Annotated in this window: 93 protein-coding genes and 1 riboswitch (1 of these 94 only partly in view); of the genes, 33 read left to right on the top strand and 60 right to left on the bottom strand. The window is 59.1% G+C overall.

From position 1 onward, the window contains the following. On the top strand, positions 1–425 hold the 3' portion of the coding sequence (locus HMPREF2820_RS05205) for a hypothetical protein (RefSeq protein WP_070429583.1). 151 nt of this gene lie to the left of the window's left edge; the window shows 425 of its 576 coding nt (coding positions 152–576); the start codon falls outside the window, past its left edge; its stop codon occupies positions 423–425. A gap of 35 nt (positions 426–460) precedes the next feature. On the opposite strand, the gene nadC is transcribed toward HMPREF2820_RS05205, so the two are convergent. The 6 genes from nadC to bioB all read right to left on the bottom strand — a co-directional run bounded on the left by nadC (position 461) and on the right by bioB (position 6,237). Beyond that, positions 461–1,342, bottom strand: a complete 882-nt coding sequence (gene nadC / locus HMPREF2820_RS05200) for a carboxylating nicotinate-nucleotide diphosphorylase (protein ID WP_049190033.1) — start codon at positions 1,340–1,342, stop codon at positions 461–463. Positions 1,343–1,348: 6 nt separating this feature from the next. Further along, the gene (nadB, locus tag HMPREF2820_RS05195) at positions 1,349–2,950 is read right to left on the bottom strand and encodes an L-aspartate oxidase (protein ID WP_083308433.1); all 1,602 of its coding nucleotides are present in this window, start codon (positions 2,948–2,950) and stop codon (positions 1,349–1,351) included. Next, positions 2,919–3,995 (bottom strand): quinolinate synthase NadA, encoded by a 1,077-nt coding sequence (gene nadA, locus HMPREF2820_RS05190; RefSeq protein WP_070603116.1) that lies wholly within the window; start codon positions 3,993–3,995, stop codon positions 2,919–2,921. Before nadA ends, nadB begins: the two co-directional genes overlap by 32 nt. Positions 3,996–4,286: 291 nt before the next feature. Further along, complete coding sequence (locus HMPREF2820_RS05185; protein ID WP_070603114.1) at positions 4,287–4,865, bottom strand: hypothetical protein; 579 nt, start codon at positions 4,863–4,865, stop codon at positions 4,287–4,289. A 75-nt stretch (positions 4,866–4,940) separates the two neighbouring features. After that, the gene (locus tag HMPREF2820_RS05180; RefSeq protein WP_048734678.1) at positions 4,941–5,243 is read right to left on the bottom strand and encodes a biotin synthase auxiliary protein BsaP; all 303 of its coding nucleotides are present in this window, start codon (positions 5,241–5,243) and stop codon (positions 4,941–4,943) included. After that, on the bottom strand, positions 5,230–6,237 hold the full coding sequence (gene bioB, locus HMPREF2820_RS05175) for a biotin synthase BioB (RefSeq protein WP_016422961.1): 1,008 nt from the start codon (positions 6,235–6,237) through the stop codon (positions 5,230–5,232). The genes HMPREF2820_RS05180 and bioB overlap by 14 nt, the downstream gene beginning before the upstream one ends. Positions 6,238–6,428: 191 nt before the next feature. Here bioB and HMPREF2820_RS05170 point away from each other — a divergent pair, with 191 nt between their 5' ends. Beyond that, positions 6,429–7,097 (top strand): TetR family transcriptional regulator, encoded by a 669-nt coding sequence (locus tag HMPREF2820_RS05170; protein WP_246822220.1) that lies wholly within the window; start codon positions 6,429–6,431, stop codon positions 7,095–7,097. 40 nt (positions 7,098–7,137) lie between these two features. Here the strand turns inward: HMPREF2820_RS05170 and HMPREF2820_RS05165 are convergent, their stop codons facing one another. From HMPREF2820_RS05165 to HMPREF2820_RS05145, 5 genes are all read right to left on the bottom strand, one after another. Then, positions 7,138–8,502, bottom strand: coding sequence for a Na+/H+ antiporter family protein (locus HMPREF2820_RS05165; RefSeq protein ID WP_016422963.1), 1,365 nt, complete (start codon positions 8,500–8,502; stop codon positions 7,138–7,140). Between the two features lie 89 nt (positions 8,503–8,591). Then, the gene (locus HMPREF2820_RS05160; RefSeq protein ID WP_016422964.1) at positions 8,592–8,951 is read right to left on the bottom strand and encodes a biotin/lipoyl-containing protein; all 360 of its coding nucleotides are present in this window, start codon (positions 8,949–8,951) and stop codon (positions 8,592–8,594) included. A gap of 71 nt (positions 8,952–9,022) precedes the next feature. Then, on the bottom strand, positions 9,023–9,328 hold the full coding sequence (locus HMPREF2820_RS05155; RefSeq protein WP_016422965.1) for a hypothetical protein: 306 nt from the start codon (positions 9,326–9,328) through the stop codon (positions 9,023–9,025). Continuing rightward, entirely contained in the window at positions 9,328–10,941 is a 1,614-nt protein-coding gene (locus HMPREF2820_RS05150) for an acyl-CoA carboxylase subunit beta (RefSeq protein WP_016422966.1), read from the bottom strand. Before HMPREF2820_RS05150 ends, HMPREF2820_RS05155 begins: the two co-directional genes overlap by 1 nt. 23 nt (positions 10,942–10,964) lie before the next feature. Beyond that, positions 10,965–12,461 carry a methylmalonyl-CoA carboxytransferase subunit 5S gene (locus HMPREF2820_RS05145; protein ID WP_049170291.1) on the bottom strand — a complete coding sequence of 499 codons (1,497 nt, stop codon included), beginning with the start codon at positions 12,459–12,461 and terminating at the stop codon, positions 10,965–10,967. A 274-nt stretch (positions 12,462–12,735) separates the two neighbouring features. Here HMPREF2820_RS05145 and glgX point away from each other — a divergent pair, with 274 nt between their 5' ends. Continuing rightward, positions 12,736–14,877, top strand: coding sequence for a glycogen debranching protein GlgX (glgX, locus tag HMPREF2820_RS05140; RefSeq protein WP_049193987.1), 2,142 nt, complete (start codon positions 12,736–12,738; stop codon positions 14,875–14,877). Positions 14,878–15,049: 172 nt separating this feature from the next. Here the strand turns inward: glgX and HMPREF2820_RS05135 are convergent, their stop codons facing one another. Continuing rightward, entirely contained in the window at positions 15,050–15,292 is a 243-nt protein-coding gene (locus tag HMPREF2820_RS05135; protein ID WP_005510305.1) for a HigA family addiction module antitoxin, read from the bottom strand. Between the two features lie 323 nt (positions 15,293–15,615). Here HMPREF2820_RS05135 and HMPREF2820_RS05130 point away from each other — a divergent pair, with 323 nt between their 5' ends. The 3 genes from HMPREF2820_RS05130 to HMPREF2820_RS05120 all read left to right on the top strand — a co-directional run bounded on the left by HMPREF2820_RS05130 (position 15,616) and on the right by HMPREF2820_RS05120 (position 20,991). Next, positions 15,616–17,259, top strand: a complete 1,644-nt coding sequence (locus tag HMPREF2820_RS05130) for an exonuclease domain-containing protein (protein ID WP_070603113.1) — start codon at positions 15,616–15,618, stop codon at positions 17,257–17,259. A gap of 113 nt (positions 17,260–17,372) precedes the next feature. Continuing rightward, positions 17,373–19,835 (top strand): malto-oligosyltrehalose synthase, encoded by a 2,463-nt coding sequence (gene treY / locus HMPREF2820_RS05125; RefSeq protein WP_070603110.1) that lies wholly within the window; start codon positions 17,373–17,375, stop codon positions 19,833–19,835. Beyond that, a complete protein-coding gene (locus tag HMPREF2820_RS05120) occupies positions 19,825–20,991 on the top strand; it encodes a GTP pyrophosphokinase (RefSeq protein WP_070603108.1) in 1,167 nt (388 codons plus the stop codon). The genes treY and HMPREF2820_RS05120 overlap by 11 nt, the downstream gene beginning before the upstream one ends. On the opposite strand, the gene HMPREF2820_RS10685 is transcribed toward HMPREF2820_RS05120, so the two are convergent. Both HMPREF2820_RS10685 and HMPREF2820_RS05115 read right to left on the bottom strand, forming a co-directional pair. Continuing rightward, positions 20,939–21,331, bottom strand: a complete 393-nt coding sequence (locus HMPREF2820_RS10685; RefSeq protein ID WP_080969602.1) for an RNA-binding S4 domain-containing protein — start codon at positions 21,329–21,331, stop codon at positions 20,939–20,941. The genes HMPREF2820_RS05120 and HMPREF2820_RS10685 overlap by 53 nt on opposite strands. Further along, complete coding sequence (locus HMPREF2820_RS05115) at positions 21,332–21,577, bottom strand: hypothetical protein (protein ID WP_005510313.1); 246 nt, start codon at positions 21,575–21,577, stop codon at positions 21,332–21,334. It lies immediately after the preceding gene. Between the two features lie 152 nt (positions 21,578–21,729). On the opposite strand from HMPREF2820_RS05115, the gene HMPREF2820_RS05110 reads away from it, so the two are divergent. After that, complete coding sequence (locus HMPREF2820_RS05110; RefSeq protein WP_070566030.1) at positions 21,730–22,476, top strand: helix-turn-helix domain-containing protein; 747 nt, start codon at positions 21,730–21,732, stop codon at positions 22,474–22,476. 6 nt (positions 22,477–22,482) lie between these two features. Here the strand turns inward: HMPREF2820_RS05110 and HMPREF2820_RS05105 are convergent, their stop codons facing one another. Further along, a complete protein-coding gene (locus tag HMPREF2820_RS05105; RefSeq protein ID WP_210398701.1) occupies positions 22,483–23,184 on the bottom strand; it encodes a YigZ family protein in 702 nt (233 codons plus the stop codon). Positions 23,185–23,313: 129 nt separating this feature from the next. On the opposite strand from HMPREF2820_RS05105, the gene treZ reads away from it, so the two are divergent. After that, on the top strand, positions 23,314–25,230 hold the full coding sequence (treZ, locus tag HMPREF2820_RS05100) for a malto-oligosyltrehalose trehalohydrolase (RefSeq protein ID WP_070603107.1): 1,917 nt from the start codon (positions 23,314–23,316) through the stop codon (positions 25,228–25,230). On the opposite strand, the gene HMPREF2820_RS05095 is transcribed toward treZ, so the two are convergent. From HMPREF2820_RS05095 to dnaE, 3 genes are all read right to left on the bottom strand, one after another. Beyond that, positions 25,227–28,907 carry a hypothetical protein gene (locus HMPREF2820_RS05095; RefSeq protein WP_070603105.1) on the bottom strand — a complete coding sequence of 1,227 codons (3,681 nt, stop codon included), beginning with the start codon at positions 28,905–28,907 and terminating at the stop codon, positions 25,227–25,229. The genes treZ and HMPREF2820_RS05095 overlap by 4 nt on opposite strands. Before the next feature lie 106 nt (positions 28,908–29,013). Beyond that, entirely contained in the window at positions 29,014–30,309 is a 1,296-nt protein-coding gene (gene ilvA, locus HMPREF2820_RS05090) for a threonine ammonia-lyase IlvA (protein ID WP_049190440.1), read from the bottom strand. 56 nt (positions 30,310–30,365) lie between these two features. Beyond that, positions 30,366–33,923, bottom strand: a complete 3,558-nt coding sequence (gene dnaE / locus HMPREF2820_RS05085) for a DNA polymerase III subunit alpha (protein WP_016422978.1) — start codon at positions 33,921–33,923, stop codon at positions 30,366–30,368. A 243-nt stretch (positions 33,924–34,166) separates the two neighbouring features. On the opposite strand from dnaE, the gene HMPREF2820_RS10905 reads away from it, so the two are divergent. From HMPREF2820_RS10905 to HMPREF2820_RS05075, 3 genes are all read left to right on the top strand, one after another. Continuing rightward, complete coding sequence (locus HMPREF2820_RS10905; protein ID WP_016422979.1) at positions 34,167–34,331, top strand: hypothetical protein; 165 nt, start codon at positions 34,167–34,169, stop codon at positions 34,329–34,331. 80 nt (positions 34,332–34,411) lie between these two features. Then, positions 34,412–35,701: an alanine racemase gene (locus HMPREF2820_RS05080; protein ID WP_070603104.1), complete on the top strand. Its 1,290-nt coding sequence runs from the start codon at positions 34,412–34,414 to the stop codon at positions 35,699–35,701. Then, entirely contained in the window at positions 35,698–37,125 is a 1,428-nt protein-coding gene (locus HMPREF2820_RS05075) for a D-arabinono-1,4-lactone oxidase (RefSeq protein ID WP_070603102.1), read from the top strand. The genes HMPREF2820_RS05080 and HMPREF2820_RS05075 overlap by 4 nt, the downstream gene beginning before the upstream one ends. Here HMPREF2820_RS05075 and rarD read toward each other — a convergent pair. The 4 genes from rarD to lspA all read right to left on the bottom strand — a co-directional run bounded on the left by rarD (position 37,122) and on the right by lspA (position 40,485). Next, complete coding sequence (rarD, locus tag HMPREF2820_RS05070; protein ID WP_070603100.1) at positions 37,122–38,090, bottom strand: EamA family transporter RarD; 969 nt, start codon at positions 38,088–38,090, stop codon at positions 37,122–37,124. The genes HMPREF2820_RS05075 and rarD overlap by 4 nt on opposite strands. Positions 38,091–38,213: 123 nt before the next feature. Continuing rightward, complete coding sequence (locus tag HMPREF2820_RS05065) at positions 38,214–38,939, bottom strand: hypothetical protein (RefSeq protein ID WP_049170281.1); 726 nt, start codon at positions 38,937–38,939, stop codon at positions 38,214–38,216. Beyond that, positions 38,936–39,847: an RluA family pseudouridine synthase gene (locus HMPREF2820_RS05060; protein WP_042389388.1), complete on the bottom strand. Its 912-nt coding sequence runs from the start codon at positions 39,845–39,847 to the stop codon at positions 38,936–38,938. The genes HMPREF2820_RS05065 and HMPREF2820_RS05060 overlap by 4 nt, the downstream gene beginning before the upstream one ends. A 68-nt stretch (positions 39,848–39,915) precedes the next feature. Further along, positions 39,916–40,485 carry a signal peptidase II gene (gene lspA, locus HMPREF2820_RS05055; protein ID WP_070603233.1) on the bottom strand — a complete coding sequence of 190 codons (570 nt, stop codon included), beginning with the start codon at positions 40,483–40,485 and terminating at the stop codon, positions 39,916–39,918. A 90-nt stretch (positions 40,486–40,575) separates the two neighbouring features. Here lspA and HMPREF2820_RS05050 point away from each other — a divergent pair, with 90 nt between their 5' ends. After that, positions 40,576–41,604, top strand: a complete 1,029-nt coding sequence (locus tag HMPREF2820_RS05050) for a hypothetical protein (RefSeq protein ID WP_246822218.1) — start codon at positions 40,576–40,578, stop codon at positions 41,602–41,604. 178 nt (positions 41,605–41,782) lie between these two features. On the opposite strand, the gene HMPREF2820_RS05045 is transcribed toward HMPREF2820_RS05050, so the two are convergent. After that, positions 41,783–42,517, bottom strand: coding sequence for a WKL family lipoprotein (locus HMPREF2820_RS05045; protein ID WP_224433258.1), 735 nt, complete (start codon positions 42,515–42,517; stop codon positions 41,783–41,785). A 133-nt stretch (positions 42,518–42,650) separates the two neighbouring features. Here HMPREF2820_RS05045 and HMPREF2820_RS05040 point away from each other — a divergent pair, with 133 nt between their 5' ends. Beyond that, positions 42,651–43,628, top strand: coding sequence for an asparaginase (locus HMPREF2820_RS05040; RefSeq protein ID WP_070603230.1), 978 nt, complete (start codon positions 42,651–42,653; stop codon positions 43,626–43,628). Between the two features lies 1 nt (position 43,629). On the opposite strand, the gene HMPREF2820_RS05035 is transcribed toward HMPREF2820_RS05040, so the two are convergent. From HMPREF2820_RS05035 to HMPREF2820_RS04930, 22 genes are all read right to left on the bottom strand, one after another. Continuing rightward, a complete protein-coding gene (locus HMPREF2820_RS05035; protein WP_083308429.1) occupies positions 43,630–44,292 on the bottom strand; it encodes a DapH/DapD/GlmU-related protein in 663 nt (220 codons plus the stop codon). A gap of 66 nt (positions 44,293–44,358) precedes the next feature. Beyond that, entirely contained in the window at positions 44,359–45,825 is a 1,467-nt protein-coding gene (locus tag HMPREF2820_RS05030) for a DNA polymerase IV (protein WP_070603096.1), read from the bottom strand. 15 nt (positions 45,826–45,840) lie between these two features. Then, positions 45,841–49,101, bottom strand: a complete 3,261-nt coding sequence (gene ileS / locus HMPREF2820_RS05025) for an isoleucine--tRNA ligase (protein WP_083308427.1) — start codon at positions 49,099–49,101, stop codon at positions 45,841–45,843. Between the two features lie 420 nt (positions 49,102–49,521). Beyond that, entirely contained in the window at positions 49,522–50,535 is a 1,014-nt protein-coding gene (locus HMPREF2820_RS05020) for a DivIVA domain-containing protein (protein ID WP_070603094.1), read from the bottom strand. Positions 50,536–50,933: 398 nt separating this feature from the next. Then, on the bottom strand, positions 50,934–51,233 hold the full coding sequence (locus HMPREF2820_RS05015) for a YggT family protein (RefSeq protein ID WP_048731166.1): 300 nt from the start codon (positions 51,231–51,233) through the stop codon (positions 50,934–50,936). A 63-nt stretch (positions 51,234–51,296) separates the two neighbouring features. Further along, positions 51,297–51,818, bottom strand: coding sequence for a cell division protein SepF (sepF, locus tag HMPREF2820_RS05010; protein WP_048731168.1), 522 nt, complete (start codon positions 51,816–51,818; stop codon positions 51,297–51,299). Between the two features lie 122 nt (positions 51,819–51,940). After that, positions 51,941–52,663 (bottom strand): peptidoglycan editing factor PgeF, encoded by a 723-nt coding sequence (gene pgeF / locus HMPREF2820_RS05005; RefSeq protein ID WP_070603092.1) that lies wholly within the window; start codon positions 52,661–52,663, stop codon positions 51,941–51,943. Positions 52,664–52,669: 6 nt separating this feature from the next. Further along, a complete protein-coding gene (gene ftsZ / locus HMPREF2820_RS05000; protein WP_070603089.1) occupies positions 52,670–53,977 on the bottom strand; it encodes a cell division protein FtsZ in 1,308 nt (435 codons plus the stop codon). 267 nt (positions 53,978–54,244) lie between these two features. Then, positions 54,245–55,021: a cell division protein FtsQ/DivIB gene (locus tag HMPREF2820_RS04995; RefSeq protein ID WP_070603087.1), complete on the bottom strand. Its 777-nt coding sequence runs from the start codon at positions 55,019–55,021 to the stop codon at positions 54,245–54,247. A 4-nt stretch (positions 55,022–55,025) separates the two neighbouring features. Continuing rightward, entirely contained in the window at positions 55,026–56,519 is a 1,494-nt protein-coding gene (murC, locus tag HMPREF2820_RS04990) for a UDP-N-acetylmuramate--L-alanine ligase (protein WP_070603085.1), read from the bottom strand. A 13-nt stretch (positions 56,520–56,532) separates the two neighbouring features. Further along, entirely contained in the window at positions 56,533–57,705 is a 1,173-nt protein-coding gene (gene murG / locus HMPREF2820_RS04985) for an undecaprenyldiphospho-muramoylpentapeptide beta-N-acetylglucosaminyltransferase (protein ID WP_070603082.1), read from the bottom strand. A 4-nt stretch (positions 57,706–57,709) separates the two neighbouring features. After that, positions 57,710–59,518 carry a putative lipid II flippase FtsW gene (ftsW, locus tag HMPREF2820_RS04980; protein WP_070603080.1) on the bottom strand — a complete coding sequence of 603 codons (1,809 nt, stop codon included), beginning with the start codon at positions 59,516–59,518 and terminating at the stop codon, positions 57,710–57,712. After that, positions 59,511–60,989 (bottom strand): UDP-N-acetylmuramoyl-L-alanine--D-glutamate ligase, encoded by a 1,479-nt coding sequence (gene murD, locus HMPREF2820_RS04975; protein WP_070603078.1) that lies wholly within the window; start codon positions 60,987–60,989, stop codon positions 59,511–59,513. The genes ftsW and murD overlap by 8 nt, the downstream gene beginning before the upstream one ends. After that, a complete protein-coding gene (gene mraY, locus HMPREF2820_RS04970) occupies positions 60,986–62,092 on the bottom strand; it encodes a phospho-N-acetylmuramoyl-pentapeptide-transferase (protein WP_016423002.1) in 1,107 nt (368 codons plus the stop codon). Before mraY ends, murD begins: the two co-directional genes overlap by 4 nt. Then, positions 62,093–63,619, bottom strand: coding sequence for a UDP-N-acetylmuramoyl-tripeptide--D-alanyl-D-alanine ligase (gene murF, locus HMPREF2820_RS04965; RefSeq protein ID WP_048731182.1), 1,527 nt, complete (start codon positions 63,617–63,619; stop codon positions 62,093–62,095). A 132-nt stretch (positions 63,620–63,751) separates the two neighbouring features. Continuing rightward, positions 63,752–65,326, bottom strand: coding sequence for a UDP-N-acetylmuramoyl-L-alanyl-D-glutamate--2,6-diaminopimelate ligase (locus tag HMPREF2820_RS04960; protein ID WP_070603076.1), 1,575 nt, complete (start codon positions 65,324–65,326; stop codon positions 63,752–63,754). A gap of 138 nt (positions 65,327–65,464) precedes the next feature. Beyond that, positions 65,465–67,546 carry a peptidoglycan D,D-transpeptidase FtsI family protein gene (locus HMPREF2820_RS04955; RefSeq protein ID WP_083308426.1) on the bottom strand — a complete coding sequence of 694 codons (2,082 nt, stop codon included), beginning with the start codon at positions 67,544–67,546 and terminating at the stop codon, positions 65,465–65,467. A gap of 170 nt (positions 67,547–67,716) precedes the next feature. After that, on the bottom strand, positions 67,717–68,532 hold the full coding sequence (locus HMPREF2820_RS10900; protein WP_070603073.1) for a cell division protein FtsL: 816 nt from the start codon (positions 68,530–68,532) through the stop codon (positions 67,717–67,719). Positions 68,533–68,596: 64 nt separating this feature from the next. After that, on the bottom strand, positions 68,597–69,637 hold the full coding sequence (rsmH, locus tag HMPREF2820_RS04945; protein ID WP_070603072.1) for a 16S rRNA (cytosine(1402)-N(4))-methyltransferase RsmH: 1,041 nt from the start codon (positions 69,635–69,637) through the stop codon (positions 68,597–68,599). A gap of 260 nt (positions 69,638–69,897) precedes the next feature. Beyond that, on the bottom strand, positions 69,898–70,329 hold the full coding sequence (gene mraZ / locus HMPREF2820_RS04940; RefSeq protein ID WP_005510286.1) for a division/cell wall cluster transcriptional repressor MraZ: 432 nt from the start codon (positions 70,327–70,329) through the stop codon (positions 69,898–69,900). A 709-nt stretch (positions 70,330–71,038) separates the two neighbouring features. Beyond that, positions 71,039–71,482 (bottom strand): DUF3040 domain-containing protein, encoded by a 444-nt coding sequence (locus HMPREF2820_RS04935; RefSeq protein WP_016423008.1) that lies wholly within the window; start codon positions 71,480–71,482, stop codon positions 71,039–71,041. 231 nt (positions 71,483–71,713) lie between these two features. Then, entirely contained in the window at positions 71,714–72,202 is a 489-nt protein-coding gene (locus tag HMPREF2820_RS04930; RefSeq protein ID WP_016423009.1) for an SAV_6107 family HEPN domain-containing protein, read from the bottom strand. Between the two features lie 206 nt (positions 72,203–72,408). On the opposite strand from HMPREF2820_RS04930, the gene HMPREF2820_RS04925 reads away from it, so the two are divergent. Further along, a complete protein-coding gene (locus HMPREF2820_RS04925; RefSeq protein WP_048731193.1) occupies positions 72,409–72,999 on the top strand; it encodes a GNAT family N-acetyltransferase in 591 nt (196 codons plus the stop codon). Then, the gene (locus tag HMPREF2820_RS04920) at positions 72,980–73,654 is read left to right on the top strand and encodes an LppM family (lipo)protein (protein WP_049190486.1); all 675 of its coding nucleotides are present in this window, start codon (positions 72,980–72,982) and stop codon (positions 73,652–73,654) included. Before HMPREF2820_RS04925 ends, HMPREF2820_RS04920 begins: the two co-directional genes overlap by 20 nt. Before the next feature lie 3 nt (positions 73,655–73,657). Here HMPREF2820_RS04920 and metF read toward each other — a convergent pair whose 3' ends face one another. Next, positions 73,658–74,644, bottom strand: coding sequence for a methylenetetrahydrofolate reductase [NAD(P)H] (metF, locus tag HMPREF2820_RS04915; RefSeq protein WP_070603067.1), 987 nt, complete (start codon positions 74,642–74,644; stop codon positions 73,658–73,660). Positions 74,645–74,710: 66 nt separating this feature from the next. On the opposite strand from metF, the gene HMPREF2820_RS04910 reads away from it, so the two are divergent. From HMPREF2820_RS04910 to HMPREF2820_RS04895, 4 genes are all read left to right on the top strand, one after another. Beyond that, the gene (locus tag HMPREF2820_RS04910) at positions 74,711–75,823 is read left to right on the top strand and encodes a polyprenyl synthetase family protein (RefSeq protein WP_070603065.1); all 1,113 of its coding nucleotides are present in this window, start codon (positions 74,711–74,713) and stop codon (positions 75,821–75,823) included. Between the two features lie 18 nt (positions 75,824–75,841). Continuing rightward, positions 75,842–77,542 carry a phytoene desaturase family protein gene (crtI, locus tag HMPREF2820_RS04905; protein WP_070603063.1) on the top strand — a complete coding sequence of 567 codons (1,701 nt, stop codon included), beginning with the start codon at positions 75,842–75,844 and terminating at the stop codon, positions 77,540–77,542. An 86-nt stretch (positions 77,543–77,628) separates the two neighbouring features. After that, complete coding sequence (locus tag HMPREF2820_RS04900) at positions 77,629–79,245, top strand: alpha-(1->6)-mannopyranosyltransferase A (protein WP_070603062.1); 1,617 nt, start codon at positions 77,629–77,631, stop codon at positions 79,243–79,245. Between the two features lie 6 nt (positions 79,246–79,251). After that, complete coding sequence (locus HMPREF2820_RS04895) at positions 79,252–80,232, top strand: phytoene/squalene synthase family protein (protein WP_070603224.1); 981 nt, start codon at positions 79,252–79,254, stop codon at positions 80,230–80,232. Between the two features lie 30 nt (positions 80,233–80,262). On the opposite strand, the gene HMPREF2820_RS04890 is transcribed toward HMPREF2820_RS04895, so the two are convergent. Next, positions 80,263–80,637: an Rv2175c family DNA-binding protein gene (locus tag HMPREF2820_RS04890; RefSeq protein WP_005510311.1), complete on the bottom strand. Its 375-nt coding sequence runs from the start codon at positions 80,635–80,637 to the stop codon at positions 80,263–80,265. 79 nt (positions 80,638–80,716) lie between these two features. On the opposite strand from HMPREF2820_RS04890, the gene HMPREF2820_RS04885 reads away from it, so the two are divergent. Beyond that, a complete protein-coding gene (locus tag HMPREF2820_RS04885; protein WP_070603060.1) occupies positions 80,717–83,089 on the top strand; it encodes a PASTA domain-containing protein in 2,373 nt (790 codons plus the stop codon). Between the two features lie 71 nt (positions 83,090–83,160). Here the strand turns inward: HMPREF2820_RS04885 and HMPREF2820_RS04880 are convergent, their stop codons facing one another. The 7 genes from HMPREF2820_RS04880 to HMPREF2820_RS04850 form a co-directional block, all read right to left on the bottom strand. After that, entirely contained in the window at positions 83,161–84,546 is a 1,386-nt protein-coding gene (locus HMPREF2820_RS04880) for a class II 3-deoxy-7-phosphoheptulonate synthase (RefSeq protein ID WP_049170253.1), read from the bottom strand. Between the two features lie 68 nt (positions 84,547–84,614). Further along, positions 84,615–85,106, bottom strand: coding sequence for a polyadenylate-specific 3'-exoribonuclease AS (locus HMPREF2820_RS04875; RefSeq protein WP_048731205.1), 492 nt, complete (start codon positions 85,104–85,106; stop codon positions 84,615–84,617). A 151-nt stretch (positions 85,107–85,257) separates the two neighbouring features. After that, positions 85,258–86,049, bottom strand: a complete 792-nt coding sequence (locus HMPREF2820_RS04870; protein WP_049170252.1) for a lysophospholipid acyltransferase family protein — start codon at positions 86,047–86,049, stop codon at positions 85,258–85,260. 101 nt (positions 86,050–86,150) lie between these two features. Further along, positions 86,151–87,164 carry an ROK family glucokinase gene (locus tag HMPREF2820_RS04865; RefSeq protein ID WP_016423020.1) on the bottom strand — a complete coding sequence of 338 codons (1,014 nt, stop codon included), beginning with the start codon at positions 87,162–87,164 and terminating at the stop codon, positions 86,151–86,153. 9 nt (positions 87,165–87,173) lie between these two features. Further along, positions 87,174–88,328, bottom strand: a complete 1,155-nt coding sequence (locus HMPREF2820_RS04860) for a glycosyltransferase family 4 protein (RefSeq protein WP_048731210.1) — start codon at positions 88,326–88,328, stop codon at positions 87,174–87,176. Between the two features lie 53 nt (positions 88,329–88,381). Then, the gene (locus HMPREF2820_RS04855; protein ID WP_369449713.1) at positions 88,382–89,452 is read right to left on the bottom strand and encodes an NlpC/P60 family protein; all 1,071 of its coding nucleotides are present in this window, start codon (positions 89,450–89,452) and stop codon (positions 88,382–88,384) included. 345 nt (positions 89,453–89,797) lie between these two features. Next, the gene (locus tag HMPREF2820_RS04850) at positions 89,798–90,376 is read right to left on the bottom strand and encodes a C40 family peptidase (protein ID WP_048731217.1); all 579 of its coding nucleotides are present in this window, start codon (positions 90,374–90,376) and stop codon (positions 89,798–89,800) included. Positions 90,377–90,390: 14 nt separating this feature from the next. Next, a riboswitch (cyclic di-AMP (ydaO/yuaA leader) is annotated at positions 90,391–90,533 on the bottom strand. Positions 90,534–90,946: 413 nt separating this feature from the next. Here HMPREF2820_RS04850 and HMPREF2820_RS04845 point away from each other — a divergent pair. Further along, positions 90,947–92,536, top strand: a complete 1,590-nt coding sequence (locus HMPREF2820_RS04845) for a DEDD exonuclease domain-containing protein (RefSeq protein WP_070603057.1) — start codon at positions 90,947–90,949, stop codon at positions 92,534–92,536. Here the strand turns inward: HMPREF2820_RS04845 and trpD are convergent. Beyond that, positions 92,533–93,600, bottom strand: coding sequence for an anthranilate phosphoribosyltransferase (gene trpD / locus HMPREF2820_RS04840; RefSeq protein ID WP_049192934.1), 1,068 nt, complete (start codon positions 93,598–93,600; stop codon positions 92,533–92,535). The genes HMPREF2820_RS04845 and trpD overlap by 4 nt on opposite strands. Positions 93,601–94,136: 536 nt before the next feature. Here trpD and HMPREF2820_RS04835 point away from each other — a divergent pair. From HMPREF2820_RS04835 to HMPREF2820_RS04815, 5 genes are all read left to right on the top strand, one after another. Next, positions 94,137–94,751: an aa3-type cytochrome oxidase subunit III gene (locus HMPREF2820_RS04835; RefSeq protein ID WP_088611596.1), complete on the top strand. Its 615-nt coding sequence runs from the start codon at positions 94,137–94,139 to the stop codon at positions 94,749–94,751. A 75-nt stretch (positions 94,752–94,826) separates the two neighbouring features. Next, the gene (locus HMPREF2820_RS04830; protein ID WP_016423027.1) at positions 94,827–95,717 is read left to right on the top strand and encodes a cytochrome bc1 complex diheme cytochrome c subunit; all 891 of its coding nucleotides are present in this window, start codon (positions 94,827–94,829) and stop codon (positions 95,715–95,717) included. Beyond that, positions 95,714–96,925, top strand: a complete 1,212-nt coding sequence (locus HMPREF2820_RS04825) for a cytochrome bc1 complex Rieske iron-sulfur subunit (protein WP_049170241.1) — start codon at positions 95,714–95,716, stop codon at positions 96,923–96,925. Before HMPREF2820_RS04830 ends, HMPREF2820_RS04825 begins: the two co-directional genes overlap by 4 nt. After that, entirely contained in the window at positions 96,922–98,550 is a 1,629-nt protein-coding gene (locus HMPREF2820_RS04820; RefSeq protein ID WP_070603055.1) for a cytochrome bc1 complex cytochrome b subunit, read from the top strand. Before HMPREF2820_RS04825 ends, HMPREF2820_RS04820 begins: the two co-directional genes overlap by 4 nt. 166 nt (positions 98,551–98,716) lie before the next feature. Continuing rightward, the gene (locus HMPREF2820_RS04815) at positions 98,717–100,444 is read left to right on the top strand and encodes an ABC-F family ATP-binding cassette domain-containing protein (protein ID WP_070603053.1); all 1,728 of its coding nucleotides are present in this window, start codon (positions 98,717–98,719) and stop codon (positions 100,442–100,444) included. Positions 100,445–100,607: 163 nt separating this feature from the next. Here HMPREF2820_RS04815 and HMPREF2820_RS04810 read toward each other — a convergent pair whose 3' ends face one another. Together HMPREF2820_RS04810 and HMPREF2820_RS04805 are read right to left on the bottom strand one after the other, a co-directional pair. Beyond that, positions 100,608–101,054, bottom strand: coding sequence for an aa3-type cytochrome oxidase subunit IV (locus HMPREF2820_RS04810; protein ID WP_049170236.1), 447 nt, complete (start codon positions 101,052–101,054; stop codon positions 100,608–100,610). Between the two features lie 35 nt (positions 101,055–101,089). Then, entirely contained in the window at positions 101,090–102,265 is a 1,176-nt protein-coding gene (locus tag HMPREF2820_RS04805) for an aa3-type cytochrome oxidase subunit II (protein WP_049170235.1), read from the bottom strand. 498 nt (positions 102,266–102,763) lie between these two features. On the opposite strand from HMPREF2820_RS04805, the gene asnB reads away from it, so the two are divergent. Continuing rightward, the gene (gene asnB / locus HMPREF2820_RS04800) at positions 102,764–104,689 is read left to right on the top strand and encodes an asparagine synthase (glutamine-hydrolyzing) (RefSeq protein ID WP_070603051.1); all 1,926 of its coding nucleotides are present in this window, start codon (positions 102,764–102,766) and stop codon (positions 104,687–104,689) included. A gap of 179 nt (positions 104,690–104,868) precedes the next feature. Here asnB and HMPREF2820_RS04795 read toward each other — a convergent pair whose 3' ends face one another. Further along, positions 104,869–105,210 carry a HesB/IscA family protein gene (locus tag HMPREF2820_RS04795; protein ID WP_005512007.1) on the bottom strand — a complete coding sequence of 114 codons (342 nt, stop codon included), beginning with the start codon at positions 105,208–105,210 and terminating at the stop codon, positions 104,869–104,871. Between the two features lie 309 nt (positions 105,211–105,519). Here HMPREF2820_RS04795 and HMPREF2820_RS04790 point away from each other — a divergent pair, with 309 nt between their 5' ends. From HMPREF2820_RS04790 to HMPREF2820_RS04775, 4 genes are all read left to right on the top strand, one after another. After that, positions 105,520–106,284 (top strand): DUF3043 domain-containing protein, encoded by a 765-nt coding sequence (locus HMPREF2820_RS04790; protein WP_016423034.1) that lies wholly within the window; start codon positions 105,520–105,522, stop codon positions 106,282–106,284. An 11-nt stretch (positions 106,285–106,295) separates the two neighbouring features. Continuing rightward, positions 106,296–106,889, top strand: coding sequence for a bifunctional adenosylcobinamide kinase/adenosylcobinamide-phosphate guanylyltransferase (locus HMPREF2820_RS04785; protein ID WP_070603049.1), 594 nt, complete (start codon positions 106,296–106,298; stop codon positions 106,887–106,889). A 102-nt stretch (positions 106,890–106,991) separates the two neighbouring features. After that, positions 106,992–108,029 carry a nicotinate-nucleotide--dimethylbenzimidazole phosphoribosyltransferase gene (gene cobT / locus HMPREF2820_RS04780; protein ID WP_049190512.1) on the top strand — a complete coding sequence of 346 codons (1,038 nt, stop codon included), beginning with the start codon at positions 106,992–106,994 and terminating at the stop codon, positions 108,027–108,029. Positions 108,030–108,034: 5 nt separating this feature from the next. Next, entirely contained in the window at positions 108,035–108,907 is an 873-nt protein-coding gene (locus tag HMPREF2820_RS04775; RefSeq protein WP_070603047.1) for an adenosylcobinamide-GDP ribazoletransferase, read from the top strand. 577 nt (positions 108,908–109,484) lie between these two features. Here the strand turns inward: HMPREF2820_RS04775 and HMPREF2820_RS04770 are convergent. Both HMPREF2820_RS04770 and HMPREF2820_RS04765 read right to left on the bottom strand, forming a co-directional pair. After that, the gene (locus HMPREF2820_RS04770) at positions 109,485–111,500 is read right to left on the bottom strand and encodes a vWA domain-containing protein (RefSeq protein ID WP_168164048.1); all 2,016 of its coding nucleotides are present in this window, start codon (positions 111,498–111,500) and stop codon (positions 109,485–109,487) included. A gap of 351 nt (positions 111,501–111,851) precedes the next feature. Continuing rightward, complete coding sequence (locus HMPREF2820_RS04765) at positions 111,852–112,967, bottom strand: branched-chain amino acid aminotransferase (protein WP_070603043.1); 1,116 nt, start codon at positions 112,965–112,967, stop codon at positions 111,852–111,854. A gap of 222 nt (positions 112,968–113,189) precedes the next feature. Between HMPREF2820_RS04765 and HMPREF2820_RS04760 the strand changes: the two genes are divergently transcribed. Together HMPREF2820_RS04760 and HMPREF2820_RS04755 are read left to right on the top strand one after the other, a co-directional pair. Continuing rightward, positions 113,190–114,728, top strand: a complete 1,539-nt coding sequence (locus HMPREF2820_RS04760; RefSeq protein ID WP_083308425.1) for a leucyl aminopeptidase — start codon at positions 113,190–113,192, stop codon at positions 114,726–114,728. A gap of 173 nt (positions 114,729–114,901) precedes the next feature. Next, on the top strand, positions 114,902–115,343 hold a 442-nt coding region (locus HMPREF2820_RS04755; RefSeq protein ID WP_305764332.1), incomplete at its 3' end, for a biotin/lipoyl-containing protein.

Raw genomic sequence — 115,343 nt, 5'->3', positions numbered from 1 at the left:
CCGACAGTCTGGGGCGCCCCATCCGTGGCTCTGCACCAAAGCTGATGGACAAGGCCGCGGACTGGTTGGATTTGCTGGATAACCTGGAGAAAGACGGCTTCGAGCCGACTGCGGACACCCCTCCGCGCCACCTGCGCTGGGCGATGTGGCACACCTTGAACGGCCAGGCAGAGATTCGTCGAGGACATCAGGGGCGCGCCATTGATCACCTGGAGTTGGCGGCGGGACTTTTCCAGTCCGACAAGCTCAATATCCAGGCCGTGCCTCTGCTTGCACAAATTGCACAGTGCCACCTGTATTTGGGTGATGTCGCTGCTGCGGAGAAGGCGCTTTACCGCGCACAGGAAACCTGTGATGAGCAATCGCGAGAGCGCTGGGGGTCGGCACTAAGCGAGATTGGCGCAGAAATCGCCCGTCGCCTGTAGGCGAAGCTGCGAAGCGATACCGGGGGCTGATTCAGCTACTGCTCGTCGAAGTCGAGTCCGACATCGAACACCTTGGCCGAGTGGGTTAGCGCGCCCACAGCCAGGTAATCGACACCACAGGACGCGTACTCACGAGCCACATCGATGGTCAGTCCACCAGAGGACTCAAGCTGCGTGGCCGGAGAAATCTGCGAGCGGCGCTGCACCGCAATCTGGGTCTCCCAGACCTCGAAGTTGTCCAGCATGACGATGTCCGGCTTCATCGGCAGGATTTCATCGAGCTGTGCGAGGGTATCGACTTCCACCTCACACGGCAGCTCCGGGTACTGATCCCGCACCCTCTTCAACGCACCGGACACGGAACCGACAGCCACCACGTGATTGTCCTTAATCAGTGCTTCATCGCCCAAAGCGTAGCGGTGGTTAATTCCGCCGCCGCAGGTCACAGCATACTTTTCCAGGTTGCGCAGCCCCGGCAGCGTCTTTCGGGAATCGCGCACCCGCGCACCGGTGCCGACAATCGCGTCAGCCCACTGGCGCGTCGCAGTAGCTACACCACTGGCGTGCGTGAGGATATTCAGCATTGTCCGCTCAGCAGTCAGCAACCCCCGAGTCGGTGCAGAAATCGTTGCCAGCACTGTGCCAGGACGCACCAGGGTGCCATCTTCAACGTGCTTTTCGACGGTGAACTCACCCGAGATGACCTCCTGCAGCGTCCACTCCACCGCATCAATAGCCGCGATAACGCCCTCTTGCCGGGCCACCAGGCGGGCGCGTGCCTGCGCAGATGCCGAGACTGTCGACAGCGAGGTCACATCCGGCCCGAAGCTCATGTCTTCCTGTAGTGCCGTCCGAATGAGGCCACGGGTGATGTTTTCGTTCAGCACCCCGCGCAGAGTGTCCTTCTCAAGAGTCATGGTTAGCTAATCCCCGTCCTTTTCAAACCAAGTGTGGCACCCCAAAGTATATGGTCGTACCAATGCCGCTTCGACGACTTTCCTTGCGGCTACGACCTGAACCGATTGCGGGAGCCGATCGATAACCGCCAACGCCTGCCGCAAACTCTGCTCATTGCGCCTTACACCAGCGCCTTCCTGCATCGCCGTCTGCAACCGGAAAAGCTGCCGTGGTTCCAGTTCTGGCCGTGGCTGCGGCAGGCTTTCAACGGCCGCTGCGAATTCCTCGTCCCCGACCGGCACAGCGTGTGTTTCAGCGACTTTTTCGGCCACCCGCTTGCCGACGACCAGTCCCTCCAGCAACGAATTGGAGGCCAACCTGTTGGCACCGTGGAGGCCTGTTGCGGAGCATTCGCCGGCCGCATAGAGGCCCGGCACACTAGTTGCACCGAATGGGTCGACGGCAATACCACCACAGGTGTAGTGGACCGCCGGGGCCACGGGAATGAGGTCCTTGGTCGGATCAATCTCCGCCGCGGTCAGACCCGCTGTGATCGTCGGAAAGCGGGCGGCGAAGTTGTCGATGTGACGTGCGTCGAGGAAGACGTGGTCCTCGCCGAGCTCGCGCATGCGAGTCGCGATGGCGCGCGAGACGATATCGCGCGGAGCCAGGTCCCCGCGAGGGTCAACGCCGGCGGTCACACTGTTGCCCCGGGAGTCGACGAGAATGGCTCCTTCACCACGGACCGCCTCGCTGATGAGATGGCGTCGGCCGGTGCCATCTGATGCCGAGCGCTCGTCATAGAGCACCGTCGGGTGGAACTGGATAAACTCCATGTCCCGAATCTCTGCGCCAGCATCGGAGGCCATGCCGATAGCCTCACCGCGGGCGCCCGAGGGAGCCGTGGTCGCGCGGTAAATATGGCCCACGCCGCCGGTAGCCAGCAGAGTGGCGCCTGCGCGAATAGTGCCACCGCCACGGGGATCCGCTACCAGCGCACCCAGCACACGGCCATCTTTGCCCACGATGAGCTGGCGCGCTGTCGCGTTTTGCAGCACTCGCACACCGGTGACCGAGGCCTCTAAGGCACGCTCGATTTCGGCACCGGTGGCATCACCACCGGCATGAATGATGCGTCGCGCATGGTGCCCGCCCTCTTTGGTACGGAAATAGACAGCCGCGTTGTCCGGCGCCGAGTCGAATGTGGCACCAAGCCCAATCAGCCACTCGGTCGCAGCGGCACCGGCACGGATGATGGAAGCCACGGCCTGCTCATCACAGTGGCCAGCGCCGGCATCGAGAGTGTCAGCGATGTGGGAATCGACGGTGTCGTCGAACCCATTGGCCACATGGCCGCTGGGGTCGTCGTCAAGCCCGACGACCGCGAGCCCGCCCTGAGCGAGATTCGTGGCAGCATCGGCGAAACGCAGCTGTTTGCGGGCACCGACGCGCCACTCGACGCTGTCGATAACCAACACGTCGAGGCCGAGCTCAAGGGCCCGACGCGCAGCACTGAGCCCTGCGACTCCCCCGCCGATGACGAGGAAGTCACACGTCAGTGTCCAACTGTCGAATGATGGGCGCAGACCAAACGTGTTACTCGCCCCCGCCTGGATTACCGATGGCAATCATGCGCTCGACCGAAGCGCGCCCCTTGTCGGCGACATCCGGCTCGACATCGACTTCGTCGGTGCCTTCGACGAGGCAGCGCAGCAGAGCCGCCGGAGTGATGAGCTTCATGTACGAGCAGGAAGCGCGGTCGTTGACCGGCTCAAAGTCGACATCCGGCGCGGCCTTGCGCAGCTGGTGGAGCATGCCCACCTCAGTGGCCACGAGCACCTTGCCGTTGGGCTTGTTCTCCTTCAGCTTCTGCGCCTCGGTCAGCATCTCGCCGGTGGAGAGCATCTGCACGCGCTCGGGCTCGATGGTGCCTTCACCTGCGAGGTAAATCGCAGAGTTCGCGCAACCGCACTCCGGGTGAATGAACAGCTGCGAATCGGCGTTCTCTTCCGCGCGGTGCGCGAGTTCCTCACCGTTGATGTTGGCGTGGACGTGGCACTCACCAGCCCATACCTTGATGTTGTCGCGGCCGGTCTCACGGCGGACGTGTGCGCCGAGGAACTGATCCGGGTTGAACAGGATCTCCTGGTCTTCCGGGATGGACTTGACCACGTCGACGGCGTTGGAGGAAGTACAGCAGATGTCGGTCAGAGCCTTTACGTCTGCCGTGGTGTTGACGTAGCTGACTACCAGTGCGCCGGGATTCTCTGCCTTCCACTCGGCCAGTTCATCTGCGGTGATGGAGTCCGCCAGGGAGCAGCCGGCGCGCTCGTCCGGAATAAGGACGGTCTTCTCTGGGCTCAGAATTTTGGCGGTTTCCGCCATGAAGTGGACACCACAGAAGACGATGACGTCGGCATCGGTTTCCGCAGCGATGCGGGAAAGTCCGAGGGAGTCGCCTGTGTAATCGGCAATATCCTGAATCTCCGGCAGCTGGTAGTTGTGCGCAAGAATTACGGCATTGCGTTCGCGGGCGAGGCGCTTAATCTCCTGGGCCCAGCACTCATCTGCAATTACGCCACCGTAGCGGCCATCTTTATCGACTACCGATTCGTACAGATCCGATTCAAGGCGCGGCAGGCTGGAAGCATTGGCCGCAAGGCTGGTATTCACGGAAAACTACGTCCTTACTTCAATGGGCTGTGGCTACGACCGGAGAAAACGCCGTCACCGTTACCGGCAACGGTCCCCGGAGGCATTCGCAGCGGACTCAAACGGGCAAGTGCAAGAGACCTAAGCTCGCCACACAATATCGAAAAAGCCCCTAATCGGGGCGAATACTGACATCGAGGACGAACCTATTTCCCAAAATTGTAAGGCTTGTATAAGCCTATTTCCCAATAACTACCCCTGTTCAGTAGGAATTAGTGCTTTACGACGGCTCCCGCGCAGAACCTCACCGTCTCACTTAGTGACCGAATCTGCGTCCACAGCATTGTCTGCAGCGCTCTCGTTGCCTTCCGTGAAGTCCGTTTGGAACAGCACCCGGGACCACAGTGCGAGCATGGCAACCAGTGGCGCGACCAGCAGTGCTACATAGGTTTTGAAGTCTGGAATCACCGAGAACTTATCGCCCGGCTGCATTCCCGCCAGATCCGGCTGGAGCAATGCCGCAACCGACTGACCGACGAGGTACGTCACTGCTGCGCTCATCAACGCGGAGAAACCTGCCCATCCAATTGCCGTGAGCATCTGCACAGGAGTCGTGATGGCACGGTTTCGGAAGGTAGTAATTCCCAGCACCAGGCCGCTGATGGCAGTGACAGCAACAAACCAGAGCAGCCCGATAAAACCAGCGTCAACGGTTTCCTGAATAATCGCCAGTTGGTTATCTGGGAGCATTTGCACCTGCTGCTTGGGGCGCAGGAATGCCCAGGCCACTCCGGCTATCGTTCCCGTTACAACGGAGAAGAGAACAATACCCGAGGCCATTGCCACGCTCTGCTTTTCAACGTGCGGGACTCGGGTATTTTTCATGGTCATAGTTGACTAACTTACCTCACGGCGCACATCCAGTACTAGCGTGCCCGAATGGCGCACTAGCACAATCAGCGCCTTTTATCGCTGCTCCAACATAACGGAGTCCACTTCGCCGTGGCGCGAGCACTTTGCAGTCCAGCCGTCCGGACGCACCTGCACCACCATCCGGCGCCCACAGAGCTGGCAGAATCGAGGCGCCTCCAGTCCAGCTTTTGCACCATAGGAGCGTTCGCGCACTTCACCAGCTTCGAGGTCGGCGCCGGTAAAAGGATCGAACTTGGGATCGTCTCCCAGCACCATGGCCTGGAGCAGCTCCGTGGAGTCGACTTTCTTACCCCGCGTCGCACGCGGGCTAGATGTCCGAGGCTTAGACAGTTGCATTGAGGGCCTTAATTGGAAGTCGTACCTTGCCAAGCATGTCCAGATCCTGCTCCGCCGGACGGCCCAGCGTGGTCAGGTAATTACCGACAATGACAGCGTTGATACCGCCGAGCAGCCCCTTTTCTGCGCCCAGGTCGCCCAGGGTGAGCTCACGACCACCAGCAAAACGCAGGATGGTCTTCGGCAGAGCCAGACGGAAGGCACCGATGGCACGCAGTGCGTCCTTGGCTGGCATCGGCTCGCGACCGGCGAAGGGAGTGCCCGGACGCGGGTCGAGGAAGTTCATCGGCACCTCGGTCGGGTTGAGCTCCGCCAGGTCCTGAGCGAACTCGGCACGCTGCTCAAGGGTCTCTCCCATACCCAGGATGCCGCCACAGCAGACCTCCATACCGGCTTCGCCGACCATGCGCAGGGTGTCATGGCGCTCTTCCCAAGTGTGGGTGGTCACGACCTGCGGGAAGTAGCTCTTAGCAGTCTCAAGGTTGTGGTTGTAGCGGTGAATACCAGCCTTGGCCAGGCGATCTACCTGCTCCTGCGTCAGAATGCCCATAGAGGCGGCCACATTAATGTCCACCTCTGCCTGAATGGCGGCGACGGCCTGTTCCATCTGGCTGAGCAGTCGCTCGTCCGGCCCCTTTACTGCAGCAACGATGCAGAACTCAGTCGCACCCGACTTTGCGGTCTGCTTGGCGGCGTCCACCAGTGCCGGGATATCCAGCCATGCCGAACGCACCGGAGACTCGAACAGACCCGACTGCGAACAGAAGTGGCAGTCCTCTGGGCAGCCGCCAGTCTTCAGCGAGATAATGCCTTCAACCTCGACCTCTTCGCCGCACCACTTCAAGCGCACCTCATGAGCCAGTGCCAGCAGATCCTCGATGCTGTCGTCATCGAGGTTCAGAACTGCCAGGGTCTCCTCATAGTTCAGCCCCTCACCGCGGCCGAGCACCTTTTCTCGGGCGAGTTCCAAAATGTCCTGCTGCTGTTGAGTCATGGGGGTGACGCTCCTTGAGGCTGGGGATAAAACTTGAACACCGTTTCAGAAGTTGTTCAGTTATCAAACTTAATACCGCAGCTACAGAATGTCGAACAGGGTTCAATTCCCGTCGTGTCGCGGATTTACGCTCCCCATTTCAGCCTTGAGACATCTTCCAGATGATTCTTCTTTCGTCTACGGTAGGCAGTGTGCAATTGACCAAGGACATCATTGTCGACGCAGCTCTCACCATTCTCAACGAGTACGGACTCGGCGATCTCACGATCCGCCGCCTGACTCGCCACTTGGGTACCGCCGCTGGCGCAATGTACTGGCACTACCCTTCCAAGCAGGCACTGCTGGGCGCCGTCGCTGACCGCATCTTGGCTCCCTGCACAGAGTTTTCCGCCACAGGCGATTGGCGTGCCGACATCGAAGCCGTCGCCGAGCTGCTCTACTCCTGCCTCACCGCTCATCGGGATGGCGCCGAGGTCGTCTCGGCCGCACTCGCTACGGGCACCGCCACGATTCGCCCCGAACAACTGCTTGCCGACGTCCTGGAGAATGCCCCCGAAACCTCCATTAGCACCCCATCAGCGGCTGATACCGCATCCGTCCTCGTGTACTTCATTCTCGGTGCGACAGTCGACCAGCAGACAGCCATCGCGCTTGACCTGAACGGCGCCAAGGGCGTTTCCAACAAGGGCGACACCAGTGGCGAGAACGCCGATGATAAGGATCTTGAGGTCGAGACTTCCTCTGAAGATGCTGCTGCACAGGCAAAAGAGCTCGGCCGCCAGCGCATTGCACTGGGAACCGAGCTCTTTATCGCCGGAATTGCGGAGGTTGCGGGGACTAAGGGAATCGCAGGTCATTAAGCCCCGCTGGAGCAATCACACTCACGGTCAAGCCGCGGCGCTAGAGCACCAGAGCTGCTACCCAACCAGCTGCCAGCAGCGGCAGGTTGAAGTGCAGGAAGGTCGGAATAACCGAATCGCGAATGTGGTCGTGCTGCCCGTCGGCATTGAGACCCATCGTCGGGCCGAGCGTCGAGTCCGATGCCGGCGAACCAGCATCGCCCAGAGCACCTGCAGTACCAATGATGGCGACGGTAGCCATCGGCGAGAAGCCCAGCGATACACACAACGGCACATAGATGATGGCGATAATCGGCAGCGTCGAGAAGGACGAACCAATACCCATCGTGACCACCAGACCAACGACCAGCATGGCGAATGCAGCGGCAGGCTTGTTGCCCGCAAACAGCTCTGCAGTAGCGGTCACCAGCGGCTCGATCTGGCCGGACTCCGACATCACCGAGGCGAAGCCCTGTGCGGAAATCATGATGAAACCAATCAGGGCCATCATCTTCATACCGGCGGTGAACACGTCGTCCGCCTCACGCCAGCGCACGGCACCGGTGAGCATGAAGATTGCCAGACCAGTGAGTGCACCAATCAGCAACGGATCGGCATCGGTCTCCATAGAATTCATCACAATCTGGACGACGAAAGTCACCACGATTGCAACGAGAGCAACGATAACTCGGTACTTCGACACCGGTTCGTCAGACTGGGTTTCTGCGTGTGAGGACTGGGCAATCGGCCGATCTTCGTAATGCCGTGGCTTCCGGTAGGAGAAAAATACGGCAATGGCCAGACCGGCCAGCATGCCGAGAGCCGGGATGCCCATCGTCATCATGATGTTGATATTGGAAACATCAAGGCCAGCATTCTCGATGTTCCCCAGCAGGATGTCGTTCAGGAAGATAGAACCGAATCCGACCGGAACCCACATGTAGGTGGTGACCAAACCGAAGGTCATCACACTGGTAATCATTCGACGGTCGATGTTGAGGCGGTTAAATACCGGCAACAGCGGCGGAATAATCAGCGGGATAAACGCAATGTGAACTGGGATGAGGTTCTGCGACATGATCGCCATGGCCAAAATGCCGGCGACCATGCCCCACTTGGTCCATGCCTCTGCCTTAGATTTAGCGCCTTCATCCTCCGTGCCGATCTTGGCAATCAGCCAATCGGCCAGCAGTTTGGGCAGCCCGGAGGATGCCACTGCCATGGCAAAGGCACCCAGCATGGCATAGCTCAGGGCAATCTTCGCACCACCAGAGAGGCCTTCCTGGAAGGCAACCATTGTGGCATCGAGCCCCATACCGGCGGAAAGACCACCGACTAAGGCGCCAATAAACAGCGCTAGCACAACGTGTACCCGGCAGACCGCCAGGATTAGCATCACCAAAACGGCGAGAAGAACGGCATTCATAAGGAAAATATTAAGGCAACCTTAAGTATTTCCAGCAACCGGGGCTAGAAAGATTTCACCCCAAAATCTTTACACCCCGGCTAATGCGGCTAATCAATCGAGACGAGTCCCTGGCCGCCCTGCACTGCGTCGCCGACTTCAACATGAATAGAGCCGACGGTGCCTGCAGCCGGGGCCGTAATCTCGGTTTCCATCTTCATTGCCTCGAGAATGAGCAGCACCTCCCCAGCCTCAATCTTCTGGCCTTCCTCGACCAAAATCTTGCTGACCGAACCTGCCAGTGGCGCCACCACCGAATTGGCGGAGACACCCGAGACACTAGCGGTGGCCGGCTCAACGGAAGCGCTCGACGATCCACCCAACACGATGGGCGAAAGACGCTTGGGCTCCTCAACTACTTCGACGTCGACATCGTAGGCAATGCCGCCGACAGTCACTTTCAATTTCATGGCTCAACAATCCTCACGTAGCAAAAGTCAATGAGTCAGACTCAATTAAGTCGGTTATCGAAAATTTCCAACTAACGCAGGTTGCGCTGCTGCTGGATCTGGCGTCCCTGCGCAGCCCACGTCTTATGGCGGTTGTATCGAATTGCCTTCACCTTGCCGCGATTGCCCAGGTACGCAGACACCGCTGCCGAAATGGCGATGACAGTATCCTCGGGGATATCTGCGTCCACGCGTTTGCGCAGTTCAGCCAACTCGCTTTCTGCCTGATTCAGGCGTGCCGTGGCCTTCTGCAAGCTTGTCGAGGTCGCATCCAACCGGTCGGTCAGTTCAGCGACGAGCGCTCGCAGCTCCTTAATCTCACCGATGCCGTCAGACATTACTGCGGCCCCAATCCGTGCTTCTTGGCCGGGCGAACCTCGCGCTTGTTACGCAGAACCGACAGTGCGTCAGCCACGCGCAGGCGGGTTTCGGCCGGGTCAATCACGTCGTCGACCAGTCCTCGCGAGGCGGCGACATACGGCGTCGAGAAGCGTGTCTTGTATTCGGCGATACGCTCGTCGCGCACGCGCGCCTGCTCTTCCTCGTCGCCCGCGGCGGCAATTTCCTTTCGGAAGACCACGTTGACCGCGCCCTCTGCGCCCATCACCGCAATTTCCGCGGTCGGCCATGCGAATACGTAATCCGCGCCGAGGTCCTTCGAGCACATCGCCAGGTACGCACCGCCGTAGGCCTTACGCATGACGACGGTCACCTTGGGCACAGACGCTGCGGAGTATGCGTAGAGCATCTTTGCGCCGTGGCGAATGATGCCGCCGTGCTCCTGAGTGACGCCCGGCATAAAGCCAGGAACGTCAACCAGGGTGACCAGCGGGATGTTAAAGGCATTGCAGAAGCGGATGAACTTTGCGCCCTTGTCCGAGGAATTGATGTCCAGCACACCGGACATCACGTTCGGTTGGTTGGCGACAAAGCCCACGGTACGGCCCAAAACTCGACCAAAGCCGACAACCAGGTTGGTGGCAAAACCCGCCTGGCACTCGAGAAAGTCGCCATTGTCGGCGATACGGATGATGACCTCGCGGACGTCGTAGCCCTTCTTGCCATCGACGGGAACGATGTCGCGGAGCTCTGGATCCGGCTCGGCGTCGAATACCGGATCCACGATTGGCGGCTCTTCCGTGTTGTTCTGTGGCAGGAAGCTTAAGAGCTTCTGCGCAATCAGGATGGCCTGCTCGTCATCGTCGGCAACGAAGTCAATATTGCCGGCCTTGGCCATGTGCGCATCAGCGCCACCGAGCTGCTCGGAGGTGACTTCCTCGCCGGTCACAGACTTAATAACGCCCGGGCCGGTGATGAACATCTGTGCCTTGCGAGTCTGAATGATGAAGTCGGTCAGCGCTGGCGAGTAGGCAGCGCCACCAGCACATGGGCCTGCAATGATGGAAATCTGCGGCACCAGACCGGATAGCCACACGTTGTTGTAGAAGACCTGGCCATAGCCCGACAGAGAGTCAATTCCCTCTTGAATGCGAGCGCCACCGGAGTCGTTGATGAAAACGAACGGAGTGCCGTTGTCGGCAGCAGCGCGCATGGTGGCCGCAACCTTGCGGGACTGCGTTTCACCAGCGGAGCCACCCATGACCGTGAAATCCTGGGAGGCCACGTGCACTGCCCGGCCGAGAACCGCGGCAGTGCCGGTGACCACGCCGTCGGCAGGCGCGTCGGCAGTATCCATGCCGAAGTCGGTGGTGCGGTGAGTCATAAACATGCCGGTTTCACGGAAAGTGCCCTCGTCGACGAAGTTGTCGATACGCTCGCGGGCAGTCATCTTCCCACGTTCGTGCTGCTTGGCCTGGCGGGCCTCACCGCCACCGGCCTCAACACGACGACGCTGAGCATCCAAATAATCCAGGCGCTCCGCCATCGAGGCATCGACGCCCGGCGCGACGGCACCCGCCGGATTCGGCTGGTTTGCTGAACTTTGCGACATTGCTATCTCTTCTCCCGATGTTCCTAGGCGGGTTCCACCTGGACGGTCTGTGAGCGACCGCCAACGGTGACCTTGTAGCGAATTGGCTCGCGAATGGCATTGGCAGCACCAGAGGCCTGCTCCGCCTCGCGCTTGAGCTGTTCGGCAGTCTTACCGACGTTCTTCGGCCCTTCGCCGCGCGTGGTGAAGAATCCCGGTGCGACGGATGGGAACAGTGCGTTGGTCAGGACGTCCTCGGCGGTGCCGTTGTAACCGTCGAGCTCCTTGGCCTGCTTGACCAGGTCGTCCCACTCTGGTTCGAGGAGATCAGCCGGGCGAACCGTGATTTCTTCCTTCTTGGTCTGTTCCGCTGCCTGCTTAATCAGCTCTGGGTTGCGCTCACCCGGGCACTGCCCGTAATAGCCGAGCATGAGGTCAGCGAACTCAGCCGTCATAACCTTGTAGCGTCCCATCAGCACGTTAAACACAGCTTGCGTGCCGACGATCTGCGAGCTCGGAGTCACCAACGGCGGGTAACCGGCGTCCTTTCGGACAATCGGTACCTCACGCATGACCTCTTCGACGCGGTCACCCGCCCCCTGGGCCTTGAGCTGGTTTTCCATGTTCGACAACATGCCACCAGGAATCTGCGACATGAAAATGTCGGTATTGACCAGGGTTTTCGACTCGAACTCTGCGTACTTCGGACGCACCTTGCGGAAGTGGTCACGAATGGTGATGAGGTTATCCATGTTCAGGTCGGTGGTGTAGTCGGTTCCCTCCAACATTTCCACCAGCGACTCGGTCGGGTTGTGCCCCGGGCCCAGCGACATCGACGAAATTGCCGTGTCCACGACATCCGCACCAGCTTCGATGGCCTTCATCAAAGTCACCATCGTGACACCGGTGGTCGAGTGACAGTGGACGTTAATCTGGGTGTCCTCGCCGTAGGTTTCCTTGATGCCGCGGATGATGTCGTAAGCCGGCTGGGGTTTCAGCAGCGCTGCCATGTCCTTCAACGCAATGGAGTCCGCCCCCATATCCAGTAGACGACCAGCGAGCTTCACGTACCCGTCGACGTCGTGAAGCGGAGACGTCGTATAGCAGATCGTGCCCTGCGCATGCTTGTCGACGTTCTTGACCGCGCGCATGGCGTGCTCGAGATTGCGTGGGTCGTTGAGCGCGTCGAAAACACGGAATACGTCCATACCGTTTTCAGCGGACTTCTCGACGAACTTGTCAACCACCATGTCCTCGTAGTGGCGGTAACCGAGAAGATTCTGGCCGCGCAGCAGCATCTGCAGGCGACTATTCGGCATCAGCTTGCGGAATGTCCGCAGGCGCTCCCAGGGATCTTCATTAAGGAAGCGGATGCAGGCGTCAAAGGTTGCGCCGCCCCAGCACTCCACACTCCAAAAACCGGCCTTGTCCATTTCTTCACAGACATCGACCATGTCTTCCATAGCCATTCGCGTTGCCATGAGGCTCTGATGAGCGTCTCGGAACGCTACTTCCGTTACACCAATGGTTCGTGGACTCATAATTCCAAAAGTAAAGGCCTTTGGGGATCTTCGCGCGTTGGTGACCGCGAATATTGGGGATTCGGCCCCCACCAAGGTGCGTTTAGAGTGTCAAATTGCCCACTTGCAGGGTTAAATACTTATTTTCGCGCGAAGTTTATGCTCTTAACCGTTCGACTCGAATTTTTCCTTGGGGGTCGTTTTTGCGAAGTGCGCTCGACAGATGGGACGGATGGCGCGCCCACACGGGACCGAAAACGGCTCATGTTTTTTACAAAACAGTTAAGGTAGTCACATGAACCAAGCAAATACAGTCGGCGATTATCAAGTATGGCCGGGTGAGCCTTACCCGCTCGGATCTACCTACGACGGCGCTGGCACCAACTTTGCACTCTTTTCCGACGTTGCGGAAAAGGTTGAGCTTTGTCTGATTAGCGCCGAAGGCGAAGAAACACGCATTGAGTTGGAAGAAGTCGATGCGCATATCTGGCACTGCTACATCCCGTCTATCATGCCGGGCCAGCGCTACGCCTACCGCGTACACGGCCCATTCGATCCGGCCAACGGTAAGCGTTGCGACCCCAACAAGCTGCTGGTCGACCCATACGCCAAGGCTTTCGACGGCGAATTCGACGGTCACCCATCACTGTTCAACTATGACATTCATGACCACTCGAAGCGCAACACCGAGGACAGCCTGGGACACACCATGACCTCCGTGGTCATCAACCCATTCTTCGACTGGGGCGCTGACCGCGCACCTCGCACGCCGTACAACGAGACCGTGATTTACGAGGCCCACGTCAAGGGCATGACCATGACTCACCCGGATATTCCGGAGGAGTTACGTGGTACCTATGCCGGCCTCGCGCATCCGGCGATTATTGACTACCTCAAGGACCTTGGTGTCACGGCTATCGAACTGATGCCGGTCCACCAGTTCCTCCAGGACGACCACCTGCGCGAAAAGGGGCTGCGCAACTACTGGGGCTACAACACCTTCGGTTTCCTAGCACCACATCAGGACTACTCGGCTTCCCAAAAGCCAGGCGGAGCAGTCAGCGAGTTCAAGGGCATGGTGCGCGCATTTCACGATGCCGGCATTGAGGTCATCCTCGACGTGGTCTACAACCACACCGCCGAGGGCAACCACATGGGCCCAACCATCTGCTTCCGAGGCATCGACAACGAGGCCTACTACCGCCTGGTCGAAGGCGATCGCCAGCACTACATGGACTACACCGGCACCGGTAACTCCCTGAATGTGCGCCACCCACACTCGCTGCAGCTGATTATGGATTCGCTGCGCTACTGGGTCTCCGAGATGCATGTCGACGGCTTCCGCTTCGATTTGGCATCCACCCTGGCTCGAGAATTCCACGATGTGGATCGCCTCTCCGCCTTCTTTGACTTGGTGCAGCAGGATCCGATTGTCAGCCAGGTCAAGCTCATCGCAGAACCGTGGGATGTCGGCGAAGGTGGCTACCAGGTCGGTAACTTCCCACCGCAGTGGACTGAATGGAACGGTAAGTACCGCGACACCATCCGCGACTTCTGGCGCGGTGAGCCATCCACGCTCGGCGAGTTCGCTTCACGTATCACCGGCTCCTCGGACCTGTATGCAAACAATGACCGCCGCCCAACTGCGTCGATTAACTTCGTGACCGCGCATGACGGTTTCACCCTCAACGACTTGGTCAGCTACAACGAGAAGCACAATATGGCCAACGGCGAGGACAACCGCGATGGCGAGTCCCACAACCGTTCGTGGAACTGCGGTGTGGAAGGCCCGACCGACGACGAGCGCATCATTTCGCTGCGCGCCCGCCAGCGTCGTAACTTCCTGACCACTCTCCTGCTGTCCCAGGGCACTCCGATGATTAGCCACGGTGACGAAATGGGACGTGGCCAGAAGGGCAACAACAACGTCTACTGCCAGGACAACCGTTTGGCCTGGGTCGACTGGAATCAGACGCGTACCAACTCTGAACTGGTCGAATACACCCAGTTCCTGACTGAGCTGCGTGCGGAACACCCAGTCTTCCGACGCCGCCGCTTCCTGCGCGGTGGCCCGCTCGGTGCGGAAACCGACGATCGTGACATTGCCTGGCTGACCTATGAGGGTCGCGTCATGACTACCGATGACTGGAACTTCGACTTCGGCAAGTCGTTAATGGTCTGGCTCAACGGCGATGCCATCACTGAGCCTGATCGCCGAGGTCACAGGATTGAAGATGACTCCTTCCTGCTGTGCTTCAATGCCCACCACGAGGACATCATGTTCCAAATTCCGGGCACCGAATACGCACACAGCTGGGAAGTCATCATCGACACCACAGAGATTACGGGTCGCCCGACCCGCGAACGCATCGTTGAGCCAGAAGGCGAGCTCCGCGTGCCAGCCCGTTCTACCATCGTGCTGATCGAGCGGCACTAGCCGCGTCCGCGTTGGGTGTAGGGGCCTGGGCCTGGGTTGGTTCCTACACAAAAATCCCCTGTCGGCGGAAGGCTTTTCTTCCACTGACAGGGGATTTTCGGCTCTGAGTTCAACTCAAAACAGGGTTTGGGTCAACACAGCACTGCGGGAGCCGAGCTGGCGTGAAGTCTTCTTACGCAGATGCGCGCATATTGAACTCCGCCTGAGAGTTCAACCAGTACTCCGGCTCGGTGTCAAAGTAGTCGGACAGTCGATTTGCGAGGTCAGTAGTGACCGCAGTGCGGCCGGTGCGAAAGCGCTCCAGAGTTGAGCTTGGCACGCCGATGGCAAGAGCCAGTCGGTAGATAGAGAGGTGTCGCGGCTCGAGGAAATTATCGTTCAAGATAGAACCAGGGTGCACAGGATGCGTGCTCAAAATGTTTACTCCTTATTTCATCGCTTCACTGGCATACGTTGTTTCCGCTTTGCCCTTCGCTTGAGCTCGAAAGCTCGAACGACCAGTTACCGCCGTTCGTCGAAAAGTATAAGGAGCGCCCGCTCAAAATGCATCCGGACATTTAACCCCCCAAAACATGTGGTTTTCAGGGGTACAGACACCCCCACTGTCCGAACGCTCCATAAATATTCCTATTTTTGTGGGCATTTCCACATTGTCGGAAGCCACATGTACTCGGCGACAGCCGCAGGTACCGCAGCCTCTATGAGGCTCAATCCGCCATCGGCGCTACCATCTAGTGCATGACTACGACCACGCCATCCTCCGAGCCCGCCGTCGTCTTCGAGCTCACCGGCGACACGGTGACTATTACCGCAGATGGGCTCCGCCTTACCCACACCATCAACACGGCTAGCACCGCCCCCGCGAAGCCCCTCCCGCTTGCCGACGTTGCCGAGGTCGCATCGGCAAGTAAAAACGGTGTCTACACTCCGGCCAACCGCTTTTTCCCCGGCACGGTAGACCTCGGGGTAGCTTTGCCAAAGGCCCGTGTGATGCCTCATCGTCAGGCAGCAGCGCAGTTGCTGGCAGACCTCGTGGCGGAGATAGCCAAGAATCCTGAGTTCTACAACTCAGCAGATGCTTTTACTTCCACGTTGATGCCGTGGGTGGCACAGCGCGCGGCGGTCACCGAAGGCGTAAGTGTGGTTGAGGGCGCGGGCGACGTCGTAAAGCACTCCGTGCCTTTTGCACCGCTTCCTACGGGGGATGAGGTTGCGGCGTCGGACATCGCACCGTTTGCGGCGTTCGATGTAGAGACAGCGAACGAAGACACCGGCTCGATTATTCAGCTTGGCGTTGCGGTCGTGCGTGGCGGGAAGGTGACGGAGCGTTATTCCTGGATGTGCCGTCCGCCAAAGGGGCTGGAGTATTTTGATGAAGCCAATGTCGCGATTCATGGCATCACGGCGGCGGATGTGGCCGGTGAGCCGTCATTTCCGGAGCAGCTGGCGAAGTTTGTTGACGTCGTTGGGGATTTGGACGTAGTTGCTCACAATGCGCGGTTTGATTTCACAGCCCTGTCGCGGGCGTGCCGGGCGGAAGGCATTCCAGCACCGAAGTTGAATTTTGCGTGTACTTATATGTGGGCTCGGCAGATGCAGTTGGGGCTGCCCAACTTGAAGCTGCCGACGTTGGCGGAGGCCGCGGGGGCGTCGCTGGAGAATCATCATGATGCGACGGCAGATGCGGTCGCATGTGCTGAGGTAGCGCTGTGGTTGATGGAGCAGCAGCGCGCAACATCGGTGGCTGATTTGAGCCAGAAGGTCTCGCTGAGCTTGGGCCAGATTGGCAGTGGACGAGTACGGATGGTGCGCTATGACCCGGCTGGTGTCGCCAGCGCTGGCGCCGGGACCAACGCGGGAACTGGTGCTGGTGCTGGTGCGCAGTCCGGCAGTTCCGCGCCGTCACGTCGGCCGCGTCGCAATGCGAAATGGGATGCGGCAAAGACACCGGACACCATTCCAGACCCGAATCCGGACGCGGATCCAAGCGGCCTGCTGTACCAGCAGCGGGTGACACTGACCGGCGATTTTGCACCGTATGACAAGGGTTTTCTGTGGGATAAGATCGCCTTTGCAGGTGCGAATATCAATAAGGGTGTCACGAAGAAAACGACCATTTTGGTCGCCGGTCCGTGGGATTCGGTGACGTCGAAGGAGAAGAGGGCTCGACAGCTGCAGGCCGAAGGCCAGGAAATCCAGATCTGGACTGAGAAGGAGCTCTTCACCGCACTCGGGCTGAATCCGGAAGAGGATGGCGCGTCCGAAGCAGGAGACACTGCGGAAGGGACACCTAGCGCCAGCGCCGGAAACAACTCCAGTGAGTCGGTTCCGTTGTTCGGTTCTACTTCCCTGCCCGGCGATGACGGAATGCCACCCTTCTAGGCCACGTTCACGAGAAGAAATTCGCATTCGGACGGCGGGCGCAGACTCTGGGGCTAGCTGCTGCCACAGCGGTCAGGCAGCAGCTTTTCCTGGTGGGCGGTATAAAGGGGAACATGAGTCGCCGACCAATTACGTCCACCTACCGTCTCCAACTCCGTGGCCCCAAGGCCGACCCAAACGGGCGCGCTTTCACGTTCGCTGACGCGGCTGAACAGGTCGGCTACTTGGCAGACCTCGGAATTTCACACCTGTATCTGTCGCCTATCCTCACCTCCGTACCGGAGTCTAACCATGGCTACGATGTCATCGATCCGACGACGGTGAACCCGGAGCTCGGCGGCATGGAAGAGCTGCAGAAGCTCGCGCAGGTGGCGCACAAGGCCGGTCTGGGCATCATTATCGACCTGGTACCGAACCACCTCGGTGTTGAGGAGCCCAAGCTCAATGCCTGGTGGTGGGACGTTCTGACCTATGGCAAGGATTCTCAGTTCGAGCCATACTTCGATATCGACTGGCACGAGGACAACGGTGCCAACGGCAAGATGGGGTTGCCGATTCTGGGATCCCCGGAGGATATCGACAAGCTGGAGCTCGACACCTCTGGCGACGAGCCACTTCTGCGTTACTACGACAACACATTCCCGGTGCGCCCCGGCACCGAGGACGGCACCCCGCAGGAAGTACATGATCGCCAGGCCTATCGCCTGATGTACTGGAAGGACGGGGTCATTGGCTACCGTCGATTCTTCAGCGTCAACGGCCTGGCCGGCATCCGCCAGGAAAACCCGGTGGTATTCGAGCACACACACCGCATCATCCGCGAGCTGCTGGCAGCGGACATCATTGACGGTGTCCGCATTGACCACCCGGATGGCCTCAGCAACCCATTCGGATACCTCAGTGAGCTGCGCCGTCTACTCGGCGATGACAAGTGGCTGGTTATCGAGAAGATTCTGGGTGCCGAAGAGCCACTGGATCCGAGGCTCCAGGTTGACGGCACCACGGGTTACGATGCCCTGCGTGAGTTCGACAATGTCTTCGTCAACCGCGACTCCCGAGACGCCATGAGTATGTTGGCTCTGCAGCAGTCCGGCTCAACCTGGGACAAGACTGCCGTGCAGGCAACTGCGCAGGCCCTCAAGCACGATGTCGCGGCTCACGAGCTGGCTGCGGAGGTCCGTCGTCTAGCACGTGCCCTGCGCCGCGATAACTGGTCTATCAGCGGTACCAGCGTCAGCGATGAGGTACTTATCGACACCATCTGCAAGCTGGTCGCTGCCATGCCTGTCTACCGTTCGGACTATGTCTCCCTGTCACGAGTGGCTTCCACGGTCATTGGTGAAATGGCAGCGCGTTTCCCCTCGCGTGTCTTTGCTCTCGACCTCATTTCGGCAGGTTTGGTAGCCGGTGGTGAGGCCGCCACGCGGTTCGCGCAGGTCTGTGGTGCGGTCATGGCAAAGGGTGTCGAAGACACCACCTTCTACCGCGCCTGCCGCCTGATCAGCCTGAACGAAGTCGGCGGTGATTTGGGTCGCTACGGCATGTCGGCGGCGGAGTTCCACCTGTTGCAGTCGGAACGTGCTCGCCTCTGGCCACGAACCATGACCACGCTGTCCACGCACGACACCAAGCGCGGCGAAGATGTCCGAGCCCGCATCCTCCAGCTCTCCGATGTCTCCGGCGACTGGGCTGAAAATGTCCGCAACTGGATGGCCATCACCCCCGCCCCGGACGATGCCACCGGCTACTTCCTGCTGCAGAACATCATCGGAGTCTGGCCGACCGACGGCGTAATTACCGATGAACTGCGCGACCGCCTCCACGACTACGCCATTAAGGCCATCCGCGAGGCAGATGTGCACACCTCCTGGACGGAGCCGGTCGAGGAGTTCGAACTCGGCATCCGCAGCTGGATCGACGCGCTTCTCGACGGCCCCCTGACCGACTCCATCACAGAGTTCGTCCGCTCCATTGCGCCAGCTGCCCTGACCACGTCACTGTCGCGCAAGCTCCTCCAGCTTGTCGGCCCCGGCATCCCCGATACCTACCAGGGGACGGAGTTCACAGAGGACTCCCTGGTCGATCCCGACAACCGCCGCTTCGTCGACTACGATGCGCGCGTCGCGGCGCTGGATAAGGTTGCCCGCGATGAGGTCACGTCGGTAACTAAGAGTCCAGAGCACCCAGCTGAGCTGCCGGAGGACTTTACGGATGCCGATGCGGACGTCGCAAAGCTGATGGTGACTCACCACGGAGTGAAGCTGCGTGCGGAACGCCCGGAGTCCTTCGTCGGCGGCGCCTACCAGCCAGTATTCGCCGTGGGTGTCGGCGAGCGTCATTTGGTCGGTGCAGCACGTGGACCGAAGGGCGAGCCGGAAGATGTTATCGCGCTGGTGACGCGCCGTCCGCTGGGGCTGCAACGCGAAGGCGGTTGGGGCGACACTACAGTGACACTTCCCAAGGGATTCTGGACCGACCGTTTCACCGGCCATACCTGGTCCGGCACCATCGCCGTGGCTTCTCTGTTCAGCTCCTTCCCAGTAGCACTGCTGGTACGCGAGGACGATGACGACTAATCGAATGAAGGATTCGCTTGCCGACGGTTCCCGCGATCAGACCCGCAAGGCTCAGTTGGCGGAGGATCGAGAGGTTACACGTGCGCTGCAGTCGAAGTACGACTCGTGGGCAACTCGGCACCCCACCGCCGCGCAGGACTTTGTCGATGCGATTAAAGAGATTCTCTCCGATGCCGGTTTGGCCTTTGACAATGTCACGGCGCGGGTGAAGTCTTTCCGCTCATTGCGGCAGAAGGCCCTGCGTCGTGAAGCGGACGGCAACTACGTCTACCCTGACCCGTGGCACGATATCCACGACATCATCGGTGTGCGTGTAACCACGTACCATTCGACGGAGATTCCCGCGATCATGGATGCGCTGGGAGATTCGCTGACTGTGCTGCGTAGGATTGACAAAACCGCGGAGACACGAATCAGCGGCCGGTTGGGATACGGCTCCCAGCACTTGATCTGCAAGGTGTCGACGGCGGCGCCGTCAGAGCTAGCTCCATATGCGGATATGCAGTTTGAGGTGCAACTGCGCACTGTGCTGCAGCATGCGTGGGCGGAATTTGAGCACGATATTCGCTATAAGGCCCCTGAGGGAGCGACAGACCCGCGGATTGATCGAGCTTTTGCGCTGGCCGCTGGCCTTATTGAGCTCGCGGATCAGCAGTTCGACCAAGTCGTTGCCGTGCTGGAGGAATCCACGCCGGACGATTCCGCGCAGGGAGAGGGCAAACAGCCCTCAGCTCCGGCAAAGACCACAGCCGATGACATTGTGGTGACTGAGGAAACCCTACCCGGCGTGCTGACGATGCTGCTTCCAGATGCGCCCCGATCGAAATCAGAACATTACGGCTGGGCAGAAGAACTGCTGGAGCGCAATGGCATTCGCACTGTCGGGCAGCTGCGAGAGCTACTTAATCCGCAGCGCCTCAGCGCGGTAAGCAAGGCCATGAAGTACCGCTTTAACCCAGGCCATGTGCGTGTTATCGATGACCTACTACTAGCGGCTCGCGGTGAAAAGCACATCAAGGCCACTGCGGATACCAGCCATAACCCGAAGCGTCGACCAGCCCGTTTGCGCGCACGGTTGCAGCAACTAGCGGAGGCCGGGATGCCTATGAGCGACGTCCCCGAAGACGATCGAGCTGACGGCGATCGCGCTTCGTAGGCCGCCCGGCACCGCGGTCGCGCGTCGGCATCGATGCGAGAATCTCCCTCGGGGGCGGCGGCGGAGAGTGGTCGATATAGCACTGCCTGGCCACCGGAGCTCCGACCCGCTTCTTCACCGTCTTGGTGACCTCAACAATGTGTTCGCGGTGGTTTGCCCACAGTCGCACTCTATCCCCTGGAACGACCAGAACTGAGGGTTTCACGGCTTCGCCGTTGACTTTGACGTGGCCGCCACGGCACGCATCTGCGGCCAATGAGCGAGTTTTCAGCAACCTGACCGCCCAAATCCAGGCATCAATACGCACTGGCTCGGTAGACAATTGCTGCTGAGCAGGCATTTACTGCGGATCCTTGTAGTTCACAATCCGCTGAACCTTTTGCCAATTGAGAAAACCACCGACCAGGCCGACTACTGCCAGGATGAGGAATAGAGACATGCTTCCGGCTAGAAGTCCGAGCACTGCACCGCCGACGACACCACTGCCTGCCCATACAACGGCATTGCGGGAGTACTTTCGCACCGCGTTCTTGCGGAGCTCAATGGGGTTCTGAGGTTGGGGCTGAAGATAGCTCATGGAGTACATATTAGAGCGTTCTGGTCGCCCTGACGCATCGCATAGGTCGATAGGGCGTACAATTCGGGAAAAATTTCTACAGCTATAGCAAACCTGCTAGATATTCCTATTTGGGTAGGTAATTAACACAATGGCGTAGGTTGATTGCTAGTGTTAGTCCTATGACAGAAACTGTCCGCCCCCGCCACCGCATGGTCGACCGCGTTGCGGCGATCCTCGAACTCGTTGCGCGCTCTAACGAAGGTCTAACCCTCACTGACATCGCCCACACGCTGAACTATCCGCTCAGTACCACGCAGGGCCTTGTCAACGGTCTGACTGTGACAGGTTACCTTGACGAGTCCAACAAGCGTTACACGCTCGGCATGGCGCCGTTTCTGCTCAATGTCATGGCCGGTCGTCGCATGGTCAACGTTCCGACGGCTGAGCTCGAGGCGATTCACAACGAAACTGGCTTGATTACCGTGCTGGCACTGCCGGTTGGTGGCAAGCTTTTCTACCTCAAAACCGTCGGTGAATCCATGCGCTACCAGTACCTGACGGAGAACTTCCTGCCGCGCTCGCTGCTGCGCACCTCTGCAGGTTGGGTTTTGATGAGTCGGTTTGAAAAGCGCGAACTGTGGTCCTACCTGAACTCCGCGCGGCCGGAAGACCAGGTCTATGTGGATGATTTCCTCCGCCAGGCCGGGGAAATCGCTGAGACCGGCGTCTGTGCTGCCCCGGGTATTGCCGAAGGCGGTGGCGTTGACGGTGTCTCTATCGCAGTGGAGGAAGACGGTGCTACTGTCGCGGCGGTCTGCGTTTTCGGTCGGCCAGAAAAGATTGCGGAAAATAAGGACGAATTGGTTGAAATTCTCAAGCGCCATCGCGGTGCACACAACGGCGAGGAATCCCCGAGCCAGGGTTAGTGGCTGTTAGGCGCGCAGCTCCCACCAGATTTCGCCACCGTCCGTAGACGGCTCGCTAGCTCCCTTAGTCAGCGCCTGTATTTCGCCGTCAAGCTGGGCAATCCCATCGGCAGTCACCGCGATGGAAAACTCCACGTTCTGGCCCCACCGCGTTTCCACGATCTCATAACCACGAGCACGCAATTCCGCTTCGATGCGACCGGCATCTGCGGCGGAGACACTCACTACTCTCAAGGCTCTTTGCACGCGCCGCATGCGCGTGACTTTTTCTAGACACTCTGAGACCGAATCCGAATAGGCCCTCACAAGCCCACCCGTGCCTAATTTGATGCCGCCAAAATAGCGGATCACTACGGCGGTGACATTCGTCATTCCAGAGCCCTGGAGCACATCGAGCATCGGGCGCCCTGCCGTGCCACCAGGTTCACCGTCATCTGAGGATCGCTCCACCCGATTCCCTCCGACGACCTCATGAATGTATGCGCTGCAGTGGTGGCGAGCATCCGGGTACTCCGCCTTGGCCAAATTGATGACCTCTCGGGCGCTGTCTTCGTCGTCGGCACGCGCGATCCACGTAATGAAGCGAGATTTCTTAATCTCGATTTCATTCGTGACGATGTCACCGTCGGCGGGGACAATCAGCTCGATGTCGCGCTGGTTCTGCGTCGCTTCGGTCGAAGTGGATGGCTCGGTGGTCATAGTGTCCATTGTTGCGTATGGGCTTCGTGCACACCCAATCACCGTCGCTCGCTACTATCTCGACTTCACCTTGGACTCACCTCAAATACGCGGTGTTCGAAAACGGTTCCCCTGTGCCAATCCGCTGACTGACCTACCATGGTGCCCATGAGCAACTACCGAGTCTGGGCCCCGTACGCTTCCGAAGTCCGTCTGCTGTTGGGCAATCCTGACGCGCCAGCGATTTTTGATATGCATCCAATCGCTGACGCCACCGATGGCTACGGCGCCAACTCTGGTTGGTTTGAAGCTGATGTGGCTCGCACACCGGGGGATCGCTACGCATTTTCGCTGCGGGCACATGCGGGATACGGCGCGCCTGACGACGAATCGGGGGACCACTCCTCCCCCGCTGTCGGTGACTGGACAATACCGCTGCCAGATCCGCGTTCCCAGTCGCAGCCGGATGGTCCGCATGGTTTCTCCGAGGTCGTTGACCTGGGTGCCTATAAGTGGAAGGACTCGGCCTGGTCGGGCCGGATTCTTCCAGGAGGTCTGATTTATGAGCTGCATGTGGGCACCTTCAGCGATTCTGGTGATTTCGAAGGTTTGGTGGAACATCTAGACCATCTGATTGAGCTGGGGGTAACACATATTGAGCTGATGCCAGTGCAGCCTTTCGGTGGTGACCGTAATTGGGGTTATGACGGTGTGTCCTGGCACAGCGTGCACGAGGGCTACGGTGGCCCGCGGGGTCTACAGAAGCTGATTGATACGTGCCACCGAAAGGGTTTGGCTGTCATCTTGGATGTGGTCTTTAACCACTTTGGTCCAGACGGCAACTATGTGGGATTTTTCGGCCCCTACACCGCTGGTGGTTCGACGGGTTGGGGTGAGGTTGTCAATCTCACTGGCGACAACTCTGATGAGGTGCGTGCGTATATTTTGGATGCAGTGCGCCAATGGCTGGTGGATTACCACGTCGACGGTCTTCGTCTGGACGCAGTCCATGCCCTGCATGACGAGGGGGCATTCCACATTCTGGAGCAGATGCAGGTTGTCGCAGACACTGTCGCAGCCGAGACTGGTATTCCGCGTTCTTTGATTGCAGAGTCCGACCAGAATGATCCGCGTTTGGTCCGCCCGCGCGCTGCAGGTGGCTTTGGCCTCAACGCTCAGTGGGATGATGACGTCCACCATGCACTGCACACGCTGGTCTCTGGCGAGGACCACGCCTACTACTCAGACTTTGGGTCGGTGGAAGCGCTAGCTAGTGCTTTGGAAACTGGCTTCTGGCATACGGGCACAATGTCGACGTTCCGTGGTCGCACTCATGGTCGTCTCTTCGACCTGTCTGTACAGCCCATGCATGCTTTCGTAACGTACACGACCACACATGATCAAACGGGAAACCGCGCTGTCGGTGACCGTCCGTCGATGAACCTCACTCCGGCGCAGCAGGTTTTAAAGGCAGCAGTTATCGCCTGCAGTCCTTTCACCCCGATGCTCTTCCAAGGTGAGGAATGGGGCGCCTCTACCCCGTTTGCTTTCTTCTGTTCCCATGAAGATCCGGAGCTGCAACGGCTCACGCGCGAGGGACGCCTACGTGAGTTTGCCCGTGCCGGGTGGGATCCGAAGGAGGTATCCGACCCATCGGATCCAGAGACCTTCCACCACTCGAAGCTCAATTGGCAGGAGGTCTCGGAGGGCTCGCACGCCACTATTCTGGCGGCCTACCGCGATCTCTTCGCGCTGCGGAAGTCCCACCCGTCGCTTCGCACTCCCTGGTCGGCATCTGTGGTGACTGAGTATGACGAGGACAATCGTTGCCTCGTCGTTGTGCGCAGCCAGGATGAGCGCGAAATGGGTGCCCGAAACTCGGATGCCTTTGAAACTGTCGCTTTGGTGGCGAATTTCTCCGACGCCGAAACCAGCGTCAGCCTGGATTCCGAGTTCGGTTCCGCCCACCTGCTGCACACTTTTGAAGACGCAGCAGCCAGCATCGTCAATGACGAAGCTGCCGGTCCCGAAATCTCGCTTCCAGCGTGGGGCTACGCTGTCGTCTCGCTCAGCTAGTCAGCCGGACTTTCAGCCTCGGTGTCGGACTCTTCCTCATCCGCCGCACCCGACTCGGGTGCTGGCCACGGCAACTCGGTGACATCACCGTGGAGGACGTGAGCCACCAACGCGTCTGCGATGAGAATATCGCTCATCACCAACGTCGGAACCAGGTCCGCCAGCTGAGCCCACATCGGAATCAGCTCACGGACAGCGGCGACACTGGCATCAGAGTTCTCAGCCTGAGTACGAGCCAATACGCGGGCAGCCACTGCAATAAGCAGTGACGTTCCCGGCACCAGAGTCCAGTGCAGCGAAGAATCATCCGCATCGATGCCGTCGAGCTTGTGGAAGCGCACATTGACCGCCTTGCGCAGTCGTGGAGACGCCTTCGACACCGTCTTAAACAACACTCGAGAGGCGGCGGCAAGCTGGGTCATGACACCGGATTCCACAATCTCAGTACGATTGCGTACCACTTCATAGATTGCCGTGAAACGAGCGTCATCGTCGGTCAGCGGACCCGGGACCATGCGGTAAGGATCAAAGACCTGCGACAGAATAGCGCTGGCCTGTGCTTCCGGCAGCGAGGTAATCTGCACCGAGCTCTGGTCGATAGTAGCGGACTCCAGGGTGGTGTCCTGGCCGCTGGCAGCAATGTCCAGCAGTCCCTGGCCACCAGTTGTGCGCAGGTAATCCAGCTGACGAGAACGGTCCACGCTCTCATCAGTGAGATCCGCTAATGCTGCCAATGCACCGAGCCACGGCACACGGCGACGCCCCGGCACTGGCTTAGTAGCGCTGAAGTCTCCCAGCACGAGTCCGGAGGCGATAAACATACCCGGCTGATCGTCGAGCGCGATGACTGAACGGTTCAACGCTGCCAGTCCGGCGCGTGGTTCGGCACACAAGATCGCACCCAACCTAGGTGCGGCCAGCAGCGGATTCGCCTGCGCCATGTCGGTTGCACGACCAGCGCGCAAGGTCGCCAGTAGCGTCCACAAACGTGCGAGCTGATCCTGATTTAGCTCGCCCCACAGTTCCTGCGCGCGAGCAACGGGATCGGTGTCCTCGCCATCGAGGTCGATAGCCTCTGCATCATCGACATGATTCAGAATGGTCGACCCGGCCGCCGGCCACTGCGGGTGGCGTTCCTTTTCCACACCGAGAGTCACCTGCGCGACGAATGGGCCGAGGCCGCGGAGCTCGTCGGGAAGCTCGCATTCGCCCTCCACGACTTCCAAGGCGACGGGTTCGCGCCACGGCTGACCGGCGGCCCAGAGCCACAGGGTCATCGGCAAGTGCGAAACGTCGTCAGCGACATCAACCTCGATGATGTCAGTGGCTTCATCGTTGAAGGCAATCTGGCGGATGGCATCGCGGGAGGAAGCCTCCACCAGTGGTACAGACAGGCGCTTCCGTCCCGTCACACGTGTCCAGTCCAAACTGATGCGCAGAGCCTTCAGCAGGGAGATACGGTCTGCAAACTTGCCGAACTCCGCGTAGCCAGTATCGCCGAAACGCTTGATGGGGACACGACAGATGTCGCGCTCACCGCTGGAAACTGCAACATGCGCATGGCGCAACTCGCCCGGGGCATTGACGACAATCTTGCCGAAGGCATCGACACGCTTCGGGCGGGTGACCAATGTAGTGGTGCGGCGGGCGACGGATTCGTCGGCAAGCGGAACCTCAAACTGCAGCGTGCCTGGCGTGACCTGCAACTGCAGCCATGCGCCTTCTTCGGTGGAAAGCTCGACGGTACCTGTGACTTCGTCCGCCCCGAGGCGTACGATAGCGGGCTCGGCGTCAAGCGGCTTGTCACCCGAGACAACGCGGATGTCGGCGGGGCTCAGCCCGTCGATGGTTGGGATGCGGAAGCCGTCGCCACCACCGCTGTAAGTAATCGTGAGGTCTGCCTGCTCGGCAATGGCGAAGTGCTTCTGGAAGCTGCGGCCACGCGGATTGACCAGGCGAACCACGAACTCGCCGACCCACGGATAATCATCATCGGTAAGGATCTCAACCTCGCCACCCGCGGCGGGCACCTCGAGGTCATAGACCATGACGGAATCCGTGGTAAACGCACCATAGCCACCAAAATCGGTGACAATGGCGCGCCAGGACTCGTCCTTACCGGACAGCGTCGGCGGGAACACAGCGACCGGCCCACCGGCGTAAACCGGGGTGCCGTAGGCAGACACCGTGCCGTCGAGACGTGCGTGGGGCATGGTCATTCGCGGTTGCCGCTGCGGTGATGCCGAGCGAACCTCGCCAGCTGCCCCGGACCGACGAACCTGAACTGCATGAACATCGCGAAGGTCGATCTCAGCGACTTGCCACAGCTCCCAGTTAAATGGGCGCGGGTCCGATAGCAATGGCACCTCAGCGCCTGTGACGGGGTCAACGAGTGTGGCATCAACCGGGTAGACCACCGTAGCGGACGTCGAGTGTAGCGAGACCTTGTCTGTGACTGACTGACCGTCGGCACCGAAAATGAGAATCGGGTCCTCAGTGCTAATCGCGGGGACTCGCCAGTGCTTCTCATCGCCGATTTCCACCAGCACATCGCGCACCGGCTCATCGATGGTCACCACTGGACGCGGCAGCGAATCCTGCAGGCCCACCACCGGCGTCGTTGCTACCGTGCCGCCGAAGGTGACACGCCAGGTCCGTCCCGCCGGATCCAGCGGCGTCGGTAGCTGTACGCCAACGGTCTGCGTCAGCTCATCGAAGTACAGCTGCGGGCGCCCGGTCGTTGCCACCACGCCCACCGCTTCACGACGATTCGCAGTACCCGCCGGACGCATACGCAGCTCTTCACGCGCAGCGGCCACCAGAATAGGCGGCAGCCCCGCATCGAGCTGGCCGAGTTCTTCCCGGGCCTCCCAGTTGGCCGGATCGGCAGCGGTGGCAATGGCGTAGCCGAGGGTTGCCTTAAACAACTTGTGTGCCTGACGAGGTGCCGTCCTGGCCAGCTGACGCAGCGCCAGCGGGTAGACACCATCTTCCGCCTCTGCGATTTCGGTCAGCAGCTCCTCGAGCAGCGGATGAACCTTCGAAAGCGCCTGTACCAGGTCATTTGATGAAGGGTCGGATAGCTCCGCTACCCCGGCAAGTTCCTCGCAGCGCTCGATAATCAGTGGCATCACTGACAGCTGCACTCCCGCGTGCAGCAGAAGCACCTGCGCTGCCCGCTGCAGCGGATCCGCGTCGGCCTGGTTGCTGTCGACGTCGTTAGGCAAACCAGCATTGGCCAGCATTGTCGGCACTGCGGCGGCGAGGTGCTCGATGAGCGCGCCGGTAGTGTCAGCGTCTGGATCCAACTGCAGAGCCGCAGGCCAGTCCAGCCACATTTCGCTTGCCGACGCAACACGCGCGGCGCGTCCTACCAGCGAGGCAAGGGTGACCAGCGGGTGATTGTCAACGACACTCTTCGCAGCTTCGATATCGGCGGCAGTACCGCCCGCCAGATGATGGGCCAGGAGCGTTCCCAGGAAGCGGTCGATACGCTCAACCTCGTCCATCGCCAGCCCTGACCAGACAAACAGTGGCTCAACTTTGGCCTGTGTGGCAGATTCCAACAGCCCTGGAATCCGGGTGGCCAGGTCCTGCTCTGCGGCAGCCAGCCACATTTCGACAGTCACGGTATTTTCCACTCGGACACCCTGGTCGACACTGCTTGCCCCAGTCATAGTGGGTGGACGCTCCCCTTCGCTACAAAGCTTGCTCGAAAAGATTCATTTAATTAACGGAGCTGGGAGGACTTCCTCGGAGGTTTCCCAGCTGGACCCAGCAAGTCTAGGTCAAAAAGTCATACTCTGGTGTGCCGGGTACCAGTCGGCGGCACTTCAGCGGCGAGGCATCCATGCGTGCCAGCAATTCCTCGAGGTCAGAGGCACGACGTAGCTCAATACCGACAAGAGCCGCGCCAGTTTCGCGGTTGTTGCGTTTGAGGTACTCGAACTGCGAGATGTCGTCATCCGGACCGAGAACATCGCTGAGGAACATGCGGAGCTGGCCGGGCTTCTGCGGGAAGTTGACCAGGAAGTAGTGCTTGAGGCCGCGGTAGACCAGCGAGCGCTCCATGATCTCGGCATAGCGCAGCACGTCGTTATTACCGCCCGAGATGATGCAGACAACAACCTCGTCCGGTTCAAACTGCATCTGCTCCAGAGCTGCCACAGACAGCGCACCGGCCGGCTCAGCGATGATCCCTTCGTTCTGATAGAGATCCAGCTGCGCCTCACAGACCGCGCCCTCCGGCGCAATCATCGGATGAACGCGGTTGCGGTTGGCCTCCAGGATGTGCCATGGCAGGTCACCGAAACGGGCCACCGCGGCGCCATCGACGAACGGATCGGTGTGCCCCAGCGTAATCGGGCCATTGTTCTCCAGGGCTGCGCGCATGCAGGCCGCACCCGCAGGTTCCACACCCATGACCTGGGTGTTCGGCGACATATCCGACAGGTAAGAGGTGACACCGCTGAGCAGACCACCGCCACCGACCGGTACGCAGATGGTATCCAGAGTCAACCCCTGACCGGAGAGCTGCGCAATAATTTCAGCTGCGACAGTGCCTTGTCCGACGATGGTGTTGAAGGAGTCGAATGGCTCCACCATGGTGGCACCAGTGCGCTGTGCGTCAGCACGCGCCGCAGCGGCGGCCTCATCGAAGGAGTCCCCGACAACGACAATCTCAACGGCATCGCGGCCGTGGTAAGCGATACGGTCGCGCTTCTGCTTCGGCGTGGCATTGGGCACATAGATGCGCCCCTTAATACCCAGCTGGCGGCAGGCATATGCCACGCCTTGAGCGTGGTTTCCTGCAGATGCCGCAACGACGCCTGCTGCTCGCTCTTCGTCGGTAACCTGAACCATGGCGTTGTAGGCACCGCGAATCTTGTACGAGCGCACGTCCTGGAGGTCTTCCCGCTTGAGGAATACCTTAGCGCCGGTGATTTCGGAAAGACGTGGGCTGAACTGCAGCGGAGTGGCCGCAATAACCGAAGAAATTCGTGCCTGCGCAATCTGAATATCGGCCGCGTGGACAAGTCGGCGTTCGGTCTGGGAAGCAGGCACGGAATTCTCACTCATGAGCTATGACTCTACTCGGTCATACAACCGGTTGCGACAATCAGGGCCACGATAAGCTACCCCAAAATGCTGGCCCCAATCGTCGCCTTCAGATCACCAATCAAGCTGGCGTCCCGGTCGACCCGCAAGTGCTCGCCGAGAACCAAAGTGGTGTGGGAATCGCCGTCGACAAGCTTGAGGTAAACGTCGGAGTCGCCTGGGTTGTCCAGCAGTACGGACTTCAGCTTGGCAATCATCTCCGGAGTGCACTGATCAGTGCGCATGGTCAGACGCAGCGGCGCCGAAGTGGAGCCATTGCGACCAAGGTCCGGCAGCTTCAGGTCATCACAGACCACACTCATGCGGTCATCGCGGTACTGAACGCGGGCACGAATAAGCACGATGGCGTCTTCAGCAATGCTGGTGGCAATCATCGCGTAGGTTCTCGCAAAAGCCATAACTTCCACGCGCGCACCGTTGTGGTCCTCAATGCCAATAATCGCCCAGGGCTGACCGTTCTTATTCACGCGGCGGTCAACGCTGGAGACAATGCCACCAATAGTGATTTCAGTGTTGTTAGCGACTTCCCCACCGACGACCGTGGTCAAAGCGGTATCAGTCTGCGCGGCCAGCGATTCTTCGAACCCATCGAGTGGATGACCGGAGACATAGAGGCCCAGCATTTCTCGTTCCAGGGTCAGCTCGTGCTTGCGATCCCACTTTTCATCCGGCACACGGATTTCAAAGATGCTCTCCGATCCGGTGTCCTCTTCCCCACCGAAGCCCGCAAACAGGTCGAACTGTCCCTTGTCTGCAGCCTTCTTGGTCGACAGCACCGAGTCAATGGCTTCTTCGTGAATGAGCGCAAGGCCCTTTCGTGGGTGCCCCAGCGAGTCGAAAGCGCCGGCCTTAATCAGCGACTCGGTGATGCGCTTGTTACACGGCAGCGTCTCAATCTTGTCCAGATAGTCCGAGAACGACGTGAACTTGCCCTTCTCCTCGCGCGTCTTCACAATCGACGCGACCACATCATGGCCGACGTTGCGGATAGCGCCAAGGCCGAAGCGAATATCCTCACCGACCGGCTCGAAGTCCATACCCGACTCATTGACATCCGGCGGCAGCACCTTAATGCCAAGGTGGCGACAGTCCGACAGATAAATAGCCAGCTTGTTCTTATCATCGGCCACCGAGGTCAACAGCGCCGCCATGTACTCAGCGGTGTAGTTGGCCTTCAGATACGCGGTCCAGTAGGACACCAGGCCGTAGCCCGCCGCGTGAGACTTGTTAAACGCGTACGAGGCGAAGGGCAGAATAATATCCCACAGCTTCTGGACAGCATCCTTAGAGAAACCATTTTCCAACATGCCGCCTTCGAAGTTCACGAACTCCTTGGCCAGCACCTCGGGCTTCTTCTTACCCATGGCCTTACGGAAACCATCTGCTTGGCCCGCGGTGTAATTCGCCAGCTTCTGCGAGATCTTCATGATCTGCTCCTGGTACACGATCAGGCCGTGTGTTTCTTCCAGGATTTCTTTCAGCTGCTCATCCAGTTCCGCGTGGATGGCGTTATAAGGCTTGCGACCATTCTTAATATCCGCGTAGTCAAAGTGCGCGTTCACACCCATCGGCCCCGGACGGTACAGCGCCAGCGATGCCACGATGTCGTCGAAGCCCGTTGGCTGCATGCGTTTGAGCAGCTCACGCATTCCGCCACCATCGAGCTGGAACACACCGAGGGTGTCACCGCGCGACAGCAGCTCATAGACCTTCGGATCATCGGTCTGAAGGTCATCGAGCAGAACTGTCTCGCCTCGGTTGGACTTGATGTGCTCAATACAGTCACCGATAACCGTCAGGTTTCGAAGACCCAGGAAGTCCATCTTCAACAGACCGATAGCCTCACACGCCGGATAGTCCCAGCCAGTGATGATCGCGCCGTCAGCCTGTCGCTTCCACATCGGGATGTGATCCAAGAGTGGCACCGACGCCATCACCACGGCACAAGCGTGCACGCCGGTCTGCCTAACGACGCCCTCGAGACCACGGGCTGTCTCGTAAATTCGAGCCACATCCGGGTCGGTTTCAATAAGCTGACGAACCTCGGCGGCCTCGCCGTAGCGTGGGTGCTCCGGGTCGACGATGCCGCTCAGCGGAATGTCCTTAGCCATAATCGCAGGTGGCAGCGCCTTAGTAATGCGGTCTGCAATCTGGTAACCCGGCTGACCGAACTGCACACGCGCCGAGTCCTTCAGAGCCTGCTTGGTCTTCACCGTACCGAAGGTGACCACCTGCGCCACCTTGTCTTCGCCCCAGCGATCGGCGGCGTAGCGAATCATTTCATCGCGGCGGCGGTCATCGAAGTCGATATCGATATCCGGCGCGGACGGGCGCTCTGGGTTCAGGAATCGCTCGAAGAGAAGACCGTGCTCAATCGGGTCGATATTGGTGATCCACGTCGCGTATGCAACCAAAGAACCGGCAGCGGAACCACGCCCCGGACCGACCTTGATGCCCACCTCACGGGCATGGCGGATCAACTCCGCCACGATAAGGAAGTACGACGGGTAGCCCTTACCGTCAATCACCTCAATTTCGTACTCCGCGCGCCGGATGTACTCCTCCGGTACCTCGCGCCCTTCAAAGCGCTTGCGCAGCCCCTCCATCACGTTGTGATGCAGCCATGTCGTCGGCGTCTCCCCTTCCGGAACGTCCGCCTTCGGCATGCGATCGTGCGGGTGCTCCTCCCACAGCTCGTCGTAGTCCTCGACGCGCTCTGCGATGAGCAGCGTGTTATCGCAGGCACCCGGGACTAGGTGATCCCAGGTCGCGCGCATTTCTTCGGCGGACTTAATAAAGTAGCCGTCACCGTCGAACTTAAAACGGTCCGGGTCATTGAGCGTCTTACCCGTCTGCACACAGAGCATGGCCTCGTGAGCCTTGGCCTGGTCACGGGTGACATAGTGGCAGTCATTCGTAACCAGCGGCGGCAGGTTCAGCTTCCGGCCAATCTCCAGTAGCTCACTGCGCACACGGGTCTCAATATCCAGCCCGTGATCCATCAGCTCAAGGAAGTAGTTTTCCTTGCCGTAGATGTCCTGCCACATCCCGGCGGCCTGCAGAGCCTCGTCGAACTGCCCCAGACGCAGACGCGTCTGCACATCACCCGACGGGCAACCAGTGGTCGCGATAATGCCCTCGGCGCGTTCTGCCACCAACTCGGCATCCATACGCGGGTACTTACTAATTTGTCCCTCATACGATGCCATCGACGACAGGTAGAACAGGTTCCGCAGACCCTGCGCATTCGCAGCCAACATGGTCTGGTGCAAGTAGGAACCGCGACCCGAGACGTCGTCTCGACGCTGATGCGGTTCACCCCACTGAATGCGCTTTTTATTAAAACGGCTCTCCGGCGCCATATATGCCTCAATGCCGATGATTGGCTTGATGCCCTTGGACTTCATCTGCCGATAGAACGCATTCGAGCCAAACATATTGCCGTGGTCGGTGACACCGACCGCAGGCATTCCCTGTCGCGCAACCTCGTCGGCGAGCAAATCAATCTTCGCCATACCGTCGAGCATGGAGTACTCGGTGTGATTGTGGAGGTGCACGAAGGAGGAGTTAGCCATGAGTCCAGATTGTAGACAATCCCCCGGATTGAACACGATTCCATCGAACACCCAAAATGAAGCAGCCCCTTATGCCTGCACAGTTATAGCTAAAGACGTGTGCAACATCACCCTTACTTTTCCTTTACTTTTCAAAACCAGTTAGCAATACTCGACATCACAGTTCGTGAGGAAGTCCTCATATTTCCTCGCGGCCACAAAGAAACGCACTGCCCTCGAGCAAAGAACCAAAGGAGCAATACAGTGTTCGCACCACTTTCCGATGGCCACTTCACCTACTTCCCCAAGCCCGAGCTTGACGAGGTTCTTGCAACCATCGACCGCCGCCCAGTTGCCGCCGGCTACCTCATCGATGGCGATGTCATCACCTCCAACATGGATGCCGCCCGCTACAGCTGGCTGGTCTAAAAGGGCGCAGACCTGGAAAATTCTGACTTTCTTTTCAAAATCAAAGACAGTACAGGTTTTCAATGATTACGTTTTAGGGCATGAAACTTTCTCGAGCTTCTGCCCCGGAGTCCTCGGACACATTCCGCCCGGCTCCGACATCGATGTCTCACCTGCCTGAAGCGCTGCCGCCACAGACGCCCCAGACAGCCCGCCCGCCACTAGCTACCGACACGCTGCTTAACTGCACTTCCCTTCCTGCAGTCGTCGTCGACCTCGCGGCGGTCGAAGCCAATGCCCGCGATATGCTCCGCCGTGCAAACGGGATGCCTATCCGCGTGGCCTCGAAATCGATTCGCATTCCACAGCTTATTTCGCACGTCCTGGCCTTCCCCGGTTTCCAGGGCGTGCTGGCATATTCGCTGGCAGAGGCGCTGTACCTATTCCGAGAAGGCATTAGCGACGACATCGTCGTCGCCTACCCAACACTTGACGCCCGCGCTATCTCAGAGCTTGCCGACGATGATGCAGCGCGTGCCGCCATCTGCGTCATGGTTGACCGTCCCGAGCATCTAGAGGCGCTGGCGTCGTCGGCAAGCGAAAATGCGCCAATCCGCGTGTGCATGGACGTCGACGCATCCTTTCGTCCCCTCCCCGGCGTGCATATCGGTACGCTGCGCTCAAGCCTGTTCTCGCCGAAGCAGGCAGCGGCGTTTGCCAAGCAGATCATTGCCCACCCGGAGCTGCGGCTGGCCGGAATCATGATGTATGAGGGACACATTGCCGGAGTGGGCGATGCCGGAAACTCCCTGCGTGCGCGCGCAATTCGAGTGATGCAGGCCGTCTCAAAGAAGGAGTTGGCGAAGCGCCGCGCGAAGGTTGTCGCTGCAGTCGAGAAAGTGGCGGGGCCGCTGGAGTTTGTCAACGGTGGTGGCACGGGGTCGCTGGAGTCGACGTGCGCCGAGGCCGCAGTCACCGAGGCAGCGGCGGGGTCGGGGTTCCTGGCACCAACCCTCTTCGATAACTATCGCGCATTCAATCTGCGCCCGGCGTCCTGGTTTGTGTTGCCGGCGACGCGACGTCCTAAGAAGGGCGTGGTCACGGTGTCCGGCGGTGGTCGAATTGCCTCTGGACCGGCGGGAGATGACCGGCTGCCAACCCCCTGGTACCCCACTGGCCTGCGCTACGCGGCAGAGGAAGGACCAGGTGAGGTGCAGACTCCGCTGCTCGGCAAGACCGCCGACGCAATTTCGCTGGGAGATCCCGTGTGGTTCCGCCACGCCAAGGCCGGCGAAATAGCCGAGCACACACAAGAAGTCATTGCAGTTCGAGATGGCACCATCATCGCCCACTGGCCCACGTACCGAGGAAAGGGATTGATCTTCACATGAGCAATTCAAACAACAACGCCCGCTTCACAGTCTCTACAGTTGAGTCCCGAGTACCACGCGTACGTCGGCGTGCGCAGGCGAAAGCCGTCGCCAACTCGCATTGGAGCAATTGGGCGCACACGCAATCGTGCACCCCGTCCTACACTCATCAGCCGCACGATGATGAGGGCATCATCTCGGTAATTAAAGCGGCGAAGACCGAAGGGACTACGGTGCGCCCGCTGGGGGCCGGTCATTCTTTTACTTCCGTGGCCACCACCGATGGGCACCGCATTCAACTCGACCGCTGCTCTGGTCTGGTCGAACTCGACGCCGTCAACCAGACCGCTACGCTGCGTGCCGGCACTCGCCTGCGCGACACTCCAGGTATTCTGCGCCCGCTCGGTTGGGCACTTCCCAACCAGGGCGATGTCGATCCGCAGTCGCTGGCCGGTGCTATCTCTACTGGCACGCACGGAACCGGGCTTGGATTCACCGGTTTCGCAGGCACCGTGAAGGGATTCAAGATTGTCACCGCGGATGGCGTCGTCAGGCACTGCCATCCGGACGCTGAGGGAATCGACGGCGAGCTCTACCGCCTCGGACGGCTGGGACTGGGTGTCTTCGGCGTGCTTACGGAGGTCACGATGTCCGTCGTGCCAGCGTTTGATCTGCACGCCGACGAGCACCGCGAAGAGTTTGATTCCCTGCGCAAGAGTTTCGCCGAGCGCTGCAAAGAAGCTGACCACCTGGAGTTTTTCTGGTTCCCGGGACAGCGCGAGACGCTGGTCAAGCACAATACTCGCATTGAACCGCAGCGCCACCGCCGCCCGAGCCGCAATAGCCTGAAGCAGCGCCTGGGCAGCGCGCGTACGTATCTTAACGACGAAGTCGTCAACAACATGGGACTCTTGGCGTGCTGCGAGATTGCTAAGGCCATTCCCGCTACGACCGATACCATCAACCGGATTGCCACCAACACCGTGCCAGAGCGCCGCTACTCCAACGAGGCGCACAAGGTCTTTGTCTCGCCGCGCCGAGTGCGTTTCTCCGAGATGGAGTACTCCGTCCCACTCGAGGCTGCTTCCGATGTTCTCGGGGAAATCCGCGACGCGATTGCCCGGAAGAGGATGAAAGTCTCCTTCCCCATCGAGGTGCGCTCCGCGAAAGCCGATGATGTGGCCCTGTCCACTGCGTACGGTCGCGACAGTGCCTACATCGCCATCCACCGCTACTGGAAGGAAAACTACCGAGAGTACTTCAACCTCATCGAGCCGATTTTCAAGGCCCACGAAGGTCGCCCGCACTGGGGCAAATTGCACACGCTTCGCGCGGAGGATTTCGCGGAACGTTATCCGCTGTTCGGCGAGGTCCAGGCACTGCGGGAAAAGGTCGACCCGCAGGGAATCTTCCTCAACGAGCACCTGCGCGAACTTTTCTGCTAATTATCTGCCGGCTTTACGACGTCCCGGGTAACCGCCCCATCCGTCTGGTCGGTGGCATCGTCGGAAACCGGGGCCGGTTCAACACCGGCCTTGTGGAGTTCCCGGCGTACCCGACGCTGCCGGCGCATCTTCAGGATGAGGTCGCAGATGAACAGCGCGACGGCACCCCAGATGATGAAGAATCCGATCCAGCGCTCCGGTTCGAGCTGCTCGCCGAGCACGGTGACTGCCAGGGTGATTTGGAGAACTGGAGTCAGGTACTGCATCAGGCCCAAGGTGGCCAGCGGCAGGCGTTTGGCACCTTCGCCGAAGAGCAGCAACGGAATGGCGGTAGCAACACCGGCGCTCATCATGAGCAGCATGTGGCCTGTTCCTTCGGAGGTAAAGGTGCTCTGCCCGTTGTAGGTCAACCAGAGGATGTAGGCCAGCGCAATCGGTGTGATTACGGCGGACTCGGCCGTCAGCGAAGCTGCGGAGGAAAGCGATACCCGCTTCTTCATTAGTCCGTAAAAACCGAAACTGAACGCCAGCGCCAGCGCACCCAACGGCGGATGTCCCACACCGATTGTGAGAACAATGACCGCAATGGTTGCCAGGATGACACTGCCGAGCTGCAACCGCGAGATGCTTTCACGGAAGAAAATCATCGCCAACAAAACGCTGACCAGCGGGTTGATGAAGTAGCCGAGCGCGGCCTCCGCCACCTGCCCATTGTTGACCAGGTAGACGTACACCCCCCAGTTGACGGAGATCAACAGTGCGGCAATAAAAATAGTGCCCCAGGTCTTGGCACTCGCGGCCTTCAGCTCTGGCCATGCGCGCATGAAGCTGAGGGCAATGACCATAAAGACAAGGGTCCAGACGAATCGGTGCGCCAAAATCTCTACGGCCCCTGCTGGTTCCAGCAAGGGGAAATAGAGCGGAAACAGCGCCCACAAAAGGTACGCACCGAATGCCTGAATCACTGTTGGCTGACTCCTTTTCGTTCTCGTTGAAACTAACTGCGTACTGGCGGCAGAGTTCTAGCCGCTTCATCCTAGTCGTTTGGACTTGGCCGCTTAGTCCTGGCTTCTATTAGGTCTGGCCGCTTAGTTCTGGCTCAGCCCCGGCGCAAAGAGCGGATCTTTATCCGTGAAGCCGGAACTCAGCACCGGGCGAATACCAAAACGGCCACGCGCCGCATCTGATGGCAGCGCCTCGACAGCTTTCACATCGGGCATTTTCTTGACATCCATCAACGATTCAGCGTCACCATAGACCAGTAACCCGTTGAAGCCGAGCCGTTCGTCGTCAATCGCGACGTCTGCGTAAGCAGCCGCTAACTCCAGCTGATCTTGCAGCAGCTTTTCTTCGCTCGCTGTTTTACTCGGCTGCGGCAAATACCGGGTGCTCACACCGCCGATGATTGCAGTCGATACTCGCAGAGAGGGCTCTTTTTCATAGACCTGCGCCGCTTCTTGCGCATCGAGCAGCCGGTCAAAAGTCACCATCGCCCAGAACTTCGGGTCCTCCACGACTGGCTGGCCGGTCTTTAGCCGGTAGTCCTCTTTCTTCATATTCGCGAGGGACTCGTCGGCACGCTCTACGTACTGCTCGGTTGCTTCCCACGGGTCCGGGCCGAGAGCATCGCCGTTGAGATTTTGCGGCTTGCTTACCCGATCGGAGGTCGAAGCGACTGCTAAAACAATCACCAATACGACAACACAGAAACCAGAGATCAGTGCCATCACTGGCGAAATACTGCCGTCACCAGTGCTTTTCGCGCGAGTTTCACGGCGTGGTGGGTTCTTGGATCCCGATGGGGTCTGCGTCATGCGCTCTGCCTCAAAACTTCCAATGCGTGGTTCAAATCATCTGGGTATGGACATTCGATTTCCATCCAGCGCCCATCTGCCGGGTGGTGGAAACCAAGCGAGACCGCGTGAAGCCACTGGCGGTTGAGCCCCAGCCGCTTGGCCAATGCCGGATCGGAACCGTACATGGGATCGCCGCAGCATGGGTGATTCAACGCAGAGAAGTGCACGCGAATCTGGTGCGTGCGCCCAGTCTCTAGATTCACCTTCAGCAGCGTTGCTGGGGCGAAGGCCTCAAGCGTTTCGTAGTGCGTCACAGCATGCTTGCCATCCTGGCGGACGGCAAAGCGCCAACCCGCCGAAGGATGACGGCCAATCGGCGCATCAATTGTCCCCGACAGCGGATCCGGATGCCCCTGAACCAGAGCGTGATAGGTCTTGGACACCTCACGGTTTTTGAACGCCCGCTTGAGCACGGAGTAGCCCCGTTCGGAGCAGGCGACAACCATCACGCCAGAGGTGCCAACATCGAGGCGATGCACGATGCCTTTTCGCTCGGGCGGACCGGAGGTAGAAATGCGGAAACCAGCAGCCGCCAGTCCGCCGATAACCGTTGGGCCTTCCCAACCGACCGACGGATGTGCGGCCACACCGACAGGCTTGTGAACAGCCACCAAATCGGAGTCGTGGTAGAGCACGTCCATGCCCTCGACGAGTTCCTCTTTGGGAACCAATGGCTTTTCCACCGGCGGCAACAACACTGAGAGGAAAGCGTTTTCTTCCAATCGGTCGGACTTACCAACGCTCACGCCATCGACCGTGATGTCCCCAGCCGCTGCCAAATCAGCCACCGCTGTGCGCGAGAGTCCCAGCAACTTAGCCACACCGGCGTCTACCCGCATACCGGCCAAGCCCGGTGGAACGGGCATCTGCCGGGTTTCTCGGTCGGGCTGGTGCGCTCCCCCGAGTGCTGCACCGGTATTTACTGCATTGTCGTTCACTGCTGTCCTCCCTCCGCCGACTGCTTCTGATCCGTCTGGGAAGATTTCTTCTCCATCGCAATCTGATCAGCGAAGAGATCCGGCTCCTTGGAAAAAACCATCCAGATAACGAGGATAATAACGCCCACTGTAATCGCGGAGTCCGCGATATTAAATACGGCAAAACCCTTAACCGACAGGAGATCGACGACGTGGCCGACGTAGAAACCGGGCTCCCGAAACAGCCTATCGATGAGGTTTCCCAGCGCACCACCAGCAATAAGCCCCGCCGCAGTCGCCGATATAGGACTGCGCAACCAATGGGAAAAGCACATCACAGCCAGGATGTAAACCAGCTGCAACGTGGTAAAAACCCAGGTGGCGTTCGTGCCAAAGGAAAAGGCTGCACCGGGGTTAAAAACGAGCCGCAACTCGAAGAGATCGCCAATGACCTGCACCGCAGGACGGCCATCGAGAGTCTTCAAAGCAATAATCTTGGTCAGCTGATCAATGATCGCAACTGACACAATAACCGCAGCGAGAATCCCCCGCCGCGGGAAATATGTCCTCGTTTCCTTCTTAGTCACTGTCCCATAATGGCCTAACAAACCCATATTCAGCCAACTGACACCGCCCGGGTGGTTCCTATCCACCACGAAACCGGTACGCTAACCGGTGTGACTCGACGTTTCCAATCTCAGTTTGTTCCGGCCTCCTCTGCTTTACGACGTGCAGGAGACACCACCTCCTCGTGGTTCCGTCGACCTAGCCGCAGCGACCAACCTGGTCACACCAAGCGTGGCCTGCTGGCGAGGGTCGGCACCGCTGTTGTTGCCGCTACCACTGTGGTGTCACTGGCCGCGTGCTCGTCGGAAAGCTCGGTGAAAACACAACCCGTGGACGTTGCACAACCCAAGGTCGAATTGACCAGTGCTGGTAGCGGTGAGCTGGCGAGCGTGCGCTGGAAGGACGACGGTGCAGAGCAGGAGTCGACCGTGGCGGTGACGCAGGGCTTCGCGCAGCGTGGCGGAAACGCCGATAGCGACCAGACGTTCCCGGACACCCGCCTGGAAATCCCCCTGACCAGTACTGTTACCAGCGATAACGATACTCGTGTGGTGACGTCAGAGGTGGGTAAACCCCACGGCTCCAACGATGAGCTGAATGAGGATATCGCGACCGCACAGGGCTTTATCTCTGATTGGTCAACAACAGCCACTGGTGAGGTCAAGGAACTCAAACTGGGAGCGCCGGAGAAGGCGACCGACACCGCTCGAGCTGGTGTGGAGATGGCGCTGCAGCAGCTGCATTCCGTACCTATCATCTTCCCTTCCGAGGACATCGGAAAGGATGCAACCTGGACGGTCGAAAGCGAGGTCGAAGGCCAGACCACGATGACGCAGAAGGTGACCTATACCCTGCTCAGCCGTGCGGGCGACATTGTTAATTTGAAGGTCGATGTCAAGCAGGTGCCGACCGTCACCGAGTTGGACACTGGCGGCGAGGGTGCACTGAAGGTTGTCGAGGCCACGACTGACATGCTTGCCGACCGCGTCACCATCGACCTGACTAAGCCGCTTCCGATGAAGGGCAACATCGACTTTGTGACCTCCGTGACCTACGGCGACGGCAACTCCGATGTGCGCATCACTCAGCAGACGCACCGCGGGCTGGAGTTTAAGGACGGCAGCGGGTCGAAGAAGTAGCCCAGAGCCCAGAAGAAATAGCTCTAGCCAGCGCAAGGTTAGAAGACGAGAAAGTGTCTAGGTTTATGTCACTTTTCTTCCCAAAAAATGGGCGGAACTGTCATAAACCTAGACACTTTCTTTTGTCTGCCCCAGTGCACCCGACCGGGCTAGGCTGTGATGCCTGGGCCAACGGCACCTAAGCCGGTGGAGGCGGAGGAGGCGCGTCCTCCGCCGGAGCCGGAGCTGGCGGTGGCGGGACCTCCTCAGCCGGCGGTTCAGGCGCGGGTGGCGGAACTTCCTCAGCGGGTGGTTCGGGCGCCGGAGCCGGGGCTGGCTCCTCGACCGGTGCTGGGGCCTCCTCGACCGGAGCCTCTTCAACTGGGGCTTCTTCCTCCGGCTCAGGCGGCGGCGGAGGGGTTTCGCCCGGCGCGAGACAGAACCCCGGCTTGTGCTCCGGATCAAGCGTCGATGCCAGGTTGCAGGCCCATTCCTTGCTCAGCATCCAACGGCCATCCCTGTAAATGAAGTCCACCTGATCCACGAGCATCGGATCTTCCTCCGGGCGGAGGATATTGACGCCGGCTACGGCCTGCTTCGTCGTGAAGCCGGGCGTGATCGGATCAATGACATCAAAGCTGATTTCCTGCTCATTGGCACTATTGGTGACAATGTCGAAGAAATCGCCGGCAGTATCGCCGTCCTCGATGGTCAGCGCCTTTTCCTCGATAGGTAAATCGGGGTTGATAAGGCGTGCGAGGACGTCGTTAAGCTCTGCGCGCGTCGGCAGCATGATGACGGGTTCCGCCGAGCTGGATGTCTTCGATTCAGTCGTCGGCGCTGCAGTATTGCCACCACCGCAGGCAGCGAGCCCAAGTGCGCTGACCGAGACCATTGCCGCTACTGTCACACCACGCGCTGTGCGCCAACGCATTCCGCTAACGCGCTGGTTGCAGGGGACTTTCATATGTGCACTACTCCAATAAAATCTGCATGAAGATTCGCTGGCTTCACGCCTTCCATAATCCTACACAAGGCCAAAACAACGCCTGGGTAAGATGGTGGACATGTCGACTCAGGATCATTCCCCGGCTAGCTCGGCCTCGTCTAGCACGGCCTCCCCTCGCCGAATCGTTGTCATCACCACCGGCGGCACCATCGCCTGCACCACGGATCACAGCGGTGCGCTAACCCCGACCATCTCGGGCACGGAGCTTGTCGCAGCGGTCGCGCAGCGTTATCCAGAGGGCATGTTAGAGCTGGAGGTTCGTGAGCTCGGGATGCTGGACTCGTCGAATCTCGCGTTCACCGACGTTGACCGTATTCTCGCCACTATTCACGAAGTGCTTGACGACGACTCCGTGGACGGTGTCGTCGTAACTCATGGCACGGACACGATGGAGGAAACGGCCATGGCTGCCGATATTTTCCATGCTGACTCGCGTCCGGTTGTCTTTACTGGTGCACAACTTCCCTATGATCATCCGGAAACCGACGGACCGGGGAACCTCTTTGAGGCCGTGACCATTGCTTCCGATGCCTCTGCGCAGGGAATTGGCGTTCTTATTGTCTTTGGCCACGCAGTCTTGCCGGTACGAGGTGCGACGAAGTGGCACACAACCGATCCTTTGGCTTTTGCCACTAATGCACCGGAGGAGCCGGTTCGTCCAGATCCGCTGCCTCTGGCGGCTTTGGCGGGCTCGAAGGTAGAGATTATCCCCGCCTACTTGGGTGCAGATGGATCACTGCTGGATTCGGCAGTCGCCGCCGGTGCACGCGGCATTGTCGTAGAGGGCCTGGGGTCGGGCAATGTCTCCGATGAGTTTGCCGCTGCCATTGACCGGGCCATTGCGGCTGATGTGACCGTCGTGATGGCAACGCGCGTTCCGCGCGGTGATGTCCACGGCGCCTACGGCGGTGCCGGTGGCGGTGCGACGCTGGCTCGGCACGGTGTGATTAGCGCTGGTTGCGTGCATGCACCGCAGGCGCGCATCATTCTCGCCGCCGCGCTGGCTGCGAATGTGCATCCGCAGACGCTGTTCTAATTCACGCCTCGATGATGCGGATGATTTTCGCCGGGTTTCCAGCCACAACTACGCCCGCGGGAACGTCCTTAGTCACCACGGCACCCGCGGCGACCACAGAATTGTCGCCGACGTGAACACCGCCCAGGATGATGGCTCCGCCACCGATCCAGGCATTGCGTCCGATGATGATTTCATCTCCAGACTCTAGATAAGCGGCGCGGGCCTCAGCTCCCAGTGGGTGTACTGGTGGAAGCAGCTGTACGTTGGGCCCGAGCTGCGCATAGTCGCAGATTGACACCTTCACCACGTCAAGTGCGGTGAGCCCAAAGTTGATGAAAACGTTGTCGCCGATGTGGATGTTATCGCCGTAGTCCAGGTAGATCGGCGGGCGAACGGTGCTGCTCTCTCCGAAAGACCCCAGTGCCGGTGCTAGCACTTGCTGTGCTGCCTGCTGGTCTTCGCGGAATGCGACCTCAAATTCAGCGGCCACCTGGCCAATTCGCACGTTCAGAGCCTGTGATTCCGGATGATCGGCGATATACCACTGACCGTTCAACATGCGCTGGCGGTTATCCAGACCGTCGTCGGGAAGTGTGGTCGACGGATTCGGATCTCGATCGGTGTTGCGCAACGAGGCGCGGCGAGCTGCCTCGAGCTCTGCAATGCGGGATGCGGTAGTCATAGTGCCCCAGTTTACGGACAGCGCATAAACAGAGAGCCGCGAACGGCACTGAGGCAGTCAGCCATATCAAGCATCCGCGTCGGGGCCGAGATCGTCTTCGCTTTCCCGCTCAGGTTGCGGCAAGTCGAGAGCTGCTGCTTCGTCGGATGCCAGCCACTCCGGCCAGTCCAAACTGCACACCGCGGAGCACGGACGCAGCTCCGGGTCGTCCTCCTTCAGCGTGATCATGCGCCCGGGGCCACTGGTGCGGCTTTCAAAGCGGACAGTCACAATCCCGTGCCCCGAACCCTGCACCCAACCATGTCCATACTCGCTGTGGTGTACGTCCGAGGTGGGTGCCCACTTGGAGTCGGAAAGCCGAACGGTCGGCAACGCACCGGTTCCAGATAGCTCGACCAGGCCGGCGGGAGCGTCGGAAAGCGCAGGTGCTGGCACTCGATCTTCGACGGTGATAGCGCGGTCGAGCTCAGGAAACAGGACTTCTTGTATGTGCGAATCCAGCCCGGAGAAACCGACGCCCACCAGTCGCACTGGGCCGACCTCCGCGGGCGTGAACGCGATTCGGTGCGCCACTGCCATGAGGGTGTCGAAATCCTGTGTGGCGTAGGCGAGCGTCTCAGATCGGGTATGGATGCTCAGGTCAGACAGACGCACCTTGCAAGTGATGGTGCGGGCACCACGGCCATCTTTTTTGAGCCGTCGAAAAGCGGACTCACCCGCGCGATCGACGGCGGCGTGGAGCTGGGCCTGCGACTCCAAATCCTCAGGATAGGTGTACTCCGCCGATACAGACTTGGCGACATCTCGCTCCTTAACCGGCCGATCGTCCGTCCCCTGCGCCAGCTGCCACAGCATCACACCGGTTTTAGATGTCAGCGAAACCTCGACATCGCGCTGGGACATGGCGGCAAAATCACCGATCGTCTCCACACCCAGCGTGTGCAATTTTGCAGCGGTGACAGGACCAATGCCCCAGAGCTTCTCTACCGGCAATGGGCGTAGTAGCTCGTGATTGCGTGCGGGGTCCAGCACGTACACGCCATCGGGTTTCGCCAGGCCTGACGCAATTTTCGCGAACTGCTTGCCCGCGCCCGCGCCTATCGACGAGGCCAAGCCGGTCTCCCGCCGGATATCTGCCCGCAGCTGCTCCGCCCAGGCAATGACCTGCTCCTTCGAGGCTCCCTGAAGCTCTTCGGGTTCCATGAAAGCCTCGTCGACGCTAAGCTGCTCGACCACGGGCACGCGCTCGCGGATTACAGAGAACACGCGGCGCGACACCGGCCCGTAGATGCCCTTGCGCGCACTGACCGTCACTGCGGTCGGTGGCATGAGACGACGTGCGCGAGCCATCGGCATAGCCGAGTGCGCGCCGTACGCGCGGGCCTCATAGGAGGCACCGGCGACCACACCTCGACCGCCCAGTCCGCCGACTAGAACTGGCCGCCCGCGCAGAGTCGGGCGAGTGAGCTGCTCGACGGACGCGAAGAACGCGTCCATGTCGATGTGCAGAACCCACCGCCCGGAAGTCGGCATAGAGATTACTCTCCCCTACTGCTTGGCAATATCCGCCGAGCAGCCGTCCGCCACGTCGTAGCTCAGGGACTCTCCGCCAGCGACGACCTCGAAAGCGGTTGCGAGAACCTCGCGGGCGATGAGGTCAGCGTGGCGGTTGGCCCACTCCTCACGCTCGGCCGGCACCTGCAACTTCACCGAAATGCGGTCGGTGACCTCAAGGCCAGCGTTCTTGCGGGCATCCTGCAGACCGCGGATACGGTCAGCAGCCCAACCGCGGGACTCCAGGTCCTCGTCGAGCTCAGTGTCGAGCACAACCAGGCCATTGACGCCGTCGACCTCAGCGGTGGAATCTGGCGAGATCGCGACCAGGTTGCGGGTGTACTCACCCTCCTGCAGCGGAATACCATCGGCGACAACCGTGCCGTCGACAACCTCATAGTTGCCAGACTTCACAGCCTTAATGACCTTCTGGACGTCCTTACCCAGGCGCGGACCGGCCACGCGAGCGTTGACGGAGACCTCGAATCGTCCCACCGAGTCCACGTCGGAGGTGAACTCCACCTTGTCGACGTTGACCTCGGAGGAAACGATGTCGGTGTACTCACGCAGACGCTCGGCATCCGGGAATGCCAGGGTCAGCTTCTTCAGCGGCAGGCGGTTACGCAGCTGGTTGGCCTTGCGGATGCGCGATGTTGCCGAGCAGACATTGCGGACAATATCCATGGACTCAACGAGTTCGTCATCGGTCGGCAGCTTGTCGACGTCCGGCCAATCCTCCAGGTGCACCGAGCGGCCGCCAGTGAGCGAGCGCCAGATGACCTCGGTGGCCATCGGCAGCAGCGGAGCAGCCACGCGGGTGAGAACCTCCAGCACCGTGTACAAGGTATTGAAGGCCTCTGGGTGCTTGACATCGCCGGCCCAGAAGCGGTCGCGGGAGCGGCGCACGTACCAGTTGGTCAGTGCGTCACAGAACTGACGGACCTCATCGGTGGCAGAAGCAATGTCAGTGTTGTCCAGGCACTCAGTAACAGCACGGACGGTTGCTGCAAGCTTGGCCAGGATGTACTTGTCCAGGATGTTGTCGGAGTCCACCGACCACTCGGCCGGCTTGGAGGCGTAGAGCTGCAGGAACGAGTATGCGTTCCACATCGGCAGCAGCGCCTGGCGCACGCCCTCGCGAATGCCTTGTTCGGTGACGATTAGGTTGCCGCCGCGCAGGATCGGGCTGGACATGAGGAACCAGCGCATGGCGTCGGAGCCGTCGCGGTCGAAGACCTCGTTGACGTCCGGGTAGTTGCGCTTGGACTTACTCATCTTGTTGCCGTCATCGCCCAGCACGATGCCGTGGGCGACGACCTTCTTGAACGCCGGGCGGTCAAACAGTGCAACCGACAGGACGTGAAGCAGGTAGAACCAGCCGCGGGACTGGCCGATGTACTCCACAATGAAGTCGGCCGGTGCGTGGGACTCGAACCACTCCTTGTTCTCGAACGGGTAGTGGAACTGCGCAAACGGCATGGAACCGGAGTCGAACCAGACATCCAGGACATCCGGGACGCGGCGCATCATGGACTTACCGGTCGGGTCGTCCGGGTTCGGGCGCACCAGCTCGTCAATCTCCGGGCGGTGCAGTGTGGTCGGGCGAACGCCGAAGTCCGCCTCCAGCTCATCGAGGGAACCGTAGACGTCGACACGCGGGTACTCGTCGTTGTCGGAAACCCACACTGGAATAGGGGAACCCCAGTAGCGGGTACGGGAGATGTTCCAGTCACGTGCGCCCTCGAGCCACTTGCCGAACTGACCGTCGCGGACGTGCTCCGGCATCCACTCAATCTCGTTGTGGTTGAGCTCCACCATGCGCTCGCGAATCTTGGTAACGGACACAAACCAGCTCGGCAGTGCCATGTAGATCAGCGGCTCGCCCGAACGCCAGGAGTGCGGGTAGGAGTGCTCGATGGTGCGGTGCTGGACGACGCGGCCAGCGGCCTTCAGGTCACGGATGATGTCCTTATTGGCGTCAAAGACCAACTTGCCCTGGTACTCCGGCACCTGCGAAGTGAACTTACCGTCCATGTCCACCGGAATGATGACATCAATGCCGTATTCATTACAGGTGTTCATATCGTCTTCACCGAAGGCCGGCGCCTGGTGGACCACACCAGTACCGTCCTCGGTGGTGACATAGTCGGCCACCATAATCTGGAAAGCGTTCGGGTGATTTGCGAAGTAGTCGAAGATCGGCTGATAGGTCAGGCCTTCCAGGTCAGCACCAGCGAAGGTAGCCACGACCTCGTGTTCCTTGCCCAATTCCTTGGCGTAGGCACCAATCAGCGCTTCTGCCAGCAGGAAGGTCTTACCTGCAAACTCCGGCACGGAGGAATCCTCGCCGACCTTAACTACGGCGTAGGTGACCTTCGGGTTCACGGCCAGACCAAGGTTGGACGGCAGCGTCCACGGCGTGGTGGTCCAAGCGATAGCCGCAGTGTCAGCGAGCACCGGGTTGTCCGCCAGCGTCTTCTCCGCTGCCGAGCCTGCCTTGGCGCCGGTGAACGGGAAGGTCACGGTCAGGGTCGGGTCCTGCCGCATCTTGTAGGAGTCATCCAGGCGGGTCTCCTGGTTGGACAACGGGGTGTGCTCTGCCCAGGAGTACGGCAGCACGCGGAATCCCTGGTAGACCAGGCCCTTGTTGTAGAGCTCCTTGAAGGCCCAGATCACGGACTCCATGTAACTCATGTCCATGGTCTTGTATCCGCCGTCGAAATCAACCCAACGCGCTTGACGAGTGACATATTCCTTCCACTCGCCCGCGTACCGCAACACCGACTCAGCGCAGTACTTGTTGAAGTTAGCCAGACCCATTTCCTCGATCTGGCCCTTGTCCTTAATACCGAGCTGCTTCTCTGCCTCCAGCTCAGCCGGCAGACCATGGCAGTCCCAGCCGAAGACGCGACCAACCTGGTAGCCACGCATGGTCTTGTAACGAGGGACGATGTCCTTGACGTAACCAGTCAGCAGGTGACCGTAGTGCGGTAGACCGTTGGCGAACGGCGGGCCATCATAAAAGACGTATTCGTCAGCACCATCACGCTGATCGATAGAGGCCTGGAAAGTGCTGTCCTTGCCCCAGTACTCCAGGACCTTTTCCTCCAGCTCCGGGAACTTCGGGCTCGAGGTGTACTTACCAAAGTCAGCAGTGCGCGGATACGCGCCACCTGCCGGAGTGGCCTCAGCAGAGGCATTTACATCGTTCGAATTAGACACCGTTTCTACGTCACTTCCGTGGTCGAACATCATTAATACTCACCACGGGGACGCATGCCTAGCCCCTTCAGCGTTGTTACTGGTGACGCTGAAAAGGAGTCTCGCGCGGTACCACCCCGCTTGGCATCACGCTTTACGACGGTTCTTGCGAACAAGAACCATGCGGTTTCACGCGATAGCCCGCTTATTTAATAAGGCTTTGTAACGGTGCCAAACCGTTCGGTTCTACTGAGCCCATTTTCTACTGGACTGTTCTTCCGAAACGCTCCCCGGTGATGGCCGGCTCATTGCGCGTATGGGTGTCAGTATAGCAGTGTCTCAGGCAACTACTACAACCCTGACCGGAACAAAGAATGCGATTGGTTCGCAGGGAAAGATAGCAAAACCCACCGCGCTCTGCCTCCCCTCCCTGGGGAGCCGAGCGTGGTGGTTTTCTACGTGTTGGCTACGTAATTAGTTGTTGTAGCCGTCGGCCGGGGCAGCCGACTCGCGAGAGTTCAGGTCGTCGAGCTGGGACTCCAGGAAGGTCTTCAGGCGGGTGCGGTACTCGCGCTCGAAGATGTGCAGCTCCTCGATGCGCCCCTCCAGAGCGGTCTGCTGCTCCTTGACGGTGGTCATGATCTCGTGGTGCTTGCGCTCTGCATCGTCCTGCAGCGCGGTTGCCTTCTGCTGCGCTGCGGTGATGGTGGCGTTAGAGCGAGCGTCTGCGTCGCTGATCATCTGCTCGCTGCGCTGGCGAGCGTCAGTGAGGGTCGACTCAGACTCGTTGCGGGCATCAGCCAACAGCTGCTCACTGCGCTCCTTGGCATCAGCCAAAGTTGCTTCTGCCTCATTGCGAGCGTTGGTGATAGTGCGCTCGGCCTCTTCATTGGCCTCTGCCACGGTGCGCTCAGCGTTTTCACGAGCCTCGGTGACAAGCTTGTTGGCCTCAGCGTCGGCGTCAGTGGTGACGCGATCAGCGGTGTCCTGAGCAGCCTGCAGGATACGAGCAGCGCGGAGGCTAACTTCCTGCGACTCGGTGCCGGTGCTTGCTGCAACTGCCTGCGGCTGCTCCGCAGCTGCGGAGGAAGCCTGCTGTGCAGAAGCCTCTGCCTCAGAAGCACGCTTCTCAAGAGCATCCAGACGATCCTGGTAGTGAGCCTCAATCTCCTGCTGCTGAGCGCTCAGGCGCTCGTTGTACTCAGCGCGCAGCTCCTGCTCAATTTCCTTGCGCAGCTTGTCCTCATCGACAGCCGGCGCCGCAGCGGCAGCACCGGAAGCAGCGTAGTCTGCGCCGCCACCCTGCTCTAGCTGACCCTCAAGGTCCTCAACCCGCTGGCGCAGCTCAGCGTTTTCATCCTGGAGCTCACCCAGTGCGTCCTCTACGAGGTCGAGGAACTGATCGACCTCGTCCTCGTTGTAACCACGCTTGCCAATCGGAGGCTTGCTGAAAGCCACATTATGCACATCAGCCGGAGTCAACGGCATGGTGAGTTCCCCTAACACTTTGAGCGGACAGTTCTTAAGAAATCTTAAGAGAATTATTTCCAGTAGTACTGTTTACCCGGCCAATCCTACCTGCTCTAGTCACAGTCCTCACCCCATTTATTTTGGGCAGGACTCTATCCCCCACGTTCTAACCAATGGCAAAGTTCTAGTAAAACGTTAAACCTCGCCCTTACCCTGCACCTTTAGCCACAGAACTTTACCCCCGACACAATAAAAACCCATTGGGGATTACATTCCCCAACGGGTTCCTGTTGTTGCCCCCGATTAACACCCCCGGCGGCAATTCAATGCCCGAGAACATCGCATTCGGGACAGTCAAAACAACACAGCTCCACCGAAATCCACATTGTGGATCCCAAGCAAACAGTTAGCGATATTTACGCCACCGCGCCGAGGGCTACCTGCAGCACCATTCGCAGAATCATAAGGATGAAGAACAAAACAAGCACAGACATGTCCACCATCACGTTGCCCATCGGCATAGGCGGGATGAGTCGGCGCAACAGCTTCACCGGCGGGTCGGTAATGACAAAAACAACTTCGCCAATCGACGAAAACACCCTGCCTGGTCGCCAAGAGCGAGAAAATGACTGAATCATTTCAATCACAATGCGAGCCAACAGCAGATAGGTGAAAAGCTTCAGCAGGATTAGCAGAACTAGCAGTAGTGAAGACACGAATAAACAGTCTAGCTAATTAATCGAAATACGAAACACTAACAAGCCATGCGAGCCGGCTGACTAGCCGGACATCCGGTCGAACTGGCCCTCGTTGACATCGCAGCCATGCGGGTACAGGGTGAACACGGAGCCGTCAGCCTTGATCCGGCCGCGCAGACCGAAAACCAGTCCAGCAACGAAGTCGACGTAGCGCTTAGCCTCAGATGGGTCAAGCTCACTCAGATCGAAGGTGACAATGTCACCGTCGCGGAAGTGCGAACCGATGTCCGGAGCCTTGGAGTACTTGTCCTGGAAACCACTTTCCGGCTTGATGAAGACCTGCTCCGGTTCCTTGGTCTCAGCAACGGAGTGCAGGTTGCCGTAGCGGTAGTCCTCCTCGCGGGAGTTCACACTTGCAGTCTCACGTGGAGCCTCTTCGCGCAGCTCGTAGCGGTGGCGCTCCGCACGACGCGAGTCGGCATAGGAGTCATCAAAACGCTCCTCGTCACGGCGGTCAAACTCGTCGTAGTGCTCGTCGTAAGCCGCGTCATCAGTCGGGGTAAGACCGAAAAAATTTGAAACCCCACGGAAGAAATCAGCCATCTTCTGCTACGTCCTTCTTAGTGTGCGAATTTAAGTCTGTGCTACCCACAACCTACCGGCTGGGTTGGCAATATCGCATAGACACGCGCAAATTTGGCGCGCCAAAATTACAACTTTGAAACTTAGCCCTGCTCAGGCAGGATTACGATGCCCGCCTGACGGCCAGTCTTCCCCTCCCGCCGGTAGGAAAAGTACTGCTCATTTTCAATAGTGCAGCTGGGCTCGACATTGACATGCCGTACACCGAGGTCATAGAGCTGACGCATCAGGCCGGCGCGCACGTCGACACCGGCAGTCCCCTGCTTCGTTCTCATCTTCGCTCCGGGCAAATGCTTATCGACGTCATCGGCCATCGACTCAGGCACCTCGTAATTGTGGCCAGAAGCCGCCGCACCGAGAAGCGCATGGATATTCTCGGGCGTGGCACCGAGCTCAATCATCTTCTCGACAGATTTACGAACGATTCCGTTGCGGGCACCGGTCCGCCCTGCGTGTACCGCAGCGGCGACACCCGCATAATCGTCGGAAAGCAAGACGGGAACGCAATCGGCAACGAGCACTACCAGCGCGAGACCAGGCGTGGTCGTGACGATGGCGTCGGTAGCCGAGACAGGCTCAGTTTGTGGTTCGTTGACGACGGTGACCGTGTTGGTGTGAAGCTGCTCCATGTAGACGAAGCAGGCACGGTCGATTCCCAGAGAATCGGCCAAGCGCTGGCGGTTGCGTTCGACTGCGGACGGGTCATCGCCGACATGATCTCCAAGATTGAAGGAATCATATGGTGGCAGCGAAAACCCGCCGCGCCGATTCGTCAGAATTTTTCGGCTGCGGCGGGATTCAGTCATGATTTCTTAGAAGCCCCACTCCGGCAGGTCACTGGAAGCCTGGTAGCCGCCACGACGGTCGTCGCGGTCATCGCGGTGAGCACCACGGTAGTTGCGGTTTTCCTGCGTACGCGGTGTCGGGTTATCGGTGAACAGACCACCGCTGTTCGGGTTGGTGCGCGGGACAAAGCGGTCGCGATCCTCACGCTCGCGCGGCTGTGCGACCGGGCGCTCTTCCTCCGCACGCGGGGCCGGAGCGCCGAGGTTGTCACCGCCCGGCAGTGCGCTGCCCTGTCGCGGTGCCTGCTCAGCGGCCGGACGCGCCTCGGCATCCTGTGTAGCCGGACGTGCAGCGGCACCTGCGGCTGGCTTGTCCAGCGGGTTTCCGTTACCCTGCTCAAAACCGGTAGCAATCACAGTGACGCGAACTTCGTCACCGAGGTTGTCGTCGATAATGGTACCGAAGATGATGTTGGCATCCGGGTCAGCCTTTTCCTCCACGATGGACGCGGCGGCATTGACCTCCATCAAGCCGAGGTCGGAGCCACCGGCGACGGAAATAAGCACACCCTGTGCACCATCCATGGTGGACTCCAGCAGCGGGGAGTTAATTGCCTGAGTAGCGGCGTTCATCACACGGTCGTCGCCGCGCGCGGAGCCAACGCCCATCAGAGCCGAGCCAGCCTCAGCCATTACCGAGCGGACGTCGGCGAAGTCGACGTTAATCATGCCCGGAATGGTAATCAGGTCGGTAATACCCTGGACACCGTTGTAAAGAATCTCGTCAGCAAAGCGGAACGCGTCCATCATGGACAGATCCTGTTCACCAATCTGCAGCAGACGCTGGTTCGGAATGGTGATAAGGGTGTCACAGACCTCCTTGAGGGTTTCAATGCCCTCGGCGGCCTGGCGCGCACGGCGCTTGCCCTCAAAGTCGAACGGCTTGGTTACCACGCCGACGGTCAGGGCACCGGACTTCTTGGCGATGCTCGCGACAACCGGAGCTGCACCGGTACCGGTTCCACCGCCCTCACCTGCGGTAACGAAGACCATGTCGGCGCCCTTGAGGGTCTCTTCAATCTCGTCCTTGTGGTCTTCCGCGGAAGTGCGGCCAACCTCGGGGTTAGCGCCAGCTCCCAGGCCACGAGTTGCCTCACGCCCAATGTCGAGCTTGACATCAGCGTCGGAGAACATCAGGGCCTGCGAGTCGGTGTTGACTGCGATAAATTCGACACCCTTCAGCCCCTCCTCGATCATGCGGTTGACAGCATTGACGCCACCGCCGCCGACACCGACGACTTTGATAACGGCGAGGTAGTTATTCGGGGAGGTCATTGCGCGTTTCTCGCCCTTTCCTATAGGTCCTAAAAATTTCATCTAGCCACGTTGCACATGGGCCGCACGACAGCATTGGCACCGCCGGGCAGTACAGCTCTCCATGACACCGCACGGAAGAAGTGCATCATGGCCGAAAAGCTGTTGACCCCATTGTGGTCGAAAACTGCAAATAATTCAGCGACCTTTTAGCGCGTGTCGCTACCTTAAACCTGCACTTGAGGGATAGTGTTTAGCCACAGAAATCACTCCAGACACCACCATTCTCTACTCTCCCTTAGCAGCGGGTAGTCGGGGGTTGGAGACATTCCAAATCTTCTCGCCACGGTTCAGCACAATCTCCGTCGCGCGTGCCTTTTCTGCCGCATTATCCGAGGACCCGAAGTACACCTCGTATCCATCGGTCAGAAATAGCTTGATTTCTGCCTCGGAAGGCGCGCTAATCCGCTCCACACGGTGTACGACGGGCTCCGGCAACGCCTTGACGACGTTCAAAACCGCCTTGATAACGCGCGGTTCGGGGTCAACTTTGCCGTCTGTTGGCTCATCCACACGAGGTGCATCAACAACCTCGATGACACCCGGCGGCGGGGCTGCCGTGACGAACTCCTGACCATTTGCGGAAAACAGATGCTCTCCGTCAGTGGCACGGACAAACACCACCGGGGTGAATTCCCGTACCGAAATAGTCACGCCCTGCGGCCACGAACGACTGACCGTCACGCTATCGACCCACGGCTGCCCCGCCACGGAGCGCGCTGAGGCATCCGTGTCCAAGCGAATGAGCTTTTGATTCTCGGAGATACCACTGGCCTCGACAATCGCGTCTTTATCCCCGTGGACGACGCCCTCAACATCGATGTTTTTCACAACCAGCCACGGCGAAAACCACACCACCGCTGCAACGATGGCGATAATCGCGACCAGGCCACCGCCGATGAGCCAGCCGCGTCGCGGGGCGCGCGCTGAACGCCGACGCCGCGACGCTGTTGTGCCCCGGCCTGCACCGTCGGTCTGCTGAGATTGCTTTCGGCTGGTTTTCACAGTGCTACGACTCCACCTGTTCGTCGTTGTCTCCGCTGAGCTCGCGCACGATTTCGTCGGCAAGCATCGTCACAGAGCCAGCGCCGATGGTCAGAATGACATCGTCCGGTTCGGCGATTTCGCGAACGCGAGCCGGGACGCTGGTGAAATGCGGCTCATACGTCACAGGGATGGTCATTTTGTTGGCAATGAGCGCGCCGTCGACGCCCGGCAGTGGCTCCTCGCGGGCGCCGAAGACATCGAGCAATACGGCCTTGTCCGCCAGAGACAGGGCGGCAGCGAACTCGTCGGCAAAGTTGCGAGTACGCGAGTACAAGTGAGGCTGGAACACAGCGATGACCTTGCCATGACCGGCCTCGGTGACCAACTCCCGAGCTGCGCCGAGAACTGCGGAGACCTCGGTCGGGTGATGCGCGTAGTCGTCGTAGATACGAGCGCCAACAAATGGCCCCTCGCCGATACTGCCGTGGTAGTCAAAGCGGCGACGGACACCGGTGAATTCACCGAGACCGCGCGCCATACGCCCCAAATCTGCCCCGACGCAGTCGCCACCAACCATTGCGGCCAGCGCGTTGAGCGCCATGTGACGGCCGGGCTGATGCAGTTCAAACCTCACCGATGTCGAGCCAACAGTGGCCTCCACGCGGGCACCACCACCGACGGGAGTCCAGCCGTGCAAAACGGCACCGACCGGCAGCGTCGGGTGTTTAGCCAAGGCTTCTTCCCCACCATAAGCCAGCACGTTAATGCCGCGCTCCACCGCGCGCTCGCCCAATGCGGCCGCATGCGGATCCTCAGCACAGATGACCAGATGACCGCCATCCTTAATGCGCTCTGCAAAAGCGTCAAAGACGGCGCAGTAGGTCTCGTCGTCACCGAAAAAGTCAAGGTGATCGGGCTCGATGTTGGTAATTACGGCCACTTCCGGCTGGTAGGTCAACAGCGAGGCATCCGACTCATCGGCCTCAGCAACAAAGACATCGCCACTGCCCTGGTGAGCATTGACACCGGCCTTGCTCATCAGACCGCCAACGGCAAAAGACGGATCCAAACCAGCTGCCTGCAAAGCGGCGACGGTCATCGACGTAGTCGAGGTCTTGCCGTGAGTACCGGCGATCAGGAGAGCCTTGGAGTCCTGCATCAACAGCGCTAACACATCGGAGCGCTTGAGCACCGGAATGTCCAGCTCATGTGCACCGGCTAGCTCCGGATTCGTCTTCGGAATAGCTGCGAAGGAAATGACCACTGCGTCCGGCAGCTCTCCCTCGCCAGCAAGCTCAAGATTCGCACGGTCATGCCCAATGGCGATGGTGGCTCCCATCGCACGCAGTCCCACCACCGCGCGGGACTCCTTGACATCGGAACCGGTAACACGAATGCCACGCGCCAACAGGATGCGAGCGATACCGGACATACCGGCACCGCCAATGCCAATCATGTGGACACTTGCGGGCAGCTCTCCCGTTACCGGCTGAAAGTCATCGAAATTAACGTTCATGTTTATGCTCGCTTTACTTCTTAGAGTTCACAGCCGCAGACAGCACCCGACGGGCGATGTTCTCCGCAGCGTTACCATGTCCAATGTTGGCCAGGGCGCGGCGCCCGTCGGCAAGCTTTTCTGGGGACGTGACCAGCGGAATCACGATATCCGAAACTGATGCCGCAGTCAGCGACTCGTCGGCGATGAGAATACCGCCACCAGCATCGATGACATCGGTGGCGTTGAGCGCCTGTTCCCCATTTCCGTGTGGCAGCGGAACGTACACCGCAGGCAAGCCGACAGCTGAGACTTCAGCCACCGTCATCGCACCGGAACGGCACAAAATCAGGTCAGCGGCGGAGTATGCCAGATCCATCCGGTCGATGTACGGCACAGCGACATAGGGGGCGTCCTCGCGGATGGACTCGACCTCGACGTGATTCTTCTTGCCGTAGGCATGCAGTACAGATACACCGGCGTTGGCGAGCTCTGCGGCTGCACCGGTAACAGCTTCGTTGATGGAACGTGCCCCCTGCGAACCACCGGTGACAAAGAGCACCGGACCCTCCTGCGGTAAACCAAAGAACTCGCGGGCTTCGGCACGCTTGGCGTCGCGGTCCAACGCCGCGAGACTGGCACGCACGGGATTGCCAACAACCTCGGCCTTCAGGCCAGAGCCAGTCACGGCAGCCAAACCGACGCCCCCGAGTGCGACACCGAGCTTATTGGCCAGGCCCGCACGGGCGTTGGCCTCGTGAACCAGGAACGGAATCTTCTTCCCCGCACGGCACGCCATGTAGGCCGGTGCCGATACGTAGCCACCAAAGCCGATGACCGCATCAGCGTCAATGCGCTTGAAAACCTTGCGGGTCTCACGCACCGCACGAGCGACGTTGAGAGGCAGCTTGAACAAATCCGCAGTCGGCTTGCGCGGCACCGGCACTGGCGGAATCAGCTCCAGGTCATAGCCTCGCGCCGGTACGAGGGTTGACTCCAACCCCCGATTCGTACCGAGTGCAATGACGCGGGCATCCGGCTGCAGTTTCAAAATCGCATCCGCTACTGCCAGTGCAGGTTCGATATGGCCAGCCGTACCACCGCCGGCCACCACAATGGTCGGAGCAGAGCCATCTTCCTTGAGAAACTGCTCAGACTCCGAAGCGCCTTTCGCCCCAGCGGCTGCGCCCAGATTCTTGTCTGCCATGGTGTTATCGATTCCTCCTCCGCGGTGCTGAACCGCCGTTCCTATTGTTTCGGCCCGGGCGCTGGCGCGAACGCGACTGTCCGCCACGACCTTCGCCCCGAATCCTACTGCCCCGGCCTGAGCTTGCCGACGACCAGGAGCCCTGTGACCGTCCAGTCCGCGGCGACCTCGCTGTAAAACCCCGCGTCCGTCCGTCGTCACTACGAGGGGAATAATCCACTTCGCGGCCACGAACGCTGCCCGAGTTTCCGGAGCTGCCGGAGGTTCGGGAGCCACGCTGCGGGGTGGCACCTCGGCCACTGCGGCTGCCTCCACTACGGCCGGCCCGGTTGGGTCGGTCAGCTCGGCCACTGTAGGTTTCCCGCACCTGCGCCCCCTCGCCACGTGGAGTACGCGCTCCACTGGTCACCACGGGTGGACCAAAGCGTTGCGGATCGCGATGGGCACGCACCTTCGGCGCGTGGCGACGCGATTCGTCATACGGGATTGGTTCCGGAATACCCAGGAACCTGTCCAGCCCCGGACGCCCCGAAGTCTGCATTGCAGAGACTGCCTCCGATTCGTGGCGGGCACATGTGGCCAGCAGACCCATCGAGAACAACGTCACCATCGCCGATGTACCACCAGCGGAAATCAGCGGCAGCTGCAGACCAGTCACTGGCAACGCACCAACGACGTAGCCGATGTTGATGAAAGCCTGCACCACGGTTGCAGCAGTAATCGTGCCCGCGAGCAGACGGAGAAACGGATCGTTCTGACGACCGGCGATACGAAGTCCCACCCAGCCGAGCGCTGCGTAGAGCAAAATAACCATCAGCGCGCCGAGGAAACCAGTCTCCTCACCGATAATGGCGAAAATGAAGTCATTTTTCGCCTCCGGTAGGTATCCCCACTTCGCGCTCGACTGACCAAGACCGACACCGGTGAGAGATCCGTCGGCAAGCGAAAGAAAGCCTTGGTAGGACTGATAGGCATCTCCCTGCACATCGTTGAAGTTACCGAGCAGCGAGTCCAAGTAGACCCTGATTCGCGCCGAACGGAAACCCGCGGTGACGGTAAAAATCACCAGGGCGAAAGCCGCAGCGGCAAGCAGCCCGGTGATGAATACTCGCGGCAGGCCAGCAAACCACGCCAACGCCACCACGACGAACGCCATGGAAGCAACCATGCCGAGGTCACGCTGCAGCATCACCAGTGCCAATATCACGAAGCTGACCGCACCGAACAGCCCGAACAAATCGGTATAGGACACAGCGGTGCGGACCTTTTCAGCCAGCAGCTTCGAACCCCACAGTGCCAGCGCAATCTTCGCGATTTCTGATGGCTGCATGGTGATACCACCAATACTCAGCCACGAACGCGCACCGGTTTCCTCCAGGCCGATGCCGATACCAGGGATAATCACCAAAACCAGCAGCACAAAGGACAAAATCAGCGCTGCTGTCGATAGCGAGCGAATCAATTCCACCCGCATTCGCAGCACGATCCACATGGAGATGAGACCCGCCACCACCATGACCAGCTGACGGATGAACACCGACCACACGCTGCCCGAGTCATTACCCGCGCTGGCCATGGATGCCGACAGCACCATCACCAGTCCGATTGACGTCAGCAGCGCGACGATAATCATCAGTAGGTGGTAGTCGAACAGCGGACGCGACTTCCAGTCGTTAAAACGCTCCACCCACGCCGGCCGCTCTCGAGCACTAGAGCTTGACGACGAGGGCCGCTGTGAACTGGTAGCCTTCGTCCCCTTTTGTGCCGTCGCGGCGCTAGCGCTTAAATTACGAGCCTTGCGGGAGTTATCCATCAGTTGACGTCACCTTCTGCGCCCATTGCGCGAACAAGTCGCCACGTTCAGCCATACCGGAGTACATGTCCAAGCTGGCGGCAGCTGGTGCCAACAGCACCACATCCCCAGGGTTGGCATATTCACTAGCTGCCATACAGACCTTTGCCATGGCATCGACCTTGTCGGTGTCATCAATGACAACGACCGGCACAGCAGGTGCGATGCGGGAGAGCGCATCGCTGACTAGTTGCCTATCGACGCCCAGAACCACGGCGGCCTGCAGGCGGTGAGCATGCTTCGCCACTAGCGGCGAGATTTCCGCGCCCTTGAGCTGGCCACCGACGATCCAAACGACACGCTCATGACCGGACAGTGCAGCGTCGGCAGCGTGGGGGTTGGTGGCCTTGGAGTCATCAATCCACACGACATCATTTGCCTTATGGACAATCTGACCGCGGTGTGCGCGAACTTCGAAAGTCTCCAATGCCGCTGCAATTTGCTCCGGTGAGGTACCGATACTGCGCGCCATCGCAGTGGCGGCCACCGCGTCGAGAACACCTGCCCGGCCGGGAGGAGAAATTCCCGCTACCGGTGCGATGACAATGCCCGGACCAGAGTCGTCAGCTGCGGCATCGCCGCCGCCAAAAGCACGGTCGACAATCATGCCGTCGCGAACTCCGACCTGGTGTGCCTCCGGGGGACCATCGGTAAAGCCCACGACGGAGTTGCCGAGCTCGTCGTTTTTCAGCATCTTTTCCACGTGCTCGACGACATCTGCGTCATCCGCACCGTAGATTGCGACAGTACCGCGCAGCGCACGGGTCTTGTCCAGACCGTAGTTTTCGTAAGAACCGTGCCAGTCGATGTGGTCTTCCGCCAGGTTCAGCAGTACTCCCGCATCTGGGCGAATGTTTGGAGCCCAGTGCAGCTGGAAGCTGGACAGCTCTGCGGCCAACACCTCGATACGAGGCTCAGCAGTCAGTGCGTCGTACAGGGCCACACCAATGTTGCCCACAGGTGCGCCCTGTTCCCCGAGCATGGCGGCCAGCATGGAGGTGGTTGTGGTCTTGCCGTTAGTGCCGGTGACTACCAACCAGGTCCGTTTCGGACCCCACAGCTGGGCACAGTCGCCGGCGAAAGCCAGCGCCACATCACCGAATACCGGGACACCGGCCTCAGCGGCGGCGCCGAACAGCGGACTGGTCGGACGCCACCCCGGGGAGGTCACGATCGCAACCGCGTCGGCAAGCTCGTCGCGAGCGTCTGCGGTTGTGACATGCCGAACCGAAAAGTCAGCGGCAACCAGTGCGCCGAGCGCGGAGTCGTCCACGACGACAACTTCCGGACAGCCGATGTCCTTGAGCATCGCAATGGCACCGCGACCGGAAACTCCGGTTCCTGCCACCAGAACTCGACCAGAGCGCACCGTAGCGACTAAGTCGAGATTTCGGATATCGGTGAGGTTGGTCGGGTCTGGTGAGTTAATCATTGAAATACGCCTACCTGAGAGAGCCAGTCACTGTAGAAGATGGCTGCGCCAATCATGTTGAAAATGCCTGCGAGTAGCCAGAAGCGAACGACAACAGTTGTCTCCGCCCAACCTCCGTTTTCGAAGTGGTGATGGAGAGGAGCCATGCGGAATACGCGCTTGCCAGTCGTCTGGAAAACCGCGATCTGGATTGCCACGGAAGCAACTTCCATCACGAAGATGAAGCCAATGATAACCATCAGCAGCTCAGTCTTGGTGACAAATGACAGACCCGCTACCAAACCGCCAAGAGCCAACGAACCGGTATCTCCCATGAAGATCTTTGCCGGCGCTGCATTCCACCACAGGAAGCCCAAGCAGGCGCCCAGACCCGCGACGGAAATAACGGCGATATCCAGTGGATCTCGGACGTTGTAGCAACCGCTACCCAACGAAGCCTCGCAGGAGTTACGGAACTGCCAGAAGGAAATGAGCGTGTAAGTGGCCAGCAGCAGCGCGGTGGCGCCAGCGGCCAGACCGTCAAGGCCATCAGTGAGATTGACGGCATTCGTCCATGCGGCAATGACGATGAAGACAAATACCAGGAAGACAATCATGCCGAACCACACCGGTCCCGGTGCCAGATTCAGGAACGGAATATCTCGAATCAGCGACAAGCTCGTCGAACCGGGAGTCAAGCCAGACGCATCCGGGAACTGCAGCAGCAGCACGCCGAAAATCAGCGCTGCCGCCAGCTGCCCAACCAGCTTCGCTGTCTTGTTCAGCCCCAGGTTGCGTCCTTTGTAGAGTTTGATGAAGTCATCGGCAAAACCCAATGCGCCCATCGCCAGAACAAGGAACATCACCAACAGACCGGAGGCGGACGGCCCCACGCCAGTCTGGATATACGTAACGAGGTGTGAGAGGAAATAGCCAGCGACGATTGCGGCGATGATGGCGATGCCGCCCATAGTCGGAGTTCCCCGCTTGCGCAGGTGGCTCTTCGGCCCTTCTTCACGGATCTCCTGGCCAAGACCTTCAGCAGAGAATTTGCGAATAAGCACTGGTGTTAAAAAGACACTCACCAGAAATGCAATCGCACCACTGAGAATAAGTTGAATCACTTACTTTTCCTCTCCGCTTTCACCTTCGGGCGTAGTCCCAACCTTGGCAGCCAGCGAGTCCGCGACCCGCCACATACCGTCCGCATAGGAGGCCTTGACTAACACCACATCGTCCGGACGCACCTCGGCCGCCACCAAATCCGCGGCAGTGGATGTATCCGGCACCCTAGAAGTATTTAACCCCAACTCTTCCGCTTTGTCGGCCAGGGCATGCACATTAGAACTCTCTCCGACTGCAATTAGTCGATCGATGCCGCGGCCCACAAGGTACTCGCCAAGCGACGAGTGCTCATCTTCAGCGGAATCACCAAGCTCACCCATCTGTCCCAGCACGGCCCACGATGAGGCGTCCTGGTGCGTTGGGCCAGCTGCTGTACGTGCCAGAGCGTCAATCCCCGCACGCATCGAATCAGGGTTGGCATTATAGGAGTCGTTAATTACGACGATATTGCCAGTGAGCTGCTGGACATCCATGCGCCGCTCTGACGCTGCCACATGCGCAGCCATCGCCTTTGCGACCTGCTCAGCATCAATACCGGACTCCACTGCCACCGCAATCGCCGCCAGGGCATTGGCCACTTGGTGCGCACCATAGACCTGCAGTTGGATCGGGAATGTACGCCCATCCGGTACATGCAGGTCAAAAGATGCACGAGCAAAATCATCGAGCTGCACATTCGTGGCGCGGTAATCCGCGGTTGCGTGGCGTTCGGAGTTCTCATCGGCAGAGAAGAACACCACCTTCGCCTGGGTACGCGGAGCCATGCCAGTGACGTAGTCATCGTCGGCATTGAGTACGGCCACACCGCCCTGCTCCGCAGCCGGCAGCGCTTCCACGAGCTCGCCCTTAGCCTGCGCGATTGCCTCGCGCGAGCCAAACTCACCAAGGTGCGCCGTGCCAACATTGAGCACCGCACCAATGGTCGGTGGCGCAATGCGCGCCAGGTGGGCCACATGCCCAATTCCGCGTGCGCTCATCTCCGCAACCAGGTACTTCGTCTCCGGAGTGCACTGCAGCACCGTATACGGATGCCCAATTTCGTTGTTAAAGGACCCCTTCGGCGCCACCGTCGGACCGTCGGTACGCAGCAGCGTCGCCATCATGTCCTTCGTCGACGTCTTTCCCGCCGAACCCGTCACACCGACAACATGCAGCTGATCCTTCTTCAACTCGTCGACGACGTAACGCGCCAACTTACCAAGCGCTTCCAGCACCGCCGCCCCGGAACCATCCGGATCGTGTGCAAATGCGTCGGCATTGGAGTCCTGCTTACCAAGGGGCTTGACGACGACCGCAGGTTGCCCAACATCTCGTGCCGCCAGTGCCATCGTCGCTCCAGCTGCTACAGCCTGATCGATGAAGTCGTGGCCGTCGACACGCGCGCCCGGCAGGGCGAGGAAGAGCGAGCCTTCGCGAATCTTTCGGGAATCGAATTCTGCGGGCTGAGTCACTGTGGCGTCATCATTGACGTGGGCGAGTTCACCTCCCACGATGTGAGCGATTTCCGCGGCGGTCAGGGCAATCATGATGTCTATAGTCCTTGTTGGTTAGAGTTCCAGGCGCCTAGTAAAGGATGATTTCTTGATTTTATTCGCCTACCGCGAATGGTTCGCGGTAGGCATGTCAGGTGGTGCGCTTCCTCAGCGATTTCAGCAATCTCAATCAGCGGATCCCTCCAGTCGCTGTGTGAGTGCTTCGGCCAGCTGTTCACGGTCATCGAACGGGTGAATCACGCCACCGATATCCTGGCCGGTTTCGTGTCCCTTGCCTGCCACCACGATGCTGTCGCCGCTGTGGGCGAGCTCGACGACACGGCGAATTGCCTGGCCGCGATCGCCGATTTCCTCAACAACCGTGTCAGAACTGGCCTTGCCGCTGGCAACGGCTTCCTTCGCACCGGCGACCACGGCCGCACGGATTTCAGAGGGCACCTCGGAGCGTGGATTGTCATCGGTGATGATGACGACATCGGCACCGCATGCAGCCTCAGCTCCCATAATTGGACGCTTGGCGCTATCGCGGTCGCCACCGGCGCCGACGACAACCAGCACGCGACCTTCGGTCTGTGCACGCAAGGTGGCCAACACTTCAGCTACTGCGGCTGGCTTGTGGGCATAGTCCACCACAGCCAGGAAGTCCTGTCCGCGGTCGATGCGCTCCATGCGGCCTGGCACACGCACCTGCGCCAGGCCGCTCTTGGCCGCGTCATTGGCATGCCCAATCGCATCGAGCACAGCCCATGCGACTGCGGCATTGGCAACGTTGAAAGCACCCGGCAGAGGAACTTCCACCTCAACTGTGTCAGTGTTGTTTCGCGTTAGCTCCACATGTTGGACACCGTTGGTGGCGACAGTGGCTGCAGCGGCGTGCCATTCTGCAAAGACCTCGGCAGCTGGCGTCTTGTCGGTTACGCGATGCTGAGTATGGACAGTGGTGACTTGGACATCCGGGTCGCCGGCAGCGATATCTGCCATGCGGACACCCCAGTCGTCGTCGATGCACACGACAGCCTTCGGTGCATGTGTCGGACCTGCCGGATCAAAGAGCTTGGCCTTGGCTTGGAAATACTCTTCCAAGGTCTTGTGGAAGTCCAGGTGATCCTGCGAGAGGTTGAGGAAACAGCCGACGTCGAAACTGACTCCGTCTACACGCCCCAACGACAGTGCGTGAGAAGAAACCTCCATGACAACGTGCGTCACACCTTCGGAGAGCATCTGGTGGAACAGGCGCTGGAGGGCCGGAGCCTCTGGGGTAGTCAGGCTCGACGGAACGGCACGGCCATTGATGCGCGTGCCGGTAGTACCAATGATGCCTGTCGAGCAGCCAGCTGCCAGCAGCGCGCCCTCCAGCATGTAGGTCGTGGTGGTCTTGCCAGAGGTGCCGGTAACCCCAATGATGGTCAGTGAATCCGAGGGGTGATCGTATATTTCTGCAGCAACGTGCCCCATGACGCCCCGGACATCGTCGACAACCAGGACTGGGCGCGTCTCCCCTGCTTCCCGCAGGATTTTCAGACCTTCCTCATCAGTCAGGATCGCTGTAGCAGCCGACTGCTGCGCGTAGCGCGCACCGTGCGTGCGAGTACCTGGGACGGCAGCAAACATTCCACCTTCAGGCACTTCGGCAGCGTTGAGTTCGATCGCGGCGATATCCGCTCCTGCCGCCGCGGATTCGGTAATGCCGTCAAGTCGGCCATGCGCGAGGTTACACAATTTCGCAAGGGTGGCGGTCATTGGCTGTTCCCTCTTTCAAGTCAGTCGTTGGTGTACAACAAATTGGAAAAATTCAAGAGATTCACTTTGCAGAAACCAAAGTAATAAAAGTCTGTGTATTAGTGCTGTCGCGGTAACTTCATTGTGGTGGTGACCTCGTTACTGCTGCAGCAACAACTTGCCTTCGCGGGGTGGCGACGGCGGTACGTTGTAGCGGTTAAGCGCCCAAGCGGCGATGTCCTTAAACAGTGGGGCTGCTGACTGACCGCCGTCACCATGAACACCACGCTGGGGTTCGTCAAGCATGATGCCAATGACAAAACGGGGATCGTCGGCAGGCGCGATGCCTGCAAACGTGATGTAGTACTTGGAATTCGAGTACGCGCCGGTGTCGGGGTCAACCTTCTGCGCCGTACCTGTCTTGCCTGTGAGCGAATACCCCTCAATACTATTTCCGGCAGCGGTACCCGACTGCTGCCCCGTGGGATCAGACTGCATAACGCCTTCAAACATGGCGCGCACAGTTTGGGCGGTCTCCGGGCTAACCACACGCACTGTTTCCGGGCGCTCTGTTGCCGTCTTCGTGCCGTCCGGGGAAATTGTCGAACGAATCATACGCGGCGGGATGCGCTCGCCATCGTTGGCGATTGCCTGGAAAACTCCTGTCATCTGCAGCAGTGTCATGGCCATACCCTGACCAATGGGCAGGTTCGCAAATGTACCGCCGGACCACTGCGGACGCTGCGGCACCAAGCCGGAAGATTCACTGGGCAACTCGATACCCGTGGACTGCCCCAGCCCGAAGAGATGCAGCATCTCAGCGAAGCGGTCCTGACCCAAACGCTCTGCCAGCATTAGGGTGCCGACATTGGAGGACTTGCCGAATACACCGGTCGTCGTGAAAGCTTCCGTGCCGTGCTCCCATGCATCGCGCACGGTGACACCCGCCATATCAATCGTGCCCGGAACCTGCAGAACCTCATCCGGTGTGGTCTTGCCGTCTTCGATAGCGGCCGCTGCGGTAATAATCTTTGCTACAGAGCCCGGCTCAAATGGGTTCGATACAGCGGAGTTTCCGATAGTGCGCCCCTCTTCGAGCTCGGCCCCCATATCCTTATTCGGGTTAGCCGTGTCCGCCTGCGCCATTGCAAGCACTTCGCCGGTCTTCGCGTCGAGCACGACTGCCGACGCATCCTTCGCTCCCGAGTTGGCCTTCGCCTGGTTGACCTGCTGCTGGACAAAGTACTGCATGTCTAGGTCCAGGGTCAGCTCGTAAGTCGTACCGTCCACAGCTGCGTGGACATCGCGCGTGGATCCCGGGATTGCCACACCGTTAGAGGCAATATCAATGGTCTTGCCACCGTTAATACCCTGCAAAGTGGCATCACGAGAGGCTTCAAAGCCGAACTGGCCGACGCCATCCATGCCAATCTTGCCGATGACGTTCGCCGCCGTCGCCCCATTCGGGTACTGGCGAATATCCTGACGCTCCGCCACCAGTTCTGGATACTTTTCCACGATGGCAGCGGCCTTGTCCGGGTCGACATTACGCACGAGTACCTCATAGGTGCTGTCCTCATTGCGCAGCTTCTCCAGAATGTCCTTCGAGCTCACCCGGGACGGCGCGCTCATCACCGAGTTCTCCTCGGTTTCGGGTTCCGCTTGACGACGGCGACTGCTTCCCGACTTCTCCGCGTCGATGTCGGCCACGTCGAGTAGCTTCGGCAAATCCTTGGCGATCTGCTCGAGGCGTTCATCGTAGGTAGCGACATCATCCGGGCGCTGCTTATGGGCGTCCCCAATCCACTTGCGCAAAGTGTTCGGGTGAACGGTAATACTGCGTGCCTCCATAGTGAAGGCAAGCTGAGCTCCGTTACGATCGAGAATCGCACCGCGCCGAGCTGCATCAACAACTTCCACCGTGCGCTGATTCTGTGCCGCCGCCGACAGGTCAGGACCTGCGACGAGCTGCACCCAAGCCAAACGGGAGACCAGCACTACAACTGCGATAGCGCCTATAAACTGCAGCCAGTTGCGACGCCGGATGAAGTCCTTATTACTAATGCGCATTTTTTCGCGCGGGGGCACGCTTCGGTTGGTATTAGCATCGAGCCCCCGGCTGCGCTGACCATCCCGAACGCGACTTTGGCCTCTGCGCTCACGGGATGTAATTCGGTAAGCACGTTCGCCGAAGTCATACCCCCCTCCACGGTTGGGGTAGTCGTCTTCAGATCGAATCATGCGCTAGTGCTTTCTACTAAGTCGATTCTCCCGCGCGCGATAACGTTAGGCGGTATTCCCTGCCATCGCGAGTACTGAATTAATTAGTCTACAGTCGCATGACCAGAAACAGTGGAACCGCCAGAATATCGGGCAGTTGGCCAGTTTGGCCCAGTTTGTTTTCTAAGTTCCTACGGTGCTGGAGCTGGCTCGGGTGCCGGAGCTTCCGGTGCTTCCGGCGCCGCGGCTGGCGCTTCTGGGGCTGGCGCTGGCGCTTCAGCCTCAGGCGCGGGTGCCGGAGCCGGCGCAGGTGCTGGTGCGGGCTCATGGTTCTGCGGCGCATACGGAGCGGTTGCCGGCAACCCGTTCGGACGTGGGTGCGCTTCCTCAATGGCCGGTGCCTGCATCCCCGGAACATTCTCGGTGTCCTTCGGGTTCGACGACGGCGCATGCGGAATATTCGGCGACTCGTTATTGAGGTCGACAATCTTCTGCTGCTTCTCATCGCCCGGTCGCACTTCCACGACCTTGCCTTCCGGATCGGTCGTCAAAACGGCAGGCTGCTCCGGATTGACCATGCCCTCTTCCACAGCACGCTGCGCGATAGCACCGGTTGACTTCATGTAAGCAACATCCCGCTCGAGCACCTCCAGCTGGTTACGCAGCTCCTTTTCCTTGGTCTGCGCAGCATCCAGCTGCAAGGATGTCGAGGTCGAAATACCCGACAGCCACATCGCCGCCACGATTCCGGCAACGACGAGAATGACCATCACGGCCGCACCGGCAAACTTGTGGTTATCCCTCGAGGACGTCGTAACGCGACGCCCACGCACCGAGATGACCTGCTGAGAACCTGTGCGCCCAAACCGCCGGCGCTGATAAAGATCCTGTTTCGTGCGGGCGCTGCGACCGCGCTGACGAGTCTTCGTCTTGGCACCGGCGACGGTTGCAGATGCGCCGCGGGAGGTGCGCCGGGTGGGGGCGTGCTCCGTGATTGTCGTTGCCATGCTCGAAAGTTCTCCCAGTACTTAGATCGTTAAGGGTGCGTTTGGTGCGGTTGAAAGGTTTGGGTCAATCGGCTCGAATCCGCTCGATACAGCGAACTCTCACCGGTGCGGCTCGGGGGTTGTCTTCTATCTCGCTTGCCGACGCCTTCTCCGCACCTCTCGTGATGAGAGCAAAGTGCGGTTCATGCCCCGGAAGCTCCATCGGGAGCCCCGGTGGGGTTGTCGACTTCACGCGCTCCGCAAAGTCCTTCTTGACGATGCGGTCTTCCAGACTCTGGTAGCTCATGAACACTGCACGTCCATCGACTGCGAGTGCATCGCAGACCTGTGGCAGTACATTTTCCAGAGCTTCAAGCTCACGATTTACCTCGATACGAAGAGCCTGAAACGTACGCTTGGCCGGGTGTCCGCCCTTGCGGCGAGATGCCGCCGGAATGGTTTCGTAGAGCAGCTCGACCAGACGACCGGAGGTCGTAAACGGTTCCTTCTCCCGCTCACGCAGGACTGCCGAGGCGATCTTGCCGGCGAAGCGCTCGTCGCCGTAAGTCGATAGGATGCGCGCGATATCACCGTGCGAATAGGTATTGAGCACATCCGCTGCGGTAATCCCCTGGCTTGCATCCATGCGCATGTCCAGTGGGGCGTCGACTCGGTAGGCGAATCCACGATTGACTTGGTCAAGCTGCATCGAGGAAACACCGAGATCGAAAAGCGCACCTGCAATGCCCTTCTCAGCGGCGCGGGCGAGAATGTCCTCCGCGCCACTTCCACCAGCGGCTGCAGGAATCTCACCACTGAGCACCTCGGCGAGCGAATCGAAACGCACACGGAAGGCTACAAAGCGATCACCGAAGCGCGCGAGACGTTGTTCTGCCCCTCGCAATGCATTGTCATCGCGATCGAGTCCAACAACGCAGAGCTTCGGGAACTGCTCCAACAGGTATTCCGTGTGTCCACCGGCACCAAGAGTGCCGTCGACAACTACTGCATCGTCACCCAGTGCCTCGATGCCCGGGCGCAACAAATCAGTCACTCGATGAAGCAAAACGGGGACATGACCAAACTCGCCGGACTTGCGATCATCCGCAGGTACCGATCCGTTCATTTCCCCTCCTCACCGGGTATGTTCGCACTGGTCAGAGAATCTATCGAGTGTATTCCCGGTTTGCTTAACGACGAGTGCCGCGCCAGCAACCAGACCGCACCTCATGAGCACTACTGGGAATGCTGCTATCGGTGCTTAAAACAAAAAGCGGGGATGTTCACAGGGCCCCGCCTGACAGAACCTGGTATCGGGGAAGTACACCAGGGGCTATCAGGCAGAGTCCATGCGGACATTCCCTCTTTTCGGTTATTCCAAGCGGTTTATAAAACGCCGAACAGCGAGTCATCCTCACCTTCGGAGAAATCAGCTTCATGCTCCGCCTGGTAGGCCTCCCAGGACTCTTTGTCCCAGATCTCCAGAAAGTCAATAGAGCCGATAACCACGCACTCCTTGGAGAGATTCGCGTACCGACGGTGATCCATCGATAACGTGATTCGCCCCGAGCCATCAGGACGCTGCTCATCGGTGCTCGCCGCAAGATTTCGGATGAAAGCTCGCGCCTTGGCATTCGTACGAGAGGCCTTAGTAGCCCGCTGAGCTAATTTGACGAACTCCTCTTTCGGATACACCGCCAGAGAATGATCCTGCCCTTTAGTGACCATCAGGCCACCTGCGAGATCCTCACGGAACTTCGCTGGCAACGTCAGGCGCCCTTTGTCATCAAGCTTCGGCGTATAGGTGCCCAGAAACATGCGTCACTGGCCTCCCATCCCCGTGTCAACCTCAATGTCAACGCACAAACGCTTACCGAATTCAGGGATTTAGGCGTTGCCTTCAAGCAGAGCCAGAGGGCTGCGCTTTCCCGCAGTGTCAAAATCTCGCCAAACCTTAAGCGCAAATCGGATATTCACTTCTGCAATGTTGACCAACCTCAATCAACATCACGCCCCACTTTACCCCACTATCTGCCACTATCAACACAAGAAGGAGAAAAATAGTCACAGCATCAGCGCAACCCCACCGCCAGGATATCCATTTTAACCCAATTGACCTGGGATTTTAAAGAATCCTCTCGACAATTAAAGTGCGAATAAAAAGTGGGGCACCCACCCGCGACCACACCGACAACGACGCCACACCAACCACATTGTTAACAGAAAGCAGTTTACGCCCCACTACCCACCACCTACCTGCTAGAAACTATCCAGATTCAACCTGATCGCCAGAATTAGCGCGTTGACCTGCAATTTTGTGTCGCCAGAGCCAAACTTTTCAGAAATACCAACAACGACCGCAGATAAGAATTCCCTCACCCCAATAGCTAAGTGGGGGAAAGTGGGGACTCGGGGTGGGGCAAAGTGGGTGAGATCTTGTGGAGACGATTCACGTCTAGAAAAACAAAAAAGTGAGAGCAAGCCATCGCTGGCTTGCCCTCACTTGTTAATTCTTGAGGCTTATCCCCTAACGCCCCTCGAAGCGGCCACGGAAACGCGATTCCAACGTGGAATCACCAGAGGAGCCACGGCTACCCGAGGTCCCTCGACGACTCTTTGCCGCCCCGGACTTAGACTTTCCAAAGCTCAGCCCCGAAGCAGAACTAGCCTTCTCCTGCTTACCGGCGCCGGTCAGAGCCCAAACGCCGGAACCGAACATAAGGCCAAAGCCGGCAACCGATAACACAATGAACCAATTGCTCACAGAGAAAAGAGCGACGCCGCCAATCAACATCAGCAGACCGAGGAGCATGAGCGCAAAAACCTGGATGGAAAACCCACGAGGTGCGCTGTTTTCCTCCGGAAAGCTGAACGCATTTCCGGCCATCGTCGAACTAAATTTAGGATCCTCAGCGTAGAGTGCAGACTCGATTTCGTCGAGCATCCGCTGTTCGTGCTCAGATAGTCCCACAATTCCTCCATCGCCTACTTGAGCATTGCCCACCGCGATACTGGCGAGCCTTGACCCTCAACCAACAATGCCGATACAGCAAAGTTAATCACAGGCCACCTGCTGCTAACGCGGCGTCCGTTAGCTTCATTCTTACCCCTTCAACGGGCGACTCACCTCTATTGTTCCATGAATCCGAACAATCCCCCATTTATTTAGGAAAGCAACGCTTTAGCACGCCCCCCCACCGGCTTATGCAGCCGCGGGCAGAATACCCAGCTCAGTCCGAACAGCCCCCAAGAATGCACAACTTAAATCCCACAGCTCCTGCGCCCGCTGCGAGTCAATGCGACGCGAAATACCCAACCGGACTTCCTCACGCAGTGCGGTGAACTGCTCGAACTTGGTGACCCAGCTATCAAATTCAGGCTGCTCTTTTTTCAAACGCAACCAGGCACTCTGTGTTGCCGAACGACGACGCTTAACTGCCGAGCCCGAACGAGCGCCCGAGCCAGAACCCCCAGCCACCGACGCATCGTCGCGATTCAACAGCGCGCCTGCGCAACGCAGCGCCGCACAGTAGGAAAGCTCCAACATCTCATCAGAGCTGGCATTCCGAGCATTCGCTAGCAGAGCCTCTGCCCGCCCCAGCAGCTCCAGCGATTGCCTTGAGACACCGACCGGGGCGACCGAACCCGACTGCGAAATCGCCCTAAACTCCACCACGTTCGACCTTGCCACCACCCTGCTTCTCCTTTCACACAGCATTCACATGAGCACGGATTTTCCGCTTCTCCTTAGCGGGATTGACTGCAATCTATCCCCAAGCCCGGACTACGCCATGCACACTTTCGCACACCTGTTCGACTCAATGTTATTGCAGTAATCTCACAACTAAGTTCGTCCAAGTCGCTAATCTGGTCACTGTGAAATACAGCGTGGTTCCGATGACAGCAGGAGACTTCAATCTCCGCCTGCAAGAAGCAGTGGCTCTCTACATCACCGCGATGCAGTACAACCCCGCGATCTTGCCCGGTCGTCTCCACGAATGGCAGAAGCAAACCACTCAACCCGGCTTCATGGCTGCTGCAGCCATAGCTCACCCCAAAGAGCTCTCCCCTGCCCAGGCTCTCCGCGACCCGCGCTGCAGGTTGGTCGGCATCGGCTACTGCCGTACAGGATTGGACACGCACTGGTGGTATCGCCAGGTAAGAGATGGACTGCTCATGGACGGGCGCTCGCTACCGGACGTCGTCAAGCTCTTGGGCAACTACGCCGAACTGTCTGAGATTCACATACACCCCAGCTTTCAGGGGCGGGGACTCGGTAAACGACTGCTCCGCGAGTTGGTCGATTCCCGCCCAGAGACGCGAGTTCTGTTGTCAACCCCGGAATACCCGAATGAGGCCAATAGGGCATGGCAGCTCTACCGCCAATTTGGTTTCAAGGATGTTTTAAGGAACTTTTATTTCACAGGGGACTCCCGTCCCTTCGCAGTTCTAGGAGTAGATCTTCCCCGTGACATCATCACCGAGTGAACCTTCCACACCACGTCGACGGCTTTCGCCTCTGCGCATTGCCACCGCAATAGCCGGAATTGCCGCTATCTTGCCGCTCAGCGGCTGCTTTGACGCACAGGCTGGCATTACCATTTCCGGCGACGACAGGGTCTCGGGCACAATTCACGTAACACCCACGGAGGAAGTCCGTTCCCAATTTGAGCAGTGGCAAGTACCGGAAGATCTCTCCGACCGCGTCTCGCAGGGAGTAATCGACTCCTCCACAGGAAAGATGGAAGTCTCGTTCAACGAGCTGCACTTCATTGAACTCACCGATACGCTCCGACAGCTTTCCGACGATCGCGTAGACATCGACCTAGACCGTACCGGTGGCGGCAAGATTTCGATGAACGGCCACATGGATTTGACTCACCTGCCCGGCGCGAAGGTTGATTTCGTCGTCGCGTTCCCGGAGCAGGTTACTGACTCCAATGGCCGCCAGACCGAACCGAACAAGGTGGAATGGCAGCTCGCCAGTGGCGAGAACCATAATGTATGGGCTTCGTCGCCGGCTGGATCCACCAAGCGGAATCAATTCCTATTATTTGCCGGTGTGACCACAGCCGCCGGTGTCCTAGCCTCAGTGCTAGGTGTCCTGTGGGCGCGAAGAGTTCGCGACATGCAGGACTTTTAGCAATTAAAAACCGCCGCGCAGCATATCCTGGCCGGTGCCCCATTCGGGCGCCATGCCGAGGTTGTGCAAAACTTCCTGGGAGGCGCGAGCGAAGTTCATAGTCATAAAGTGCAGCCCCGGCACGCCTTCGGCGATGAGCCGCTCTGCCATGTTGGTCGAAAACTCGATACCAATCTTGCGAATCTCATCTTTATTGGCCTGCTCGTCACCATCTGCTGCCTTAATCAGGCGTTCCTCCAAATCGGATGGCAACTGTGCCCCGGAGAGCTCAACCTGCCTGCGCACTGAGCGCAGCGATGTAATCGGCATCAGCCCCGGAATGATGGGCTTGGCACCGTGCACTGGGTCGGCTTCCACCAGGCGGTCTCGAAGGCGTAAGTAGTGCTCAATATCGAAGAACATCTGCGTAATCGAGTATTCGGCTCCCGCGCGCAGCTTGGCCAGCGTGTACTGCGTGTCATGGTCCAAATCCGGCGAGCGGTAGTGTCCCTCCGGGAACGACGCAATGCCGATTTCAAATTTCTCGAACTCCGGCTCGGCCTTAATCAGCTCAATCAGTTCGCTGGCGTAGTGCAGACCGCCCTCGGTCTCCACCCAAGGGCCAAGCGGTTCTCCCGGTGGGTCACCACGCAGAACGAGCAGATTCGTCAGCCCCGCGCTGAGATAAGAGCGCAGGATTTCCCGCAGCTCGTCGACAGTGTGCTCTACCAATGTCAGGTGCACAAGCGTTGTCAGCGGCTGCCTCGAAACGCGCTGGGCGATTCGCAGGGTGCGGTCGCGGCTAGAACCACCGGCGCCGTAGGTCACGGATGCAAAGGAGGCACCAAGATCATGGAAAGCCTCAGCTGCTCGGAGAAGACGTTCCTCGGCCGCGTCGTCACGCGGGGGCATGAACTCGACCGAGAAGGGAATACTGCCCGCGCTCGGCATTGAAAGCGCCTGGCGGATTGTCACTTGGCGGCCTGGCGACGGTGGCATTGTTGAGGACATAGTCACTCATACTAAGCGGTGTCCTATTCTTGAGTCAGCATTACCCGTCATCGACGAGAGGCTCACATGAGCGAAGAACTGGATTTGGCCGCGCTACAGCCCCGCGAAGTACCAGCTACTGTTACCAAAACGCTGGAGAACTACCTCAAAAGCCGTGGCGACGATGTCGCATCGGTCGATGCGGTATACACCGAGGCCATAGATTCGCTCCACTCCTTCGTCCTCAATGGGGGCAAGCGCGTGCGTCCAGCCTTCGCCTGGCAGGGGTGGTTGGGAGCAGGCGGCCTCGAAGGCCGTTTCTCCCCAGCAGAGGATTCCCAGGCTGTGATGAACGCGGTGAGCGCCCTGGAACTCATTCAAGCCTGTGCACTCATTCATGACGACATCATCGATGACGCTGATACGCGCCGTGGCGCACCGACTATCCACAAGGTATTCGAGGCCAAGCACGAGGCCAATAGCTGGAATGGAGCCGCCGACCGCTTCGGTATTTCGGCCGCAATCCTCATTGGCGATGTTGCTCTGACCTGGGCTGATGACATGATGCACTCTTCAGGCCTCAGCTCGGAGGCGCTAACCCGCGCACTTGTCCCCTGGCGGGCGATGCGCACTGAAGTACTTGGCGGCCAACTGCTCGATATCACGGCCGAAGCCAGCCGGGACAGTCGTGTCGAGACCGCTGAGAAAATCAATCTGTTCAAGACCGCCGCCTACACCATCGAGCGGCCGCTCCACATTGGTGCTGCGATTGCCGGCGCCCCAGCGGAATTGGTTGAGGCCTACCGCAGCTTCGGCCGCGATATCGGTGTGGCATTCCAGCTCCGCGACGATCAGCTGGGTGTTTTCGGCGATCCCGAAGTCACGGGCAAGCCTGCCGGCGATGACCTCCGCGAGGGCAAGCGAACCGTCCTGGTCGGCCAGGCTTTGAGCCTCTACCGCGATTCCGCACCTGAAAAGGCCCGCTTTATCGATGAACGCCTGGGAGCGGTCTCGTCTGCTGCAGATATTGATGAGCTACGAAATCTCATCGCTGATTCCGGCGCTGCCGATGCCGTCGAACGTGAAATTGACCGCCTGACCAGCCGCGCTTTCTCCACTATCGAGAATGCCGACCTGCCTGCAACGTCGCGCGAGAACCTCATTGCTATGGGCGTTCGCGCCACCGCTCGTCAGCATTAGACCAGGTGTTGCGTAGTCATGCCCGCTGCTTCCCCCACTCGTGCCCCCATTAATTCCCCGCGTCTGCGACGTGCGGTCACTCGTCCTCATAAGGGCTCCAAACCACGACTGACCATCATCGGCGCAGGCCTGTCCGGACTTACCGCCGCGCTCTACGCCATCGCCGATGGCTACGATGTCACCGTTGTCGAGCGGGGAAGTTTCGTCGGCGGACGCTGCGCCAGTGAACCCATCACAGTCGATATCGACGGGCAATCGCTCACCGCAGTCTTCGACACTGGCGCAACTGTATGGACCATGCCCTCGCTTGTCGACGATGCCCTCGCCGCCGTCGGCCTCTACGCGCGCGATATCGACCCGGGTTTTTCGGCCTCCCCAATCACGCCCACCTACCGTGCGGAATTTGCCACCCGCGGCGGACTCGACGTGTTTTCCAACGAAGACATGATGGCCGATGAACTCGCGCGCTTCGGTGCCTCTGACTCCACCGTCGCCGGTTACCGCAAACTTCGCACGTGGCTGCAAACTCTCTTCAATGCCTGCTTCGACAACTTCATGTCCCGCAGCTTTGACCGCGTTACGGACCTATTCACCGGGCCCGGCGCGCTTCGCGACCTCACTACGCTCTTCCGACTCGGTGCCTTCGGCGCCCTCGAACCTAAGATTCGTGCCTTCCTCGGAGATAATGATCTCGCTCGCGTTTTCAGCTTCCAGGCGCTTTACGCAGGTGTGCCTCCCGCTAAGGCCCGTGCGGTCTACGGCTGCATTTCCCACATGGATACCTCGATGGGGGTTTACTATCCGCACTCCCCCGCATTTGGTTCGGGTATAGGCGCCGTCAGCGAGTTGCTCGCCGAGGCCGTCCGTCGAGCTGGCGGAACCATCGACTTCGGCGTTGATGTCACTGGGCTGAAAGTCGACGAGGCAGGCTTTGTCTCCGCCATCACCACGGCAACTGGCGAGCGTCCCACCGATGCCGTCATCGCTACGACCGATTTACCTGTGGTGCAGAGCTGGCTTCACGACGCGAATACCTCTGCCGCTGGTAGCTTATCGAAGCGGCGAGGCCTTCGGAGCGTCGTAAAGCGGCCGGGAGCGCGACGGCTGTTCCCAGTTCGATTTTCCCCATCGGCGGTGGTGGCGCACGGACTGATGCCGGTTTTGGAGACTGCGACCTGGCCGAAGCGGCATCACCTGATTTCGTTTGGCGAAAAGTGGAACGAGACCTTTGAAGAGATCTCGTCACCGCGCCATGGAAAGCTAATGTCGGACCCATCATTGCTGGTCACCCGGCCTGCGGTGAGCGCGCCGGAGCGTATTGTCACAGATGCGAACGGCGTGCAGTGGGAGCCCGTCAGTGTGCTCGCGCCGTGCCCCAACTTGCAGTCGGCCAATCTAATCTGGTCGCGAATCGGTGGGGACTACGTTGCGAAAATAACCGCTGAGCTGGAGCGGCGCGGACTGACCGGGATTTCTACGAAGTGGCGAGTCGGTCGGATCGATACCCCTCAGCAGTGGCAAGAACGCGACATGGGCGTTGGCTCGCCGTTTGGGCTGGCGCATCTGTTCCGACAGACGGGGCCGTTCCGTCCCCGCAACTTCTCTCCGAAGATGCCAAAGAATCTGACGCTGGCGGGATCGACGACGGTGCCGGGGGTTGGCGTGCCGACGGTCATGATTTCGGGACGACTTGCGGCACAGCGGTTTGAAACGCCTTAGCTCATGAATGTCTCCCGGATGTCTGCCGGTGGTCACTGACCAACTAGGATTAATGCATCAGCAATGTATCGATTGTTTAGGTTGACATGAATTTATCGCGGAGTGCTCAGCTGGGTGTCTACGGTGGCATCCTCATTGCTCTGGGCTCCTACGGTTCCGGTGCGAATCGCTACCGTGGCGGCCTTGTCCACGCTCTGGGACTCGACTGGATCACCTACGGTCACGGTCAGATTTTCTGTGAGATTGTGATTTGGGTAGGTATCGCCCTGCTGCTTATCTCGTGGCTGCGCATCGGGCGGGAACTGCTGTTCTCGAAGGGGACCATCCGGGACATTGTGGCCGGTTCTGCCCATGCTGGCGACGCAGCAGACGCTGCGGTTCCAGCGAACGCTGGCGGCGATGAGTCCACGTTGCGTCGGTTCAATTCAATCCTGATGGCCTGGGCAATTCCCCTCGCGCTGGCCGCACCGCTGTTCTCTCGCGATGTCTATTCGTATCTCATGCAGGGCGCGATGGTCCGCGATGGGTTTGATCCCTACACCGAGGGAGCTGCAGCTAATCCAGGGCCGATGCTGCTGGAGGTATCCGCAGATTGGCGGAATACCACCACCCCGTATGGCCCGCTGCATCTGGGAATTGGCGAGGTCATCACGCGGATTGTCGGCGACAACATCACCGTCGGCGTGATTCTCTACCGCATTGTGTGTCTGCTGGGCTTCGCCGCCATTGTCTGGTCGATCCCGCGAATCGCCCGGGAGCTTGGAGCAAATCCGGCTTTCGCACAGTGGCTCGGTGTGCTCAATCCACTGGTGCTACTGCATCTGATTGCGGGTATGCACAACGAGGCACTGATGGTCGGATTGGTCAGCCTGGCACTAGTCGCCGCACTGCACATGGAGCACATGCGGGGCGGCCTGGTCGCTGCTGTCCTCATCGGAATTGGCGTCGCGCTGAAAGCCACCGCTGTCCTGGCGCTGCCCTTCGTCGTGTGGATTGTGTTGACCAGGCGCGAGCCCATCGCCACGGTTCAAGAGATGCTGCGCAAGATTCCGGCGATTGCCGGTGTGGGCATCGTGTTGGTCGCAGTTTGCGTCGGCACGCTTGCAGTGGTGACGTGGCTGACCGGCTCGAGCTGGGGCTGGATTTCCGAGATCAGTGGCAATACCAAGGTGATTAACCCCCTGGCAGCACCGTCAGCGGTCGCTGGTGTGATCTCGGGCGTCATGGCGTGGTTCAACGACGACATCGGTTTCAACGTCATCGTCAGCCACACACGCGTGGTCTCCTCTATCATCATGCTGGTGGGGCTCGTGATTTCCTGGTTCTACTTCCGAGCCACCCCTCGTAACAATGTCGCTGGCATGATTGCCGCTTACGTGGTGGCCTGCGTATTTAATGCCGTGGCACTTCCCTGGTACTACGCCAGCTTATTGACTCCCATGGGAACGATTCGCCCGCCACGATGGGTGGTTCAAGGCACCGTGTTGTTCACATTCATCCTGTCGCTGTCCTTCGCCGGCGGCGGCAATCACCGCTTTTACGACGTGCCCTGGATGGTTATCATTACCGTTCTCGGCTGGCTGGCCGTCGGCTGGCTGACCACTGGAAAATTCAGCTGGAAGTACCCGTGGCGCGACGATAAAACCGCCGCAGACACGGATTCCACGGTGGCGCCCCTGTCGCGGTCGACCGAGGTCGCATAGTTGTCCATGCCCACCCCACAGCCTCTCTCGACAATCGCGCTGCCACAGTCCTACGAGCTCTGCCGCGATATTATGGCCTCCCACGGTCGCACGTATTCCCTGGCCACGCGACTATTGACACCCCGCCAACAGCGTGCGGTGTGGTCTCTCTACGCCTGGGCACGCATCGTCGATGACTACGTCGACTGCCCCGCCGACGCCGACCGCTCCCCCACGCACATCGAAGCCACAGTCACACGTTTAAGCGAGCTTTTCCACTCAGCTGTCGTCATCGGTTCGCTTGACGACGTCCACCGCGACCGCGACCGTGCCGTCATCTCGGCGGCCGCACAGACTTTTCGCGACTACGACATCGATCCACAGCTCTCTGCGGACTTTGTTCACTCCATGTTGATGGACGTGCCCGACACATCGTGCCACATTGCGCATTTTGAAACATGGGAGCAACTCGACTCGTATATGTGGGGCTCCGCAGCAGTCATCGGCCTTGAGATGATGCCCATCCTAGGCACCCGCACAGGGGTCTCCCGTGAGGAAGCCACTCCCTACGCAGAGCTCCTGGGAAAAGCCTTTCAGGTGACGAATTTCCTCCGCGACATCGCCGAGGATTTTCGCCGTGGCCGTATTTACCTACCACTGAATGAGTGGGAGGCCTTCGGAGTGGGTACCGAGGAGATCGGCTACTGTGCCGCCACGGGACAGGCGACCCCGGCGGTACGTCAGGCATTGGCCTTCTTCATCGCTCGCAACCGCGCACTCTATGCCGAAGCCAGCAGCGGCGTGGACATGTTAGAGGTGCCAGGGCGTCAGGCTATCCGTGCCGCGGAGATTCTCTACTCAGACATTCTCGGCGAAATTGAGCGCATGAACTACAACGTCTTTGCGCAACGCGCTCAAGTGGGACGCGCTCGAAAAGCAAAAATCGCCCTCCCGCTGCTTTTCACAGCAGTGGCCGGGCGATTACGACAGGAGCTATCGCGGGCGTAGGACGGCGGGCGTAGGACGCCGTCCGGGTCTTTACAACGCCATAGCCTGTGCGCGGCGCATTACTTCGCGTGCAAGGTGACCGTGCAGGGCGTCCACCGGACGTCCAGGCAGAGATTCATCTTCGGTGAATAGCCACTCCAGCGTTTCTTCTCGCGTGTAGCCGCCGTCGGCAAGCAATGCGAGTGCGCCAGGTACAAAACGCGCGACCTCATCATCTTCAAAGAAGCGGGCGGGAATTTGTGCAATGCCGTCGCGGTGGACTGCAATAAGGCGACCCTCCTGCAGCAACGCGTGAATTCGGGTGACGGTGACGCCAATGAGGTCAGCGGCATCGGGCAGCGCAAGAGTGGGTTCGTCGGCGCTCAGGACATCGTGGCAAGTTGGAATCTTTCTCACACTGGTCACTTTAGCGCGTTGGCCTTGCAGTAGGTACGTCCCCATATACTTATTAGAAGCAACTGATTGGAACAGGGAAGGCTGGTTTATGTCGCAGCTTGTCGAGGGGCAGATTCTCGATGGTCGCTACCGCATCGGAGCCACCATCGCACACGGTGGCATGAGCACCGTGTACTGCGCCACCGATTTGCGGCTCGATCGCAGGGTGGCCGCAAAGGTCATGGATCCGCGTTTTGTCGACGACGAGTCTTTCCGCATCCGCTTCGAACGTGAGGCCCGCGCGGTCGCGCACCTCAATGACGAGTCGCTCGTCAACGTCTACGACCAGGGCACGGACCCGGCGGGGCATGTTTTCCTCATTATGGAATTCGTCGACGGTGGGACCCTCCGCGAACTGCTCCGTCAGCGCGGTCCGATGCCTCCGCATGCAGCTGCCGTCGTGATGCGCTCAGTTCTACGCGCCCTATCGGTGGCGCATTCCCGCGGCATGGTGCACCGAGATATCAAGCCGGAAAATGTGCTGATTGCCTCGGACGGGCGAGTGAAGCTGGCGGACTTCGGTCTAGTGCGCGCGGCCGCTGATGCCAAGGTGACCTCTAACTCGGTCATCGTCGGCACCGTCGCTTATCTGGCTCCGGAGCAGGTCACGGGTGAATCCATCTCCCCTGCATCCGATGTGTATGCGGCGGGTATTTTGCTCTTTGAGCTGCTTACCGGCACCACGCCATTCATCGCCGATTCTTCGCTCGGCGTTGCCATGAAGCGATTGAACGAAGATGTCCCGCCACCCTCGGAGTTCATCGACGGCGTTCCCGAGGAGTTCGACGAGTTGGTCGCCCGCGCTTGTTCCCGCAGGCCGGAGGATCGGTTTGAGACGGCCGAGGAATTCGGTGACGCACTCGAAGACATTGCGGACAAACTCGCGCTGCCACCATTCCGCGTGCCGTCGCCCGTCAATTCAGCAGCCGCCAACGCTGCCGCCATGGAGGGGCTCACAGAGGACTTCCACCGACCGGGCAACGACCATTTCGATGACAGACACGGCACCGCAGAGACGGCACCCGAGCGCTTCGGTCACGACGGCTATGGCTTCTCGACGGACGCACCCGGTAGCCCCGTTTCTTCCCGACCACCGGGACCACCAAACGTTTTCGATGATTTCGACGACCCGGATGCGGGGCGGACACGCACTTTCGATCGCTATGACGAGTACAACCCCCCTGGCTGGGAATCCCCGGAGCCGTCTGGTGGAGCTCTCGTACCAGCCGACGTTCCAGGCGCTCCGGAATATCCGCTGCCGCCGGACACTCAGGGCCCACAGCACCCACAGCATCCGCAGCCGCGATCTGCTCAGACTCAGACGCCGAAGAGCCGTCGAGCTACCCGACAGCGGACGCGCCGTGGATGTGCATTGTGGCTGATTATCGCCCTGGTTGCCACGTTGGGCATGGGGCTTGGCGCATGGTGGCTGGGCTCTGGCCGTTACGGCGAAGTGCCCTCTATCACTGGGCTGTCGCAACCACAGGCGATGACCGCAATCAGTGAGGCGGGCTTTGAACCGGTGGTTGATGAGCGCTACGACAACGATGTCGCAGTGTCGCAGATTATTGGCTCGGACCCCCTGGCTGGAGCGCGGGTTGTTCGCGGTGATGATGTTCGCGTACTGGTCAGTCTCGGCCGCCCGACTGTGCCTGCATATCCCGCGAACCACTCAAAGGAAGTGTTCAGCGCTGCCCTAGCTAAGCGGACGTTGAAAGAAGAGGTCGGAGACCCCGTCTTTTCCGATGATGTTCCCACCGGCGGCTTGGTGTATGCGGTTCCTGCTCCAGGACAGACCGTCGAAGTTGGCTCAGTTGTGACTGTGCATTACTCCAAGGGGCCAGCACCAGTGAAGGTGCCAAAAATCGTGGGGCTTCAAGAGGATGAAGCTCGTGAGCTGTTGAGCAAGGCCGGGCTGGAAGTCCGGGAGGTAGCGGCAGAGTTCTCCTCCTCTGCTGAGCCAGAAGAGGTTCTTTCCGTGTCTCCTGAGGAAGGCACTGGCCTCGAACGCGGTAGTTCTGTGACGTTGACCATTAACAACGGCATCGAAGTGCCCAATGTCGTGGGCAAGTCGGAGGATACTGCTCGCCAAATTCTGCAGCGCGAGGGCATTGAGGTAAGCGAAGTAAAGGACGCGTCCTCCTCCTCGCGCGACTACGGCCGTGTCGACGCAGTCTCACCGAGTGCAGGTCGTCTGGTTAACCCCAATGATGCGACTGTCACGCTGACGGTGTCCAGAGCAGTGAAGGTTCCGCAGCTGCTGGGTAAAACTGTTGCGCAGGCACGTCGTGAAGCGGAGAAACAGCATCTTCAGCTCGACATCGGCGGCTCTGCGAACGAGGACGATCGCATCGTATTGCAGTCACCCCGACCAGGCGCTAAGGCCACGGCGGGTGACAGCATTTCGGTCAGCACTCTGTAAAAAGTGCAACGCTCCACTGAACGCGGCGCTGCACCAGCTGGGCTAGTTGTACCTAGCTGAGCTGGTTGCAACTAGTTGCGCAGCATCTCGGCAACCAGGAAGGCCAGCTCCAGCGACTGCTGAGTGTTCAAACGCGGGTCACAGGCGGATGCGTAACGGCCTGGCAGGTCGACATCGGAAATGTCCTGCGCGCCACCGAGGCACTCAGTGACATCTTCGCCGGTCAGCTCCACGTGGATACCGCCCGGGTGTGAACCGATCGAGCGGTGCACCTCGAAGAAGCCCTGAACCTCGTCGACGATGCGGTCGAAGTGGCGGGTCTTGTACCCATTGGAGGCCGAGTAAGTGTTGCCATGCATCGGGTCGCACTGCCAAATGACCTTGTGACCAGAAGCTTCCACAGCCTCAACGATGGGAGGCAGCACGGAGCGAACCTTGTCATTGCCCAGACGCGAAGTCAGGGTCAGGCGACCAGGCTGGAAGAACGGGTCGAGCTTGTCGGCGTAAGCGACAGCCTCCTCCGGCGTGGTGGTCGGGCCAATCTTCACACCGACGGGGTTGCCAATCATGGCAGCCAGGTTGATGTGGAAGTCCTCAATGCCACGGGTGCGCTCACCAATCCACAGCTGATGCGCGGAGAGATTGAACAGCTCCTGGCTGCCATCGTTTTCAGAAAGGCGCAGCATAGCGCGCTCGTAGTCAACAACCAGCGCCTCATGCGAGCAGTAAATCTGCGCGGTCTGCAGGTTCGAGTCCGCAACACCACAGGCAGCCATGAACTGCAGTGCGTGATCAATCTCGCGTGCCAGGTCCTCGTAGCGGGCGCCAGCCGGCGAGTTGCTGACGAACTCACGGTTCCACTCGTGCAGACGGTGCAGGTCAGCGGTGCCCGAACCTGTCAGTGCACGTACCAGGTTCATCGCCGCAGAGGCATTGGCGTAAGCACGCACCATTCGAGCTGGGTCGTGAACTCGAGCTTCTTCGGTCGGCTCAACGCCGTTGACCATGTCACCGCGGTAGCTAAGCAAACCGTCGCCGTCGATATCCTTCGAGCGCGGCTTGGCGTACTGACCAGCGATACGAGCCATCTTTACGACCGGGGTGGATGCGCCGTAGGTCAGCACAACGGCCATCTGCAGCAAGGTCTTCACATTGGCGCGAATGTGCGGCTCAGTATTGGACTCAAAGGTCTCCGCACAATCACCGCCCTGCAACAGGAAGGCCTTACCATTAGCGACGTCGGCAAGCTCCTGACGAAGCTTACGAACCTCAGGCGCGACCACAATTGGCGGCACCGATTCGAGAATGCGACGCACATTTGCAGCGGCGCGGGCATCCCAGCTTGGCTGCTGTAGGGCTTGGCGGGATACGACATCAGCAAAACGCTCAGCCATGTCGCCGGGAAGCGGTGGCAGATCGGGCAGGTCATCTACAGGGAGATCAATAGTCCAACTCACAGAAGTTCATTGTAATGCCCCTGCCAGAAGGGTGTTAGTCAGGTCACCAAATATTCGAACTCCGCCGCTTAATCAAGCGGCAACTTCTGGGCAATCTTTTGAAACTTCAGCAGATTGTGCTGGGCATCTGCCAGCGCGTCGTGCTTACCTGCAGTCTGTTTTGGCAACCGTGGCTTGCCCGCCATCTCCCAGTACTGCTTGAGTTCACGGGTATAGCGCGGCATAAACTGCGGCAGCTTGGTCATATCACCCCAAAGCTGCACCAACGCAATGTGGTCGTAGGCGCCTACCCAGGCCCACAGTTCTGGGCTGCCTGTACCGGGTTCGGTGAAAAATGCCAGCAGTTCCTCGCGGATTGTGTCCCGGTTCTTCCACAGCGGAGATGAGGGGTTGGGCAGCTGATTGAGCACATTGGTCCGAACCCACGGCCCGGCTTTGCTCTCATTGAACTCGGTAGACACCGCGTAGTACTCGCGGCCATCCTCAGCTACGACACCGATGGAGACAAGATCAATAGTCTTGCCGTCTTCAATAAACTCGGTGTCATAAAAATAACGCACGGTGTGGAATCCTCTCCAGCCTCGGCCTCGCGTCGGCTACCTCGCGACCAAAAGACCGTGGAGCCCTACCGAGCAAATCTTACCCATGCACCGAATCGCCATAGGAAGTGTGCAGCCCCACTGTCGCGAAAACTATCTGCGCCTAATTATTCTAGCGAGCGCGTCGGAACCAGCGACGAGGGGTCGGCTTCGGCCCCGGAGCCGGAGTGGTCAGCTCTCCACCCGGCTCGGTTCCCGCTGGATAGCCGGTGCCGGCCTCCAAGGACTTCTTCACATCAGTCGCATAAGCATCGACATATTCCTGACCAGAAAGCTTCTGAATTTCCTTAATCAGGTCATCCGTCAGTGCCCTGGCCGCTTCATACTCATCGCTGTACTTGGCTTTGTACTCCGACGGATCAATCGGATCGCCGATAATCGTGCCGACCTTCACCGGACGAGGAATCCACGAACCAATCGGGTTGGCCTTCTCCGTATCAATCATCGCCATTGGGAACACCGGCACACCGGCCTCCAGCGCGACACGTGCCGCACCGGTTTTACCGCGGTACAGTCGACCATCCGGACTACGGGTGCCTTCCAAGGAAATGCCCAGCAGGTCACCGCGTGACAGCACCTTCAAGCCGGCGTTCAGCGCATCGCGAGCTGCATCACCAGAGGTACGGTCAATCGGCACCTGCCCCACCGAGGAGAAGAAGAACTTCTGGATACCGCCGACAAAGCCCGGCGTGGTGAAGTACTCCGCCTTCGCCAGGAACGTCAGCTGACGACGGCAGACCAGTGGGAAGAAAAAGTGATCCATCACAGCAAGGTGGTTCGACGCCATCAGCGCTGGACCTTCCTGAGGAATCTTCTCACCACCGATGTAGTACGGGCGATTATAGATCCGCAGCCAAGGGCCAATGAGGATGTACTTAAAGAACTTGTACCAGCGATTATTCACAGTTTAAAACTATACAGGTTCAGGTGGTCCGACGATCCATCTCCGCAGCCATTCCCCCACCTTTTCGCGGGCGAATTCCCCTACATTCCCCAATTGACGCTTTACGACGATGCCGCACCCTCGGCAGCCACAACGCTGCGCGCAATATCCGCCGCACCGATCAACCCAGCATCCGCACCTAGTTCAGCGACCCGCACATCCGCTACCGGACGATAGCCAGTACCGGTGAGATTGCGGGCAAACTCGGCCTTGGCCTTGTCCAGGTATAGATCAGACGCCGAGGCAACACCGCCACCGATAACAATCAATTCCGGATCAAAGACATCGCCCACCATCGACAGGCCACGCCCCAGCCAGGTAGCAAAGTCATCAATCGCAGCTAGAGCCAATTCATCCCCCTGGCGAGCAGCCGAGACGACATCGGTACCAGTTACCGAGCCGGCCACGAGTCCGTCGGTAAGCCGCGAGAAGTAGCGACCGGATTCAGAGAGTTCCTGAGCGGTGGTAACCAACGCCGTACCCGAGCAGTAACGCTCCAAGCAACCACGCTTTCCGCAGGAGCAGGGACGACCATCCGGCACAACGGTGAGGTGGCCGAATTCCGGCGCCGTGCCGTACGCGCCACGGTAAATCTCACCACCCTGCATCATCGCGCCGCCGATTCCCGTACCCAGCGCAAACAGCACCCAATTATCCGCACCGCGAGCCGCACCAAAGCGATACTCACCCCAGGCGGCCGAGTTGGCATCGTGCTCAAGCTGCAGCGGACATGGGAGAAGCAAGGATAAACGCTTGACGACGTTCGCATCGCGCCACGGCAGATGCGGGGCAAAACGAACCGTCTGGCGGTCAGAATCCAAAAAACCAGCTACAGCTAAACCGATGGCGCTGACATCTGGAAAGCGTTCAACCAAGCGCTCGGATGTCTGGACAATGCCACGTTCAATGGCATCCACACTGCCATCAGAACTGGTCTGAACTCGATACAACACCTGCCCATCAGCGCTGACCACTGCAGCGCGCAGGTTTGTTCCACCAATATCAAAACCGATAGCCGGGCGATCAGCGGCGTCGGACTCGTCTGAGCTCGGATGAATCGGAATATCGGTGGACATAACAGTTGATTATAAAGGGATTGCGCAGGTTCGGAGAATTCGGCGAGCCCGAGCAGCCATGACCTCCCAGGTCCACGACTGCACAACATGCTCCCGACCACAGGCTCCCATCGCCGCCGCGCGCTCCGGATCATCCAAAATCTCAACCAGCCCGGTGGCGACGCTGCGCTTCGAGGCTCCGTCGACAACGATGCCAGTTTCGCCATCGATAACGGTCTCCGGAGCACCACCGGACTTGCCAGCTATGACAGGGACACCGCAGGCCTGTGCTTCCAAGTAGACAATGCCGAGGCCTTCTACATCGAGGCCACGTCCGCGAGTTCGGGCGGGCATGGCAAAAATGCTGGCCGCATTGTAATAGGCGGGGAGGTCATCATAAGAGACCTTGCCGGCAAAAATAACCTGCTCGGAGACCCCGAGCTTTACTGCCAGCTTTTCCAATTCTCGGTTCAACGGACCAACGCCGACGATCAGCAATCTGGCATCCGGGTGCTGCTCAAGAACCTTAGGCATGCTGCGAATCAGCATATCCTGCCCTTTTCGGCGGACTAGCCGAGAAATACAGACGATAAGCGGCTGGGATTCACCAATTCCGTGGTGCTGACGAATCTTCTGCCCAGCCTCGGGGTCCGGGGAGAATCGCTCGATATCGACACCGGAAGGCAGGCGTTCAAATGCTGTTTGCGGACCAAAGGCTGCCGCAAATCGACCACGGGTGTAGCGGGAAATATAGGTCACAACATCGGAGCTCTTACCAATGCGCCCCAGCATCTGGCGGGCCAAAGGCAGCATCGACCAGCCCACTTCATGTCCGTGAGTGGTAGCAACGATGCGGGTGGCACCTGCGCGACGGCATGCGTCGGCAAGCAAACCAAGTGGCGCGGCTGCACCAAACCAGACGGTGTCAATGCGTTCGGTGCGAATAATCTGAGCGGCGCGACGAGCTACGTGCGGCAGTGGCAGCAGCACGGAATCACGCATGCGATAAACACGGTACGGTAGCGACTCGTCGTAGGCGCGGAGCTTTTCTTTAGGAGCTCGCGAGGACGCGAGGACTACGAGGTTCTCCGGATCCAAACGAGCACAGAAATCACGCAGGTAGGACTCGATTCCACCATCGCGAGGCGGGAAGTCATTCGTAATGAGCAGTACGCGCGCAGACATGGAGCCGAGTTTATCTACCTTGACTAAAAGGACGCGAGGCCACCTGCCGCTAGTTAGAAGCGGACAGCGCCTTGGTACGGGCCACCTTGGTCGATGGAAACGACCTGGACTGGAATGCCGTAGTCGGAAGCATGGACAATCTGACCGTTGCCAATGTACATGCCTACGTGGGTGATGCCCGGGTAGTAACCGATGATGTCACCTGGCTGTAGTTGGTCACGGCTTACCGGGGTACCACCGGCGAGCTGTGCCTGCGAAGTACGCGGAATGGACTTACCAATCTGCTGGTACGCCCAGTACATCAGACCGGAGCAGTCGAATGCGGAGGGCCCAGCAGCTCCCCACGAGTACGGGGAACCCAGCTTCGACATCGCGGCATCAACTGCGGCGGAAGATCCGAGCAGTTTATCCAGCCCTTCGGTAATTGGGTTGTTCTTGGAAATCCAGATTTCCCGCTGTTCGGGGCTCAGCGAATCAACCATGGACTTGACATGCTCGGCGCGCTCATCAAATTCGGCGCTGCGCTTGTCCAAATCATCGCGACGCTTAGCCAGGTCATCGAGCTGCTTGCGAATATCGCCCTGCAGACGCAGCGCATTGGCCTTACCATCCTCAGCATCCTTGCGGGCTTGCACCGCACGGCTGACGACTTCATCGTTGTCGCGGAACATCTTGTTGATGTAACCGGCACGGTCGATAGCGTCCTGAGCACTGGCAGATCCCAGGGCGGCCGACAATGGGTCGACGATTTCACCACGCATCCGCTTCTTCGCGAAGTAAGAAATCTCACCAGAGAGCGCCTTGAGGTCATCCTGTGCTCGGAGAACCTGATCCTCAGAGTGCTTCAGCTCCCCCTCGGCGTGCCGGAGTTCCTCTTCCTTGGCCTGAACCTGGGAATCCAGCTCGGTAACTTCCTCAGAAACCGCTTCGGTATCCCGAGAAATCCTCTCCAGCTCTGCAATAATGCCGTCTGCAGTAGCCAGATCCGGGGCTGGCTGTTCATCCTGTGCAGACGCAATCGGCGCCAAACCTACGGCGCCAAAGGTTAGCCCAGTCACGACCGTAAGCCCGACTACACCGCGACGAGAGTTGTGGCGACGACGAGAGACACGGTGACGCGACAAATCCAAACCCTTTTCAAGTTGTGTATTCAAATTTCTTCCCCGAAAAACAAAACATCAAACCACTTGACGCATTCGAGCAAATTGTAGCAGCCTTGCCGCGGAACAACACACCGACAAACCGCCAGCACAAAGGGGTATCCAAAGGGAGTAACCAGGATGGCCCTTCGACTCCACGCATTGCGTAACCGCAGTAGAAAAACAAAAATGAGGCGAGCACCCCTATAGTGCTTTACGACGCGCATAGCGTCAGCACCCGGGCGCTCGCCTCAGTGCCCCCTCACTCAAAAGAGAGCCAAGGCTCTGCGGGGCATCAAGGCCCCGCAGGTTGTCATCCGTTCAAACAGATTAGAAGCGGACGAAGTTGTGAACCGGCATGTAGTTCATCGGAGCTTCCTTGACGACATCGCCGGACTGCGGAGCGTGAATCACGTTGCCGTTGCCGGAGAAGATGCCGACGTGGGTAGCGCCAGAGTAGAAGGAAACGATGTCACCCAGCGCCGGGCTGGAGACCGCGGTACCCTGGGAAGCCTGCGCCTGGGAGGTACGTGGGATCGACTTACCGACCTGCTGGTATGCCCAGGAGGTCAGACCGGAGCAGTCGAAAGAGTTCGGACCGGTAGCGCCCCACACGTACGGGGAACCGATCTTGGAACGTGCAGCGGAGACGATAGCCGAACCAGTGGACGGTGCTGCAACGTTTGCAACGCTGCCGGAGGTAACCTCACCTGCGATGTCGTTGAACTTGCCAACAACATCCTGCATACCTGCAACCTGCGGGGTATCGAAGCCGTTCAGTGCGCCCTGGATGTCGTTCAGCGGGTTAGCGTTAGCGGTCGGAACTGCGAGAGCGGTAACGCCGGCGACAGTTGCGCCAAATGCGACTGCGTTGCGTGCAAAGTTAGAACGGCGGTGGTGCTTGCCCATTGTTTTGAAACTCCAAAATCTTCCTGTTTAGCCGACCGGGTTAGCTGACGGGTTCGGAAGAATGGAAGACTTCCTACCCTCCGGGATTTCCCTTTGGGATTCACCCCATGGTTCGAGGTGGGTCCCCGGCTCGAATCTCCTGAGGCTCTCACTACTTAGACCCTCAGGACCTTCGATAAGGCTCTGTGTTTTCTTATCAATGACCGGCACCAACTCAGTGGCCCCGTTTCAATGTCTCGATAAGGTTACGAAATGGCATCAAGTTTTGTCTAGCCGTTTGCCCAGAAAACCGCTCGAGGCCCGGTTGTTACCATCGATAGAACTAAACCGTTACCAAGCTGTTACAACTAGACACTCCCCCTATAGCGGAATAGTAACAGTTTGATAAACGCGTCACTACCTGGCATTTTGAAGTCCGCCGAGAACTTTACACTCAATGCCTTAAAGTCGACACATTTTTATCGCGGGCTCAAAACGTGTTTTATGTCACACTTCAACTTGTAGCGACTCAATTTGCTCAAGTTTCACAGTTTTAACACCGCTAGGAGCGCTCAGAATAGGATTATTGATGTGGATTCAGGACAACAGCACTTCCCTCTCGAAGGCACCGTCGATGATTCTCTTTTCAACACCACCTTTGTCGTCGTAGACCTAGAAACGACTGGACTGAAGGCCAAGAACGACCACATCATTGAAATTGGGGCCATCAAAACCCGTGGCGGTAAGACGATTGGCACCTTTTCCAGCTTCATCGACCCCGGCATGGAGATCCCCGACCACATCACATCTCTGACCGGCATCACTACCGCCGATGTTGAAACTGCTCCACAGCTCGGCACAGTTATTACTCAGTTCCTCGAATTTGCCCGGGGAAGCGTCTGGGTTGCGCATAATGCCAAGTTCGATATTGGATTCCTCCGCCAGGCTTGCACAGATTTGGGCCTAGATTGGCCGAGCCCCAGTGTCGTAGACACTCTCACGTTGGCGCGTCGCGTCCTCGACCGCTCACAAGTTGGCAGTTTCAAGCTCTCACAGCTCGCACGGTACGTCGGTTCTCCGAATCGCCCTACCCACCGGGCGCTTGACGACGCAATCGCAACCGTCGACGTCCTTCACTACCTCATGGAGAGACTAGCTGGCGATGAAGTACAAACAGCGTCCGAGCTAGTGCACTACTCGCCCACCGTCGCTCCAGAGGTTCGTGCTAAACGGCACCTTGCCGATGGAGCTCCGCACACCCCTGGTGTCTATGTTTTTCGGTCAAGAAATGACGACCCCTTATATATAGGTACAGCTCTCGATTTGCGACGTAGACTTCTGCAGTATTTCAACGGCACTGATTCTCGTCGCAAGATTACGGAAATGGTCTCTCTAGCCGAACGCGTCGAGATCATCGAGTGCCCGCACGGCTTCGCTGCAGAAATCCGCGAGGCCCGTCTGATCTCTGCACTCCGTCCGCCCTACAACCGACAACGCACCGAACCAACCCGCGGCTGGTACATCGTCCCCACTAGCCCCGGTCGGCCTGCCAAGATTAGCCGGACAGTCACCGACGCCCGCGGCCTAGGTCCTTTCCGCACGCGCGACACCGCTACCGCCATCCGCGACAGGTTCTCTGCGCTTAACGACGACTTTGCGATAACAACCACCCAGATCTCTACCACCGGTTCCAACGAGATCGCAGACATGATTGCAGAGATATCAGCACTTGCCGAAGCACACCGCTTCCAACGCGCGGCAGTGCAGCGTGACCGCACTGCGGAGTTCATTATCAGCTTGGACAAGCAGCAGCGCCTGAGCATGCTTGCCGCCATCCCATCTCTGCAAGCCGCTTTCCCCGATGGCAATGGAGGCTGGCACCTAGCGGAAATTCGCTACGGCAGGTTGGCCGGCGCCTGCACCGCACCACGTGGCGCGGATATGAACTACATCATCGACCTCATGGTGAGTTCGGCCCAAACAGTCACTCCAGATGACTCCTTATATAAAGGAGCATCAATTGATGAACTCAGTATTATCTGGAAATGGCTGCAGCGCCCGGAGGTACGAATAAAGCCCACCGGAGGCGAGTTTTCCTACCCTAGGCTGGGCGCAGGAAAATACCTCCAGTGGGCAATTGACGCGCAGCAAGCACGTCGTGAAGCGCGACGCGAACCTTAACCCTTCATCGCCGCGGTAAGGATGTCCAAGCACAGCCCCGACTGGAGCGTTTCCTTGACCTCTTCAATGGAGTCGGCCATAGCTTCCTTTAGTGGACGGCCACTCAGACCACGCGAAATGGCGATTGCGGCGGCGGAGTTAAGGATGACTGCATCGCGAATCGGGCCTTCGAGCTCGCCAGCCCAAATGCGACGTGCAACATCAGCGTTGTAAGCAGGGTCACCGCCACGCAGCGCGTCAATTTCGGAGTACTCCATGCCATAGTCATGTGGATCGATGACATCTTCGGCAACTCCACCGTTTTCCACAATAAAGACCTTGGTGGGGCCAGTAACGGTAATCTCGTCGAGGCCATCGCTTCCGCGAACCACCAGCGCGCGCTGACCACGGCGGGCGAAGGTGTCCGCCATCGTCTCCATCTGATCTTCGAAGGCACAGCCAATCAAGCTCGCCTGCGGGCGTGCTGGATTCGTCAGCGGCCCCAACAGGTTGAAGACTGTCGGAACCGCTAGCTCCTTACGCACCGGTCCAGCGAAGCGCATGGCCGGATGAAAGCGAGCGGCAAAGAGGAAGCGCACGTAGAAATCCGGATGTTCCGGAGAAGTAACGAGACCGTTCTCAATGTCGATGCCAAAGGCCTCCAGCATGTCAGCTCCGCCCGACTTCGAGGAAGCCGCGCGGTTACCGTGCTTGAGCACCGGCACACCGCTGGCCGCGATAACAATCATGGACATCGTGGAGATGTTGACGGTATTTGCGCCATCACCACCGGTGCCGACGATATCGACTGCACCGCGCTCAATAACACCGGCGAGCTGTGGATCATGAACTGGGCGGGCAAATGAAAGCATACCCTCAGCCGCAGCATCGAGCTCGGCAGCCGTAATCCCCTTGGCGAGGAGACCGAAAGCAAACGTTGCGGTCTGCACGTCTCCGGAAGCACCAGACATGATCTGATCCATGGCGAATCGAATACCCTCACCGGAAACTTCGCGGCCAGCGCCAATCGTGGAGAGAACATGGCGCCAGTTTTCGACCGCCCTCTTATCGCCGATCTCGCTCATCGCCACTCCCTTCCACTAGATAGTCGAGTCTGTATTCGTACTTTATTAATACAACTGCACCTAGGTTCTGCTGGCTATCCCGCCCACCAGGCGCACCACATCACAGGGCTGTTGAAAAAATCCCACCGTGCTGTACGTAATAAGACAAGATACCTCCCCCATATATCCAGCGCATCACCAGGTCCACCTTTTGCGTTCACCGAAAATCTCACCCCCATTGGGGCAACTGGAAAAATACGATATTAAACAGAGCCGAACCTGCGATAAACTAACCGACAGCCGATGCCGCAGTATCGCTAACCCAGGTTCACCGGAGGCGAACTTGGCAGTCCAGGGGGATGGACACCACGCACCTCGGCACAACAAAACCCTCGAATTCACCCGCGTCGGATAAAGACACCGGAAAGTTCCCAACCGGGGAAAAATTAGTGAAATTCTCAGAAACCTTTCCTCGCGACCTGGGATTTTAGGAATTTTTATACAAAAACGGGGGTTGCAACGTGACTACTCCTTAAGAACAGTACATACTGTTAGTTGTGACGAGCGCAGTTGAAAATCAAGGTATGACAGCACCACGTCGTGCTGCGACACTGAACCGACCGAATATGGTCAGTGTCGGCACGATTGTGTTCCTGTCTCAGGAATTAATGTTCTTCGCCGGTCTGTTCGCGATGTACTTCGTGTCACGCGCGAACGGCCAGGGCGATTCGTGGGATTGGGGTACCGGCCACCTCAATGTCCCGTACGCACTATTGATCACCGTGATCCTAGTGTCGTCTTCGTTCACTGCCCAGTGGGGCGTGTTCGCGGCCGAGCGTGGCGACGTTTTCGCACTCCGTAAGTGGTACGCACTGTCTACCGCCCTGGGTGCAATCTTCCTCGTCGGCCAGGCTTACGAGTACTTCACCCTGGTTAGCCACGGTCTGACCATTCAGAACTCCATTTACGGTTCGGTCTTCTTCATCACCACCGGATTCCACGCAGCCCACGTCCTCGCGGGTGTGCTGGCTTTCGTTGTGGTGCTTATCCGTACCTCCAAGGCGAAGTTCACCCCGGCACAGGCCACTGCTGCCATCGTGGTCTCGTACTACTGGCACTTCGTCGACGTCGTGTGGATTGGCCTGTTCATCACCATCTACTTCATCCAGTAGGCCGTATTGGCCGTCCTTTGTTTAGTACGGCCTACAGCCCATCCACTTTCCACGAACAGTCTTAAAGGGAAAAAGATGGAAAACACTACCTCCGAAACCAAGGACACCACGTCCTTGGCTGCGGCCCCGAAGTCAAAGGGCCGCCGCAAGATGCGCCGTACTGCCTCCGGCATTATGGCTATGGCTCTCGCCCTCACCGGCGCGGGCTTCCTCGCTAATGCTCTGACCCCTGATGCACAGACGGCTACTGCTCAGCAGGATGAAGCCGCAATGATTCAGCAGGGCAAGGAGCTTTACGACGTTGCTTGTATTACTTGTCACGGCGCCAACCTTCAGGGCGTTAAGGACCGCGGCAAGTCGCTGATTGGCGTCGGCGAAGGCTCGGTTTACTTCCAGGTTCACTCCGGTCGTATGCCGATGCTCCGCAACGAGGCTCAGGCAGCACGTAAGACCCCGCGTTACTCCGAAGAGCAGACGCTGGCTATCGCAGCCTACGTCCAGGCTAATGGTGGCGGCGCCGGCATCGTCCGCGACGAGGACGGCTCCATCGCTATGGAGTCGCTGCGCGGTAAGAACGCCGGCCCGAACGGTGAGCTTGACAAGGCTGACGTTGCTCGCGGTTCCGAGCTGTTCCGCCTGAACTGTGCATCCTGCCACAACTTCACCGGTCGTGGCGGCGCACTGTCCAGCGGTAAGTACGCACCGGTCCTGGATCCTGCAAATGAGCAGGAAATCTATCAGGCCATGCTGACCGGCCCGCAGAATATGCCGAAGTTCTCTGACCGCCAGCTGTCTGCTGACGAGAAGAAGGACATCATCGCCTACATCAAGAACGCCAAGGAAACTCCGACCCCGGGTGGTTGGGGCATTGGTGGCATCGGCCCAGTTGCTGAGGGCCTTGTCATGTGGATTGTAGGCATTGTCGCTCTCGTAGCGGCCGCTCTTTGGATTGGATCCCGCCGATGAGTAATAACGAAAACAAGAAGTACAGCTCCGAAGAGCTGTCGAAGATGAGCAATGCGGATCTCGCTCGTCTGGGTGCTGAACTCGATGACGTGACCATTGCTTACCGCAAGGAACGCTTCCCGATTGCCAACGACCCGGCTGAAAAGCGCGCGGCTCGTGGTGTCACCATCTGGCTGGCACTGTCGGTCATTCTTGGCCTGGCATTCATCGCCATCTACCTGTTCTACCCGTGGCACTACAAGGGTCACGGCGAAGAGGGTCTGTGGCTGTACACCATGTACACCCCGCTGCTGGGTATCACCATCGGTGGCTGCATCGTCACCCTGGGTATTGGTGCAGTTAAGTTCACCAAGCGCTTCATTCCGGAAGAAATTTCGGTTCAGCGCCGCCACGATGGTCCGTCCGAAGAGGTCGACCAGAAGACCATCGTTGCCCTGCTGAACGATTCTTGGCAGACCTCCACCCTGGGTCGTCGCTCCGCTATCAAGGGCCTCCTTGGTACCGGCGCCGTCCTGGCTGGTATCGGCATGATCCTTCCGCTTGGCGGCATGATTAAGAACCCGTGGAAGCCACGCCACGACGTTGACGTCACTGGTGACGGCACCCTGTGGACCACCGGCTGGACTCTCGTCGAGAAGGGCCACAAGGTTTACCTGGGTCGCGACACCGGCGCTATCGCTGAAGAGGGCGTACACGGCTACACCACTAAGGGCGTTTCCCGCCTGGTTCGCCTCCGCCCAGAGGACCTGTCCGCAGGTTCCATGGAGACCGTCTTCCCTCTTCCGGAGGAGGACGTCAACGACGGCGACAAGTACTCCAAGGATGCTGATGTCTACGAGGCACACATGCACTCGATTCACGGCTCCCGCAACTCGGTCATGCTGATCCGTCTGCGTTCCCAGGACGCTGAAAAGGCAATCCTGCGCAAGGGTCAGGAAGACTTCCACTACGGCGACTACTTCGCCTACTCGAAGATTTGTACACACATCGGTTGCCCGACTTCTCTGTACGAACAGCAGACGAACCGTATTCTCTGCCCATGCCACCAGTCGCAGTTCGATGCACTGCACTACGGCAAGCCGGTCTTCGGTCCAGCTGCTCGCGCTCTTCCAGAGCTGCCGATCAGCGTTGACGAAGAAGGCTACATGTACGCAGAGGGCAACTTCATTGAGCCCGTCGGTCCGGCATTCTGGGAGCGTCAGTCATGAGTAATCCAACGAAACTAGCAACCGCTGCTAAGAATATGGATGACCGCTACACCCTGTCTGGCGGCATGCGTAAGCAGCTCAATAAGGTATTCCCTACCCACTGGTCCTTCCTGCTGGGCGAGATTGCACTCTACTCCTTCGTAGTCCTGCTCTTCTCGGGTGTTTACCTGACTCTGTTCTTCGACCCGTCGATGTCGAAGGTCATTTACGACGGTGCCTACGCGCCGCTCAACGGTGTCGAGATGTCTCGCGCCTACGAGACCGCCCTGCAGATCTCCTTCGAGGTTCGCGGTGGCCTGTTCATTCGCCAGATTCACCACTGGGGTGCTCTGCTGTTCGCCGTGTCCATCATGGCGCACATGTTCCGCATCTTCTTCACCGGCGCATTCCGCAAGCCGCGTGAGGCTAACTGGGTCATCGGTTCCATCCTCCTGCTGCTGTCCGTGGCAGAGGGCTTCATGGGTTACTCCCTGCCGGACGACCTGCTTTCCGGTGTTGGTCTGCGTATTATGTCCGCAATCATCATCGGTCTGCCGATTATCGGCACCTGGCTGCACTGGATGATGTTCAACGGCGACTTCCCGGGTGACATGATTATCCCGCGCCTGTACATTGCACACGTGCTGATTCTCCCGGCCCTGCTGCTGGGTCTGATTGCCGCTCACCTGGCTCTGGTCTGGTACCAGAAGCACACCCAGTTCCCTGGCGCAGGTCGTACCGAGAACAACGTCGTCGGCGTTCGTATTCTCCCGATCTTCGCAGTCAAGTCCGTTTCCTTCGGCCTGATTACGTTCGGCTTCCTGGCGCTATTCGCTGGTATCTTCCAGATCAACGCAATTTGGAACCTTGGCCCGTACAACCCGGCGCAGGTTTCCGCTGGTTCCCAGCCGGATATCTACATGCTGTGGACTGACGGTGCTGCCCGTGTCATGCCGCCGTGGGAGCTCTACTTGGGCTCTTACACGATCCCGGCAGTCTTCTGGGTCGCCCTGCTCTGTGGTGTTCTGGTTGTCCTGCTCTTCGCTTACCCGTTCATCGAGGCGAAGATCACCGGCGACAACGCCCACCACAACCTGCTGCAGCGTCCGCGCGACGTACCGGTTCGCTCCGGCCTGGGTGCCATGGCTCTGGTCTTCTACACCCTGCTGACTCTGTCCGGTGGTAACGACCTGATCGCATACCACTTCCAGATTTCGCTGAACGTGATGACCTGGGTTGGCCGTATCGGTCTGATCATCCTGCCTCCGATCGCTTACTTCGTCACTTACCGAATCTGCATCGGCCTGCAGCGCTCTGACCGCGCTGTCCTGGAGCACGGCATCGAGACGGGCATCATCAACCAGCTGCCTGATGGTTCCTTCATCGAGGTCCACCAGCCACTGGGTCCGGTCGACGAGCACGGCCACGCCGTTCCGCTCGAGTACCAGGGTGCTTACGTCCCGAAGACCATGAACGAACTGGGCGCCGCTGGTAGCCCGGGTCGCGGTAGCTTCTTCAGCCCGGACTCCCCGGAGCTTGCCGAAGAGGCAGCTCGTATCGAGCACGAGAACCACGAGCAGCAGGCTCAGATGTTCCGTGACCTCGAAGCTCAGAACGCTGAAGAGCGTCGCCAGCTCGAGCAGTAAAACTCCGCGGTAGGTTTTCTACTGCGCTCAAATAAGACCACCCCGGTCCGCATCCACTTCGGATGTCGACCGGGGTGGTTTTTGTTACCCAGATTCTTCCGACCTCGCCTTGACCCAACATATGTCGGATACCAAATCTGCTGTTTACCAGTACTAAAATGGACATATGTCTACCAGTCCCTCCCCCACCACCGATCTTTCGAACAACGCCACACAGCTTGTCGCCAACGGTGTCAATTTCGACTACGAGGCCACGCCTGTTCTGCGCGATGTCTCGCTCACGCTTTCCGACGGCGATGTCCTCGGTCTGGTTGGAGACAACGGAGCCGGCAAGTCCACTCTTCTTTGGCTACTATCGGGTCGTCGTCGGCCCACGAGCGGTACGGTGACTCATATTGGCACGCGTGTGCTCGGCTCTCAGGAGCTGGAAGCTCCTTTCGACTCCACGGTGCAAATGCTTATCGATGAGGCCCTCGGGCCCTCGAAACGTCGTTTAGCGGAGTTAGAAGAGGCAGCTGAGGCGATGGCCTTAGCAAAGACCCCAGATGAGTCTGAGGCGGCAGAGAAGGCGTATTCGAAGGCCTTCTCGGACGTCATGGCTCACGATGACTGGAACGCCGAACATAGTGCGGAGATTGTGCTCGATCATCTCGGCCTGACCGGTACTGCTCCGGACGGCGCTCCCCTGACAGAGCAACTAACCACGGAGATTTCCGGCGGGCAGCGGGCGCGGCTGGGGCTCGCGATTACGCTCATCCGAAAGCCAGAGATTTTGCTTCTCGACGAGCCCACCAACCATCTCGATGAACGCGGTCGCCAGCTCGTGATTGACACCATCCAGAACCACCCTGGAGTGGTTGTGGTGGCAACACATGACCGCGACTTCCTGGATGCCGTTTGTACTGTAATTGGAGACTTGGTGCCGGGGCGCCCTGGTATTGGGCTGTTCCGTGGTAATTACTCCGACTACGCGAAGCACCGTCGCCACCAGCGTGAGCTATGGGAGCACCAGTGGCGCTCGGAGGAGCATGAACGCAATCGGTTGGAAGACACCATCGAGAATGGCGCTCGTGAGGTCTCACCGGGTCGAGAAATGACGGACAATAACAAGATGGCTTATGACCGCCGTGGCGGTCGTGTAGAGCGGCAAATCGCCCGCCGCGTGCGTTCGGCTAAGCAGCGGCTGGAGGAACTCATTGAGGAAGGTGTGGAGCGTCCACCGGCACTACTGGGCTTTGATGCCCCGTTGACCGCACCCCTACCGACCAAGCGCGCTGCTTCGGGCAGCGATGAAGATTTTCACGTCAAGATGCGCGGTGTGGTCGTCCCAGATCGAATTCGGGTTGGTTCACTGACTATTCGTCCCGGCGACAAGGTCGTGATCACCGGCCCTAATGGGGCCGGCAAATCTACTTTGTTTAAGACGATCATGGGGCAAGTTGAGACGCAGGCTGGCGAGGTGCGTATCGGCGAGAACTGTCGAGTAGCCATGCTGGCTCAGGAACAAGACTGGGAAAACCCAAAGAAGTCCGCCCGTGAGTTGTACGACCTTGCGCCCAATGCCCGCGTGCCTCTCGACGACTTTGGATTGCTTAGCCCTGAGGATGCCAATCGACCGGTAGGAAGCCTCTCCATCGGCCAGCAGCGCCGGGTGGCGTTAGCGTTGGTCGTAGCCAATCCGCCGGAGATCTTGCTGCTCGATGAGCCTACGAACCATCTGAGTGTAGATCTGATCGAGCAGGTCCAAGACGCGATCGCATCTGCAGAGGGCACAATTATTGTGATTACCCACGATCACCGCATGATCAACTCGCTCGAAGCGCGTCATCTGCAGGTGACTGACGGTGAGGTCATCGAACTACCTAAGGGGCAGAAACCCGTCGAATTCGCTTGATGCGGAATCATATATTAACTACAGATCCTAACCGGCGAGGTAACACCAGTTAGAAATCCCCTCCCACTCACCCAAACAAAAAAGTCTCTCCCACTAACGCCATTGTTAGTGGGAGAGACTTTTCGGTTATCTACGACTGTGGTTCAGTCTGATTACACTCGGACTAGTGCTTCTCCGGCGGAGTGATGTACTGAGTGTTGAGCTTGGTGCTGGAGACGATCAGGATTACCGCGCCAAGGACAATCAGCCAGTAGGCCATGAATGCGATGCCGTAGCCCATGAGCAGGATGCCCATGGTCATCACGAATGGCCAAATCGAGCTAGCGGAGAAGAAACCGAGGGTACCTGCACCGTCGGCAATCTCTGCCTCTTCGAAGTCAGCCGGGGTGATGTCGGAGCGGCGCTCAGTGAAGTGGAAGTATCCACCGAGCATCAGAGTCATCAGAGCTGCGAGGACCAGGCCGGTTGCGCCAGCCCACTCGAGGCGACCATGGCTTTCGTTGATGACGTTACCGGTGTCCTGAAGGTACTGAGTGCCGAAGATGTAGACGACAGCCATGACCCCCAGGAACACGGTAAGTCCGTAGAAGAGCTTTGCTGCAGACTTCATTTGAGAACTTCCTTTAGGTAAGAATCTTGCTGGGTTTACTTGGCGGTCGCGTTCAGGTCAATGGTGTTAGCACCACGGTCACCCATGTCGCGGGTGTCGACACGACCAGAGTTGAACGGCGAAGTGGAGACTGCGAATGCCGGCTCACCGATGTGCTTCAGAGCATCAGCGTTAGTAGCTTCTGGGTTCTCCTGGCGGAACTTGATGTACTCGGTGAATGCCTCGCGGGAGACAGCACGAATCTCGAAGTTCATCATTGCGTGGTAGGTACCACACATCTCAGCACAACGGCCGACGAATGCGTTCTTGACCTTGTCGCTCGGGTTGTCCTCCGGGCGGTTAGCCATCTTCTCCGAGTCGATCTTCTCAATCTGGAAGATACGGTTGGACTTGTTGGCCTCCGGGTGCGGGAACACGTCACGCTTGAAGAGGAACTCCGGAACCCAGAAGGAGTGAATCACGTCAGCGGACGCGAGGTCGAACTGGATTGCAGTGTCTTCCGGAACAACGAGGACCGGAACCTCTTCGGTGGTACCGAGGGTCTCAATCTCGTCATAGTGGAGGTAGTCGAGGCTCTCCTTGGAGCGACCGTGAACCGGGTACTCCTTCTGCTTTGCGCGATCCTCAGCGGACGGAACCTCGTGGCCGCCCTCGGTGAAGAACTGCTCATCAGCCGGCTTCTCAATACGGCCGTTGTATTCCTCGCCGCCCATCAGGTCAGCGGAAATGTTGGCGTAACCGAACTTCCAGTTCCACTGGAAACCAGTGACGTCGACAGTGACCTCCGGATCCTTATCCAGGGCAGTCACCTTGTCCTGAGTCTGAACGGTGAAGAAGAACAGAGCCATCACGATCAGAATCGGCAGAATAGTCAGAGACAACTCAACCGGAACGTTGTATGCAGTCTGGCGCGGGAACTCGCCCTTGCCCTTCTTCTCAGCCTTCTTAGCTGTGAAGTTTGCCATCGAGTAAAAGGTGAAACCCCAAACAATGATGCCGATAATCCAAGCTGCAACCCAGGTCCAAACCCAGAAGTTACCCATGGACTGCGCTTCCGGGGTAACACCTTCCGGCCAACCAAAGCGGAGCAGCTTGAAGAAGCCGTTCTCCGGAGGATTAACATCACAGCCGGCAAGCAAGGCTGCGCTACCGGCGGCAACGCCGAGGACGCCGAGCTTACGGGCGACTCCGAACTTTCTACGCTGATTCACGTGTGTCTGCCTTCCTGATCCACACAATTTTCGATAACCGATTAAGGTTTCGTCCTACCCAAGCAGAGTAGTCGATTCTTAAGCTTTCTCCACAATAAATATGGCTGTGGGGTGCCTTTGAGTATATCTGCCCTAATAAAATACTGAGAAAGACCCGCCTATCGGGGGTGGCATTCTCACCAGTTACACCCTGTTGCCGCTCCCAAGTCTATGAATTTTTTAGTGTTTGCGCCACGAGCTGACGCCCACACCGTTCCGCATAACCCCGCGCCGAGGCCAGACACGGCGAGCTAAGACATTCTCCCTTTTCCCCAAAAGGCATTAAAGTAGGTGCAGCATTTCTATGTGGCGCCAATCTGGGGTTCAACCCAACTACTCAGCCACGCGGCGGTTCTTCATGGCCACCGGTTCAGACGACAGTCAGTCGCGCTGAGCCTCTAGCTACGAAGCCGTCAAAATCCACTAAGTGACACTAAGTGAAAGGTGCGCGCACGAAGCATGTGTGGTCTTCTCGGAATCCTGACTGCAAATTCTGACGCAGCGGAGCTCGTTCCCGTTGTCGAAAGGGCTCTGCCCTGCATGCGGCACCGCGGTCCTGACGATGCAGGCACGTGGCACGATGAGGACGCAGTTTTCGGCTTCAACCGCCTATCCATTATTGATATTGCTCACAGCCACCAGCCGCTGCAGTGGGGACCAGAAAATCAGCCGAATCGGTACTCCATGACCTTCAACGGCGAAATCTACAATTTCGTCGAACTTCGCGAGCAGCTGGAGAAGGAAGGTTACGCCTTTAATACCTCCGGCGATGGCGAACCTATCGTCGTTGGGTTCCACCACTGGGGAGCCGACGTCGTAAAGCACTTGCGCGGCATGTTCGGCATTGCTATTTGGGACAGCGTCGAGCGCAAGCTTTTCCTGGCGCGCGATCCGTTTGGCATTAAGCCTCTCTACTACGCCACCACCGAGCGCGGCACGATTTTCGGTTCTGAGAAGAAGTCCCTGCTCGAGGCCGCGCCGGAGATGGGCATCGATGCGAAGAAGCTGAATAAGCGTGCACTGGAGCACTACGTCGACCTGCAGTACGTGCCGGAACCGGAGTCTCTGCACACTGACATCGTCCGCCTGGAGTCGGGCTGCACTGCCATCGTTACGCCTGGTGGCGAAGTTAAGCAGACCCGCTACTTCAAGCCTAGTTTCCCGATTCAGCCAGTCGCTAAGGGCGCTGAGCAGGACGTTTTTGACCGCATTGCCCGTGCGCTGGAAGACAGCGTCGAGAAGCATATGCGTGCCGACGTCACGGTGGGCTCGTTCCTGTCGGGCGGTATCGACTCCACTGCGATTGCAACTTTGGCTAAGCGCCACAACCCGAACCTGCTGACGTTTACCACTGGCTTCGAGCGCGAGGGCTTCTCCGAGGTCGATGTGGCTGCCGAGTCCGCCGCCGCCATTGGCGTCGAGCACATTGTGAAGGTCGTCTCGCCGGAGGAGTTCGCCGGGGCGATTCCGAAGATTATGTGGTACCTCGATGACCCGGTAGCTGACCCTGCACTGGTGCCGCTGTACTTCGTGGCCGCAGAGGCTCGTAAGCACGTTAAGGTCGTACTGTCCGGTGAGGGCGCAGACGAGCTCTTTGGTGGTTACACCATTTATAAGGAGCCGCTGTCGCTGAAGCCGTTCGACAAGGTTCCATCTCCCCTGCTGCGCGGTCTGGCTAAGGTCGGCGAAGCTCTGCCAGAGGGCATGCGCGGCAAGTCGCTCCTGCAGCGAGGCACTACCCCGCTGGAACAGCGCTACTACGGCAATGCTCGTTCCTTTAACTTTGAGCAGCTGCAGGAAGTGCTGCCGTGGGCCAAGAAGGAATGGGACCACAGCGATGTCACTGCGCCGATTTACGCGCAGTCTGAAGGCTGGGACCCGGTGACTCGGATGCAGCACTTGGATCTGTTCACCTGGTTGCGTGGCGACATTCTGGTCAAGGCGGACAAGATCACCATGGCTAACTCCCTGGAGCTGCGCGTGCCGTTCCTCGACCGTGTGGTCTTCGACGTTGCACAGACGCTGCCGGTGGACATGCGTGTTTCTCACGGCACCACCAAGTACGCACTGCGTCGCGCCATGGAGCAGATTGTTCCGGAGCACGTGCTCAACCGCCGCAAATTGGGCTTCCCGGTGCCGATTCGCCACTGGCTGGCAGGCGACGAGTTGCACGGCTGGGCCGAGGACATCATCCGCGAGTCCCAGACCGAAGAGTTCATTAATAAGGACGCCGTGCTCAAGATGCTCGCCGAGCACCACCCAACCGAGCGCGACCACTCCCGCCGCCTCTGGACCATCCTGGCCTTCATGGTCTGGCACGGCATCTTCATCGAAGACCGCATTACTCCGGACATCGAGCAGCGCGACTACCCCGTCGAGCTCTAGCTCGCTTTACGACGGTCCCCGCGATTCAGCCCCATCCTGCCCCGGCAGGCTGTCACCATCGCTGGGGCAACCAATAGAAAAGGCTCGGACCTCACTCAGTTAACAAGAGTGAGGTCCGAGCCTTTTTACTATCCGACGCTTTTCACAGCGTCTGCTGACAGCTCTGCTCAGCTAATGACTTAGTTGAAGGAGTCACCGCAAGCGCAGGAGCCAGTGGCATTCGGGTTATCGATTGTGAAGCCCTGCTGTTCAATGGTGTCAGCAAAGTCGATGGTGGCACCGGACAGGTACGGAACCGACTGGCGATCAACGACCAGCTTGACGCCACCGAAAACTTCGGCGACATCGCCGTCGAGGCTGCGGTCATCGAAGTAGAGCTGGTAGCGCAGGCCGGCACAGCCGCCCGGAGCCACGGAAATACGCAGTGCCAGGTCGGTGGCACCTTCTTGGTCCAGAAGTGCCTTTGCCTTGGCAGCCGCAGCTTCGGTCAGGGTAACGCCAGTGCTCTGAGCAGTAGTCATAGCGCGTGTCCTCCTTGTTGAAGTGTTTAAGTATGCGAGTCGACCCCAAGGTCGGCTACGTCATTATTTATCACAACCTTACCGACCAGTCTTTAATTCCCAATTCTGGGTTCTCTTTTTCTTTCTCTTTTTCGGAAGTCTCTTTTTGCCGCCACATCGCAACCACACCACGGCTTCCCACGCCACAAGCGCACTCTTCCCGCCTGCCCCTGCGGCGGTCATCCCCAAAACCTCGCCCTTGCCCCGCCCCTGCCCCTCAACCTGCAACCTAATTAGGGAAGCACCTTGAAGACCTTATAATCTGGGGTCGTGAATCTACCGTGGAAAAAGAATGACAAAAAGTCCAAGGCAGCTGAGGCAGCTAACGCTGACGCAACCAACGCCGGAGACGTAGCCACCGACGCGACCGCATCCAGCGGGGCCAAGGGCACCGCTTCGGAGTCTCAGCAGCCCGAGAAGAAGCACAGCGGTGCTTTTACTCCCAAGAAGGGGCGCCCCACTCCGAAGCGCAACGAGGTTGAGCGCGAACGCGGCATCCGCCGTGGCCCGGTCGAGGCGCCGCTGACCGCTAAGGAAGCTCGCCAGCGCCGCAAGGAGCTCAAGGCTTCCATGTCCAAGGAAGAGCTCAAGGCCGCCAAGGCACGCGAGCGAGCAGAGCGACGTGAGCAGCGTCGCATTGCCGACGAGCGCATGGCCGCCGGCGATCCGCGCTACATGCTGCCACGCGACCAGGGCGCTGAGCGCAAGTTTGTCCGCGACTGGGTTGATTCCCGTCGCTTCCTCGCTAACGTGTTCCTCCCGTTCGCGCTGATTCTGCTGCTGATTATGATGATTGGCACTTCCCTGCCGAAGCTGGCCAACATCGCATCTCTCATCGCTATGGTTCTCATCATTGCCCTGATCATCGAGGGCATCTACATCGGCCGCCGTGCCATCAAGCTGACGCGCGAGCGCTTCCCGAAGACCACCGAAGGGGCCTGGGGACTGGGCTTCTACGCTTACTCCCGCGCTTCTCAGCCGCGTCGTCTGCGTACTCCGCGTCCGCAGGTCAACATCGGCGACGAGATCAAGTAGCCTCATCTGCCATGCGCACTCTGGTTCTCGGTGGCGCCCGCTCAGGCAAGTCCTCATGGGCTGAGCACGAGCTGCTGGCCACCGCCGCAGCCTCAACCGGCGGTGCCTCAGATGCTGCAGCCTCAACGGTGTTGCACTACATCGCAACAGCACGGCCCTGGCCCGGTGATAGCGATTTTCACTCCAGGGTTGAGGAGCACCGCATTCGTCGTCAAGCACAGGCAAAAGAGCACGGAGTGGCCTGGCACACGGTTGATGACGTCGATGCGGTGGAAGCTCTCGCGTCGCCGGAGCGGCGCATGCTGCTGGACGATGTCGGCACCTGGCTGACGCACATCATCGACGCGCAGGGGCTGTGGGAGGCGCCGAGGGGCAGCGTCTCGCCGTGGACGCACTCGCTTGTCGACGCCGTGCGCAACTTCCCCGCAGATTCCGACCTGTTCATTGTGTCGCCCGAAGTGGGCTTCGGTGTCATTCCCGAACACCGCTCAGGGCGGCTTTTCCGTGATGAAATTGGCCTTCTCAACCAACAGCTCGCAGCTGTCTGTGATCGTGTTGTCCTAGTTGTGGCTGGCTGCCCCATGGAAGTCAAGGCGGCGAACTAGATTCACTCCACGCCGCTTCCCCTATGACGGTCTGCCTAGCAATGCGAATAACTGTGCACCAATGGTCGGTAGACAAATCGTTTTCGGGTAGCGTTTGAGAGTATGAACGCGGATTATTTTGGACCGGTAGCACGCCCTGACGAAGAGACTGAACAGGCCGCCCGCGCGCGCCATGAGCAGTTGACTAAACCCGCAGGCTCACTTGGCCGGTTGGAAGAACTCGGCATTTGGATTTCGGCGTGTCAGGGAGAATGCCCTCCGCGTGACCTGGACGATTGTCGTGTTTATGTCTTCGCTGGTGACCACGGTGTTGCCCAGGGCGGGGTGTCCGCGTACCCGTCCGAGGTGTCTATTCAGATGCTTGCCAATATCGAGGCAAAGGGTGCCGGCGTGAACGCTATCGCTGACATCGCGGGAGCCACTGTTACCGGTGTGGACATTTCCCTCGACCACGATGCCGAAGGTCCATACCGTATCCGTCGCAGCTGTGGTTCTATTGACCGCGAGGATGCGATGAGCGAGGAGGAGGTCGATAAGGCCATCCGCACGGGCATCGCGATTGCCGACGCCGCCGTTGATGAAGGCGCTGACCTGCTCATTGCCGGCGACCTGGGCATCGGAAACACCACTCCAGCCGCGGCGCTGATTGGTGCCGTGACCAACTCCGAACCGGTGGTCGTCGTCGGCCGAGGCACTGGCATTGATGACGAGGGGTGGAAGCTCAAGGTCGCTGCCGTACGCGATGCCATGTTCCGCGTGCGTCGCCTGCGCAATGACCCGGTTGAGGTGCTCCGTCGTATTTCCTCGCCGGATATGACCGTGATGGCCGCGTTCTTGGCGCAAGCAGCGGTTCGTCGCACTCCTGTGATTTTGGACGGAGTGGTTGTCACATCCGCTGCTCTGCTGGCTGACCAGCTCGCTCCGGGCGCCCGCGATTGGTGGGTCGCCGGCCACAAGTCGGCAGAGCCCGCGCACGCGCTTGCCCTTCGACACCTGGATAAGGAACCACTTCTCGAATACGGGATGCGTCTTGGCGAAGGCTCCGGCGCCGTCGCTGCCCTACCGCTGGTCAAGTCCGGCGTATCGGTCCTGCGCAACATGGCTACTTTCGCCGACGCAGGCGTAAGCACCAAGGACTAATCGACTTGTCCGACAAAGCCGGCCCGTCTCGCCAGGACAACCTCGACGGCGATCCCTCTGCTCACGGCAATGCCGTCGCTGAGGCCATCACCACTGCCCTGTCCTGGCTCACCATCCTGCCCTTCAAAGGCGCGAGCGTGTTCGACCGCATCACCGGCCGTCGCGCCATCGCCGCACTGCCAGTAGCTGGGCTCGTTCCTGCCGCGGGTGCAGTTCTCATCACGGCGGCGCTGTTCGCAACGTCGTCGTCACGCACGCCCACGCTTTACGACGTCACCCCGATCCTCGGCGGAGCCCTGATTATGGTGGCGGCACAGATGTTGACCCGCGCGATGCACCTGGATGGGCTGGCGGATGTGGCGGATGCCCTCGGCTCGTATAAGCCGCCGGAGGGGGCGCGGGAGGTGCTGCGCGATCCGAGCACCGGCCCAATGGGCGTGGGCTCCATCGTGCTGACGATGTTGACGACGACGACTGCTTTTGCCGTGATTGTGGCTAGTGTGCTGTCGCAGTGGTCTGCTGGTCAGATGTGGCCTGGTGTGGTTGCGCTGTGCTTGCCTTTTGTAGCCTCTCGCGCGGCAGCAACGACTGCCTGCTGGCGCGGCTTTCCGCCTTTTTCGAACAGCGGCTTCGGCTCTCTGACTGCCGGTACTCAGTCCACAGTCACGGTGACCTGCTGGTGGATACTGCTGCTCGCTGTGTCGGGCTGGGTGGTTGGGCTCGTGGGCGTAGTCGCTTGTGCACTGAGCTTTGGCGTTACACTGCTGCTGACGCGGCATTGCGTGAAGAGGTTTGGCGGAGTCAACGGCGACGTGTTTGGTGCAGTCATTGAGATAGCGTGCGCTGTCTGTGCCGTGGCACTTGCCATAGGGTTCTAGCAGGGAAAATGCGCGCATTGCCCCCGTTGGGGTTTTCTTTAAAAAGAACTATTGACGGTCGCTTTGACGCGGACGTATTCTGAGGGCACACCGCCGGGAAGGCGGAGTACAGGAGGCTCGTTTCGGGGCTCGCCCAAATTATTTTGCGCCGACCGTTTGCCGGGGCGCCAAGAACGAGCACACCTTCTAGCCTCCCAGCTAATTAAAAAAGCGCGTCCCGCCGCAGCGATGCACGGGACGCGCTTTTCTTTGTTGGGGTGACACTCCCAGGTTTGAGTTCAGTGGGGTTTGGGTTCAGTGGGGTTTGGGTTCAGTGGGGGCTAGTGACTGCGGTTATGTTAGCGACGGCGGGCCAATGCGAGTTACTGACTGCGTTTATGTCAAAAATGGTCAAAAAAATGGCCTGAAAGTGTCATAAACTCACACAGTTTCACATCTGCAGCCCATAGTTCTTGGAGTTGTCAGTTTTCGTGGCTACGCAGCAAAAAATGTGCCCACCAGCGATACGCCAAGCGGACACACTTTTGCTGCCTTCCCCTCCCCCCCTGCTCAGGAGCTTCCTGAGCTTACGGTTTGTCTACTCCTTGCGCTTCTTGTTCTGGTAGACAATCGCGCCTGCGATGCCGATAAACACGGCGACCACTGCCACAACGGTGCCAATAACCAGCGGGCTCATGCCCCCGTCTTCCATGTCCGACGAGGATGCGGATGCCTGAGAATCCGTATCCGAGGAGTCAGATTCCTTCGACGCATCTTCTGACGAGTCCTTTGACGTTTCCTGTTCCGACTCTCCCTTGGCCAGAATCGGCTTATCGGATGGAGTCGGGCCGTTCTTGTCAGTCGGTCGCCAGTCAGGCCCCTTAGTTGGCTTGTTGTCCAGGAGGAATGCGAGCTGGAACGGCTGATCGATGCCACTGACCTCTTCATCCGGGCGATAGTTAGCCATTCGGACAGTCGCGTAGTAGTAGCCCGCGTTGGCTACAGGTCGTCCTCCAACATTAGATTCTCGGTTGTTGTATTCGACCGGACGATCTGTTGACAAGTTCAGGTCCTCGGAATCCTGATAAAAGTGCATTGTTCCATCCGCCACGGAAACCTCGAATGGATTCAACAGCGCAACTCCCATGGAATCGGCATTGTCGCGCTCCGAATTTCCAGTGCGGGCTGCGAGCACTGGTCGCTGACCCCACTCGACAGGAATCTTGTAGAACTTCTGTTCACCGGGCACGATTGTGTCAGAGATGGTATCCCCAGATTTAACTTCCGGCGCTTGGGCTGCGTTATTGCCACCGTTTACGGGCTTGGCCTCTCCAAAAGTGGCCTTTTTGTAGGCTTTGTCCCCAGTCGAGGAAGACCGTCCTTCATGTAGCTTGTCAGCATCCTGCTTCTTCAGCACTGGCTCAAACTGGACGCTAACCTCGACCTTCACCGGTTCATCACGATAGTCCGCTACTGAATCACCGTCATAGACCCACACGTTGTTTGCGACGAGCCACTTGGTTTGATCGCAACTGGATTCGATGCGGTCACTATCCCATGCAAGAATGCTTGCATCAGCCGAAGTTGGAGTCCACGAATCGGCACTAGCTTCGGCACCAGTCAGCGACCCCATACGACCGTCGTCCTGGCATTTTCCGCCAGTTTCATTGATGATTTCGTCAACTTCAGTTCGGACATCCTGCTGGCCCTTACCCTCAGCATCGATATTCGCTAACACCTTTGAGGTAACAATCGCGTTGTGTCCCTTCGGCACTGCGATTCGGTAGTAGAGCGGGGTGCGATCGTGCTGGGCAACCTCTGGCACCAGCGTCGTCTGGTACTTGCCCTCGCCGAGCCATTTCGCGCCTTCCTTAGTCTCGGAGAACTCGAAAGGAGTACCCGTGGTTTCGTAGCCCTGCACTGATCGCTGAGTCAAGAACTTCATGTGGTCTGCAAGCTGGGTAGCATCGTCCGCAGTCATGCTCTGTCCACCGGATACCTGCGCAACACACTCCAGCTCAGCGCGAGCTTCTTCATCGACCTTGAAGCCCACTGTGTGAATCGTCAGGCCAACACCCTGCCCTGCCAGTTCCTTCGCAACCTCACACACCGGTGGCGGCGCGCAGGTGTCGATACCGTCAGAGACCAAAATAATTGACCGCTCACCGTCTGGGCCAAGCTCATCAGCCGCCTTACGCAGTGCATTGCCGATCGGCGTATAGCCCTGAGCTTCCAACCCGGCAATCCTGCTCTTCAGGCCTTCTTTGTCGACCTTTTGGACAGGCGACAGCACCTCGATGTCCTGGCAACCACGTTCGCGGTTGGATTCATCACTGGATTCGCGCTGGCCATAAACCAGCATGCCAAGCAGCGCATCATCCGGGAGGGAGTCAATCAGCTCCGTGGATGCGCGCTTTGCCGCATCGAGGCGGGTGCCTCCGGCGTCGTCGGCAAGCATCGAACCAGACAGATCCATGATTAGCTCTGCTTTTGCTTCGCCCGTACCACCTTCGCCCGTAGGAGCGGGCTGTTCCACCCCGGACGGCGAAGGCGAATCTTGGGCTGCCGCCACCGGAGCCGGAATCGCACTAAACCCAATCGTCCACGCAGCCAACAACAGAGTGACAACGATGGTTACCCTTAGGCGCTTTGAACTACTTGACGAAAAACTATCTTTAAAAAAGTCTTGAACTATCACCATCACAGCGCCTCAAACTGTTTTCCCAACTACAAAAATCAATCGTGTTGGTAGTTTTTCACAGTGACCCCGGTCACGCTAGAGGTGTTTTTAACGGCTAAACAAATGCCGTCTGAACAATTCATGAACCATGAGAAAATCGCACAGCCGTTGGAGAGCCAGCAAAGCAAAAACGCAGCCCCTGACCAGCGAATACTAAACAGGGGCTGCGAAAGTACTAATTCTAGTAACCACTATTAAATTTTTCTTAGCCGACCTACGCCGAAACTAAGCCTCAACGAGCTTGTAAATCCAACCGTGGGTATCCTCAACCTCGCCGTGCTGGATACCGGTCAGCCGCTCGCGCAGCTTCATGGTCCACTCACCGGTCTCGCCGCCGTTAATCTCGAACTCGTCCTCAGCGGACTTCACAAAACCGACCGGGGTGATGACTGCAGCGGTACCGCAGGCGAACGCCTCGCTCATGACACCGGAAGTGGCATCATCCTTCCACTCCTCGGTGGAAATGCGACGCTCCTCGACATTCATGCCCAGATCCTGAGCAGCCTGCAGCAGCGATGCCCGAGTAATGCCCGGCAGCAGCGAACCAGACAGCTCTGGAGTCACCAGCCGAACACCAGCGTCAGCATTCTCATCCGGGTAGATGAACGCCAGGTTCATGCCGCCCATCTCCTCGATGTACTTGCGCTCGACAGCGTCCAGCCACACAACCTGGTCGCAGCCCTTTTCCTCTGCCTGCTGCTGAGCCGCCAGCGAAGCTGCATAGTTACCTGCGAACTTCGCAGCACCGGTGCCGCCCGGCGCGGCACGCACGTACTCGTGGGAGATCCACACGGTCACCGGGTTAATGCCACCGGAGAAGTACGCGCCGGCAGGTGAAGCGATGAGCAGGAAGGTGTAAGAGTTCGACGGGTGCACGCCCAGGGTGCTCTCGGTGGAGAACATGATTGGACGCAGGTACAGGGATTCTTCGCCACCAGCTGGCGGCACCCATGCTGCATCGGCTTCAACCAGCAGGCGGATTGCCTCGAGGAAGGTCTCCTCCGGCAGCTGCGGCATTGCAATGCGGTCAGCGGAGCGCTGGAAGCGACGAGCGTTCTGCTCCGGGCGGAAAGTAACAATGGAACCATCCGGCATGCGATACGCCTTCAGTCCCTCAAAAATCGACTGCCCGTAATGCAGGACCGAAGAAGACGGCTGCATTTCAATCGAACCGTATGCCTGCAGCTTGGCGCCATGCCAGCCTTTGTCTGCAGTCCAGTCAATTCGGACCATGTGGTCGGTGAAGTGCTTACCGAAACCAGGGTTGGCCAAAATCTCCTCGCGCTCGGCATCAGAGAGTGGATTCGGGTTACGTTCGATTGCAAATTCCAAAGCAGACATGTCTTTCATCCTAAACCGTCGAGGATCGAGTCGTATCAATACTCGCCCCCGAAAGACCGTGTTAGTCAGGGCAATGTCAGCGTCGCGGGCACTAGGCGCGGGTACATTCCAATAGTCGTGGCGCTGGCTCGTCAGTCCGCTGTCCAGGGGTGAAGGACACGAACCGGCAAATAGGGATACGGTGGTGTACCACATAGTACGACTACAAGGAGATGCAACTACATGTCAGTCCCCGCTAACAATGATTCGGCACAGCTCGGCGCCTCTCGCAACGCCGCTGTTTTGTCCAATTACCTGCCGGCTATCGGCACTCGCGTGGTCATCGCTGCCGACAACTCTCTGCCCGCGGACGCCGACGCGGTTCTCGTCGCGCTTATCGACGGCGAGGATGGCCTCGAGCTGGTCGCACCCGAGGCCATCGGTTCGGTTGCAGAGCAGCTGCTCGCCTCCTTTGAGGCAGTCTCCGCCAGCGCTAAGGCCGAGTCCGTGACCACCATCCCGGCTCCTGCTGGCCTGGATGTCGACAGTGTCACGGGCGTTGGCGTGGGTTCTGAGGATCTGGATGCCGAGGACATCCGCCGTGCCTGCGGCGCCGCTGCGCGCCGTATGACCAAGGCCAAGGTGGTCTTTAACACTCTCGGCGCCATCGATCCGCAGGCTGCAGCCGAGGGCTTTGCGCTGGGCGCTTACGCTTACTCCGGTCAGAAGAGCGACGAAGAAAGCAACGAGGCCACCCAGAAGGTGGTTGTGTTGGGCGCTGATGACGACGTCGTAAAGCGCGCTGCAGCGATTGTGGATGCCGTTGCCACCGCGCGTGACTTCGTCAATACAGCATCGTCGCACCTCTACCCCGAGACGTTTGCTGACGCTGCTGCAGCGCTAGGCCGTGACGCGGGGCTCGAGGTCGAGGTGCTTGACGACGACGCTCTGCGCGCCGGCGGTTTCGGAGGCCTCAATGCCGTGGGTGGTGGATCCTCGCGCGGGCCGCGCCTGGTGCGCCTGATTTGGAAGGGCGATGAGTCGGCAGAGAATTCGCTGGGACTGGTCGGTAAGGGCATCACCTTTGATACCGGCGGTATTTCGCTGAAGCCGGGCGCCAGCATGGAGAACATGATCTCCGATATGGGCGGCGCTGCGGCTGTTATTGCCACAGTCGTCCTGGCTGCTCGCCTAGGCGTATCCACCCCGGTGACCGCAACTGTTCCAATGGCGGAGAACATGCCGGGTGGTAAGGCGTACCGTCCGGGCGATGTCATTACGCAGTACGGCGGTAAGACCATTGAGATTCTGAATACCGACGCTGAGGGCCGCCTCGTACTCGCAGACGCCATTGTCCGCGCCTGCGAAGACAAGCCGACTCACCTGATTGACACCGCTACCCTGACCGGTGCGCAGCTAGTCGCTCTTGGCGAGCGTACCCCGGGCATCCTGGGTAACGACGAGTTCCGTGACCGTGTTGCAGAGCTGTCTCAGAGCATTGGTGAAAATGGTTGGGCAATGCCGATTCCAGTTGAGCTAGCAGAGGCCCTGAAGTCGCCGGTAGCTGACCTGCGGAATGTCACGAACTCTCGCTTTGGTGGCATGAGCGTTGCAGCTGCATACCTGCGCGAATTCGTTGGCGAGGATGTTGAATGGGTTCACATCGACGTTGCCGGTCCGGCCTTCAACACCACCGGGGAGTATGGTTATACCCCGAAGCGGGGCACTGGTGTTCCGGTTCGGACGATGTTCTCTGTGATTGAGGATTTGGCAACGAAGTAGCCGGTCATCCGACTGCGTCCCGCCCGGCTGGAATCATGGCTGGAATGAGCTATTCCAAGCACCAGTCGAAAGCGGGCGCAGCCCACGGGGCAAGCAGAGTTTTCAACCTGTAAGCTAATTTGTAATAACCGTCTTAAAACGAGATTTCTTAACTTTTCGAGGAGTGCACAAACATGGCGACCTCTATTGAGATGCCGGAGCTCGGTGAATCAGTTACCGAAGGCACCATTACCACCTGGCTGAAGAAGGTCGGCGACACCGTCGAGGTCGACGAACCGTTGCTCGAGGTTTCCACCGACAAGGTCGACACCGAAATTCCATCTCCGGTCGCCGGTGTTCTCACCGAGATTCTCTTTGAAGAAGACGACACCGTCGATGTTGGCGAGGTCATCGCAAAGGTCGGCGAGCCGGGCGAAGAGCCGGAAGGCACTGACGATTCCGCTGAGGAGACCGAGGAAGAGGCTCCGAAGGAAGACGCTGAAGAGCCAAAGAAGGAAGCACCGAAGGCTGCCTCCGGTTCCGCTACTGATGTTGAGATGCCGGAGCTCGGCGAGTCCGTCACCGAAGGCACGATTACCACTTGGCTGAAGAAGGTCGGCGACACCGTCGAGGTCG

Source organism: Corynebacterium sp. HMSC064E08 (genome assembly GCF_001811805.1).
Taxonomy (GTDB): Bacteria; Actinomycetota; Actinomycetes; order Mycobacteriales; family Mycobacteriaceae; genus Corynebacterium; species Corynebacterium jeikeium_D.
Note: the sequence above shows the minus strand (reverse complement) of the source record. Positions and strands in the feature narration are given on the sequence as shown.

Bases quoted from the DNA above. Each gene is read 5' to 3' on its own strand.
- nadC (WP_049190033.1), bottom strand. From the start codon at position 1,342: ATGACTCTTGAGAAGGACACTCTGCGCGGGGTGCTGAACGAAAACATC.
- HMPREF2820_RS05185 (WP_070603114.1), bottom strand. From the start codon at position 4,865: ATGACCATGAAAAATACCCGAGTCCCGCACGTTGAAAAGCAGAGCGTG.
- HMPREF2820_RS05180 (WP_048734678.1), bottom strand. From the start codon at position 5,243: ATGCAACTGTCTAAGCCTCGGACATCTAGCCCGCGTGCGACGCGGGGT.
- bioB (WP_016422961.1), bottom strand. From the start codon at position 6,237: ATGACTCAACAGCAGCAGGACATTTTGGAACTCGCCCGAGAAAAGGTG.
- HMPREF2820_RS05165 (WP_016422963.1), bottom strand. From the start codon at position 8,502: ATGAATGCCGTTCTTCTCGCCGTTTTGGTGATGCTAATCCTGGCGGTC.
- HMPREF2820_RS05160 (WP_016422964.1), bottom strand. From the start codon at position 8,951: ATGAAATTGAAAGTGACTGTCGGCGGCATTGCCTACGATGTCGACGTC.
- HMPREF2820_RS05155 (WP_016422965.1), bottom strand. From the start codon at position 9,328: ATGTCTGACGGCATCGGTGAGATTAAGGAGCTGCGAGCGCTCGTCGCT.
- HMPREF2820_RS05150 (WP_016422966.1), bottom strand. From the start codon at position 10,941: ATGTCGCAAAGTTCAGCAAACCAGCCGAATCCGGCGGGTGCCGTCGCG.
- HMPREF2820_RS05145 (WP_049170291.1), bottom strand. From the start codon at position 12,461: ATGAGTCCACGAACCATTGGTGTAACGGAAGTAGCGTTCCGAGACGCT.
- glgX (WP_049193987.1), top strand. From the start codon at position 12,736: ATGAACCAAGCAAATACAGTCGGCGATTATCAAGTATGGCCGGGTGAG.
- HMPREF2820_RS05130 (WP_070603113.1), top strand. From the start codon at position 15,616: ATGACTACGACCACGCCATCCTCCGAGCCCGCCGTCGTCTTCGAGCTC.
- treY (WP_070603110.1), top strand. From the start codon at position 17,373: ATGAGTCGCCGACCAATTACGTCCACCTACCGTCTCCAACTCCGTGGC.
- HMPREF2820_RS05120 (WP_070603108.1), top strand. From the start codon at position 19,825: ATGACGACTAATCGAATGAAGGATTCGCTTGCCGACGGTTCCCGCGAT.
- HMPREF2820_RS10685 (WP_080969602.1), bottom strand. From the start codon at position 21,331: ATGCCTGCTCAGCAGCAATTGTCTACCGAGCCAGTGCGTATTGATGCC.
- HMPREF2820_RS05115 (WP_005510313.1), bottom strand. From the start codon at position 21,577: ATGTACTCCATGAGCTATCTTCAGCCCCAACCTCAGAACCCCATTGAG.
- HMPREF2820_RS05110 (WP_070566030.1), top strand. From the start codon at position 21,730: ATGACAGAAACTGTCCGCCCCCGCCACCGCATGGTCGACCGCGTTGCG.
- HMPREF2820_RS05105 (WP_210398701.1), bottom strand. From the start codon at position 23,184: ATGGACACTATGACCACCGAGCCATCCACTTCGACCGAAGCGACGCAG.
- treZ (WP_070603107.1), top strand. From the start codon at position 23,314: ATGGTGCCCATGAGCAACTACCGAGTCTGGGCCCCGTACGCTTCCGAA.
- HMPREF2820_RS05095 (WP_070603105.1), bottom strand. From the start codon at position 28,907: ATGACTGGGGCAAGCAGTGTCGACCAGGGTGTCCGAGTGGAAAATACC.
- ilvA (WP_049190440.1), bottom strand. From the start codon at position 30,309: ATGAGTGAGAATTCCGTGCCTGCTTCCCAGACCGAACGCCGACTTGTC.
- dnaE (WP_016422978.1), bottom strand. From the start codon at position 33,923: ATGGCTAACTCCTCCTTCGTGCACCTCCACAATCACACCGAGTACTCC.
- HMPREF2820_RS05080 (WP_070603104.1), top strand. From the start codon at position 34,412: ATGAAACTTTCTCGAGCTTCTGCCCCGGAGTCCTCGGACACATTCCGC.
- HMPREF2820_RS05075 (WP_070603102.1), top strand. From the start codon at position 35,698: ATGAGCAATTCAAACAACAACGCCCGCTTCACAGTCTCTACAGTTGAG.
- HMPREF2820_RS05065 (WP_049170281.1), bottom strand. From the start codon at position 38,939: ATGACGCAGACCCCATCGGGATCCAAGAACCCACCACGCCGTGAAACT.
- HMPREF2820_RS05060 (WP_042389388.1), bottom strand. From the start codon at position 39,847: ATGCCCGTTCCACCGGGCTTGGCCGGTATGCGGGTAGACGCCGGTGTG.
- HMPREF2820_RS05045 (WP_224433258.1), bottom strand. From the start codon at position 42,517: ATGCGTTGGCGCACAGCGCGTGGTGTGACAGTAGCGGCAATGGTCTCG.
- HMPREF2820_RS05040 (WP_070603230.1), top strand. From the start codon at position 42,651: ATGTCGACTCAGGATCATTCCCCGGCTAGCTCGGCCTCGTCTAGCACG.
- HMPREF2820_RS05035 (WP_083308429.1), bottom strand. From the start codon at position 44,292: ATGACTACCGCATCCCGCATTGCAGAGCTCGAGGCAGCTCGCCGCGCC.
- HMPREF2820_RS05030 (WP_070603096.1), bottom strand. From the start codon at position 45,825: ATGCCGACTTCCGGGCGGTGGGTTCTGCACATCGACATGGACGCGTTC.
- ileS (WP_083308427.1), bottom strand. From the start codon at position 49,101: ATGATGTTCGACCACGGAAGTGACGTAGAAACGGTGTCTAATTCGAAC.
- HMPREF2820_RS05020 (WP_070603094.1), bottom strand. From the start codon at position 50,535: ATGCCGTTGACTCCGGCTGATGTGCATAATGTGGCTTTCAGCAAGCCT.
- sepF (WP_048731168.1), bottom strand. From the start codon at position 51,818: ATGGCTGATTTCTTCCGTGGGGTTTCAAATTTTTTCGGTCTTACCCCG.
- pgeF (WP_070603092.1), bottom strand. From the start codon at position 52,663: ATGACTGAATCCCGCCGCAGCCGAAAAATTCTGACGAATCGGCGCGGC.
- ftsZ (WP_070603089.1), bottom strand. From the start codon at position 53,977: ATGACCTCCCCGAATAACTACCTCGCCGTTATCAAAGTCGTCGGTGTC.
- murC (WP_070603085.1), bottom strand. From the start codon at position 56,519: ATGAACGTTAATTTCGATGACTTTCAGCCGGTAACGGGAGAGCTGCCC.
- murG (WP_070603082.1), bottom strand. From the start codon at position 57,705: ATGGCAGACAAGAATCTGGGCGCAGCCGCTGGGGCGAAAGGCGCTTCG.
- ftsW (WP_070603080.1), bottom strand. From the start codon at position 59,518: ATGGATAACTCCCGCAAGGCTCGTAATTTAAGCGCTAGCGCCGCGACG.
- murD (WP_070603078.1), bottom strand. From the start codon at position 60,989: ATGATTAACTCACCAGACCCGACCAACCTCACCGATATCCGAAATCTC.
- murF (WP_048731182.1), bottom strand. From the start codon at position 63,619: ATGATTGCCCTGACCGCCGCGGAAATCGCTCACATCGTGGGAGGTGAA.
- HMPREF2820_RS04960 (WP_070603076.1), bottom strand. From the start codon at position 65,326: ATGACCGCCACCCTTGCGAAATTGTGTAACCTCGCGCATGGCCGACTT.
- HMPREF2820_RS04955 (WP_083308426.1), bottom strand. From the start codon at position 67,546: ATGATTCGATCTGAAGACGACTACCCCAACCGTGGAGGGGGGTATGAC.
- HMPREF2820_RS10900 (WP_070603073.1), bottom strand. From the start codon at position 68,532: ATGGCAACGACAATCACGGAGCACGCCCCCACCCGGCGCACCTCCCGC.
- rsmH (WP_070603072.1), bottom strand. From the start codon at position 69,637: ATGAACGGATCGGTACCTGCGGATGATCGCAAGTCCGGCGAGTTTGGT.
- mraZ (WP_005510286.1), bottom strand. From the start codon at position 70,329: ATGTTTCTGGGCACCTATACGCCGAAGCTTGATGACAAAGGGCGCCTG.
- HMPREF2820_RS04925 (WP_048731193.1), top strand. From the start codon at position 72,409: ATGACAGCAGGAGACTTCAATCTCCGCCTGCAAGAAGCAGTGGCTCTC.
- metF (WP_070603067.1), bottom strand. From the start codon at position 74,644: ATGTCCTCAACAATGCCACCGTCGCCAGGCCGCCAAGTGACAATCCGC.
- HMPREF2820_RS04910 (WP_070603065.1), top strand. From the start codon at position 74,711: ATGAGCGAAGAACTGGATTTGGCCGCGCTACAGCCCCGCGAAGTACCA.
- crtI (WP_070603063.1), top strand. From the start codon at position 75,842: ATGCCCGCTGCTTCCCCCACTCGTGCCCCCATTAATTCCCCGCGTCTG.
- HMPREF2820_RS04900 (WP_070603062.1), top strand. From the start codon at position 77,629: ATGAATTTATCGCGGAGTGCTCAGCTGGGTGTCTACGGTGGCATCCTC.
- HMPREF2820_RS04895 (WP_070603224.1), top strand. From the start codon at position 79,252: ATGCCCACCCCACAGCCTCTCTCGACAATCGCGCTGCCACAGTCCTAC.
- HMPREF2820_RS04885 (WP_070603060.1), top strand. From the start codon at position 80,717: ATGTCGCAGCTTGTCGAGGGGCAGATTCTCGATGGTCGCTACCGCATC.
- HMPREF2820_RS04865 (WP_016423020.1), bottom strand. From the start codon at position 87,164: ATGTCCACCGATATTCCGATTCATCCGAGCTCAGACGAGTCCGACGCC.
- HMPREF2820_RS04860 (WP_048731210.1), bottom strand. From the start codon at position 88,328: ATGTCTGCGCGCGTACTGCTCATTACGAATGACTTCCCGCCTCGCGAT.
- HMPREF2820_RS04850 (WP_048731217.1), bottom strand. From the start codon at position 90,376: ATGGGCAAGCACCACCGCCGTTCTAACTTTGCACGCAACGCAGTCGCA.
- trpD (WP_049192934.1), bottom strand. From the start codon at position 93,600: ATGAGCGAGATCGGCGATAAGAGGGCGGTCGAAAACTGGCGCCATGTT.
- HMPREF2820_RS04830 (WP_016423027.1), top strand. From the start codon at position 94,827: ATGGAAAACACTACCTCCGAAACCAAGGACACCACGTCCTTGGCTGCG.
- HMPREF2820_RS04825 (WP_049170241.1), top strand. From the start codon at position 95,714: ATGAGTAATAACGAAAACAAGAAGTACAGCTCCGAAGAGCTGTCGAAG.
- HMPREF2820_RS04820 (WP_070603055.1), top strand. From the start codon at position 96,922: ATGAGTAATCCAACGAAACTAGCAACCGCTGCTAAGAATATGGATGAC.
- HMPREF2820_RS04815 (WP_070603053.1), top strand. From the start codon at position 98,717: ATGTCTACCAGTCCCTCCCCCACCACCGATCTTTCGAACAACGCCACA.
- HMPREF2820_RS04810 (WP_049170236.1), bottom strand. From the start codon at position 101,054: ATGAAGTCTGCAGCAAAGCTCTTCTACGGACTTACCGTGTTCCTGGGG.
- asnB (WP_070603051.1), top strand. From the start codon at position 102,764: ATGTGTGGTCTTCTCGGAATCCTGACTGCAAATTCTGACGCAGCGGAG.
- HMPREF2820_RS04795 (WP_005512007.1), bottom strand. From the start codon at position 105,210: ATGACTACTGCTCAGAGCACTGGCGTTACCCTGACCGAAGCTGCGGCT.
- HMPREF2820_RS04785 (WP_070603049.1), top strand. From the start codon at position 106,296: ATGCGCACTCTGGTTCTCGGTGGCGCCCGCTCAGGCAAGTCCTCATGG.
- cobT (WP_049190512.1), top strand. From the start codon at position 106,992: ATGAACGCGGATTATTTTGGACCGGTAGCACGCCCTGACGAAGAGACT.
- HMPREF2820_RS04765 (WP_070603043.1), bottom strand. From the start codon at position 112,967: ATGTCTGCTTTGGAATTTGCAATCGAACGTAACCCGAATCCACTCTCT.
- HMPREF2820_RS04760 (WP_083308425.1), top strand. From the start codon at position 113,190: ATGTCAGTCCCCGCTAACAATGATTCGGCACAGCTCGGCGCCTCTCGC.